General features: G+C 42.3%; 124 protein-coding genes and 1 tRNA gene. 26 read left to right on the forward strand and 99 right to left on the reverse strand.

The genetic code is table 11. The features are described 5' to 3' along the window. Positions 1-299 precede the first annotated feature (299 nt). On the reverse strand, positions 300-1184 hold the full coding sequence (locus KP77_RS12110) for a DMT family transporter (RefSeq protein WP_041122995.1): 885 nt from the start codon (positions 1182-1184) through the stop codon (positions 300-302). Positions 1185-1330: 146 nt separating this feature from the next. Between KP77_RS12110 and KP77_RS12115 the strand changes: the two genes are divergently transcribed. Next, entirely contained in the window at positions 1331-1966 is a 636-nt protein-coding gene (locus KP77_RS12115) for an MgtC/SapB family protein (RefSeq protein WP_052474193.1), read from the forward strand. 59 nt (positions 1967-2025) lie between these two features. On the opposite strand, the gene KP77_RS12120 is transcribed toward KP77_RS12115, so the two are convergent. Continuing rightward, positions 2026-2097: transfer RNA gene (locus KP77_RS12120), tRNA-Ala, on the reverse strand. 97 nt (positions 2098-2194) lie between these two features. Between KP77_RS12120 and KP77_RS12125 the strand changes: the two genes are divergently transcribed. Next, positions 2195-2935, forward strand: coding sequence for a potassium channel family protein (locus KP77_RS12125; RefSeq protein WP_052474153.1), 741 nt, complete (start codon positions 2195-2197; stop codon positions 2933-2935). On the opposite strand, the gene KP77_RS12130 is transcribed toward KP77_RS12125, so the two are convergent. The 3 genes from KP77_RS12130 to KP77_RS12140 form a co-directional block, all read right to left on the reverse strand. After that, the gene (locus KP77_RS12130; protein ID WP_041122997.1) at positions 2913-3329 is read right to left on the reverse strand and encodes a YugN family protein; all 417 of its coding nucleotides are present in this window, start codon (positions 3327-3329) and stop codon (positions 2913-2915) included. The genes KP77_RS12125 and KP77_RS12130 overlap by 23 nt on opposite strands. 91 nt (positions 3330-3420) lie before the next feature. Then, entirely contained in the window at positions 3421-4770 is a 1350-nt protein-coding gene (locus KP77_RS12135) for a glucose-6-phosphate isomerase (RefSeq protein WP_041122998.1), read from the reverse strand. Positions 4771-5006: 236 nt separating this feature from the next. Next, entirely contained in the window at positions 5007-6170 is a 1164-nt protein-coding gene (locus KP77_RS12140; protein ID WP_041122999.1) for an iron-containing alcohol dehydrogenase, read from the reverse strand. A gap of 141 nt (positions 6171-6311) precedes the next feature. On the opposite strand from KP77_RS12140, the gene KP77_RS12145 reads away from it, so the two are divergent. After that, positions 6312-6545, forward strand: coding sequence for a DUF378 domain-containing protein (locus KP77_RS12145; RefSeq protein ID WP_041123000.1), 234 nt, complete (start codon positions 6312-6314; stop codon positions 6543-6545). A gap of 52 nt (positions 6546-6597) precedes the next feature. Here KP77_RS12145 and KP77_RS12150 read toward each other — a convergent pair whose 3' ends face one another. From KP77_RS12150 to pruA, 3 genes are all read right to left on the reverse strand, one after another. Beyond that, the gene (locus KP77_RS12150; protein WP_041123001.1) at positions 6598-7842 is read right to left on the reverse strand and encodes a Glu/Leu/Phe/Val family dehydrogenase; all 1245 of its coding nucleotides are present in this window, start codon (positions 7840-7842) and stop codon (positions 6598-6600) included. Positions 7843-7934: 92 nt separating this feature from the next. Then, the gene (locus tag KP77_RS12155; protein WP_041123002.1) at positions 7935-9125 is read right to left on the reverse strand and encodes an ornithine--oxo-acid transaminase; all 1191 of its coding nucleotides are present in this window, start codon (positions 9123-9125) and stop codon (positions 7935-7937) included. A gap of 295 nt (positions 9126-9420) precedes the next feature. Next, positions 9421-10965, reverse strand: a complete 1545-nt coding sequence (pruA, locus tag KP77_RS12160; RefSeq protein WP_407637929.1) for an L-glutamate gamma-semialdehyde dehydrogenase — start codon at positions 10963-10965, stop codon at positions 9421-9423. A 182-nt stretch (positions 10966-11147) separates the two neighbouring features. Here pruA and KP77_RS12165 point away from each other — a divergent pair, with 182 nt between their 5' ends. After that, on the forward strand, positions 11148-12470 hold the full coding sequence (locus KP77_RS12165; protein WP_052474155.1) for an AAA-type ATPase lid domain-containing protein: 1323 nt from the start codon (positions 11148-11150) through the stop codon (positions 12468-12470). A 289-nt stretch (positions 12471-12759) separates the two neighbouring features. Here KP77_RS12165 and yugI read toward each other — a convergent pair whose 3' ends face one another. The 3 genes from yugI to KP77_RS12180 all read right to left on the reverse strand — a co-directional run bounded on the left by yugI (position 12760) and on the right by KP77_RS12180 (position 17253). Beyond that, positions 12760-13140 carry a S1 domain-containing post-transcriptional regulator GSP13 gene (gene yugI, locus KP77_RS12170; protein ID WP_039810634.1) on the reverse strand — a complete coding sequence of 127 codons (381 nt, stop codon included), beginning with the start codon at positions 13138-13140 and terminating at the stop codon, positions 12760-12762. A gap of 76 nt (positions 13141-13216) precedes the next feature. After that, positions 13217-15169, reverse strand: a complete 1953-nt coding sequence (locus KP77_RS12175; RefSeq protein WP_041123004.1) for a hypothetical protein — start codon at positions 15167-15169, stop codon at positions 13217-13219. Continuing rightward, positions 15169-17253, reverse strand: coding sequence for a hypothetical protein (locus tag KP77_RS12180; RefSeq protein WP_041123005.1), 2085 nt, complete (start codon positions 17251-17253; stop codon positions 15169-15171). Before KP77_RS12180 ends, KP77_RS12175 begins: the two co-directional genes overlap by 1 nt. 159 nt (positions 17254-17412) lie before the next feature. Here KP77_RS12180 and KP77_RS12185 point away from each other — a divergent pair, with 159 nt between their 5' ends. Continuing rightward, complete coding sequence (locus KP77_RS12185) at positions 17413-18753, forward strand: sodium-dependent transporter (protein ID WP_041123006.1); 1341 nt, start codon at positions 17413-17415, stop codon at positions 18751-18753. A 49-nt stretch (positions 18754-18802) separates the two neighbouring features. Here the strand turns inward: KP77_RS12185 and KP77_RS12190 are convergent, their stop codons facing one another. Continuing rightward, the gene (locus KP77_RS12190) at positions 18803-19063 is read right to left on the reverse strand and encodes a DUF1871 family protein (RefSeq protein WP_041123007.1); all 261 of its coding nucleotides are present in this window, start codon (positions 19061-19063) and stop codon (positions 18803-18805) included. A gap of 77 nt (positions 19064-19140) precedes the next feature. Here KP77_RS12190 and KP77_RS12195 point away from each other — a divergent pair, with 77 nt between their 5' ends. Continuing rightward, complete coding sequence (locus KP77_RS12195; RefSeq protein WP_041123008.1) at positions 19141-20295, forward strand: MalY/PatB family protein; 1155 nt, start codon at positions 19141-19143, stop codon at positions 20293-20295. A 253-nt stretch (positions 20296-20548) separates the two neighbouring features. On the opposite strand, the gene KP77_RS12200 is transcribed toward KP77_RS12195, so the two are convergent. Both KP77_RS12200 and KP77_RS12205 read right to left on the reverse strand, forming a co-directional pair. After that, positions 20549-20755: a hypothetical protein gene (locus KP77_RS12200; protein WP_041123009.1), complete on the reverse strand. Its 207-nt coding sequence runs from the start codon at positions 20753-20755 to the stop codon at positions 20549-20551. Between the two features lie 80 nt (positions 20756-20835). Then, on the reverse strand, positions 20836-21540 hold the full coding sequence (locus tag KP77_RS12205) for a peptidylprolyl isomerase (protein ID WP_041123010.1): 705 nt from the start codon (positions 21538-21540) through the stop codon (positions 20836-20838). A gap of 90 nt (positions 21541-21630) precedes the next feature. Between KP77_RS12205 and KP77_RS12210 the strand changes: the two genes are divergently transcribed. Then, positions 21631-22011 (forward strand): kinase-associated lipoprotein B, encoded by a 381-nt coding sequence (locus tag KP77_RS12210; RefSeq protein WP_041123011.1) that lies wholly within the window; start codon positions 21631-21633, stop codon positions 22009-22011. Positions 22012-22041: 30 nt separating this feature from the next. Here the strand turns inward: KP77_RS12210 and kapD are convergent, their stop codons facing one another. Then, positions 22042-22656: a 3'-5' exonuclease KapD gene (gene kapD / locus KP77_RS12215; protein ID WP_041123012.1), complete on the reverse strand. Its 615-nt coding sequence runs from the start codon at positions 22654-22656 to the stop codon at positions 22042-22044. A gap of 197 nt (positions 22657-22853) precedes the next feature. On the opposite strand from kapD, the gene KP77_RS12220 reads away from it, so the two are divergent. From KP77_RS12220 to KP77_RS18155, 3 genes are all read left to right on the forward strand, one after another. Next, on the forward strand, positions 22854-24047 hold the full coding sequence (locus KP77_RS12220; protein WP_041123088.1) for an MFS transporter: 1194 nt from the start codon (positions 22854-22856) through the stop codon (positions 24045-24047). A gap of 28 nt (positions 24048-24075) precedes the next feature. Beyond that, the gene (locus tag KP77_RS12225) at positions 24076-25926 is read left to right on the forward strand and encodes a transglycosylase domain-containing protein (protein WP_041123013.1); all 1851 of its coding nucleotides are present in this window, start codon (positions 24076-24078) and stop codon (positions 25924-25926) included. A gap of 85 nt (positions 25927-26011) precedes the next feature. Continuing rightward, positions 26012-26155, forward strand: coding sequence for a hypothetical protein (locus KP77_RS18155; protein WP_160289521.1), 144 nt, complete (start codon positions 26012-26014; stop codon positions 26153-26155). 152 nt (positions 26156-26307) lie between these two features. Here KP77_RS18155 and KP77_RS12230 read toward each other — a convergent pair whose 3' ends face one another. After that, positions 26308-26883, reverse strand: a complete 576-nt coding sequence (locus KP77_RS12230) for a DUF5366 family protein (RefSeq protein ID WP_041123014.1) — start codon at positions 26881-26883, stop codon at positions 26308-26310. A 322-nt stretch (positions 26884-27205) separates the two neighbouring features. On the opposite strand from KP77_RS12230, the gene KP77_RS12235 reads away from it, so the two are divergent. The 7 genes from KP77_RS12235 to mnhG are packed head-to-tail and all read left to right on the forward strand — an operon-like array spanning position 27206 to position 32982. Further along, positions 27206-29614 (forward strand): Na+/H+ antiporter subunit A, encoded by a 2409-nt coding sequence (locus tag KP77_RS12235; RefSeq protein WP_041123015.1) that lies wholly within the window; start codon positions 27206-27208, stop codon positions 29612-29614. Beyond that, the gene (locus tag KP77_RS12240) at positions 29611-30039 is read left to right on the forward strand and encodes a Na(+)/H(+) antiporter subunit B (RefSeq protein ID WP_041123016.1); all 429 of its coding nucleotides are present in this window, start codon (positions 29611-29613) and stop codon (positions 30037-30039) included. Before KP77_RS12235 ends, KP77_RS12240 begins: the two co-directional genes overlap by 4 nt. Beyond that, positions 30039-30380, forward strand: coding sequence for a Na(+)/H(+) antiporter subunit C (locus KP77_RS12245; RefSeq protein WP_041123017.1), 342 nt, complete (start codon positions 30039-30041; stop codon positions 30378-30380). The genes KP77_RS12240 and KP77_RS12245 overlap by 1 nt, the downstream gene beginning before the upstream one ends. After that, positions 30373-31854, forward strand: coding sequence for a Na+/H+ antiporter subunit D (locus tag KP77_RS12250; RefSeq protein ID WP_041123018.1), 1482 nt, complete (start codon positions 30373-30375; stop codon positions 31852-31854). The genes KP77_RS12245 and KP77_RS12250 overlap by 8 nt, the downstream gene beginning before the upstream one ends. 6 nt (positions 31855-31860) lie before the next feature. Then, entirely contained in the window at positions 31861-32337 is a 477-nt protein-coding gene (locus KP77_RS12255; protein WP_041123019.1) for a Na+/H+ antiporter subunit E, read from the forward strand. Continuing rightward, positions 32337-32621, forward strand: a complete 285-nt coding sequence (locus tag KP77_RS12260) for a Na(+)/H(+) antiporter subunit F1 (protein ID WP_041123020.1) — start codon at positions 32337-32339, stop codon at positions 32619-32621. The genes KP77_RS12255 and KP77_RS12260 overlap by 1 nt, the downstream gene beginning before the upstream one ends. Further along, a complete protein-coding gene (mnhG, locus tag KP77_RS12265) occupies positions 32605-32982 on the forward strand; it encodes a monovalent cation/H(+) antiporter subunit G (RefSeq protein WP_041123021.1) in 378 nt (125 codons plus the stop codon). The genes KP77_RS12260 and mnhG overlap by 17 nt, the downstream gene beginning before the upstream one ends. On the opposite strand, the gene KP77_RS12270 is transcribed toward mnhG, so the two are convergent. The 4 genes from KP77_RS12270 to KP77_RS12285 all read right to left on the reverse strand — a co-directional run bounded on the left by KP77_RS12270 (position 32979) and on the right by KP77_RS12285 (position 37195). Next, entirely contained in the window at positions 32979-33362 is a 384-nt protein-coding gene (locus KP77_RS12270) for a DUF2188 domain-containing protein (protein ID WP_041123022.1), read from the reverse strand. The two genes, mnhG and KP77_RS12270, sit on opposite strands and share 4 nt — an antisense overlap. Positions 33363-33543: 181 nt before the next feature. Further along, positions 33544-33933 (reverse strand): hotdog fold thioesterase, encoded by a 390-nt coding sequence (locus KP77_RS12275; RefSeq protein WP_041123023.1) that lies wholly within the window; start codon positions 33931-33933, stop codon positions 33544-33546. 275 nt (positions 33934-34208) lie between these two features. Continuing rightward, positions 34209-35528 carry a Na+/H+ antiporter family protein gene (locus tag KP77_RS12280; RefSeq protein ID WP_041123024.1) on the reverse strand — a complete coding sequence of 440 codons (1320 nt, stop codon included), beginning with the start codon at positions 35526-35528 and terminating at the stop codon, positions 34209-34211. A gap of 152 nt (positions 35529-35680) precedes the next feature. Continuing rightward, positions 35681-37195 (reverse strand): leucyl aminopeptidase, encoded by a 1515-nt coding sequence (locus KP77_RS12285; protein WP_041123025.1) that lies wholly within the window; start codon positions 37193-37195, stop codon positions 35681-35683. Positions 37196-37323: 128 nt separating this feature from the next. Between KP77_RS12285 and KP77_RS12290 the strand changes: the two genes are divergently transcribed. Beyond that, the gene (locus tag KP77_RS12290) at positions 37324-37803 is read left to right on the forward strand and encodes a divergent PAP2 family protein (protein ID WP_041123026.1); all 480 of its coding nucleotides are present in this window, start codon (positions 37324-37326) and stop codon (positions 37801-37803) included. Positions 37804-37819: 16 nt separating this feature from the next. Beyond that, entirely contained in the window at positions 37820-38632 is an 813-nt protein-coding gene (locus KP77_RS12295; protein WP_041123027.1) for a cobalamin-binding protein, read from the forward strand. Positions 38633-38664: 32 nt separating this feature from the next. On the opposite strand, the gene KP77_RS18590 is transcribed toward KP77_RS12295, so the two are convergent. The 5 genes from KP77_RS18590 to KP77_RS12315 form a co-directional block, all read right to left on the reverse strand. Then, positions 38665-39303 (reverse strand): 3D domain-containing protein, encoded by a 639-nt coding sequence (locus KP77_RS18590; RefSeq protein WP_327063123.1) that lies wholly within the window; start codon positions 39301-39303, stop codon positions 38665-38667. A 121-nt stretch (positions 39304-39424) separates the two neighbouring features. Then, positions 39425-39715 (reverse strand): YuiB family protein, encoded by a 291-nt coding sequence (locus KP77_RS12305; protein WP_235420715.1) that lies wholly within the window; start codon positions 39713-39715, stop codon positions 39425-39427. Between the two features lie 344 nt (positions 39716-40059). Then, positions 40060-40167 (reverse strand): YuiA family protein, encoded by a 108-nt coding sequence (locus KP77_RS18160; RefSeq protein WP_160289522.1) that lies wholly within the window; start codon positions 40165-40167, stop codon positions 40060-40062. A 365-nt stretch (positions 40168-40532) separates the two neighbouring features. Then, complete coding sequence (locus KP77_RS12310; protein WP_041123028.1) at positions 40533-41015, reverse strand: NUDIX domain-containing protein; 483 nt, start codon at positions 41013-41015, stop codon at positions 40533-40535. Positions 41016-41068: 53 nt separating this feature from the next. Then, on the reverse strand, positions 41069-42283 hold the full coding sequence (locus tag KP77_RS12315; RefSeq protein ID WP_041123029.1) for an NAD(P)/FAD-dependent oxidoreductase: 1215 nt from the start codon (positions 42281-42283) through the stop codon (positions 41069-41071). 301 nt (positions 42284-42584) lie between these two features. Here KP77_RS12315 and KP77_RS12320 point away from each other — a divergent pair, with 301 nt between their 5' ends. After that, positions 42585-43580 carry an NAD(P)/FAD-dependent oxidoreductase gene (locus KP77_RS12320; protein WP_041123030.1) on the forward strand — a complete coding sequence of 332 codons (996 nt, stop codon included), beginning with the start codon at positions 42585-42587 and terminating at the stop codon, positions 43578-43580. Positions 43581-43647: 67 nt separating this feature from the next. After that, positions 43648-44295 carry an SDR family oxidoreductase gene (locus KP77_RS12325; RefSeq protein WP_041123031.1) on the forward strand — a complete coding sequence of 216 codons (648 nt, stop codon included), beginning with the start codon at positions 43648-43650 and terminating at the stop codon, positions 44293-44295. A gap of 40 nt (positions 44296-44335) precedes the next feature. Here KP77_RS12325 and KP77_RS12330 read toward each other — a convergent pair whose 3' ends face one another. Next, positions 44336-44698 (reverse strand): HesB/IscA family protein, encoded by a 363-nt coding sequence (locus KP77_RS12330; RefSeq protein WP_041123032.1) that lies wholly within the window; start codon positions 44696-44698, stop codon positions 44336-44338. Positions 44699-44916: 218 nt separating this feature from the next. Between KP77_RS12330 and KP77_RS12335 the strand changes: the two genes are divergently transcribed. Further along, positions 44917-45600, forward strand: a complete 684-nt coding sequence (locus tag KP77_RS12335; RefSeq protein ID WP_235420714.1) for a DUF2225 domain-containing protein — start codon at positions 44917-44919, stop codon at positions 45598-45600. Between the two features lie 203 nt (positions 45601-45803). Here KP77_RS12335 and KP77_RS12340 read toward each other — a convergent pair whose 3' ends face one another. Further along, positions 45804-46040 (reverse strand): YuzB family protein, encoded by a 237-nt coding sequence (locus KP77_RS12340; protein WP_041123033.1) that lies wholly within the window; start codon positions 46038-46040, stop codon positions 45804-45806. 233 nt (positions 46041-46273) lie between these two features. Between KP77_RS12340 and KP77_RS12345 the strand changes: the two genes are divergently transcribed. Beyond that, a complete protein-coding gene (locus KP77_RS12345) occupies positions 46274-47341 on the forward strand; it encodes an NAD(P)/FAD-dependent oxidoreductase (protein WP_041123034.1) in 1068 nt (355 codons plus the stop codon). A 153-nt stretch (positions 47342-47494) separates the two neighbouring features. Here the strand turns inward: KP77_RS12345 and KP77_RS12350 are convergent, their stop codons facing one another. Beyond that, on the reverse strand, positions 47495-47824 hold the full coding sequence (locus tag KP77_RS12350; protein ID WP_041123035.1) for a YolD-like family protein: 330 nt from the start codon (positions 47822-47824) through the stop codon (positions 47495-47497). A gap of 136 nt (positions 47825-47960) precedes the next feature. Between KP77_RS12350 and KP77_RS12355 the strand changes: the two genes are divergently transcribed. Further along, positions 47961-48284 (forward strand): hypothetical protein, encoded by a 324-nt coding sequence (locus KP77_RS12355; RefSeq protein ID WP_041123036.1) that lies wholly within the window; start codon positions 47961-47963, stop codon positions 48282-48284. Positions 48285-48298: 14 nt separating this feature from the next. Here the strand turns inward: KP77_RS12355 and KP77_RS17595 are convergent, their stop codons facing one another. The 5 genes from KP77_RS17595 to xerA form a co-directional block, all read right to left on the reverse strand. Continuing rightward, a complete protein-coding gene (locus KP77_RS17595; RefSeq protein ID WP_052474157.1) occupies positions 48299-49399 on the reverse strand; it encodes a M15 family metallopeptidase in 1101 nt (366 codons plus the stop codon). Next, positions 49396-49680 (reverse strand): phage holin, encoded by a 285-nt coding sequence (locus tag KP77_RS12365; RefSeq protein ID WP_052474159.1) that lies wholly within the window; start codon positions 49678-49680, stop codon positions 49396-49398. Before KP77_RS12365 ends, KP77_RS17595 begins: the two co-directional genes overlap by 4 nt. Positions 49681-49693: 13 nt before the next feature. Beyond that, the gene (locus KP77_RS12370) at positions 49694-50101 is read right to left on the reverse strand and encodes a hypothetical protein (RefSeq protein WP_041123037.1); all 408 of its coding nucleotides are present in this window, start codon (positions 50099-50101) and stop codon (positions 49694-49696) included. Continuing rightward, complete coding sequence (locus KP77_RS12375) at positions 50053-50511, reverse strand: hypothetical protein (RefSeq protein ID WP_041123038.1); 459 nt, start codon at positions 50509-50511, stop codon at positions 50053-50055. Before KP77_RS12375 ends, KP77_RS12370 begins: the two co-directional genes overlap by 49 nt. A 64-nt stretch (positions 50512-50575) precedes the next feature. Beyond that, complete coding sequence (gene xerA, locus KP77_RS12380) at positions 50576-51565, reverse strand: site-specific tyrosine recombinase/integron integrase (protein WP_041123039.1); 990 nt, start codon at positions 51563-51565, stop codon at positions 50576-50578. Between the two features lie 114 nt (positions 51566-51679). Here xerA and KP77_RS12385 point away from each other — a divergent pair, with 114 nt between their 5' ends. Beyond that, positions 51680-51892, forward strand: a complete 213-nt coding sequence (locus KP77_RS12385) for a helix-turn-helix domain-containing protein (protein ID WP_041123040.1) — start codon at positions 51680-51682, stop codon at positions 51890-51892. On the opposite strand, the gene KP77_RS18545 is transcribed toward KP77_RS12385, so the two are convergent. The 66 genes from KP77_RS18545 to KP77_RS12675 form a co-directional block, all read right to left on the reverse strand. Continuing rightward, on the reverse strand, positions 51889-52023 hold the full coding sequence (locus KP77_RS18545; RefSeq protein ID WP_268747470.1) for a hypothetical protein: 135 nt from the start codon (positions 52021-52023) through the stop codon (positions 51889-51891). The genes KP77_RS12385 and KP77_RS18545 overlap by 4 nt on opposite strands. A gap of 3 nt (positions 52024-52026) precedes the next feature. Beyond that, a complete protein-coding gene (locus KP77_RS12390; protein ID WP_041123041.1) occupies positions 52027-54135 on the reverse strand; it encodes a phage tail spike protein in 2109 nt (702 codons plus the stop codon). A 59-nt stretch (positions 54136-54194) separates the two neighbouring features. Next, positions 54195-54404, reverse strand: coding sequence for a hypothetical protein (locus KP77_RS12395; protein WP_041123042.1), 210 nt, complete (start codon positions 54402-54404; stop codon positions 54195-54197). Between the two features lie 53 nt (positions 54405-54457). Beyond that, positions 54458-54592, reverse strand: coding sequence for a hypothetical protein (locus KP77_RS18550; protein ID WP_268747471.1), 135 nt, complete (start codon positions 54590-54592; stop codon positions 54458-54460). 151 nt (positions 54593-54743) lie between these two features. Continuing rightward, positions 54744-55601 (reverse strand): hypothetical protein, encoded by an 858-nt coding sequence (locus KP77_RS12400; RefSeq protein ID WP_041123043.1) that lies wholly within the window; start codon positions 55599-55601, stop codon positions 54744-54746. Positions 55602-56103: 502 nt separating this feature from the next. Then, on the reverse strand, positions 56104-56268 hold the full coding sequence (locus KP77_RS18325) for a hypothetical protein (RefSeq protein ID WP_200889072.1): 165 nt from the start codon (positions 56266-56268) through the stop codon (positions 56104-56106). A 1-nt stretch (position 56269) separates the two neighbouring features. Beyond that, positions 56270-56545, reverse strand: a complete 276-nt coding sequence (locus tag KP77_RS12405) for a hypothetical protein (protein WP_041123044.1) — start codon at positions 56543-56545, stop codon at positions 56270-56272. A gap of 13 nt (positions 56546-56558) precedes the next feature. Further along, complete coding sequence (locus KP77_RS17600; protein WP_052474163.1) at positions 56559-58013, reverse strand: tail fiber protein; 1455 nt, start codon at positions 58011-58013, stop codon at positions 56559-56561. 15 nt (positions 58014-58028) lie between these two features. Continuing rightward, entirely contained in the window at positions 58029-58850 is an 822-nt protein-coding gene (locus KP77_RS12420) for a phage tail domain-containing protein (protein WP_041123046.1), read from the reverse strand. Then, on the reverse strand, positions 58847-63133 hold the full coding sequence (locus KP77_RS12425; RefSeq protein WP_052474165.1) for a phage tail tape measure protein: 4287 nt from the start codon (positions 63131-63133) through the stop codon (positions 58847-58849). The genes KP77_RS12420 and KP77_RS12425 overlap by 4 nt, the downstream gene beginning before the upstream one ends. A 4-nt stretch (positions 63134-63137) precedes the next feature. Next, positions 63138-63353 carry a hypothetical protein gene (locus KP77_RS12430; RefSeq protein ID WP_041123047.1) on the reverse strand — a complete coding sequence of 72 codons (216 nt, stop codon included), beginning with the start codon at positions 63351-63353 and terminating at the stop codon, positions 63138-63140. Between the two features lie 92 nt (positions 63354-63445). Beyond that, positions 63446-63856 (reverse strand): hypothetical protein, encoded by a 411-nt coding sequence (locus KP77_RS12435; protein ID WP_052474167.1) that lies wholly within the window; start codon positions 63854-63856, stop codon positions 63446-63448. A 55-nt stretch (positions 63857-63911) separates the two neighbouring features. After that, a complete protein-coding gene (locus KP77_RS12440) occupies positions 63912-64469 on the reverse strand; it encodes a hypothetical protein (protein WP_041123048.1) in 558 nt (185 codons plus the stop codon). 14 nt (positions 64470-64483) lie between these two features. Further along, on the reverse strand, positions 64484-64891 hold the full coding sequence (locus tag KP77_RS12445) for a minor capsid protein (protein WP_041123049.1): 408 nt from the start codon (positions 64889-64891) through the stop codon (positions 64484-64486). Then, the gene (locus KP77_RS12450; protein ID WP_041123050.1) at positions 64888-65349 is read right to left on the reverse strand and encodes a type 1 periplasmic-binding domain-containing protein; all 462 of its coding nucleotides are present in this window, start codon (positions 65347-65349) and stop codon (positions 64888-64890) included. The genes KP77_RS12445 and KP77_RS12450 overlap by 4 nt, the downstream gene beginning before the upstream one ends. Beyond that, positions 65342-65659 (reverse strand): hypothetical protein, encoded by a 318-nt coding sequence (locus tag KP77_RS12455; protein WP_041123051.1) that lies wholly within the window; start codon positions 65657-65659, stop codon positions 65342-65344. Before KP77_RS12455 ends, KP77_RS12450 begins: the two co-directional genes overlap by 8 nt. Next, positions 65656-66033: a hypothetical protein gene (locus tag KP77_RS12460; protein WP_041123052.1), complete on the reverse strand. Its 378-nt coding sequence runs from the start codon at positions 66031-66033 to the stop codon at positions 65656-65658. The genes KP77_RS12455 and KP77_RS12460 overlap by 4 nt, the downstream gene beginning before the upstream one ends. A 9-nt stretch (positions 66034-66042) precedes the next feature. Next, positions 66043-66342, reverse strand: coding sequence for a DUF7210 family protein (locus tag KP77_RS18330; protein ID WP_041123053.1), 300 nt, complete (start codon positions 66340-66342; stop codon positions 66043-66045). A gap of 48 nt (positions 66343-66390) precedes the next feature. Next, the gene (locus KP77_RS12470; protein WP_041123054.1) at positions 66391-67464 is read right to left on the reverse strand and encodes a major capsid protein; all 1074 of its coding nucleotides are present in this window, start codon (positions 67462-67464) and stop codon (positions 66391-66393) included. A 34-nt stretch (positions 67465-67498) separates the two neighbouring features. Further along, the gene (locus tag KP77_RS12475; protein ID WP_041123055.1) at positions 67499-67870 is read right to left on the reverse strand and encodes a head decoration protein; all 372 of its coding nucleotides are present in this window, start codon (positions 67868-67870) and stop codon (positions 67499-67501) included. Between the two features lie 25 nt (positions 67871-67895). Then, complete coding sequence (locus tag KP77_RS12480; RefSeq protein WP_052474169.1) at positions 67896-68651, reverse strand: hypothetical protein; 756 nt, start codon at positions 68649-68651, stop codon at positions 67896-67898. Between the two features lie 195 nt (positions 68652-68846). Further along, positions 68847-69035, reverse strand: coding sequence for a hypothetical protein (locus KP77_RS12485; RefSeq protein ID WP_041123056.1), 189 nt, complete (start codon positions 69033-69035; stop codon positions 68847-68849). Next, positions 69035-70084 carry a phage minor capsid protein gene (locus tag KP77_RS12490; RefSeq protein ID WP_041123057.1) on the reverse strand — a complete coding sequence of 350 codons (1050 nt, stop codon included), beginning with the start codon at positions 70082-70084 and terminating at the stop codon, positions 69035-69037. The genes KP77_RS12485 and KP77_RS12490 overlap by 1 nt, the downstream gene beginning before the upstream one ends. Next, positions 70084-71598 (reverse strand): phage portal protein, encoded by a 1515-nt coding sequence (locus tag KP77_RS12495; protein ID WP_041123058.1) that lies wholly within the window; start codon positions 71596-71598, stop codon positions 70084-70086. Before KP77_RS12495 ends, KP77_RS12490 begins: the two co-directional genes overlap by 1 nt. A 14-nt stretch (positions 71599-71612) precedes the next feature. Further along, complete coding sequence (locus KP77_RS12500) at positions 71613-72950, reverse strand: PBSX family phage terminase large subunit (RefSeq protein WP_052474171.1); 1338 nt, start codon at positions 72948-72950, stop codon at positions 71613-71615. Further along, positions 72922-73812, reverse strand: a complete 891-nt coding sequence (locus KP77_RS12505; protein ID WP_041123059.1) for a terminase small subunit — start codon at positions 73810-73812, stop codon at positions 72922-72924. The genes KP77_RS12500 and KP77_RS12505 overlap by 29 nt, the downstream gene beginning before the upstream one ends. A gap of 90 nt (positions 73813-73902) precedes the next feature. Further along, complete coding sequence (locus KP77_RS12510) at positions 73903-74199, reverse strand: hypothetical protein (protein ID WP_052474173.1); 297 nt, start codon at positions 74197-74199, stop codon at positions 73903-73905. Positions 74200-74252: 53 nt separating this feature from the next. Beyond that, positions 74253-74690, reverse strand: a complete 438-nt coding sequence (locus tag KP77_RS12515; protein WP_041123060.1) for a hypothetical protein — start codon at positions 74688-74690, stop codon at positions 74253-74255. A gap of 244 nt (positions 74691-74934) precedes the next feature. Beyond that, entirely contained in the window at positions 74935-75405 is a 471-nt protein-coding gene (locus KP77_RS12520) for a sigma-70 RNA polymerase sigma factor region 4 domain-containing protein (RefSeq protein WP_041123061.1), read from the reverse strand. A 22-nt stretch (positions 75406-75427) separates the two neighbouring features. Then, complete coding sequence (locus KP77_RS18335; protein ID WP_200889073.1) at positions 75428-75601, reverse strand: hypothetical protein; 174 nt, start codon at positions 75599-75601, stop codon at positions 75428-75430. An 85-nt stretch (positions 75602-75686) separates the two neighbouring features. Next, complete coding sequence (locus KP77_RS12525; RefSeq protein ID WP_041123062.1) at positions 75687-76514, reverse strand: hypothetical protein; 828 nt, start codon at positions 76512-76514, stop codon at positions 75687-75689. 27 nt (positions 76515-76541) lie between these two features. Further along, entirely contained in the window at positions 76542-77180 is a 639-nt protein-coding gene (locus KP77_RS12530) for a hypothetical protein (RefSeq protein WP_041123063.1), read from the reverse strand. After that, entirely contained in the window at positions 77177-77371 is a 195-nt protein-coding gene (locus tag KP77_RS12535) for an XtrA/YqaO family protein (RefSeq protein ID WP_041123064.1), read from the reverse strand. Before KP77_RS12535 ends, KP77_RS12530 begins: the two co-directional genes overlap by 4 nt. A 76-nt stretch (positions 77372-77447) precedes the next feature. Then, on the reverse strand, positions 77448-78695 hold the full coding sequence (locus tag KP77_RS12540) for a DNA cytosine methyltransferase (protein ID WP_407637931.1): 1248 nt from the start codon (positions 78693-78695) through the stop codon (positions 77448-77450). After that, positions 78695-78868 carry a hypothetical protein gene (locus KP77_RS18165; RefSeq protein ID WP_160289523.1) on the reverse strand — a complete coding sequence of 58 codons (174 nt, stop codon included), beginning with the start codon at positions 78866-78868 and terminating at the stop codon, positions 78695-78697. Before KP77_RS18165 ends, KP77_RS12540 begins: the two co-directional genes overlap by 1 nt. A gap of 4 nt (positions 78869-78872) precedes the next feature. Further along, on the reverse strand, positions 78873-79298 hold the full coding sequence (locus tag KP77_RS12545) for a DUF1064 domain-containing protein (protein WP_041123065.1): 426 nt from the start codon (positions 79296-79298) through the stop codon (positions 78873-78875). 20 nt (positions 79299-79318) lie between these two features. Continuing rightward, a complete protein-coding gene (locus KP77_RS18170; RefSeq protein ID WP_160289524.1) occupies positions 79319-79483 on the reverse strand; it encodes a hypothetical protein in 165 nt (54 codons plus the stop codon). A gap of 26 nt (positions 79484-79509) precedes the next feature. Continuing rightward, positions 79510-80223, reverse strand: a complete 714-nt coding sequence (locus tag KP77_RS12550) for an N-6 DNA methylase (RefSeq protein ID WP_052474177.1) — start codon at positions 80221-80223, stop codon at positions 79510-79512. After that, positions 80223-80411, reverse strand: coding sequence for a hypothetical protein (locus tag KP77_RS12555; protein ID WP_041123066.1), 189 nt, complete (start codon positions 80409-80411; stop codon positions 80223-80225). Before KP77_RS12555 ends, KP77_RS12550 begins: the two co-directional genes overlap by 1 nt. Before the next feature lie 44 nt (positions 80412-80455). After that, entirely contained in the window at positions 80456-80716 is a 261-nt protein-coding gene (locus KP77_RS12560; protein WP_041123067.1) for a hypothetical protein, read from the reverse strand. 68 nt (positions 80717-80784) lie between these two features. Continuing rightward, a complete protein-coding gene (locus KP77_RS12565; protein WP_041123068.1) occupies positions 80785-80991 on the reverse strand; it encodes a hypothetical protein in 207 nt (68 codons plus the stop codon). A 55-nt stretch (positions 80992-81046) separates the two neighbouring features. Further along, positions 81047-81385 carry a hypothetical protein gene (locus KP77_RS12570; RefSeq protein ID WP_052474179.1) on the reverse strand — a complete coding sequence of 113 codons (339 nt, stop codon included), beginning with the start codon at positions 81383-81385 and terminating at the stop codon, positions 81047-81049. A 42-nt stretch (positions 81386-81427) separates the two neighbouring features. Continuing rightward, positions 81428-81598: a hypothetical protein gene (locus KP77_RS18175; RefSeq protein ID WP_160289525.1), complete on the reverse strand. Its 171-nt coding sequence runs from the start codon at positions 81596-81598 to the stop codon at positions 81428-81430. A 13-nt stretch (positions 81599-81611) separates the two neighbouring features. Further along, positions 81612-81986 carry a DUF7694 domain-containing protein gene (locus KP77_RS12575; protein WP_041123069.1) on the reverse strand — a complete coding sequence of 125 codons (375 nt, stop codon included), beginning with the start codon at positions 81984-81986 and terminating at the stop codon, positions 81612-81614. 140 nt (positions 81987-82126) lie between these two features. Further along, positions 82127-82639: a dUTP diphosphatase gene (locus KP77_RS12580; protein WP_041123070.1), complete on the reverse strand. Its 513-nt coding sequence runs from the start codon at positions 82637-82639 to the stop codon at positions 82127-82129. Between the two features lie 57 nt (positions 82640-82696). Beyond that, on the reverse strand, positions 82697-83080 hold the full coding sequence (locus KP77_RS12585) for a hypothetical protein (protein WP_041123071.1): 384 nt from the start codon (positions 83078-83080) through the stop codon (positions 82697-82699). Beyond that, positions 83077-83400 (reverse strand): hypothetical protein, encoded by a 324-nt coding sequence (locus KP77_RS12590; protein WP_041123072.1) that lies wholly within the window; start codon positions 83398-83400, stop codon positions 83077-83079. The genes KP77_RS12585 and KP77_RS12590 overlap by 4 nt, the downstream gene beginning before the upstream one ends. A 12-nt stretch (positions 83401-83412) precedes the next feature. Continuing rightward, positions 83413-83712 (reverse strand): hypothetical protein, encoded by a 300-nt coding sequence (locus KP77_RS12595; RefSeq protein ID WP_041123073.1) that lies wholly within the window; start codon positions 83710-83712, stop codon positions 83413-83415. 8 nt (positions 83713-83720) lie between these two features. Continuing rightward, positions 83721-83888, reverse strand: coding sequence for a hypothetical protein (locus KP77_RS18180; RefSeq protein WP_160289526.1), 168 nt, complete (start codon positions 83886-83888; stop codon positions 83721-83723). Between the two features lie 105 nt (positions 83889-83993). Beyond that, entirely contained in the window at positions 83994-84182 is a 189-nt protein-coding gene (locus KP77_RS12600) for a hypothetical protein (protein ID WP_041123074.1), read from the reverse strand. 1 nt (position 84183) lies between these two features. Continuing rightward, the gene (locus KP77_RS12605; protein WP_052474197.1) at positions 84184-85092 is read right to left on the reverse strand and encodes a DnaA ATPase domain-containing protein; all 909 of its coding nucleotides are present in this window, start codon (positions 85090-85092) and stop codon (positions 84184-84186) included. Then, positions 85016-85798, reverse strand: coding sequence for a hypothetical protein (locus KP77_RS17605; protein WP_052474181.1), 783 nt, complete (start codon positions 85796-85798; stop codon positions 85016-85018). Before KP77_RS17605 ends, KP77_RS12605 begins: the two co-directional genes overlap by 77 nt. 26 nt (positions 85799-85824) lie before the next feature. Further along, positions 85825-86571 carry a hypothetical protein gene (locus KP77_RS12615; protein ID WP_041123076.1) on the reverse strand — a complete coding sequence of 249 codons (747 nt, stop codon included), beginning with the start codon at positions 86569-86571 and terminating at the stop codon, positions 85825-85827. Between the two features lie 68 nt (positions 86572-86639). After that, positions 86640-86804, reverse strand: coding sequence for a hypothetical protein (locus KP77_RS18185; RefSeq protein ID WP_160289527.1), 165 nt, complete (start codon positions 86802-86804; stop codon positions 86640-86642). A 22-nt stretch (positions 86805-86826) separates the two neighbouring features. Beyond that, the gene (locus KP77_RS12620; protein ID WP_041123077.1) at positions 86827-87051 is read right to left on the reverse strand and encodes a hypothetical protein; all 225 of its coding nucleotides are present in this window, start codon (positions 87049-87051) and stop codon (positions 86827-86829) included. 13 nt (positions 87052-87064) lie between these two features. Beyond that, the gene (locus tag KP77_RS12625) at positions 87065-87769 is read right to left on the reverse strand and encodes an MBL fold metallo-hydrolase (RefSeq protein WP_041123078.1); all 705 of its coding nucleotides are present in this window, start codon (positions 87767-87769) and stop codon (positions 87065-87067) included. Beyond that, positions 87766-88680, reverse strand: a complete 915-nt coding sequence (locus tag KP77_RS12630; protein ID WP_041123079.1) for a RecT family recombinase — start codon at positions 88678-88680, stop codon at positions 87766-87768. Before KP77_RS12630 ends, KP77_RS12625 begins: the two co-directional genes overlap by 4 nt. Position 88681: 1 nt before the next feature. After that, on the reverse strand, positions 88682-90661 hold the full coding sequence (locus KP77_RS12635) for an SMC family protein (RefSeq protein ID WP_041123080.1): 1980 nt from the start codon (positions 90659-90661) through the stop codon (positions 88682-88684). Then, entirely contained in the window at positions 90658-90849 is a 192-nt protein-coding gene (locus KP77_RS12640) for a hypothetical protein (protein WP_041123081.1), read from the reverse strand. Before KP77_RS12640 ends, KP77_RS12635 begins: the two co-directional genes overlap by 4 nt. Next, positions 90846-91301 carry a YopX family protein gene (locus tag KP77_RS17610; RefSeq protein WP_052474183.1) on the reverse strand — a complete coding sequence of 152 codons (456 nt, stop codon included), beginning with the start codon at positions 91299-91301 and terminating at the stop codon, positions 90846-90848. The genes KP77_RS12640 and KP77_RS17610 overlap by 4 nt, the downstream gene beginning before the upstream one ends. A 98-nt stretch (positions 91302-91399) precedes the next feature. Further along, a complete protein-coding gene (locus KP77_RS12650) occupies positions 91400-91669 on the reverse strand; it encodes a hypothetical protein (protein ID WP_041123082.1) in 270 nt (89 codons plus the stop codon). Then, positions 91666-92238 carry a hypothetical protein gene (locus tag KP77_RS12655; protein ID WP_052474186.1) on the reverse strand — a complete coding sequence of 191 codons (573 nt, stop codon included), beginning with the start codon at positions 92236-92238 and terminating at the stop codon, positions 91666-91668. Before KP77_RS12655 ends, KP77_RS12650 begins: the two co-directional genes overlap by 4 nt. A gap of 43 nt (positions 92239-92281) precedes the next feature. Further along, entirely contained in the window at positions 92282-92581 is a 300-nt protein-coding gene (locus KP77_RS12660) for a hypothetical protein (RefSeq protein WP_052474188.1), read from the reverse strand. Positions 92582-92596: 15 nt separating this feature from the next. Beyond that, positions 92597-93274, reverse strand: a complete 678-nt coding sequence (locus tag KP77_RS12665) for an ORF6N domain-containing protein (protein WP_041123083.1) — start codon at positions 93272-93274, stop codon at positions 92597-92599. Next, positions 93246-93515, reverse strand: a complete 270-nt coding sequence (locus KP77_RS12670) for a LexA family protein (RefSeq protein ID WP_052474190.1) — start codon at positions 93513-93515, stop codon at positions 93246-93248. The genes KP77_RS12665 and KP77_RS12670 overlap by 29 nt, the downstream gene beginning before the upstream one ends. A 120-nt stretch (positions 93516-93635) precedes the next feature. After that, positions 93636-93872, reverse strand: a complete 237-nt coding sequence (locus tag KP77_RS12675; protein WP_041123084.1) for a helix-turn-helix transcriptional regulator — start codon at positions 93870-93872, stop codon at positions 93636-93638. A 165-nt stretch (positions 93873-94037) separates the two neighbouring features. On the opposite strand from KP77_RS12675, the gene KP77_RS12680 reads away from it, so the two are divergent. Further along, positions 94038-94394 carry a helix-turn-helix domain-containing protein gene (locus tag KP77_RS12680; RefSeq protein ID WP_041123085.1) on the forward strand — a complete coding sequence of 119 codons (357 nt, stop codon included), beginning with the start codon at positions 94038-94040 and terminating at the stop codon, positions 94392-94394. The last annotated feature ends 673 nt before the right edge of the window (positions 94395-95067 follow it).

Raw genomic sequence — 95067 nt, forward strand, 5'->3', positions numbered from 1 at the left:
TCTCCGTAAAGTGTTTGAAAAGCTCATTGTCTTTTTTGTTCGAAAAAGACTTAAAATCTTAAAACGTTGACGTTTGGTTGTTTAGTTTTCAAGGTTCAAATACTTCTTTAGTCGTGAGTGTTTCGCACTCGAGCGACTTAATCATCATATCTCTTTTCCCTTTAAGAGTCAACACTTTTTTGAAGAAAATCATTTCGTTGTGCTGTGCGTTTGACTCTCGCGTCTCTTAAGGACAGGTAATAATATATCACGGCATTTAATATCGTGCAATACCTTTTTGAAAAAACTTTTGATTTTCTTTAAGAAACTTTGATTCTCCTAATTGTCAGGATGAAAAATCCAAGACTCAGCAGAATGATTGACCCTCCTGTTAATTGCGACACACTCAGCGCTTCTCCTAATATGAAATAGGCAAATACTGCTGCACCGACCGGTTCAAACAGGATAGCCATTGAAATCACTGTTGTGCTCACCCACTTCACTGCCCAGTTAAAAAGCGAATGGCCAAATAAGGTAGGCAGGATTGCCAGACTGACAAAGATCACCCACTCATTAACTTCAAATGGTCCAAGTGATTCTCCTTTTATCAGAACATAAAGTAGTAATAGAATTGCACTGACTGAATAGACGAGAAAAGTGTATGTAGTCAATGTGAGATTTTGACGGACACTTTGGCCAAACAAAAGATAGCCGGTTACGAATGCACATGATATTAAAGCTAGAATATCACCGACTAGTGCCATTCCACTGACCTGTAGATCTCCTAACCCAATAAGAACACTTCCTGCTATCGCAACGACTGCTGAGATCATAGCCTGAGGTGTAATTCTTTCCTTAAATAAAAAGTACGCTCCAACAAAAGCAAATAACGGCTGCATCGTCACCAGAACAGTTGAACTTGCTACAGACGTATACTGCAGTGATTCAAACCATAAAATAAAATGTAATGCCAGCAGCACTCCTGCCGCGATTGTAAGAATCCAGTCTTTTCTCTGTAAGTGCTTAACCTCTTTAACGTGCCCTCTCAGAAAGAAAGGCAATAATATCAGCGCACTGAAAAACATTCTATAGAATGCGATGACACCAGGTTCACCGGATGACAGCTTTACAAGAATAGCTGAAAATGAAACTGTAATAACACCTATAATAATTGCTAATGGAGCCAGCTTTTCCCCTAATTGCATCGTACAATCCCCTTTACCGCTGTATAATATGATTAAGCACGTCTACATCCTTACTTTGATTGATTTCCAATGATAATTCAAGGGGGTGCCGGGATTTGATTAATGAAGAACTTTTAATAAAACTTGGGATTACAGCCGTTTTGGGTATGATCATCGGGATTGAACGCGAACTAAAGAGAAAGCCTGTTGGTCTTAAGACGAGCCTTGTCATCTCAATTGCCAGCTGCCTCCTTACAATCGTATCAATCGAGTCAGCGTATTCGTTCAGTGGTGATGAAGAAGTAAATATTACGATGGACCCGCTCCGGCTCGCTGCTCAGATTGTATCCGGAATCGGCTTCCTTGGAGCAGGCGTGATTCTCCACAAGGGAAATGATACGATTTCAGGACTTACAACCGCTGCAATTATCTGGGGCGCTGCAGGTGTCGGAATTGCAGTTGGCGCAGGATTTTATATTGAAGCAACGATGGGCGTCATCTTAATTATTGTAAGTGTTGAGCTCCTTCCATTTATTCTAAAGTGGACCGGTCCTTCACACTTCAGACAGAAGGAGATCTATATCAAGGTGATTCTTACGAAGGCTGATCAGGGTAAACATCTCCTGGATCAATTGAAAGCTGATGGTGTTGTGATTGAACATATGAGATTAAAAGATACGAAAGAAAGATTGCACATGGTTGAACTGACCGCTTCAATCCCAATCAGACAAAGTGTAACTGAACTCTACAGCTCTCTTTCAATCATGGATGATGTCGAAGGTGTTGAGATTGAATCAAGATAAGATTGATGATAGGACGTAAAAAAACCTTGAAGCTTTTATGGCTTCAAGGTTTTTTTATATGGAGCTAAGGGGATTCGAACCCCTGACCTCTTCACTGCCAGTGAAGCATTCTCCCACTGAACTATAGCCCCGCGCAAGAACTATTATACCCTTAAATTGACATCGTGCAAGGTACGCGGGAATAATTTTTTTGTTAAAAAGGCAATACTGATGTGGAGGTGAAGTGCGATGATTCAGCATATTAGCAGACTTCCAAAATGGCTGTTCGTAATATTGGCTGTTTTCCTGCTCGTTTTTTCAGGAGGGATCACCATTCATTTAATTGAACCTGATACGTTTAAAACAATTGAAGATGGCTGGTGGTGGGCTCTTGTTACGATTTCTACACTTGGTTACGGAGATCTTGTCCCAGTAAGTTCTCAGGGAAGGTTTTTTGCTGCCGTGCTTTTATTGATCGGCGCAGGTCTTCTTTCCAGTTATTTCTTCATGTTTGCAGCTTATGCGGTCCGATCACAGCAGGCTTATATGGAAGGAGCCGCAGGGGCTGCGTTAGTTGATCATGTGATCGTAGTTGGCTGGAATGCCCGGGCATTTTATCTCATATCCCGTTTAGAGAACGATATTTTAATTATTGATCAGACGCTGAACAGCCACCCGATGTATGAACAAAAACACGTGAGTTTTATCAAGGGAGCAGCAAATCACACTGCCGATTTACATAAAGCATGTGTTGAAAACGCAAAGGAATTGATTATCACTGCAGATCAGCACTTAAATGAAGAAGCCGCTGATGCACAGACGATCTTAACAATCCTGACAGCTAAAAGGCTGAATCCCTCAATCAGATGTGTAGCAGAATTGATTTCTGACCAGCTGACTGAACAGGCATTAGCTGCAGGCGCAGATGCGATCGTCAAGACAAAGCAGGTAATTGGAGAAGCACTGCTCAGTCAGCATAAACCTGATTGAGCAGTTTTTCCGCACGTTCGAGTGCAGCTGAACCATGTTCAATTTGCTCAGGCGTAAGCGGTGCATCCTGATCTTCTGGGGACTGAAATTGATTAAACGCAGCTGAAACTGCACCGGATGAAGCATCCTGATCACGATCCGGATCGTACTGATGAGATAAAAGAAACGGCTGAAGCATTCTAACCGTACTGTCGTCTTTATCAAGTTCTCCACCTTCAGCCTCAAACGGCAGCCTTAAATACAGATAATCGCCCTGCTGTTCAAGTAACAGATCGAAACTGCCGTGATCGTATTCCCAGTTCCCACCAATTACATACCCCTCTTTTTTTAAGCGGTCTTCAAGCAGTATAAGCGGAAATTCCATTCCTTCTATAGAGGATTGAAACGTATGCATGTCTTCACACTCCTTTATATATAGGATATCCGCAGCGTTTAGAACTATGTAAAAAAGACTGCCCTTTTACATAAAGGACAGTCCTGTTGCATTACTTCAAACGCTTTTCAAGTTCAGCTTTTTTCTCTTCAAAGCCAGGCTTTCCAAGCAATGCAAACATATTTACTTTGTATGCTTCAACACCCGGCTGGTCAAATGGGTTAACACCGAGAAGATAGCCGCTCACTGCGCAGGCTTTCTCAAAGAAATAAACCATGTAGCCAAATGTATAAGCATCCATCGCAGGGATTTCAAGAATCAGGTTCGGCACACCGCCGTCAGTGTGCGCGAGCAGTGTTCCTTGAAATGCTTTGTTATTAACAAAGTCTACAGTCTCTCCTGCAAGGTAGTTTAGACCGTCAAGATCACTGTCAGCTTCTTCGATTGTCAGCTCATGACGCGGATTTTTCACTTTTACAACGGTTTCGAAAATGTCGCGTCGGCCTTCCTGAACATACTGACCAAGTGAATGCAGATCAGTTGAGAAGTTTGCGGATGAAGGGAAAATGCCTTTTAAATCCTTCCCTTCACTTTCCCCGAACAGCTGCTTCCACCATTCATTAAAGTACTGAAGGCCCGGCTCATAGTTGATCAGCATTTCAATCGTTTTCCCTTTATTGTAAAGAACGTTACGGATTGCTGCGTATTGATAAGCACCATTTTCTGAAAGCTCAGGTGTGCTGTATTCTTCACGCGCATCAGCCGCACCCTTCATCATCGCTTCAATATCAATACCAGCAGCGGCAATCGGTAATAAGCCTACCGCTGTCAGAACAGAATAGCGACCGCCAACATCATCAGGCACAACAAATGTTTCGAAACCTTCTTCAGATGCGAGAGTCTTAAGGGCACCTTTTTCTTTATCTGTTGTTGCATAAATGCGTGATTTCGCTTCCTCTTTACCGTACTTCTCTTCAAGCATTTTTCTGAACACGCGGAAAGCAATCGCCGGTTCAGTTGTCGTACCTGATTTTGAGATCACGTTAATTGAAAAATCTTTTCCTTCAAGAAGGTCCATCAGGTCTCTCATATATGTAGAGCTGATGTTATTTCCAACGAAAAGAACCTGTGGTGATTTTCTCTGATCTTTTGATAGCGCATTGTAGAAGCTGTGGTTCAGCATTTCAAGAGCAGCTCGTGCACCAAGGTATGAACCGCCAATCCCAATCACTAACAGTACATCAGAATCTTTACGGATTTTTTCAGCTGACTGCTGGATGCGTGCAAATTCTTCTTTGTCATAGTTAACCGGAAGATCTACCCATCCTAAAAAGTCGCTTCCTGCACCAGTTCCCGCGTGAAGTGATTCATGCGCCTGCTTGACTGCGCCCTGCAGATAAGTCAGTTCATGTTCACCGAAAAATTCAAGTGCATTTGAATAATCAAAACGAATTGAAGTCATATCGTTTTATCCTCCTTAGTTTTTCTTTCTTCACTTTATATGATGTCTATAGGAGAATCAAGAATGGTCCTGATTGTAAACGGATTCATTTAGAAAAAAGTTTATTTCACTTTTAAAATTTGGAAAGTGACAGCAAAGTGGTTGACTTACGCTTCAATGAACCTGACTTTTCATATAAAAAAGGAGTATCACGCTGCATAGTACAGCATGATACTCTTTTTAAACAGATTTCAGTTTTACAGTGATGCAGTCAGAATCTTCACTACATCATCTTTATTTAATTTCTTAAAGTTACCGAATTCACCGTTGACCATTGCTTTGTCAGCCATCAGGTCAACTTTTTCGTCAGTGATATCGTAGTCGGCTAGTGTTGAAGGTGCACCGATCTCATTCCAGAATTCACGCAGACGTGCAATTCCTTCTTCACCGATTTCACGGTCAGATTTACCTTCAGGGTCAACGTCAAATACGCGAACTGCCATTTGTGCGAAGCGTGCTTCGTTGACTTCAAGATTATGCTTCATCCAGTTCGGGAACAGAATGGCCAGACCGCCGGCATGCGGAATATCATACACTGCTGATACAGCGTGCTCAATATTATGTGATGCCCAGTCGCCTCTGTAACCCATCTGCAGCATACCATTTAATGCGAGTGTACCACTGTAAAGGATTGTCTCACGCAACTCATAATTTTCAAGGTCATTAACAAGCTTCGGTGCTGTTTCAATCACTGTGCGCAGCACACTTTCAATTAAGCGGTCCTGTACTGGTGTATTTGAAACATTGTGATAGTACTGCTCAAATAAGTGACTCATCATATCGACCATACCATAGATTGTCTGATCTTTTGGTACTGTAAATGTGTTTTGCGGATCAAGAATCGAGAACTGCGGGAATGTGGCAGGACTTCCCCAGCCGTACTTTTCCTGTGTCTCTTCGTTAGTAATAACAGAACCTGCATTCATTTCAGAGCCTGTTGCAGCAAGTGTCAGTACTGTACCGAATGGAAGTGCTTCACTCGCAAATGCTTTCTTTGTGACAAGGTTCCATGCAGCGCCGTCATATTTTGCCCCTGCTGCGATCAGCTTTGTGCAGTCAATCACACTTCCGCCGCCTACAGCAAGAATGAAATCAATGTTTTCTTTCTTCGCGATCTCAATTCCCTTTTCTGCAGTTGTCAGTCTCGGGTTCGGCTCTACACCTGAAAGTTCAAATACTTCAGCATTGATTTCTTTTAAAAGACCTGTGATCTGATCATACAGACCGTTCTTTTTAATGCTGCCTCCACCATATACCATCAATACTTTACTGCCGTATTTAGGGATTTCTTCTTTTAATTGTTCAGTCTGATCTTTTCCGAAAATAAGTTTTACCGGATTATAAAAAGTAAATGTATCCATTGTGATGCCTCCTCTAAGGTTATGGAATCCACTTTTTATTATCTTTCATGAGGTCATCGAATGCAATTGAGATGCTTACACGGAATAGTCAAACCGCTGCCGGCAAATAATAAAGGAACGCTGACGGAAAGGAGGGATTGGATGCATACTGTTCAGAGAACTGCGCTCTTATTAACTGTCATCGGTGCGTTGAACTGGGGGCTTGTAGGCTTTTTTCAGTTTGATGCTGTAGCTGCAATATTCGGCGGGGTTGAGTCGACTGGGGCAAGAATTGTATATGGTCTTGTCGGAATCGCCGGATTGATTAATCTGGGCTTACTTTTTAAATCCTGGGAACCTGCTGTACGTGAAGAAAGAGACCCTGCACCAGTGTAATTCCACTAAAAAAGGGTTGCCTGCGTTCAGGCAACCCTTTCCTATCATTTGATTATACCCAGCCTCTGAAGCGGCTTGCTTCAGCAGATTTACGTACGCCGACCATGTAAGCAGCCAGTCGCATATTGACGCGTCTGCTTTGAGACAGATCATAAACCTGATTGAATGCATCAACAAGCTTCTTTTCAAGCTTTTCATTTACTTCTTCTTCAGTCCAGTAGTATCCCTGATTGTTCTGTACCCATTCGAAATAGGACACAGTTACGCCTCCTGCACTTGCAAGTACATCCGGGACAAGCAGTACGCCGCGCTCGTTCAGACGGTTCGTTGCTTCAAGCGTAGTTGGACCATTTGCAGCTTCAACGACAATTGACGCTTTAATGTTATCCACGTTTTTAGCAGTAATCTGGTTAGAAACTGCTGCCGGCACAAGAATGTCGCAGTCAATTTCAAGCAATTCTTCATTTGTTAACGTATTTTCAAACAGTGTTGTCACTGTTCCGAAGCTGTCTCTGCGGTCAAGCAGATAGTCGATATCGAGTCCATCAGGATCATGGATCGCACCGTGTGCATCGGAAATCGCGATCACTTTGGCACCTGCATCATGCATGAATTTTGCCAGGAAGCTTCCTGCGTTACCAAATCCCTGCACGACTACGCGTGCGCCTTTAATATCAATTCCGCGTTTTTTTGCGGCCTGGTCAATACAGATTGTTACCCCTTGTGCAGTTGCTTTTTCACGCCCCTGTGAACCACCGAGTACGATTGGCTTCCCAGTGATAAAACCAGGGTTGTTGAATTCATCAATCCGGCTATACTCATCCATCATCCACGCCATAATCTGAGAGTTTGTGTATACATCAGGTGCAGGAATATCCTTAGTAGGTCCTACAATCTGACTGATCGCACGTACATATGCACGGCTTAATCTCTCAAGCTCTCCCATTGACATTGTTCTGGGATCACAGATGATTCCGCCTTTACCGCCGCCGTATGGAAGATCAACAATTCCACACTTCAGCGTCATCCACATCGAAAGTGCCTTTACTTCTTCTTCATCCACATCAGGGTGGAAACGTACGCCGCCTTTAGTCGGACCAACAGAATCGTTGTGCTGGGCACGGTATCCTGTGAATACACGCGTACTTCCATCATCCATGCGGACTGGCATGCGCACAGTGAGAAGGCGCATTGGTTCTTTCATCAGTTCAAAAACTGCATCATCGTACCCCATTTTTGTCAGTGCTTCGTGAATAACCTCTTGCGTAGACGTAAAGAGATTCAAATTTTCTGCCATGATTATTGTTCGCCTCTTTTATTTCAATAGTATGAATCGGCATTATTGTAACATAACCAGCATATTAAGACGATGGTTTTGTTAACAAAACTTTAAGAAAGAACCCGTGTGATTTTTTCGATTGCCCAGTCAAGTTCCTCTTTGGAAATGACTAGCGGTGGAGCAAAACGGATCACCGTTTCATGCGTTTCTTTACAAAGCAGTCCTTCGTGCTTTAATTCCTCACAATACTTTCTTGCAGGCTCAGTCAATTCCATTCCGATAAATAAGCCGCTTCCACGGATTTCCTTAATCATCGGGTTATCGATTTTCTTTAAAGCGTCCATAAAGTATTCACCCATTTCAAGTGAACGCTCAGCCAGCTTTTCTTCTTTCAGCACTTCAAGTGAAGCGATCGAAACGGCACATGCCATTGGATTGCCTCCGAATGTTGACCCGTGTGAACCCGGGTTGAAGACGCCAAGTACATCTTTATCAGCTACCACACATGAGATCGGGAATACGCCGCCGCCAAGTGCTTTTCCTAAAATGTACATGTCAGGATTCACATCTTCCCATTCACATGCAAACATTTTTCCCGAGCGGCAAAGGCCCGCCTGGATCTCATCAGCAATAAACAGTACATTATGTTTTTCACAAAGTTCTTTTGCAGCCTTCAGGAATCCTTTTGGCGGGAATACGATACCCGCTTCACCCTGAATCGGTTCAATTAAAAAAGCGGCAGTATTTTTTGAAATCGCCTGCTCAAGCGCTTCAAGGTCACCATAAGGAATTAACTTAATGCCAGGCAGCATTGGACCGAATCCACGCTGATACTCTTCTTCAGATGATAGAGAAACTGCAGTCATAGTACGGCCATGGAAGTTACCGTGACATGCAATGATTTCTGCCTGATCCTTTTCAACGCCTTTTACTTCATAAGCCCAGCGGCGTGCCGTTTTCACTGCCGTTTCAACCGCTTCAGCTCCCGTGTTCATTGGCAGTGCCATTTCTTTTCCTGATAATTCACAGATCAGTTCATACCATGGTGCGAGCTGATCATTGTGGAAAGCACGTGAAGTCAGTGTCACGCGGTCCGCCTGATCTTTGAGCGCCTGAATAATTTTCGGGTGACGGTGCCCCTGGTTGACTGCTGAGTATGCACTTAGCATATCCATGTATTTGTTGCCTTCAGGGTCCTTTACCCATACGCCTTCTGCTTCTGAAATAACGATTGGCAGTGGATGATAGTTGTTTGCGCCGTAGCGTTCTGTTTTTTCGATAATTGATGTTGAGTTGACCATTTTATTTTCCTCCTATTAAAATTCTCTGTTGAAGCGGGCTGTTGATTTCCGCTCCAAGGGAACGCTTTCCGCAGGGCCGGCGGTGAGCCTCCTCGACGCTTCGCGTCTGCGGGGTCTCACCTGTCCGACTTCTCCTGCTGGAGTCGTCCCCTTCCGCTCCAATCACCAGCTGTGCTAGAACAACATTTGACTTTAATATCATTAATTTAAAAAAGGCAGGAAGAGACTGGCAAATACTGCCCGTGTTACAGACGCATCTGTTCAATCTCTTACCTGCCGGCTTATTCGTTAAAGCTTATAGCATTTCTGAAGTTGTTTTAGCCTGCATGTGAAGTGTCAGGTAATCCGGTCCGCCAGCTTTTGAATCTGTACCGGACATGTCGAATCCGCCGAATGGCTGATAGCCAACAATGGCACCTGTACATCCACGGTTGAAGTAAAGGTTTCCGACGTGGAAATCTTCACGCGCCTGCTCCTGGTGCATGCGGTTATTTGTGATAACAGCACCAGTCAGACCGTATTCTGTATCATTGGCAATCTCGATTGCTTCGTCAAAGTTTTTCGCTTTTGTAAATGCAACAACCGGTCCAAAGATTTCTTCCTGCATGATACGTGCTTTTGGAGAAACGTCAGCAAATACAGTCGGCTCAATGAAGAATCCTTTGCTGCTGTCGCCTTCTCCACCTGCAACCAGTCGTCCTTCTTCCTTACCAATATCAATATACCCCATAATCTTATCAAATGCAGCCTGATCAATCACAGGTCCCATGAAAGTATCCGGAGATTTTGTTTCACCAAGTGATAATTCTTTTGTTAATTCTACTACACGGTCAAGTACCTGATCGTATACTTCTTCAAGTACAACTGCTCTTGAACATGCAGAACATTTCTGACCGCTGAAGCCGAATGCTGACTTCACAATTGACTGTGCAGCCAGTTCAAGATCTGCTTCACTGTCTACTACGATTGTATCTTTACCGCCCATCTCAACGATGACACGCTTCAGCCATACCTGGCCGTCCTGCACTTTAGCAGCTCTTTCATAGATGCGTGTACCTACATCACGTGAACCTGTGAATGAGATAAAACGTGTTCTCGGGTGATCTACAAGGTAGTCGCCCACTTCTTTACCGCTGCCCGGAATATAGTTTACGACTCCTTTAGGCATACCGGCTTCTTCAAGCACTTCTACAAACTTCGCTGCAACAACCGGTGTTGTTGAAGCAGGCTTCAGAAGAACCGTGTTCCCTGTAACCATTGCTGCAACTGCAGTTCCTGCCATGATTGCAAATGCGAAGTTCCAAGGTGAGATAACGACACCTACACCAAGTGGAATGTAGTGATACTGGTTGAATTCGCCAGGACGGCTTTCAACTTTCTTGCCTTCTTTCATCGCACGCATTTCGCGGCCATAGTATTCCATGAAATCTATTGCTTCTGCTGTATCAGCATCCGCTTCATTCCAAGGCTTACCAGCTTCCTTTACAAGCAGTGCAGAGAACTCGTGCTTGCGGCGTCTTACGATTGCTGCTGCGCGGAAAAGAATGTCAGCACGTACTTCAGGCTTTACTTTTCTCCACGTCTTGAACGCTTCGTCTGCAGCCTGCATTGCTTTTTCTGCAAGCTCCTGGTTCGCTTTTGATACACGGCCTACAACTTCATCCTTCTTTGCAGGGTTATAAGATACAATTTTATCTTCTGTTACAACACGCTGGCCGTCAATGATCAGCGGATAATCCTGCCCTAAATATCCTTCAACGGTTTTCATACCGTCTTCGAATGCTTTTTTGTTTTCTTTTACCGAAAAATCAGTAAATGGCTCATGATTGTAAGGAATCATAATAAACCTCCTAATTATATAAGTATTGTTCCGGGCTTACGCAAAAAATATTTGCAGTAAGAAAACCCTTACATATATAATAATGCAAAAGATGATTGCATTTTTCAAGTATTTTCTCTTTTCAAATAATTAAAAAGCCAATCCACGTTGCAGAAATGCTTCATGAAGGGAGCGAAAAGACCTTGCACTCAATTCAGCATTCAGCTTTTATTTCTTCAATGATTGATGTTATTGACCGTGGTATTCATGTTGTGGATGCGAACGGACGAACCATTTTTTATAATCAGAAAATGCGTGAAATGGAAGGCACCGGCGATATTGATCTGCTTGACAGACGCCTGCTTGACGTCTTTCAGTTTCATCCTGACGACCAAAGTACACTGCTTCAGGCATTGACATTAAAAGAACCAATTCTGAACGTTCAGCAATCCTATTTTAATGTAAAAGGGCACGAAGTCACCGCAATTAACGATACGTATCCGATTATCATAGACGGCACGGTTCTTGGTGCCATTGAAATTGCCAGAGAGGTAACAGCGGTTGAGCACGATATCATCCCGCATAAAAAGCTGTCATCGTTCGATCACTGGGCAGGCACTTCCCCTCTCATCCAGCAGATGATTGATGAAGGAAAACGCGCTGCCGAAAGCGATGATTTTCTGTTGCTCTGCGGGGAGGCTGGTACCGGAAAAGAACTGCTTGCACAAAGTATTCATTTAGAGCGGGGGCTGCATGAAAGCAGCTTTATAGGAATTGATTTCAGGAGTTCGTCTGATGAACGGAGCGAGCGGTTTATTGAAGAGCTGCAAAGCAGCAGTAAAAAAACTTTTTTTATGGGCCACGCCGAATACCTGCCGATTGAGCTTCAGAAAAAACTCGCAGACAGACTGCTCATTGAAAAAAGACAGCCGCGTCATGAACGGGAAAATCTCATTTTAACACTGAGTGAGGATCCGATTGATGCCATTCAGTCAGGCAAACTCCTGAAAGAACTCTATTATGTGATCAGTGAGCGCACCGTATTTGTTCCGGCATTGAGGGAGCGTAAAGAGGATATCAGCGAACTCGTTCAATATTTTATCGAACAGTTCAATATCCGATTTCAAACGGCAGTTTCAGGAACTGCTGATGAAGTATTGAAGCTTTTTTGTGAGTATGACTGGCCCGGAAACGTCAGAGAGCTTGAGCACGTAATGGAAGCTTCCATGCTCGCACTCGGGACTGAAAATCAGATCTCTTATTCCCACCTGCCACACTATTTCAGGCTGAAGTTCGATGATCCCTCAAGCAGTATGCCTGCACTCGATGGTTCAGCTTTCATGGTGAAAGAAGGGAAAGCCTCTCAAACGCTCGACAGCTTTTTACAAGAAGCGGAATCTTATTATATTCAAAAGTCGCTGCAGTACCATGATTTTAATATCACGAAAACAGCGGATGCACTCGGAATGAGCAGGCAGAATCTGCAGTACCGTATGAAGAAGCATGGGTTGAAGGTGAAGGGGTAGGGTTAAGCGTTTTTGTTAGTTTTCGGGCGTGGTGGTGTAGCCCAGCGAATCATTGGTAAAGGTGATGGAATTAATGAATTGCTGATCGAATAACCTGCATTGGTGATAGATATTTTACCGCTCGCAGCGCAGAACGGTGAATTGCGCCAAAAGGTGATGGAATTATGTTCAAAGATGATACATTTATCAAAAAAGGTGATAGAATTCCAGCCACCTCTCTGCGTCCCAGCCGGCCAAACATCAAAAAAAGACTCATGCGGCAAACCCGCATGAGTCTTTTAATATCGTCTTATCGCTTCATGTCAGACTGATCAATCCACTCCTGAAGCTTATCTTTCAGGCTGTTGAAACCTGTAGTGTCTTCAGTGTGTGATACAGACTTAGAAGGCTGAGCACGGCGCTCTTTGCGCTGTGGCTTTTCAGGTGCTTCTTCAGTTGCACGGATTGACAGGCTGTATTTACCAGCATTTTCATCAACAGAAAGAACTTTTACGTTTACTTCCTGACCTACTGAAAGGTGATCGTTAATGTCGTTAACGAAACCGTGAGTTACTTCTGAAATGTGTACTAGACCTTGTGTATTTTCATCAAGTGCAACGAAAGCACCGTATGGCTGAATCCCTGTAACTTTACCTTTTAGTTCTTGTCCTGCTTCGAATTTTGTAGACATGGAAATCTCTCCTATAACCAATTATTTTTTATCGTTTTCACGCAATTATTGATTATATCACAAGTCTTCGACAAAATCAAAACCAGCTGAGATGATCAGCATCGAATTCAACCATCCATACACCATTTATTTCCTGCAAAACGATTTCTCTTTCGTCATAGTCCCCGCCTGACAAAGTCACGAGTGCTTTCCCATCTGCGAATGCTGTTTGGATAGATGTAAAACGGCCTGCCAGAAATTCTTGATCCGACCAGTTTATTTGATCATCAATCACAAATGTCCCGGGTACAGACATCATTTCAGCCACTTCAGGGTTATTTAAAGACATTGCATTCATATAAATAAGCACTGCTTCTTTTGGTAATAAGTAGCTTATATCACTGATGTTTTGAAAAGAATTAAGCATATTATATTTTTCCTGAAGGTTATCACTCAGCGGGAAATAAGCGTCATCATACCTGATACGGTACAGGACAGGGACCAGCGTATATTTGTCACGGATTTCTCTGACTTCATCAGTCATGATGTAATCTGTATCACCAAGGGCATTGTAAATATCACGGATATACCGTGCAGTTGAATACTTCTGTATGTTTTCCTCAGTGATTAACCCTTCCCAGATCTCAAGTACCTCGGGACGGACTCTTTGGGATTCGTCTGTGACATCAAGCAGAAACGCTTGAAAAAGTCTCGAATGTTCGATTAACATTTCCTTTGTCAGCCACTCATCGCCTGCCATACGGATGAGAATATCTTCAGATGTCAGCAGTTTGATAGACTGCTGTGCATAACTGTAGTCAGTTTCTCTGTCTTCAGTTACGTAAGGAAAATACTTTTTTTCTCTAATCATTCTGGCGTACTCGTCTGTTAAGAGACCATCTATTGCTCTATCAATTCGTTCTTCACTGTAATTCACATCAAAGGACTGCTGTTCAGACTGTATGGTCACTTCAAAACCATTTTCCTCAATTTTATCAATCAGCGCCTGTGCTTCATCTGAAAATTGAAACTGCGCAATGTCTGTTTCGAGCCCGTTTAATTCAGACTCGTATTGCAAAAGAACTTCTTCATACACGTTGATCATACCGAACGTATTGGATGTAAAGCGGGAAAGCAAGGCATCATTAGCCTGAAGGATAGCAAATGAGGTGCGCGTGGAAACCTGCTGGGCGTCACTGGCCAACTTATTGATCGGTGTAATCATCTCATTTGTTGCGAGGCGTTCTACATTTCTCATGCTTGAAATTGCGTTTCCGGCTGTTTCTTCTGTATCTGCAGTTGCTCCTAACTCCTCTACACTTTCCATCCTGGTGATCAGGTTTTCAACATATTCAAGTTCCTCAAGCTGTTCTCTATTCAGTCCAGTTTGTTCAGATAAAAAATTAACTGCATCTTCTACAGCCGAAGTCATGGCCTGCTGTGCTTCTGCAAGTGTCTTTGAATCAGGCTGCTCCGGCGCAAACGTTGTCTCTCCTGCACCATCATTGCTATTAGGGTCCTGAAGTAATAAAAATATGACTGCAATGATTGCAGCACCTGCTACTGTCATAACCGGCCAATTCAGATTCAATGGCTTTCTGTTACCGGTTTCAGCTGCTTCAGACATTTCAGAAGGAGCGTCCGGCAGTATTTCAGCGGGCTGCTCTTTCACTGTATCTGTCATCATTTTCATCAGCAGCCCGAGCTGTTCATCGCTGATCCTGTAACCAAACCTGTTCTCCATCCGTTCTTTCAGTTTGAGGAAAGCCTCTTTATCAAAAGCAGCTGTCTCATCAAAATAAGGCAGCAGCACATAGACACGGTCACGCATGTCCAATTGAGCGACTTCAAACCAGACCTCTTCATCTTCGTTATGTTTGAAAGTGTCTGACGTCTTTAAAGGGGGAACTGACTCCCCCTTTTCAATAATCAGGGGGACTCTCTTGCCTGCATGCTTCTTCATTGCCTCACGGATAATGCCTGCACGTACAGACAATGGCAGTCCTGCAGCAAATAAAAAATCATTCAGGCTTTTTTCAGTCTCCAGCATCAGCCACCCACCCCACTTGCCAACGCTTCAAAAATATCTGCTGAATTAAATTTAATATGGTATCTGTCTTCAGATTCAGTAATCGTAAAATTGATTGAATTTCTGCTTTGATCAAATGTCAATACCATTCCCTCATCTGATGAAGAGACAGGTATCAAATCATTAATACGTCCAAATTCGTATTCATATTGACTCGCAGCCTGCACAAAAGACTCGTAATCAGGAAGATCTTCTCCTTCAACGAGAGAGTACGCAGTTTCGTAATCCCCTGTTTCAAGTGCATTCAGGTAAAACACGATTAAAATTTGAGGATGAATAAAATCAATGCGCTCAAACCCTTCAGCTACATAGATTTGATATAGTTCCTCCATGTAACCGCTGAGCGGCATAGTCATAGTAGCTGATGAATGATTTGAATAATACAAAGGGTCAATATATTGACTGAATGGAGAAATAGAGACGTCTCCAAATCCCTCTATGAGCTCATAATCATTCTTTTCTGCAATCCATTGATTCAGAGACACTATTTTTCTAATGTTAGAACCATTGAATTTTTCGTCATTTAAAATATATTGCCATGCTTCACGATAATTTTCGGATATTTCTTTTCCAGCATACATCGAACGATCAAAACTAAGAGATTTTAATTGGTCTGTAAATTGATAACTCATCCCGTATGGCACCTGAAGTTCATAACCATACTGATTATCTCCACTATCTAACTCAGCTCTCATTAATTCCTGTTGTTTGAAAAGACCCGTCAACATTTTCTCAGTTTCGAGCAACTGATCTGCCCTTGCAATTAAATCCGCATCAAACTGATTGGCAGACATATTCATTTGCATACCCATTTCTGTGAACATACTAATAAACTTCTGATACTCGGGATGCAGGTAGTCAGTCTCCGCTAAAAACTCAGGGCCGCCATAAGATACAGTCGTAACCATTTGTTCATCTGTTTGCTGAAACGTTACTTCCATTCCATTAGCTGAAATCTTTTCAAACAAATCGCTGTGATTTTGTCTCAATTCTTCCTCAGTATAGTTATTTTCAAGAATGAGTTCATTTAGCTTTCTTTCGTAAGCCATCAGGAAGTCAGGTGCAGCATGCAGTAACGATGCAACTGCCTGATCACTTCTCATCAGATTGTTATCACCAGCCATATCACCTGCCTGTTCATAACTGTTGCGCAGTGCTATTAATGGCGGATCCATACTGTCAAGAACATAATCAGTATACTGTTTCATATCTTCAATACCCGGACCTGATACACCCACGTCAGGCTTCATCATCGTTCTGATGTAATCAATGTGGGAATCAGCCTGCTGGACCACCATCATAAAACGGAGATCACTTTCAGTCAGACCAAGTGTCTCAGCTAACTGTTCTTTTTTTTCAGTAACTGTTGTTTCGATTTCTTCAATCTCTTCATCTGTAAAGGCCTTCTCACTTGCCAGGTCATCAGCATCATCTTCATCAGCCTCCTGCGCACCTTGACCTTCGTCTGCAACAGGTGGATCACCAAGTAAAAACATCGCACCCGAAAGCAGCCCGATCACCAGTACTGCTGAAGCAATCGGCTTAACAGCTTTTTGCTTCTTTGCTGGCACAGGCTCAGGAGTCTCTTCCTCCCTGGGCAGTGATTCTCTGGACTCAGGCATTTCTTTATGATCATAAGTAGGTTTTAAAAACCTGAGAAGTTTCTCTGTCTGTGACTGATCTGTATCAAGATGATCAGACAGTCTCGTCAAACCTTCTTGATATTGGTCTGCACTGATCATGTTCTGAAGCTGATCTGACTGATGAAAAATAGTCAGCGCTACTGCTGATTTCAAGTGTAATGGCAGCTCCTGCAACGCTTCATGAATTTCCTGATCATCTGCATGCGGAGAGATCGTTTCAATTTCAGGCTGTATATGTGATGCCTCATCTAAAATGATCTGCATACAGTCAGATTCACTTTCAGGCTCGGCTTTAAATAGCTTGCCGCTGACCCTCTCACGTTCAGATTCAGGAAAACCGAGCTGTATCATAAGCTGTTCAGCTTTATTTTTCCAGTAAGGTTCTTCTATTGAAAATTGCATGATTTCACCCCTATTTATTACCATTATACCGTTTTTCATGAGGCATTTGGTCCAATTAATGGAATTCACTGAACATTTTTAAAAAATCTCTTCAAAAAGACTTTTCTCTACTCTCAGGATGTAGTAGCATTAACAAATCAAAAAGAAGAGGTGAAACGTATGAAGTCACAGCAATGGTCGTCAAAGATCGGGTTTATACTGGCAGCTGCCGGTTCAGCAATTGGTCTTGGGGCGATCTGGAAGTTCCCATATATGGCGGGTTCTAATGGCGGGAGTATTTTTCTGCTGTTTTTTATATTGTTTACAGTATTAATTGCAGGTCCGATTTTACTTGCTGAGTTTGTGATCGGCAGACGGGGAAAATCTGATGCGATTTCCACTTACCGAAAGCTTGCTCCTTCAAGCAAGTGGCCATTTGTAGGATACCTGGGTACAGCTGTTGCTATTATTATTCTTTCATTCTACAGCGTGGCGGGCGGATGGATATTATCTTATCTGTACCGGAGCGTGACCGGTAACCTGACCGGATTATCACAGGAAGAGTATGGCGGGCTGTTTGAGACGATTATTTCAAACCCTGTCGAAGTACTTGTCGCACAGGGGATCTTTATGATCCTGACGATTCTGGTCGTACAGACCGGAATTCAAAACGGAATCGAGCGTGCAAGTAAAATCATGATGCCTGCACTGCTAGTGATGTTTGTTATTCTTGCGATCAGATCACTGACGCTTGATGGCGCTTCAGAAGGACTTGAGTATTTATTTATTCCTGACTGGAGCTATATGACAAGTGAAACAATGCTGCTCGCGCTTGGCCAGTCATTCTTTGCATTGAGCGTCGGGGTATCTGTGATGGTTACTTATGCATCTTATCTGAAGGATGATGAAAACCTTGGACGATCCATGGGGTCAGTTGCAGTGCTGAACATCGTGATCTCGCTTCTTGCGGGAATCGTTATCTTCCCTGCAGTATTCGCTCTTGGATTTGAACCCGGAGAAGGACCTGGACTTGTATTCGTTGTGCTGCCTGCCGTGTTTAACGAGCTGGCATTTGGCGGACTGTTCATGTTTGTATTCCTGGTGCTGCTGTTATTCGCAACACTGACTTCGGCATTTTCTATTCTGGAAATCGTCACAGCATCATTTTCAAAAGGGCGTCCTGAAGCACGTAAAAAGTATGCATGGATTGCCGGCGTATTAATTTTTATTATCGGCCTTCCAAGTGCACTGTCGTTTGGCGTACTGACAGACGTTACGATTAATGGCATGCTGATATTTGATTTTGCAGACTATATTGCCAATAACTTCGGTCTGCCGCTCGGCGCATTACTGATCAGCCTGTTTGTCGGCTTCCGTCTGAAAAAAGAGGATGTATTCGGAGAGCTTGAAAAAGGGGCAAATGGTCCGGCGAAATGGATGCACGTATGGTATTTCCTGATTAAAATACTTGCACCAATCGCAATCATCGCAATCTTTTTACAGTCACTGGAGATTATTTAATGTAATAAAAACCCCTTTCACCCGGTAAGTTCCGGTGAAGGGGGTTTTGTTATGTCTGGCTGGTTGCGTCCATTTTTACTGCCAGCAGTTTATAGGAAACTTTAGTGCATTCCTGAAGCGGAATCCACTGGTCAAATGATTCCTCATAGATCGCCTGGATCTTCTTCGCCAGGTCACTCGGGTGATGCAGATCATGAACGGATTGAATCACGTCTTCAATCTCCCCGTCATATCCTTCTTCCCCGATATTAAAAGGATCCCACTCCTGCAGGATCATCACAAGCTTTAAATTCATTTCACGAATATCCATTTGCCCCACCTAATTGTTTTGAAAAATGCTGAATCTATCATACCATAGTATTGAGAAATAGAAAGGATGTGTTTCTGATGAGCATATTTGATCAGGAATTAAAACGTAAAGGAACGTACTCAGTGAAGTGGGATATGTTGAAGGATGTGTTCGGAACTGACGATCTGCTTCCGATGTGGGTCGCAGATATGGACTTCCTTCCTCCGGATGCCGTTTTACAGTCAATGAAAAAACGTCTTCAGGAACCGCCATTCGGCTATACATTTGTACCACCTGAAACTGCGCGGATTATCTCCAACTGGCTTGAAAAACGTCATAGCTGGAAAACCAGCGCCGCCTGGTACATGTATTCACCCGGCGTCGTCCCATCAATCGCTACAGCAGTCCGTGCTCTCACTGAAAAAGGGGATCAGGTGCTGACAATGACGCCAGCTTATCCGCCGTTTTTCAGCATGGTCGAACAAAATGAACGTGAGCTCGTGCTGACGCAGCTGATTGAGAAAAATAACCGCTATGAAATCGACTGGGATGATTTATCGGAAAAGCTTAAACATGTAAAAATGTTTCTGCTCTGCAGCCCACATAATCCTTCAGGAAGAATCTGGACTGAAGATGAGCTGAAAAAAATCTCTGATTTGTGTAACCAGGAAGGTGTATATCTTGTATCAGATGAGATCCACTCTGACCTTGTCTACCGCCATGCAAAACATGTACCTGCTGCATTAGCCGGTGACAATGCACCGCATATCGTCACATTTGTGGCACCGTCAAAAACATTTAACCTTGCCGGTATGCAGGCTTCAGCCATTATTGCATCTGATGAAGATGTTCGGAAAAAGCTGCAGGAGGATCAGGGAAAGCAGGGCTTCTTCACACTGTCAACATTCGGCATTACCGCAATGGAAGCTGCTTATTCAGACGGTGAAGAGTGGCTTGAACAGCTGATTGACTATCTTGAAGGTAACCTCGAGATCGTCCGTAAAGGCATTGGTGACATCGATGGCCTTTACCTGATGGAACCTGACAGCACTTATCTTTTATGGTTCGATGCACGTGAAAAAGGACTGAGCGAGGATGAAATGAAAGAAGCCCTTTATCAGAAGGCGAAGCTCGGTGTGGATACAGGTGAAAAATACGGTAAAGGCGGCGAAGGCTTTATCCGTATGAATATTGCCTCTCCACGTGCGATGGTTGAAGAAGGAATGGCGCGTTTGAAAAAGGCGTTTGGGTAGGTGATGGTGCGGACTGGTGATTGCCGCATTAAGGAGTGTTTTGGTCGTATCACTGCTGATAATGGTCGTATGTCACTCTGTAGTGGTCGCGTTAAGGCGATTAATGGTCATGTCACTCACCGGTATGGTCGTGTACCGGCCACCAGTGGTCGCATGACAGATTACAGTGGTCGCGTCCTTACCTTCGACGGTTGTACTGCAATACAAAAAAAGCCGGAACGCAGCAAACATGCTGCATTCCGGCCTTTTTCAATCAGGAATGAGTATCCTTACGATTCAGTATCTCTTCTTCAAGCTTTTTTGTTTCCTCCGCCTGACGCTTTGATACACGTACGATCCATTTATAAGTAAAATAAGTAAATAAAACAAATAGCAGCAACCACAATCCGGCTGGCAAGTACTCGGATTTATCTTCCGGGAAGTATAGGAAAAGTTGTAAGGTCAACCAATCAATTACCACCTGAGGACCTCCTTACATCTGTTGGATGTCTCAATTATAACAGCCGCCAGAATAGACTTCACGTGAACAATTCGTGTACGCTATTCTTCGATTGTGATTGATTCAATCACGATCTCTTCTTCTGGCTGATCGTTTACCGCTTCAGCAGTCGCAATCGCATCGACTACATCCATACCTTCGATCACCTGACCAAATACTGTATGGGCATTATCAAGCCATGGTGTTCCGCCGCGTTCCTGATAGATTTCAATTGTCTCTTCAGGAAAACCTGCTTCCTCCATTTGCGCAACCATATCTTCCGGAACTGTATCAGCCTGTACAATGAAGAATTGGCTTCCATTCGTATTAGGACCAGAGTTCGCCATTGACAGTGCGCCTCTCATATTAATCAGAGAAGGATCAAATTCATCTTCAAACGGTTCACCGTATATACTCTCCCCGCCTGCACCAGTACCTTCAGGATCACCGCCCTGAATCATGAAGTCCTCAATCACGCGGTGAAAAGTCAGTCCGTCATAATAGCCATCTTCCGCGTGAGTCATGAAGTTCTCAACCGCTTTAGGTGCCTGATCAGGGAATAATTTAAGTGTAATTGTTCCTTCAGATGTTTCCATCGTTGCAACCGGCTCATTGTCACCAGCCGCAGGATCTGTTTGCGGATACCCTTCAACGACCGTATATTCAGGTTCTGCGGCAGCATTTTCCTGCACATCTTCTTCCTCAGCTGAATTGCACGCAGAGAGTATCAATGTAAAAGATAATAATAATAGTGCTTTTAATTTCATAAAATCATCGCCTCCAACTAATACTTTAGTCTAATGAAAAGAAAAAATCATCATTTTACGTTAAACTTGTGTGAAAGGAGTGAAAAATTAATGAATCTTGTGAAAGCTTTTTATAAAACAGGTGCTTATATCGGGGAAGTGGATCAGGTACATACAGATGTTCAGGTTATAAAAATTAAGGGTGTGCTGAAGCATCCTGAACAGGGCGATCTTCATAATCCGAAACAGACAGAGGTTCCTTTTTTCCACGAAAGAAAGGCACTCGCTTTTAATGAACGGGCGAATATTCCTGCTTCCATGGTGAAGCCTTATGATGGAGAATTGATTGATTATAATGAAAGCCTGATTCAAGCAGTTCAGAAACTCGAGGAGAAGCTGAAGAGTGAGGAAACTGATTTCAACTCAAAATGCCTTGACGCCTTGAAGGGTGTAAAACGCGAGTATGAATTGATGTATAACCTGACATTTTGACGTAAAAAAGAACCCTTGATCGGGTTCTTTTTACTGGGCGAGAAACTCCCTGAGCGCTGAGAAATCCACGCGGTCACCAATTGTTGTTGATTCTGAACGATTCAGATATTTTTTGTCTTTTTCAACAAGCTGATAGATGTGATAGGTTGTCATCGCATCATCAAGCGCTTTATGATGTCTGCCGGTTCCGTCCTTCCCATATTCCTGAACGGCTTTCCAGAGTCCGGTCTGATTTCTGTCACCGAAAAAGCGTTTATACTCCATTGAAAGATCTACGAATTCACCCGAGAAAGGAAAAGGCAGTTTTGCAACCTGACAGTTATGCTTCAATACCTTCATATCCATATTGCCCCATGTAACAACTTTACAGTGGCCGGCATCATTATATTGCTTTAGTTTTTCAACAAGCATATGCAGGGGTATGCCTTTATCTACCTGCTGCTGGCTGATATTGAGGAAATTTTTGCATCGGCGGGTCAGGCGCTTGAATACTCTGGGCCTGACATAGCTCGAAAACTGCTCCTGCTTTCCCCTGTGCACGGCAAGCAGGCCAACCTCAATAATTTCAGGAAAAAAACCTTTGTGTCCCCTCCCCTCCGGCATAGAAAATTCGAAGTCGATAAATACGGTCACTTCCTCTGACATCACGTGATCCCTCCTTTGCATGCAACATGTGCACAAAATATTGGGTTTATTATACCATGCAATGGATAAATGTTTATAAAAAAGTCTGAATTTTCATACGACAATTTTTGTGACATGAAGTTGCAGGATGCACTATATCCTGTATAATTACTACGTTACACGAAATAAATCAACAATGATTGAAGAAGGTGTTTGAAATTACTGTCGAAAAGAAAAATCTGATCATTATGTGGGTCGCGAATTTTATGGTTGCGGCCAGCGCGACGATGATACTGCCTTTTCTATCTCTTTATATTGAAACAATGGGTAACTTTACAGATGAATATGTTCAGAAATGGTCAGGACTTGTGTTCGGGGTTACGTTTCTGACTGCGTTTTTTGTCTCTCCGATCTGGGGCAGATTCGGTGACCGCTTTGGTTATAAGCCGATTCTGATGATTACTGGATACGGAATTGCCTTCAGTATTTTTCTGATGGGATTCATTGATTCTGTTTTCGGGTTATTTATTTTAAGAATGTTCATGGGTGTAGTCACAGGATTTATTCCAACCTCCCTTGCCCTTATCTCCTCTCAGACGCCAAAGCATATTGCGGGCAGAACGCTCGGTACCCTCCAGATGGGTACTGTAACAGGAGGATTATTCGGTCCGATTCTTGGCGGGTTGATGGCTGATGCATTTGGATTCAGTTATACATTTATTATTACTGCTATTAGTATCTCTATTGCTGCGACCGTTGTAATGATCGGGATTACAGAAAAGAAGAAATCTGCCGATAAAAAGAATGAGAAGACTTATACAAGAAAAGAAGTGTTTCGTCATATTGTCAGTCAGCGGATGCTGTTGACAGTGATGGTGCTGTCGTTTCTTGTACAGATGGCGAACTTCAGCATTCAGCCGCTGCTCGCACTTTATGTGGGCGGCCTGACGAGCGCAGCAAATATTGCCTTTTTATCCGGGCTTGCATTTTCTGCAACCGGATTCGGTAATTTAATTGCTACGCGGGGCTGGGGGAAGCTTGGTGACTCAATCGGATATGAAAAAGTGTTAACAATCTTACTGATATTATCAGCTGCTTTTATTATTCCTCAGGCGCTTGTCACTGAGCTCTGGCAGCTTGTCATTTTAAGATTTATGTTCGGTATGGCGATCGGCGGGATTATTCCAAGTGTGACTGCATTTATCAGACACGCGGCCCCTGTATCCATGCAGGGTGAGGTGCTTGGCTATAACCAGAGCTTCAGATTTTTGGGGAATGTTGCAGGTCCCGCATTCGGCGGTCTGTTATCAGGATATATCGGAATTTCCTCCGTATTTTATGTCACGGGTTTCTTATTTTTAAGTGCCTTTGGACTCCTGTGGTGGAGCCGCCGCGTCCTGCCCGGATATTAGCAGATTCAAAGAAATGGAGAATTGCATTATGCGCATGACAATTGGCTTTACAGGTATACTGCTTCTGTTGCCGCTTTGCATTTACCTGTGGGTCGGAATGGATCAGGAAATGAAAACACAGGCTGCATTTCAGGAGGCTGTCTCTGACAAGGTTGATGTAAATAATATTGAAAAGAATGAGACCAGTTTCATTCTTGATAAAGATGGCAATCGCTTCGCTCAAGGCAGCAGCGGTGTCAGACTGTATGCAACGGACGAAGAGATCCCTCAATTTCTAAAAGATGTAACCGTCTATTCGGAGGATCAGAATTTTTATGATCATATCGGCTTTGATGCCGGTGCGATTATCCGGGCTGTTGTAAAAAACCTGGTCTTCACCCACATTCAACAGGGTGGAAGTACCATTACGCAGCAGCTCGCACGTAACCTTTACTTGTCACAGGATAAAACGTATAACCGGAAGATGACTGAGCTTTTTTATGCGAATGAGCTTGAGAAGAAAATGTCTAAAGATGAAATTCTTTCTGCTTACCTGAACATTATTTATTACAGTAATGGTGTATATGGCATTAAAGGTGCTGCCATGTATTATTTTAATAAAGATCTGACAGAGCTGACAAAAGCGGAAATGGCTTTCCTTGCAGCGATCCCGAATAATCCTTCAAAATATGATCCTTTCAGTAATTTTGATCAGGCAAAAGAGCGCCAGGAACGGCTGTTTGATATTTTAGTGCTTGAAAATATGATGAACGCTGAAGAAGCAGAGGCATTGAAAGCTGAAACGATTACGCTTCATCAGTATGAGAACAAGGATCTTTATCCGGATTATGCTGTGTACGCAGAGTATGAATTAAAACAGCTGATTGCAGAGCAGGAAGGGTTCAAAGACCGGCTGGACCGTGCTGAAAAATCTTCTGTTAAAGAGCAGATCTATCAGGAGCTTAACCAGCGGACAAATGAAGTGCTCGGTTCCGGGGTTATGATTCATACAGCCCTCGACCCTTCGCTTCAGCAGAAGACAGTTGATGCACTTAACCGTAATCTGCCTTATGAAGGTGTGGAAGGTGCTGCAGTGCTGATCAATAACAGTTCAAGGGAAATCGTTGGACTGTCCGGCGGGAAAAATTATCAGAAGTATAACTTTAACCGTGCATATCAGGCTGTAAGACAACCCGGCTCAGCGATTAAACCGCTGCTTGTATACGCACCCTATATCGAAACATTTCAGCCATTTTTAACTCAGACTGTTAACGGAGGCAGTCTATGTATTCAAAACTACTGCCCTGAAAATTATGGTGGTGTGGAATACGGAGATGTCTCCCTATCCAGAGCATTTTTACTGTCACTGAATACACCTGCTGTAAGACTGTTGAATGAAACAGGTATTGAAAACTCTTTTAAATATCTGAATGCATTTGAATTTTCCAATCTTCAGCCCGGTGATCAGACACTCGCAGCTGCTACCGGTGGCTTCACATATGGAATGTCTCCGCTTGAGCTGACAGATGCTTATACGAGTTTTATAGACGGCAGTTACAAACCTGCACGTGCGATCAGAATGGTCACAGATACAAGCGGCAACGTACTATATCAGTGGGAAGACAAACAGATTCCCGTCTGGTCGGAACAGACTACCGTTAAAATGAGAGAACTTCTGAACACTGCAGCAGTATCAGGTACCGGCAGTCCTGCCTACCTGAATAAGCCCTATATCGGAATTAAAACCGGTACGACGAACGAATGGGCTGATTACTGGACAGTTGGTCTTACCGATCAATATACAGCTGGCGTATGGGTTGGGCATGACCTTCCTGAGAGTATGCTCAGTATTGAAACCAACCGCCCTGCCCATCTGATCTGGAAAGATATGATGCGATAATAATGATTGCAAAACCCCTCTGATGCTCTGTGTCAGAGGGGTTTTTGTGTGGTGTCGAATAACTTATGCAGGGAAGAAAAGGGTGATGGAATTAAGCAGTGTAGTGATGGAAATAAAGATTCCGCTGACGGAATTCAATGAAACACTGAGGGGAATACGCCGTCCAGACATTCGGCTGATAGGAAAAGTTGAGGATTTGATGGATATGATTCAGCCATTGATGGAATAAATTGAATCTCTGAAGGAAATGTTCATTCAATTGATGGAATCTTCCTCACGCCCCTTCCCCGCCGCATTATGCGTCACACCACACGTGCAATTCCCCGCTCCCCCTTAATAAAAAAACACCCCTGATATCATTATCAGGGGCATTGCAACCTTCTATGAAGGCAGCTGCTCAAGAATCGGCAGACTTGCCAGCAGACCGTTATACAGCCTGATCACTACATAAAGAACAGTCGAGATCAGCGCCGCCCAGACGGTAATTTCAAACAGGATAACACCCACTGTGCCCCCTGCCGACAACGTTGTACTGACTTTCAACACAAAATACACAAAGTACACACACGACGTCACAACAAAAATCAGCAGCAGTCCTCTCAGAGAAGACAGGCTGATAATTGTCACAAGTGATCCGAAGAAATAAATCAGTGACCCTGAGCGTACCCGTGTAAGCGCCTCTCCTTCTTTATCCCTTGAAAAAAACAGCAGCGATACTTCATTCACCGTTTCTGCAATCAGCTTCAGCGCTGCAAATATCATAAAGAAGACGATCATTAATACGATCAAAATGAAAATTTTCAGTTCAAGGTCTGAAAGAAACTCCCTCATCCCGGCGTAAATGCCAATCCCCCGAAATAGTTCTGTCAGTACCCCTACAAAGTAAACTGAAAATGAAAGGCTGAACATTAATATTGAAAATAAAGGAAGGTATCCTGTTAAGTAAGTGTTTTTCATCTGTGACTCTCCCGGCAATTAATCTATTCACATCATAATCTTTTCCGGTCGTTTTTTAAAGGAAATTCCAGAAGATTCTAGATTTCCCCTCCACAATTCGACACGATTTCTTAAAAATTTTATGTCCGCCGACCGCTTTCTTCCTATTTAACAGATGAAGTCAAAGCCTTTTATACAAGTGATTCCATTATGCATATGGCATACATTTGCGTTATACTTACTGTTATACGAAATAAAAAAAGGTACACATCACCAGGGACTTCCGTGTAAGGCGAGAGTCCTTATTTAAATGTGTGACAGAGAATGTTAGGAGGGATCTTCATTGTCGCTGCTTCACTTAGCCATCTTACTGCCCTTCATTGCGGCGGTAATCGTCCCTTTTTTATTTAAGGGATTCCGTTCTATTCATACGGGATGGTTCGTTTTGCTCGTTCCGCTGGCACTGTTTATTTACTTTATTCAGTACATGCCGGTAACAAGCAGCGGACAAACAGTTTCAAAAACTTTCGAGTGGATTCCATCACTGGGAATTAACTTTACCGCTTATGTGGATGGACTGGGTCTATTATTCGCCCTGCTGATTACAGGTATTGGATCACTTGTGGTTCTATACTCCATTTACTATCTGGCAAAGGAAAAAGAAGCACTTCATAATTTCTACGTGTATTTACTCATGTTCATGGGTGCAATGCTTGGGGTTGTCTTATCTGACAACTTGATTGTGCTCTACATGTTCTGGGAATTTACATCTATATCATCATTCCTGTTAATCGGGTATTGGTATGATAAAGAACGTTCACGCTATGGTGCTCAGAAATCTATGCTGATTACCGTTTTTGGTGGACTTTCAATGCTTGGTGGTATCGTACTGCTGTACATAATGGGCGGTACTTTCAGCATTCGTGAATTAATCGGCATGTCAGGAGAGCTGATGGCAGATCCATTATTCCTTTTTGCGATGATTCTGATCTTACTTGGTGCATTCACTAAGTCAGCACAGTTTCCATTCCACGTCTGGCTGCCGGATGCAATGGAAGCTCCGACACCGGTTTCTGCATACCTTCACTCTGCAACAATGGTTAAAGCGGGTATTTATCTTGTAGCCCGCATGAGTCCTGTCTTTGCAGAATCTGGCGTCTGGCTATGGCTGGTTGCCGGATTTGGTATCTTCACTTTATTCTGGGGATCCTTTAATGCAGTAAAACAGACTGACCTGAAGGGAATACTTGCCTTTTCAACTGTCAGTCAGCTCGGTCTGATCATGTCCTTACTTGGGCTTGGAGCAGCTGCACTGCACTTTGATACGCTTGACGAAAATATGTATATGACAGCAACCATTGCTGCTGTTTTCCATTTGATTAATCACGCTACCTTCAAAGGAAGTCTTTTCATGATGGCAGGTATTGTCGATCATGAAACAGGTACACGTGATATCAGAAAACTCGGCGGATTAGTCAATCTGATGCCGATCACATTTACTATTGCGATTATTGGTTCATTCTCGATGGCAGGACTTCCACCATTTAACGGATTCCTGAGTAAGGAAATGTTCCTGACAGGTATGATTTCAGTCTTTGAACTTGATCTGTTCAATCTGAATACTTGGGGCATTCTGTTCCCTGTTCTTGCCTGGATCGCGAGTGTATTTACATTCATCTACAGTATTATGCTTGTATTTAAAACGTTCTTAGGAAAGCCTCAGTTTGATAAGCTTCCTAAAAAACCGCATGAAGCACCTATCGGGATGCTGATTTCACCACTGGTCCTTGTGACACTGGTTGTCGTTTTCGGTTTCTTCCCGAATCTGCTTTCTAACACAATGATTAAGCCCGCTGTAGAGGCTATTCTTCCAAGTCTGCCGGCTGCAGGTCAGGAAGTATATGTGGATATTTACTTCTGGCACGGCTTTACACCTGAGTTATTTATGACACTTGGTATTATCCTGACAGGTACGCTGATGTATGCCACGCTTGCAAAATGGCAGGGTGTCTATAACCGGATTCCTGAGCGGTTTACGATTAACGGCTTTTATGACCGTGGACTTGACGGGAGTGAATCAGGCAGCTTTAAACTGAATGAATTCTTCATGACCGGCTATATGAGGTCATACCTGATTTACATTTTCGCCTTTTTTGTGGCTATTCTGTTATCCACACTTACCGTAAGTGATGCATTCGTGATCGATACATCAAACCTTGCAGAAATCAGAATCTATGAAGTTGTGCTTGCCATTGTCTTAATTGCAGGTGCCATTACGATTCTTTTCGCAAAATCACGTCTGACATCTATCGTGCTGCTTGGCGTTGTTGGTTACTCTGTTGCTTTGTTCTTTGTATTCTTCAGAGCACCGGACCTTGCATTGACACAGCTTGTCATTGAAACAGTTTCAGTTGCACTGTTCCTGTTATGTTTCTATCATCTGCCTGAGATCAGCAGAAAAGAAGAACGTATGAAATTTAAAATGGGGAATGCCGTCATTTCCATTCTGGTTGGATTAACGGTGACACTCATTGGTATTGCTTCATTCAGCAATAGTCAGTCATTTGAATCCATTTCCCAGTATCACATTGATAATGTGTATGAACTGGCTGCAGGCGGAAACATGGTTAATGTTATTCTCGTTGACTTCCGTGGCTTTGATACACTGTTTGAGATCTGCGTACTTGGAATTGCTGCACTTGGTATTTATGCAATGGTTAATTTCCGTGGCGTCAGGAGGGAGAAAAGATGAAGAATAAACCGAATGATCTGATCCTCCAGACCGTTACAACAATGATATCTTTTATCATTATTTTATTCTCTATCCACCTTTTCTTCGCCGGCCACTATACACCCGGCGGAGGATTTATTGGAGGATTAATGACAGCTGCAGCGCTTGTTCTGCTGCTGCTTGCTTATGATATTAAAACGCTGAACACAATTCTGCCGTTTAATTTCCGTATGATGACAGCTGCCGGTCTGTTAATTGCTGTATTAACCGGTGCTGGTGCATTGTTATTTAATCAGCCGTTTCTCACACACGCATACGACTATTTCGAGCTGCCGCTGTTAGGCGAGACTTCACTACACACAGCTGTATTGTTTGATATCGGTGTGTATCTGGTCGTAATCGGTGTAACAATGACCATTATTCAGACGATAGGGGAGAGTGAATAATGGAAATCTTAATGTCTATCGTTGTAGGAATTTTATTTATGTCTGCCGTGTATCTGATCTTGTCAAAAAGCCTGCTGCGCGTCATTATCGGCACTGCCCTTCTCAGTCACGGTGCCCACCTTCTGCTTTTAACAATGAGTGGATTGAAAACGGGTGCTGCGCCGGTTTTAACTGACGGTGTAGAATCATACACTGACCCGCTGCCACAGGCACTTGTTCTGACAGCAATCGTTATCAGCTTCGGGGTTACGGCATTTTTCCTGGTACTTGCCTACCGGGCTTATCAGGAACTTGGAACAGATAATATGGAAGAAATGAAAGGGAATGAATCAAATGATTAACTTACCGTTACTGCCCATTCTCATTCCGCTTTTATCTGCTGTACTATTAATGTTCTTCCCGAAGCGAATTAAAGCTCAGCGCATCATTGCAATGGCCGGAATTACCGGAACCATTATTGCTGCGATTGTGCTTACAGCAGAAGTAAAGGCAAATGGGATTCAGACTCTAAATTTAGGAAGCTGGCCTGCACCATACGGAATTCCGCTGGTGTCAGATATGCTTTCAGTTCTACTGGTGTTAACATCTAGTATCCTGACGTTTTTTGTTGTGTGGTATGCGATGATTTATATGGATGAATCTTATGAGAGATTCTTCTTCTATATTGGCGTCATGTTCCTGTTAACAGGAATCAACGGCGCATTTACGACAGGTGATATTTTTAACCTGTTTGTATTCTTTGAAGTATTCCTGATTGCTTCCTACCTGCTGATTGTGTTGGGCGGTAAAAAAGGACAGCTCAGAGAATCAATTAAATACCTGCTGATCAACGTCATTTCTTCAGCATTGTTTGTAACAGCAGTTGCTTATCTGTATTCAGTTGTAGGTACGCTGAATATGGCAGATGTTTCACAGCGTATTGATGAGCTTGGAAGCCCGGGTATCATTACAGTGATTGCGATTTTCTTCTTAATCGTCTTCGGGTTAAAAGGAGCAATCTTTCCGCTGTACTTCTGGCTGCCTGGTTCTTACAGTGCACCACCGATTCCAATTCTTGCACTGTTCGGTGCGTTATTGACTAAAGTCGGCGTATATTCAATTATGAGAACCTATACGCTATTCTTTTATCATGATCAGGGATATACCCATGAGATCCTGGCCGTCCTGGCATTATTAAGTATTATTGTCGGGGTAATCGGAGCGATTGCATACAGAAATGTGAAAACGATTATTATCTATAACATCGTCATTGCAGTCGGCGTCATTCTATACGGCGTTGCAGCAATGACACCGGCAGCACTTGAAGGTGCCGTGTTCTATCTGCTGCATGATATGGTTATTAAAGCAGCTCTGTTCCTGCTTGTCGGTATTATGATCGCTATTGCCGGAGCAAGCCATCTGAATAAGATGGGCGGTATGATCAGGGATTATCCGCGTATCGGCTGGACTTACTTTGTCGCAGCACTTGCACTGGCTGGTATTCCGCCGCTGAGCGGATTCGTTGGAAAGCTGCTGATTGTACAGGGTGGCTTTGAGACTGGAGATATGGTCGGTCCATTACTAGTCCTCTTATCAAGTCTGATGGTCCTGTACTCAGCAATGAAGATCTTTATGAATGGCTTCTGGGGAACGCCAAAAGAGTATCACGGAGCAAAAGCTCACCTTGCAAACCGCCTGTGGGTGCCTGCTGCAGCATTAGTCCTGATTGCCATCGCATATGGCGTGGGCTCTGAAGCAGTATATCCTTTTATCCAGATGGCGGTAGAACCACTCATCGATCCTGCAGTCTATATTGAAGCAGTGTTAAAGGAGTAATGTGATATGCCATTTCAAATTCTATTAAATTTCTTTTTAGCGTTCCTCTGGATGTTTTTAAGCAGTTCATTCAGTGTATCGAGCTTTATTATCGGGTACTTTCTTGGCATTGTTGTGATCTTTGCCATGAGACGCTTCTTCCAGTCGAGACTCTATCTATTCAGAATATGGGCGATCATCAAGTTAACGCTTCTCTTTACGTATGAGCTGATCAAGGCGAATATTGAAGTGCTTGTGATTGTCCTCAGACCCAAGATGAATCTGGAGCCCGGAATATTTAAATATGAAACAAAGCTTGAGCACGGGTGGGAAGTGACCCTTCTTTCCCTGCTCATTACACTTACGCCAGGGACGCTGGTCGTAGATGTAAGTGATGATAACGGAACACTTTATATTCATGCACTGAACGCCTCTGATATTAAAGGAAATGTAACATCGATTCGGGAAGGCTTTGAAAAAGCCATTATGGAGGTGAGCCGATAATGCTGAATATGAGTGTCTATATTGCACTTGTCGCGTTTGCCCTTGCCATGATCGGGATTGTATACCGTGCGATTAAAGGCCCGTCTACTGCGGACCGGGTAGTGGCGCTTGATTCACTGGGTATCAGCCTGATTGCCGTGACTGCACTGTTTTCAATCCTGCTACGCAGCAGCGTGTTTCTTGAAGTCATCCTGCTGCTTGGTATTCTTGCCTTTATCGGAACAGTGGCCTTCTCAAAATATATCGAGAAAGGAGCGATTGTAGACCGTGATCGACACAAGTGAGTACATTATTGCTGCATTTATTTTAATCGGTGCCTTCTTTGGCGTCGTAACAGCGATCGGACTGATCCGGTTACCTGATCTCTACACACGTACACACGCTGCTTCAAAGAGCGCAACACTCGGCGTTATGTCTGTACTGATCGGCGCGCTCCTCTTCTTTTTAACAGAGGAAGGTCTCTTCAATTCACGGATCGTGCTCGGAATCTTTTTCGTATTAATTACTGCTCCTGTCGGCGGACACCTGATTGCGCGTGCAGCCTATAATTCAGGCGTGAAGCTTGCACCGGAAACCGTTCAGGACGATCTTGCCAAAAAAGAACAGTATGAAGCTAAGAAAAAGAAAAACTCATCCAGGGATTAATTCCCGGATGAGTTTTTTGATTCATATAATGTCTGATCGAACGAACCATCTTCTTTGTAAACCTCAAGCTGACCGCCATGATCAGTCACATAAGACTTTGCCTTTTCTTCAAGATCGTTTTTTGTATCCTCTACATAAATCGCTTTATCAGATCCCTTTTTAATGAGCTGCCATCCATCATCATGCTTTTTTATCTGATACGTATCCTGATCATCCTTTTGGACGGCCTGCTTTGCTTTATCTGTTGCAATCGCAATGACGCGGCTTTCATCATAATCCTGTTCTCTTAACAATGCATTTCCAATCTCAATTGCTTTATTTCTGACATCCGGGTCGAGATTGTTCCAGGAGTCCGGATAATCGTTTTTATTCCAAGGCATGTTCATTCCTCCTTAAGTAAAAGTGTAAGGCGCTTGATCAGCTCTGACAGGCATAAGACGCAGAATGAAAAAGGGCGACCTTTCCCCTTTATCGTTCAATGGCTTATGACTCGAGCAGCTAGCGCCTTAAGCTAGATAAAGTGTTTGTTCATTCTTTTCCACGTAAGGAAGGAATTAAACACTATTTCCGTTTCGGCACGACTGCTACAGTACACCGTGAAATGCAGATTAATTCGTTCTCTTCATCAACAATTTTAATTTCCCACACCATCGTTGTTTTTCCTTTATGTATGATCTCAGCAATACCTGTCACTATTCCTTCTTTTTTCGCTTTAATATGATTCGCATTTATCTCAAGGCCAAAGCAGCTGTATTCATTCAAATCCACCATCGCTGCTGATCCTACGCTTGCTACCGTTTCAGCGAGTGCGACTGATGCCCCTCCATGTAAAAAGCCAAACGGCTGATGCGTACGCCCATCAACCGGCATCTCACCGATAGCTTTCCCCTTTTCCACGCTGATCATGTTAATCCCGAGTGAATCCATTAATGTTTCTCTATTCCATTCCATTTTCTCTCCCCCTTTTTTCTATCTTCTCTCAGTAGGGGTGGGTTGGCAAGGGTTTGGTATTCAGGTGGTGTGAGGTGCTGGGCGTGTTCGGCGGAAAAACCGTGATGTTCGATGGGAAATGTGGTGTGTTCGGCGGGAAATATGGCTTGTTCGACATTTAAGAGGTGCTGTTCAACACTTATACGCTGATGTTCGCCACTTAGTAACTTTGGACCTATCTATCCACCATATCATATAAAAAAAGCTCTGACACAAAGTCAGAGCCCCATACAACCTTATAAAACCAGCGCCGCGATCCAGCCAAACAGCACAAGTGGAATATTGTAGTGTACGAATGTCGGCACACATGTATCCCAAATGTGATTATGCTGGCCGTCTGCATTCAGCCCGGCTGTCGGTCCAAGCGTACTGTCAGACGCCGGTGATCCTGCGTCACCAAGTGCGCCGGCCGTACCGATCAATGCGACTGTTGCAAGCGGACTGAAGCCGAGTTCAAGTGATAGCGGAACGAAAAGGACCGCTATAATCGGGATCGTCGCGAATGAAGAGCCGATTCCCATTGTCACAACCAGACCAACAATCAGCATTAATAAAGCACCGACTGCTTTATTATCGCCAATTAAGTCTGCTGCGCTATTAACAAGACTTTCAACAGCACCGGTTTCTGTCATTACGGCAGCAAATCCATTTGCTGAGATCATGACGAAGCCGATAAATGCCATCATTTTCATTCCGTCAGTCATCAGCTGGTCCTGGTCTCTCAGCTTCACTGTACCTGTTACAAACAATACGGCAAGACCAATTACTGCACTGAAGACCATTGACTGGAAGACTGACTGCACAACGAGTGCTGCGATAATCGCAATGATTGTAACGATCAGATCTTTTGTCGTGATTGTTTTAGCGTCTCCATCCTGAAGTGACACTTTACGGTTTTCATATTCACGCGGCTTACGATAGCTGATGAAGATTGCTACGAGCAGCCCCAGTACCATCCCTGCAGTCGGGATCAGCATGGCTGTCGGGATGACGTTCATATCGATCGTTAATCCACTTAGTTCCATATTGGTTGCAATCGTATCATGGAAGATCTGGCCGAATCCGTACGGTAGAAGAATATAAGGTGCCGTCAAACCGAATGTAATAATTGTCGCAATGAGTCTGCGGTCAATACCAAGTTCATTCATCACAAGCAGTAGCGGTGGAATAAGCAGCGGAATAAATGCAATATGCACCGGCACAATATTTTGAGACATAATAGAAATAGATAAAATGGCAAGAATGATCAATACCTTAGGCAGCGCTGTTGCTCTCGGCTCCCCTTCCCGGCTTACAGCTGCAACGATTTTATCAACCATCAGCTTTGGCAGCCCTGTATAGGAAATCGCAACGGCAAATCCACCTAACAGTGCATAACTGAGCGCAATATTCGCACCTCCGCCAACACCTTCAGAAAACACAGCGACTGTATCTTCAACAGACAAACCACCGATCAGGCCGCCGACTGCAGCACCAATAATCAGTGCAGCGACAACATTGACTCTGATCAGACTTAAGATCAGCATAATGATTACAGCAATGACAACAGCATTCATATATTGTAACTCCTTTTCAGATAATTCTTTACTCTGCTAAACAGGTAACGTATTAAAATACCTTTCATACATTAACAGAATAAAAGTAGTGTTGTCAATTAGTGAATACGAAAAAGAGGAATGCCCGAAGACACTCCTCTTTTTCGTATTTTTTATTTCTCTGTTCTCTCAAGTACAAACTGCTCTGATAGTAACGCAAGTGTTCTTGCCATAGCGCCTGTTCCGCCTGCAGGTCCGAGCAGGTGAGCAGATTTTGTTGTCGCAGTTCCTGCTATATCAAGGTGTACCCATGGTGTACCGCCGGTGAATTCGCCGATGAATGCACCAGCAAATAGTGCATGACCGTCGCGGCCGGGTGAGTTATTCAGATCTGCAACAGGACTGTTCCGTACCCGTTTGCGATCACCTTCTGTATAAGGAAGCTGCCAGATGAATTCTCCCGCTTCAACTGATGCTTCAAGCACTTTTTCAAAAAGTGCCTCATTATTGGTAAGTGCCCCTGTTTTATCAAGACCGAGTGCTACGATAACACCGCCAGTCAGTGTTGCAACATCAACAAGATAATCCGCTCCGTGCTGTTTTGCATACGTCACTGCATCAGCAAGCACAAGTCTGCCTTCAGCATCAGTATTGAGCACCTCAATCGTTTTCCCGCTCATTGAAGTAATGACGTCATCCGGTTTGAATGCTTTATGACTGATCATATTATCCGTTGCCGCAATGACAGCCATTACATTTTGCTCCGGCTTGAGTCTGCCGATGATCTCCATTGCGCCGAGTACTGCTGCTGCACCGCCCATATCCGCCTTCATGCCGACAATGCCGTCTTTCGGCTTAATAGAGTAGCCGCCAGTATCAAATGTGATGCCTTTACCGACAAGGGCAAGTACGTCTTCCCACTTGTCAGTTGCCTGATGCTTCATGACAATCATGCGCGGCGGAATCTCAGAGCCCTGATTGACTGCGAGCAGCGCGCCCATACCCATTTCTTCAATTTCTTCTTTGCCGAGAACCTCAATTTCAAAATCATGGCGCTTAGCCATTTCGATTGCGTACTCAGCCATTTTCACTGAGGTTAAAAGGTTTGACGGCATATTAACGAGCGTTCTTGCCTCATTCGTTCCTTCTGCAAGGGCAAGCCCCACTTCAAGTGCTGCCTCGATCTCCTGCGCATCACCCTGCGTATAGATTTTCACTTCATCAAGCGGTACGTCAGGTACATTAGACTTCTTTTTATATCCTTCAAATTCATACATAGCCAGTGTGATTCCTTCAATAAACGCCTGAGCAACATCTGTTGCGTCAAAGTCTTTTCCTTTAAAAGAATCAAGTGCAATGGCAAGTGTAGAAACCTTTTTCTTTTTCAGAGTCTTGCCTAGCGCACCAAAGCTTTCTCTCAAATCTTCAAATGTCAGATCCGCTTCCTTGCCGAGTCCTGTGAAAAGAACTCTCTTTGCAGCTAAAGCTCCCATAGTAGGTAATACTGTGACCTGCTTAAGCTTTGTTTCAACATCGCCTTCTTTGATCAGATCAGTCAGTCCGCCTTTCATCTGATCATCCATTTCTTTTGAGAAACCGGATACGACAGGCTGATGCCAGACCCCTGCCGCTAAATAATCGTGCTGTTCGTTAAGCACGCTATCATTCGTATGTATTGTCCATTTCATTAAAAACACCTCCATTTTTAATTATACTGTAATTTCTGTGATAATTCGATCACCGAACATTATTGAAGGCTTGAAATATGGTATACTTGCCTCAAACTTCCGCCTTCTGAAAGGATGAATATACGTCTATGGAAATCTTCAGCAATTTTCCTCTTTGGGCTTCATTATTTGCAATTTTATTTGCACAGGTGGTAAAAGTACCAATTCAATTTATTGCTTCGCGAAAAGTTGACTGGTCACTCGTTACTTCAACAGGCGGTATGCCAAGCTCCCATTCTGCTGCAGTCACTGCACTTGCAACAGGCATTGCCATTGAAAACGGTCTGGCATCCCCTGTGTTTGCTCTGGCCACCGTTTTTGCCATCATAACAATGTTTGATGCAACCGGTGTCCGCTTTCAGGCTGGTGAGCAGGCTGCTGTGATTAATCAGCTGATGCGGGATTTCAATAAATTCGTGTCTGATGCAAAGGGCTGGCAGAACAAAGATGAAGAAGAAAAACGCAAAGAGTTAAAAACGCTGCTGGGTCATAAACCGATAGAAGTATTTTTCGGCGGACTGACAGGAATATTCTTAACACTGCTGGTGCATTATTTGATTACGTTATAATTCGGGAGGTATCTGAATGAGAATTGTGTCCCTTTGTCCGAGCAATACTGAACTTGCAGCATACCTTGGCCTGACTGACCACATTGTTGGTGTGGATGACTTTTCAGACTGGCCGCCGGAAGTAAAGCAGCTTGAACAGCTTGGTCCGGATCTCACTATTGATATAGATAAGGTGGAGGCTTTGAAGCCGGATCTGATTCTATCATCATTGAGCGTACCCGGTATGGAAAAAAACATTGAGGAGCTTGACCGGAGAGGTCTTGAACACCTCTGTCTGAATCCTCAGTCTCTGGATGATATTGTGCAGGACCTGATATCACTCGGGCATGCAGCTGGCATTCCCGAACGCGCTGAAAAGGTGGCAGAAGCATTTCAAGCAGTCATTGACGAATGCAGACAGGCTGCTAAAAAGATCACAGCGCCTCCCGCTTTATACTGGGAATGGTGGCCAAAACCTGTCTTCACACCGGGCGGCATTAACTGGCTGAGTGAGATCAGCAGGCTTGCAGGCGGCAGCAATGTTTATGAATCAGTTGAACTGGCGAGTATTCAGACGGATTGGGCTGATGTAGCAGCAAAAAATCCTGATGTCATCTGTATGGCCTGGGTCGGCGTACAGCCGCGTAAAGTAAATCCTGAGATCTTACATAAACGCCCGGGATGGACTGAACTCGAAGCCGTTAAAAACAAAAGAGTCCATGTCCTTGAAGAAGCGCTGTACTGCAGACCTTCACCGCGACTGCTTGAAGGTCTGATCAAGCTCGGCAGGATCCTGCATCCTGAGCAATATCAAGCGATTGAGCTGCCTGAGATCTTACAGCTCAAATAAAAAAAGTGTCGCACAGCGCGACACTTTTTTTATTATCTGTTATTCATCTCGGCAAATTCTTCTTCAGTCAGTGTACCATCGCCTTCTTTCAGCACATACACCTCAACATCCTGCTTACCCCACTCATTAAATACTTCATCTACCGTATCAAAATACAGATCGATGATATTTCCTTTAATCGCACTGCCTGTATCAGCCACAACACCATAGCCGTAACCAGGAATAAACATCACAGTCCCGATTGGAAATACGCTTGGATCCGCTGCAATGGTAGAATAAAGGTCTCTTTTTACCTGTACACCGGAAAACGTGATGCCATATAAAGGATCACCAGGTTCTTTCCCTGTAGATTCAATCCCAGCGGTATAACCAGTCGCCTTTACCGTTTTTGACGGATTATCAACTACATGCTGCGGAACAGCTTTATTAACATTGCCCTTCATTTTAGAAGCAATCAGCTTAAATGCTGTATCTTTCTCCGACAGACTCTTCGATGCCAGTGACAGCTCTCTGTCCTGAAGCATTCTCATATCCTCAACAACTGGAACCAGCTCTTCAGACGGCATTGCAATGGACCAGCCCTCTGCTGCAGCTTTATTTTCGTTCGTGATAAATAATGAAGCAAATCCTGCAAGAAGAATACCTGCAGATATTTTAAATAATTTAGACATTCCATCTACTCCTTCCAAATACGGTTATTCCCTCTATGACAAAAGTTAATCATCTGTGACGAAAGCCTTAATCCTTTGAATTGACTGACAATTAAAAAAGCTCCACCTCATCCGGGGAGCTTTAGAACATTCGGTAACCCTGCTTACGGAGCCATATCATTACAAGTCCTGCAACGATGGCGCCTGCCATACCGCTTGATAAAATTAAAATATCCGCTGGTGCCAGCGAAACAAATCGGGTTCCGAGTGCTGAAAAAGATTCTCCCGGTTCACGAAAATACTCGATGAATCTGACTTCATCGACAATGAGTACAGTGATGACTGGATAGATCACTGCCATGATCCACGTCATACGTAAAAGCATATTTAATAAAAAGCCGATCCCGAAAAATAAGACGAGAAACAGCATCATTGAAATTAAAAGTTCAGCCAATCCAAACGAAGCCAAATGATACACCTCCATGTTCACTAGAACAGTGTACATCACTTGGTAATACAGTGCAATGCTCCTGTTTCAACGTTCAATTTAGTGACACAAAGTCAGTCTTACACAGCGATGGATTTCTCGGACATGTCGCTGTTTTGGATCGGGATGTAGCAATCCTTACTCAGCTTGTAGCGATACACCCGGGTATTTTCTGCAATCATAGCCCGAGTTGTAGCTTTCCAGTGTTTTGAAGGTCATATCCGGTTATCTGAAATCCGCTTCCCAGAACATAGAAAAACCGGATGCTACCGAGGCATCCGGTGTATCATTTATTTTTTACCTTCCCCACCACAGTTTGGGCAAGTTTCTGATCCGCCTAGTCTTAATTGGAAATATCCTTTACCTGAGCAGTAGCTGCAGTTTGTTTGTTTCTTCATATGAAGCACCCTCTCTTCTAATGTATTGAGAGTACTATAGCACGGACGCTTTTGTACTGAAAAGCGCCAAAATTGATGAAAAAAAGCCATGTAAGCGAATACATGAGCCTGTTTCTTCCTTTTTCTTTAATTATCAGAAAATTTAGAACTGTAGGTAAATTTCGCAATTTGTTCACATTTGCATTTCTAAACCGCGGGCCCTTTCCGGGGAGAACTGCGCTTTCCTGCCCCCGGGCGGTGAGCCTCCTCGAGCTTTGCTCTGCGGGGTCTCACCTGTCCCTTCCTGGGGCGGGAGTCTCCGTTCTCCCCTCCAAGGGCCCGCTCAGTTTTTCAGAGATCCTAGTTAACGTTTTTAAACTATGCTATTAAAAAAACAAATGATATTTCGTATACCCGAACTGATCACCCGGGTTGGAATGACGGTTGATCTCCAAGGTTGACGCTTCTTCATGGTCGATCATAACCGGAATCATGGATGAAACATCCGGGTGATCTCTCAGTTCACCTTTATCTATCCATGCCGCCTCTGCAATTTCCTCTTCGGGTACCTGCAGTATTTCCTCTTCATTGACTGCCTTCATGACAAAGATGATCATATTATCACTGATTGTATCTTTCAGAACGCCGCTTCTGAAGCCGGCTACTTTAATCACTTCTGCTGTAATACCCGTCTCCTCTTTCACTTCTCTGACTGCAGCCTGATCAGCGGTTTCCCCTTCTTCAACGAAGCCTGCCGGGATTGACCACATGCCTTTTAACCCGCCGTATTTCTTTTTGACAACAAGCCATTCACCTTTACTGTTTTCAATGACGCCTGCAGCGCCAAGCCAGACTTTTCCCCTTTTCATGTTGACACCCCTTATATATGTAGAAAAAAGAGCAGCCTCAGCTGCTCTTTTTATTAAAACATGTTCAGCTTACCCTTTTTGAATACAAGTCCAGGACCACCGAGGATATATAGTGCACGGTTGTCGATGACTTTTTTCATCATAGCAGCTTTTTTACCTGTGATCTTACGGCCGAATACTTCACCGATTGCTTCATTTTCGCCAAGTGAACATACTGTACCTTTCAGATCAGGTGTAAATGGCTCAAGCTCATCGCCTTTGAATAGTGCAACCAGGTTATGTGCAGTGTGTGCACCCTGCTGCATCGCGATTTGAGCTGTTGGCGGATATGGACGCTCTGTCTGTGCGTTAATCATTAATGCACAGTCACCAACGATGAAGACATTGTTGTGTCCAGGTGCGCGAAGATCCGGATCTACTTTGATACGGGCACGCATGTTTTCGAATCCAGCTTTTTCAATGATTGAGTTACCGCGAACGCCGGCAGCCCATACAACAGTCTTAGCAGGGATATCTTCGAATACATCTTCACCTTTTTTGATTTTTACACCCTCAGGCGTAGCTTCAGTCAGTGGTGTACCGATAGAGAATTCGATTCCCTTGCTCTTCAGGTAGTTCACTGCATATTCAACAAGCTCTTCATCAAACCCTGGAAGAACCATTGGTGCAGCTTCTACACACAGAATGCGGACAGCTTTAGGATCTACATCATACTCCTCGCAAAGCTCAGGCAGACGGTCAGCAAGTTCTCCAAGGAATTCGATTCCTGTGAAGCCTGCCCCTCCAACGATGATTGTCAGTCTTGAAGGATCTTTTACTTCTTCAAGGCTGTACGTTGCGAATTGATATTCGATATGATCGCGGATCTGACGCGCTGCTTTCACGTTGGCAATAGAGAAAGCATGTTCCTTCAGACCAGGGATACCAAATGTTTCTCCTTCGAAACCTAAGCCGACTACAAGGTAGTCATAGCTGATTTCTGAACGATCTGTAATGACTTTTTGTGCTTTTGTATCAATGTTTTCAACAGTCGCCTGAACAAAGTTCACTTTCCCTTTATCAAGGACGCCGCCGATATCGTAGCGTACAGCATCGGGAGTCATTGTTCCCGCCGCTGCTTCGTGCAGCCATGTTGATTCGTAATGGTAATCATTCTTGTTTACAAGAATAATATCTGCATCGTCTGCATTCACAAGCTTCTGAAGTTTTGTAATAACGGATAATCCACCGTATCCTGCTCCTAAAACAACCACTGTTGGTCTTTTCAATTGGATCACTTCCACCTTTTTAATATGAGATTACGATGCTTTTAAGGCAGCAACGCTAGCCCTTATAAAAGATTGTGAAATTGTTCACGAAAATGAACATCATACTTCTTCTATTGAATCTTCATCTTTAACAATCATATTCTTTTTTTCTTCTTATTTCAAGGTTTTCTGCACAAATATGAAAAGTTAATGTCTTCCTCCAAAAGTCTGAAAAGTGTCGCACTAGAGCCTCAGGAAAGGTTAATGTAGCCTGTCCTGTGTTACACTACATGCAAATCAGCTTTGTTGGAGGGATTTCAAGATGAAGGAAGATACTTCAGTTTATGATATTACAGTAATCGGTGGCGGTCCGGTCGGTTTATTCACAGCTTTTTACGGCGGTATGCGCCAGGCAAGTGTAAAACTGATCGAAAGTCTCACGCACCTAGGCGGGCAGCTGACTGCTTTATATCCGGATAAATATATATATGATGTGGCAGGCTTTCCTAAAGTGAAGGCACAGGAGTTAGTTGATAACCTGACTGCCCAGATGTCACGTTTTGACACGGAAATCAGACTTGGCCAGGAAGTGACACACGTTGAAAAGCGTGAAGACGGTGTATTTGTATTAACAACACCAGAAGAAGTTCACTATACAAGAACGATCATTATTACTGCAGGAAACGGTGCATTCCAGCCGAGGAAATTAAATCTTGACGGACTTCATGATTTTGAGGAAAAGAACCTGCATTACTTCATTGAAGATCTGTCTAACTTTAAAGACCAGGATGTTGTGCTGCTTGGCGGCGGCGACTCTGCAGTAGACTGGGCGCTGATGCTTGAGCCTGTTGCAAAATCTGTGACGCTTGTACACAGACGTGATACGTTCCGTGCACATGAAGCGAGCGTTGAGCAGTTGAAGCAGTCATCTGTGAATGTGATGACACCTTATGTACCTGTTGCCTACCAGACAATGAACGATATTATCCAGTCTCTGACACTTCAAAAGGCAAAGTCAGAGGAAACAACTATATTGAACTTTGACCATTTAATTGTTAACTACGGTTTTGTTTCATCTCTTGGTCCGATTAAAGAGTGGACGCTTGATATTGAGAAAAACTCAATTGTCGTGAATTCAAGAATGGAAACAAATATTCCGGGCATCTATGCTGCGGGTGATGTATGTACGTATGATGGAAAAGTGAAGCTGATTGCCTCAGGGTTCGGTGAGGCACCGACTGCTGTGAACAATGCGAAGGCTTCGATTGATCCAAAAGCACGTGTACAGCCGATGCACAGTACGTCTATGTTCAGCTGATGATCCGTTTAGTGAAAGCTGTGCCGGGTATAATAATGAGTATTAACTAATTTTGGAGAGTGATACCATGCATGTACTCGTAATAGGCGCAAACGGCACAACCGGAAGAATGACGGTTCAAAAACTTGCTGAAAATGAACAGCATCTGGTAAAAGCGATGATCCGAAAATCAGAACAGGCCGGGGATATGGAAGATCTCGGTGCAAGACCGATTATTGCTGATCTGGAGCAGGCATTTAACTATGCCTTTGAAGATGTGAATGCAGTCATCTTTGCAGCAGGCTCCGGCCCTGATACAGGCACTGATAAAACAACTGCAGTTGATCGCGATGGCGCAATTAAAGCCATTGATTATGCAAAAGAAAAAGGAATTGAGCGATTCATTATGCTCAGCTCGATGGGTGCAGATGATCCATCTATTGCAGGCGACAGTGATACTTTCCATCACTATCTGCAGGCAAAGCATGATGCAGATGTCCATTTAAAACAGAGCGGTTTGAATTATACGATCGTCCGCCCTGGTGCCCTGACAGACGACGGGGCAACGGGTAAGATTAATGTGTCAGAAGAAATGAAGCACCGCGAAGGCGAAATCACCCGTGAAGATGTAGCGACTGTGCTCGTGGAATCAATTCTCTGCACAAACCTTCACCATAAAACAATTGAAATGGTCAACGGTGACCATCCGATAAAAGAAGCTTTAAAAGGCATTTAAAAAAATCGCCGGCACATGATGTGCCGGCGATTTTTTACATTTAACAATTTTCAGGTGTACCTGCTTTTGTAGCCGTTCTGAATGATGAGCCGCAACCGCATGAAGCAATTGCGTTAGGGTTTTCGATTGTAAAACCGCCGCCCATGAGTGACTGTTTGTAATCAATCTCAGTGCCATTCAGAATGTCAGCATCCTGCTTGTCCACAATGACCTGAATACCATGATGCTCTTCGATTTTATCCGTATCGCCAAGCTCATGTTCAAACCCCATACCATATGAAAGTCCGCTGCATCCCCCGCCTTTGATGGCTACGCGCAGATATGCATCCTCTTCTTCAGCCTGCTTCATCATATCTTTCACCTGAAGCGCTGCAGCTTCTGATAATTTAATGATATTTGCCATTTCAGCACCTCCAACGTTTTTGACTGATTTTAGTATATCGCTTATTTCAATTCCACTCAACCGATTCAATTCGACTACATTTTATCAGATAGGGTATAGGATAATACGAACAGTAAACTTTTTATAAAATACATTCCGAAAGACCTATATTTGATTTATAATAGATGTATTAAGTATGAGTTAAAAAAGAGTAACGGCCAATGAAAGAGGTGAACATAATGGAACTCACACCGTTATACGATAAACATTTGACCTGCGGGTTATGCAAACACAAATTTGCTACAACTAAAATCAGAGGCAGATTCGTTCGGGCAAAGGAATACAGTACTGATTTGATGCCGGTGTATGAAGACGCAGCAATCAATCCAAACCTCTATTACGTCCATGTATGTCCCGAATGCGGTTATTCTTTTACAGATGACTTCGCACCTTATTTTCCACCAGGCGGCAAAGAGGAAATCGAAGAAAAAGTATCTAATCGCTGGAAGCATCTTGATTTTTCAGGAGAGCGCACGCCGGATGATGCTATAAAAGCTTTTAAGCTGGCCATTTATATCGCTACGATCAAGCATGAAAAAAGCATTACTATTGCAGGTCTTTACCTGAGATTATCATGGTTGTACCGCGGACGCGACCAGCAACAGGAACAGCGTTTTCAGCGCCTTGCAGTTGAGGCTTATAAGGATGCATATTCAAAAGAGGATTATGCAGGCTCTCAGATTACGACTGAGCGTGTCCTCTATCTGATTGCTGAACTTTCCCTGCGGCTTGGTGAAGAAGACGAAGCAACGAGACACTTCTCAAAAATTATTGAAAGACAGCACAGCTCCACTGATCCGAAAATGGTTCATATGGCAAAAGAAAGATGGCAATCCTTCAGAGAAGAGCGCAGAGCACAGTAATCAACATATTTTCAAAGACTGGCGAAACGGAAGGCGGTGACTCCGGTACGATTAGCGGGGTAGCTGAGACCCCGCAAGCGAAGCTGAAGAGGCCATATCGGACCACAAAACGGTCCATCGTCCGGAAAGCACCGCCTGCAGTGTAGTGAACCGGTCCAAAGTAAAAGGCTGAAACACATAACAGTGTTCCAGCCTTTTACATTTTAAAACATCGGATTTTCTTCAAGAAATTCATAGACAGCTTCCACAAGCTCTTTAGGCGTGTCCGCTTCCACGACTTCCCCGTTTACAATCGCAAACATCGCTGCCGCACAAATACCGCAGTGACTCGTACAGCCGTACTCAATCACATCAAGATTCGGATCCCGCTCAAGTGCCTCAAATGCCTCCTGAGACCCGCTTGCTATATTACTAATACAAAATTCTATAATTGGTTTCATTGTTATCACCTCATACTCATTTCAATGTAACGTCTTACTTACACTTCGTCAATAATCCTGCTCTTTAAAATGACAAGTTTGTGAAAGAATTCTCTTAATATGATTGTACTAAGACCTTTATTCCGATATACTTTTTAGTGAATGTAAACGTAATGATCAAACACATTGTGTATGTATGATCATATTGAAAGTGCTTACTTACTAATATGCTTACTGTAAAGAGAGGGCTATCCATGAAACACTTAGTATTATTAGGTGGAGGTTACGGCAATATGCGCGTGTTACTGCGACTGCTGCCGGATAAGCTGCCTGAAGACGTAAAAATCACTTTAATTGACCGTACACCGTACCACTGTCTGAAGACAGAGTATTATGCACTCGCAGCAGGTACAGCATCTGATCAGGAGATCCGCGTAAGCTTTCCTGAACATGAACGCCTTGATCTGAAGTACGGATCTGTAGCGGAGATTGATACTGAAAATAAACGTGTCATTCTTGAAGATAACAGTGAAGTGGAATATGACGACCTTGTTGTTGGATTAGGCTGTGAAGATAAGTATCACAATGTGCCGGGTGCAGATGAGCATACATACAGCATCCAGTCGATTCAGCGTTCAAGAGCGACATATGAACGCCTGTCAAATCTGCCTTCCGGATCAGTTGTCGGGGTTGTAGGAGCCGGCCTGAGCGGTATTGAACTTGCAAGCGAACTGCGCGAAAGCCGTGAAGACCTGAAAATTAAGTTATTTGACCGTGGTGAACGGATTCTTCCTGCCTTCCCTCAGCGATTAAGTAACTATGTACAAAAATGGTTCGATGCGAACAATGTGGAAGTTGTCAGCAACTCTAATATTACAAAAGTAGAACCGCATATGCTTTATAATCATGAAGAGCAGATTCCGGTTGATGTCTGTGTATGGACTGCAGGAATCCAGCCGGTCAAAGTCGTACGCGACCTGCCTGGTGAGAAGGATTCATCTAACCGCGTCGTCCTGTCGCAGTATCATAACCTGCCTGATGATGAGCATGTGTATGTTGTCGGTGACTGCGCAAGCCTTCCATTTGCCCCAAGCGCCCAGCTTGCCGAGGAACAGGCGGAGCAAATCGTCAAAGTACTGATTGCACGCTGGAAAAATGAAGAGCTTCCTGAGCAGATGCCAAAGATCAAGCTGAAAGGCTTTATGGGCTCACTCGGTAAAAAACAGGGCTTTGCCTATCTTGCAGACCGCACCGTAACAGGCCGTATCGCACGTCTGTTGAAATCAGGTGTGCTGTGGATGTATAAATATCATAATGGATAGGGTTTCTCAGGCTTTCGTCAGAATCTCAAAAAGCCTTATAAACAAGCCTTTTCGTACTTATAATTAATAAATTATTTCACGCTCATTCACTTGAGCGTGTTTTTTTGTCAGGTTTTTGTCAGGTTTTTTCAAAAGCCTGACAACGTGTTTCTTCTATAGAAAGTCTACACCTGTAACTTCATCAAACAAAATCTTCGATTGTTCAGATTCACTCCTTAAATTTATGTAGCCTTTTTCATAATTGATTTCTTTCGGTGTTCCAATAAGACTTAATTCTTCTTTATTCTTAAAGATAGAGATCTTCACTTCCACCTGGAACTCCATGGCTTCTTGAATATTTAAGATTATTATCTCTGCCATGTGTTCCTCTATTTCAGGCTTTTCAGGTTCAGCATAATTTATATGAAAAACTCCTGTTGTATCTCCGTACTTTTCACGGAGACTTTCAATAAAACTTTGAACTTCCGGATCGTCCTTATACATAAATTATTCCTCCTCCAATACCAATTATACGAACTAATGTTCTTATTATAAAACAAACTAATATATTTGTTAATTAATTTTATTTTTACTCGTGAAAATATTGTAAGATTGTAGTAAATGACTGGAGAAAAGATAATTGAACTCATACGAACCTACAGCATACTGGCAAGAAACAATGATGTTGCTTTCTATACTTCAAAATTATCGAGTCTCATTTAAAGAACATATCAATGATGAACAAGATATTCTGTTGTATTTTAAAGTAAAAAAGAGAAGTTTTGACCGCTATATATTTGTGTTGGATATCAAGAAATCGAAGGCTGGTACTGGCAATGCAATAGATGAAATATTTAGTCTGTGCCAGTACATAGAGGATAGTGTAGTATGTGTACCACATTGGATTGAGAAGAATTTCAAATACGTAAGATGTATAGAAAGCAATAGAACCCCTGCCGGCTAAAGCAGGGGATTTTTTTATTTCAATTCATCGTAATTTTTAATCATTTGCCATGCCTGCTGTCTCGTAACTGGAAGTGTCGGTCGAGTTCCATCTGAAATGCCTTTTTCTTTTGCCCATTCTTGAGCGTCTGCGTGAGCAGGGTACACTTTAGCTTCAGGATCTACGAGAAAACCAACGCGATTTAGAATAGTAGCGATCGCTCCAATCGCATCTGACTCAGAAATATCACCTTTCTCGGTCTGCTCAGCATGCTCTCTTGAACTGAAGATACCTACTGTGTGAGCATCTTCGAATAATTTAACGGTTTCTTTCCTGAATGTAGGACTATTTGGTTTGAACAAAATGGTTTCCTCCTTAGGATCATTTTTAGTTGGTGCTGTTGCCCCTGGTACTGCAGGCGGTTTAACGGCTACTTGAAGTGCTTTCTTAGACTGCGGACCATATACGCCGTCTGCTATTAGATTTCTGCTTGATTGAAATGATTTTAATGCCGCTTCACTCGCCGGTCCGAATATACCATCAGCCGTGATCTTATGGCCAAGTGCGATCAACAGTTTTTGCATTTCTTCTACCGCAGCACCTTCATCGCCATTTTCTAGATAATCACGTTCCGAAGCTGCTTGTACACTTCCGAATGATGGCCGCTTGCCAGCTTGGAGATCTCTCCATGTTAAACCCTTCGTATATTCCAGATGTGGCGCATCCACAAAACCCTTCCAGTCTCCTCCCCATGTGAAACCTAATGACTTTCCGATTTGAGCAACCCGTCGCCATTGTGCGTTGACCACCCAGATTGCTTTTAAACCATCATCTGAAACTAAAAAGTAATCAATAGCCAAACCGTAGTTATGGATGGATTGTCCTGGCTGAGCGTTTGAAACGATGCTGCCTGTATTTCCATAGTGCTTTCCGTTCCACCAGTAGTTTGGCCGGCCCATTCCGTATATAGAAGCTTGTTGAGTATTGGAACGATAACCTGAACTGATTTGAACGTTAATACCCTCATTGTATGAACGTGTTATTAGTTCAACAGCAAGTGTCCGGATCTGAGGCACGACAGCGCCCATATTACGCACACTGCGGTCAATGAGCGTTTGTAATGATACTCTACTCATTTAAATCCATCCTTCCGCGGTGCTTTATACGTGAGTGCTTGCTTACTATCAGACAGACCTGCAGTTGTGGGATCCGGAAAGATATTCAGCACGCTTAAAATCACAGCGATAATGACTGCTGGATTTGATACAGCATTAATCAAAAGATCACCAACACTTTGCCATGTGGTTAGATCATCAATCGAAAGACCGAAATACGCTAGGATTGGACCGAACACAGCAATAATTAGGCGAATCCAAAACTCTTTACTTTTAAAACGTACTTTCCAGTTAATTTTCATAAATAACATCTCCTTAAAATAAGTAATTTACCGCGGCGGCAATCAATGCTCCACTCCCAAGCAAACCGCTGACAACTGCAATGGTAAGTTGATTCTTTCCCTTTTCTTTCTCGATTTTCAGGTTTTCTTTACGCTTCAACCTGTCGATCTGCAAATGATGTTCATCAAGCCTGCCGTCGTGTGCTTTGATATCAGAAGAAACATCTTTCATGCTATCTTTCATTTCCGATATATTTCGATCAATCGATTGCAAGGTCGGAACAATCATTGCAACAGATTCTCTTAATCCGTTTACTGATTCATTTGTTTTTTCAATCGCTTCACGCCATTCCTGCTTGTCTTTCTCTCGATAATGGTTGAATTTTCTCCACGTTACATAATTTCCTTGCTCTTCTTGTGCTCTCTCATTTTCAGGCGCCAAGTCAACACCCCCAGACTAAACATCGCAATAAACCACCCTGCTATATAAAGGTATCTGTAACTGGTGATGGACGATTTAGTATTTTCAAAGCCTGCTGCCGCATAAATAACCATTAATATCGATGCAAGCAATGATCCTAAACAATAATAAAAATGTTGTCCTGGTCCTTCAGATATCATTCCGATGAAGAGCAAAACACCTGCCAAACAAAAAGCAATACCATAAAACTCAAATGGCGCAAGTTGTGACATCGATTGATATACTTCTGTTTCCATGACAACCCTGTCTGCATTAACAATAAAAAAGACCCCTGTCATGATGAGGAGTCCTGATTGATAAAACGCTAACACATCCATATAGTTTTCCATTCTAGCCTTCATGTCTTTTCCTCCACTCTTTTTTAAAAGCATAAAGACCCCCTATATATTATTTTTATATATTAAAAAGACCCGGCGAATGGGCCGAGTCTTCTACTTACTGCACAAGATACTTTTTATGCTGCTCTCTCTTTCTTTCGTCTGACAATACTGCATATGTCTGTGTGGTAGCTGGACTACTATGCCCTAGAAGCTGCTGCACAGCAACAATGTCAGCACCATTGTTCAGTGTCAATGTGGCGAATGTATGCCTGCACACATGAGGGTGGACTTTGTGTCCCAATCCAATTCGCTCCGCAATTCTCTTAAATTCCCGTTGAATTGCTCGGTGCCCCACTCTACGATACGGCTTTCTCAGTGTAATGAATAATGCTTCCTGGTCATCAGTGCGCGTCATTAAATACTTTCTCAAATGATACATTGCCTTAAATGAGAAGAATACTTCTCGTTCTTTGTTTCCCTTTCCTATAACACGGCAGCTCATTGACTGTAGGTTGATATCATCCTTGTTTAGCGCTTGAATCTCAGACAGCCGGCAGCCAGTAGCATAAAAGACTTCAAGTAGTGCTCTTTCCCGCAGAAGCTTGCAAACCTCTCTCAGCATCTCGAGCTCTTCGATAGAAAGTGATTTCGGTGCTCTCTGCTCCTTTTTCGGAGCCTTGAGTCTGATTGTAGGATCCCTCATGATAATTTCTTCACCGGTGATCCATCCGAAGAACGATTTTAATACTGTCAGTTTCTTGCTCAGTGATGATAGTTTAAGGTGCTCGAATTGTGCAAGATAGATCCGAATATCTCCTGCAGTGATATCTTCAGTACGCTTCTTAATGAAGGTTGAAAATGTGTTCAGCTCATACCTATATGATTTGAGACTGTTGAGTGCCATACCTTCAAGCTTTTTGTTTGCCAAGTATAGTTTAATGTTGTCAGTTAAGTCTGGATGAGTCTCATCATCCTCTACTTTTTCAACAGCATAAGTAGCAAGCAGTCCTGACAGTTTACCTCTCATATCTTCTACATTTACTGGCACCATTTCCGAGACAAAACCTACAAGTTCAGTAATCAGTTGCTCATTAGACTGTGTCATATAACTCCCCTATCCGTTACTTATATAGTAACATTTGATAAACACATTCTATACTGTTACTATATAAGTAACAATAGTTATATGTTACTATTTTAGGAACACAAGGAGGTATAAATGATGCACGTAGTCATTAAATTAAACGAATTACTAAAAGAAAAAGGAATTTCACAACGCTCACTTTCAAGAGATTCAAACGTACGTCTGGCAACAATTAATGAAATGTGTAAACAAGAAACTAAGTATCTTCCACTGGATAATTTAGCAGCTATCTGTGAAGTTTTAGAATGCGAAATTGCCGATATACTCAAGCTTCAAAAGAATCATTAGTCTTTACTATTTTGATTTTGTTTGCTTGCTTCCTGCATAGCGACCTCATACTTAGCAATTTCAAGTTCTAAGTATGAGATTTTTTTAACCAATACTTCTATGACTTTATTTGCATCTACATTTACATTCATTTTTTAATTCCCTCCAACTTCAACTTTTTCGTAAAGTTCTTGAATTGCTCTCCACAGATAGCTCACCATGTGATACATATCAATTCCCACACCGTCCAAACTAACCACTTCAGCAGGCGCCTCATCTACAATCAATCCAATTCTTTTAAATTCATTGTCCAGATCATCAATATGATGATAACTATGAACCTGAGTTGAAATTACTCCGTCAAGGGCCTGCATATCAGCTATCTCAATATTCTTTTTGTATTCTCGATTCGACACTTCAGTAAATGCGCTTGCGTGAATAGATCTGTAACCTGTATCTGATCCATTTCGAATATGAACTTCATCACTAAGCAACTTTATTGCAGCTCCACTGTATTGATGTTGGATTAGTGTATTAGATCCTGCCGAAAGCACACGTAAAAGACCTGAGCCGGAAGGATTTAACTCAACGGTAGAACCTATCATTGCTACAGTCCCACCATTTCTTACTTCTGAAGCTTCTCCTGCAGTATTCGCGTATCCTGCATTCGCAACATAACTTGGTGCAGGTAATCCACTGACTGATGCAGATGAAAAATTTACATCTCCGATAAATCTCACGCTGTCATTGAGAGATTGCAGCGTTATGCTGCCTATACTTGAATAGATGCTAAGATCAAGACTAGAACCTCTGATTGAGTGGACATAACCCTGAGGAGAACCTAAATCCCATGTGAGCCTGTCCTGATCCAACGACATATCATTTATTGATATTCTACCGTTTGAAATTTGAACGTTTCTTCCTGGTGATATGGAGTTCAGGGTTATACCATTAATCGTTCCACCAGTAATGGTCCCGAGATTACCTGTAATTTCTGATAATACTGTTACTGCACCTACTAGATTGATTTTACTTGCCTGAATCTTAATAGTAGTGGCCGTTTGGTTGATCAGAGATGAGATCGTATTTCCGTTGTAATCCGTTTGAGAAACTTTCGATTGAATTTCAGTTGCATTTATTGTGATTTGACTGAATGCTTCTTGCAGCTCGCCATTAATCACTCCAACTTCTAAAGTAATTCTTTCATCAGTTTGCTCTATCATTGAATACTGCTCTGACAAATCTTCGTTTATTTGCTTTACTCTACGGTTGATATACCTAGAATCATCTTGCTGCTTTTGAATATTATCGGCGTCTTGATCCAGCATGTCTTTCCATGCTGATGATAAGGTTGCTCTGATGGTCTTTTTATCAAAAGGGTTCTTGACTATATCAACAATACGAGCTGGCAACCTATCTATTCCAAATGGCGTATGAGTGATATGAACAACATCCCCCAAGCGAATATCCTCTTCATGAAGAAAATCCACCTTATACGAAAACTGAATTTTATCGACTGTATCGAGATACTTTTGAGCTTCGTACAACAATTCACTCGGATCATCAATATCATTGAATCTCACTTCTCCGCGCTTCGGTCTACGGTACATGCCTATATAAGGAGAATCGACGTATCGCAGTCCAGTAAGCCCTTCAAGTGTTAATCCGTCCTTGCCGTAAACATAGAGACGAGTGATTATATTTGACGTTGTAGAAGGATAGCTTAGAGCCTTCAGATTCTTCCCATATTTGATTTCAACATCGGTCATTCTACTTCGATTACCCAGGTGGACTGTTCTGTTGTCAAACCATAAATCAACATTCCATTTTTCGCGGATCATCTGCAGCGCCTTTAAAACGTTAATCTCGGTTAGATCAATATCGTGCAGCCCGGGAGCATTAATCGAACCAACGGAAAAATCAGTTCCAAACAGAACCTCATTCACAGCTGTTTGGCAACTCACTCCATAAAACTCAACAACACGTGGAATATACTCATCAATCAATTCAATATAAACGTGTGTAGCCTTAACAGAGATCGTTTTTTTGCCAGACTCAGAGTAATCGGCCTGTTTAATAATGAACTTTTGATCTTCATATACAATAAAGTTCTCTAATTCAATTAACTTTGCAGAGTCGCTATTTTGAGGGATTGAAAATGATAGTACTGTCTCACCCATCGTCAATACTTCTCTGACTTCAGTGCCAGGAGATGGTGTCGTAATTCCGATTGGCTTTTCGTTTTTGTCTAATACAGTAAGCAAATATTTCACCTCATTCCAAAAAGAAAAAGCACCTCGATTGAGATGCTTTCAACTTGAATTTATCTTCGTAAAGCAAGTAGTTCTCCAATGCTCTTTATTTCATCATCCTGAATCTCAGCAAGGATTTTTTCTGCTCTATCATTAAAACGGTCAGCACTCTCTACCAAGCCGTTTTCAATTAAGATTTCAACTACAGCCCGATTAAACGCTTTTTGCTTCACATGCTTAAACTCTGAAATCGCAGTAATTGCATTTTCTGCTTCACTCAAGGTATTCCCCTCCTCTTCTGATTATTGATTATACAGAAGAAGAGGCTCATCCTTTATTTTGTCGCTAAGCCTGCCAAAAACTTGAGTTCTTCTAACTTCAACTCACGCCCTAACTTCTCTTCAAACTCAGCAACCATTTTCTTTAGTAATTCCGAATCAATTTCTTTGAGCTTCGGCCGATTGACCACAATTGATCACACCTACAAAAGAATTTGAGACGACCCTTTTTTAAGAAAAATATACCACTTTTGAACATCAAAAAAAACATCATTATTTAATGATGTTTACGACGCATAAATCTCCAAGAAAAAGAGCAACTAACCAGTTGCCCTACTAAGTTTAATTTTTCCTAGAACGTTCTATCGACTCAATCAACTGAAAGATAGCATCTACTACTGTATCAAATGATAGTTGAGCTTCTTCAGAGGTAGCTTTAGCTTTTGACCCATGCGCTATCTCATTTCTCCAAATCAAGACCCTCTCTTGCCAATTTCGATGGGTTTCTTTAAAAGACGAAAGCTTAAATCCAAACAAGTTGTACATTAAAGGGTTAACTTTAGTTGGAATATTTGCCGAAACCATAAGCCTTGAAATACTGTCTTCATCAAGTCCTATTCTTAAATATTCATTTGATATTGTTTTATCAATAAAGGATTCTAAAGCTATTTCTGAAAGGATTATACTTGTTAAATATTCTTTTGATCTTAAATGATCTAAAGATGAAGATAACAGGTGCAACCATGGTTCTTCATAGTCATCTTTTTTGGCATTAACTATATAAAATGACATGATTTCTTCTCCTAGTTTCGGTTCCTCTGAGCCTTCTATAAAAGAAGTAAGAACATTAAAACCGTTGGCCGTTATGTCAACTGCTCCTATTTGAAACGGTCCCATTGGAATCAACTGTACTTTAAATACTTTTTGAATACCTTGAGGCAACTCTATATACTTTGAATAACCCATTTTTAAAGAAACAGTACCATTGTACATATCGTTAGCTAAAAGAGTATTCGGCATAAATTGCTCTTCTTTGTCTTTCAAAGAATTTCTTATTCCTTCATATACCGAAAAAGTATTATTGCATTCTGGATCTTGACACTTAAGGTCGAGCTTCTCAAACTCCTCAGCAGATGCAGACCATCCTCTAGAACATTCGTTGCATTTAACTGAGAGTGCAATTAGTTTTCTATGTTCCATAAATCCCCCTATGATCGTTTAGACATCAAATTCTACTTCGTTGTCCTCGCATTTTGAACACACTATAAATAGTGATTGATGCGGGTAGCTGCCCAAGACAGAGATAACAATATTTGAAGAATTTGTTTTCTTATCAAATCCTTTTTCAACTAATAGTTCACTATTACATTCCATGCATTTAACAGAAAATCCTTTTGTCATTTCAAATCAGTCCTTTAAGTGATTTTATCATAAGGGGATTATGAATTCTGAACATAAAAAATACACCTCAATGGGTGCTTGCTTTACGACGTATAAAATTCCAGATGCGGCGCGATGTTTACTTTCCTTCGCTAATCGTTTTGTTGTCGATTACATTTTGTCCGCAGTCGTGGCATTCTATTTCGATAATATTTCTATCATATTCCCTGTCCCAACTGATAATTGAAACGTTGTTTTTACCACAATTGTCGCATGTAATAGTGAATCCTTTGTTCATATTAAACCTCCCGACTTCTTGCGTTTAAAGCTCCTGAACAACCGACAATGAACCTGTATCCGATTGTGGCGTAGCCTGAATCATATTTGATTCTCCCTGTGTAATGCGTCCAAGTGTGACCATTTTCGATAGGTAAACCGCATCAATCTTTTTCATAATCCACATGTTTAATAAGAATCCGTAAAACATTTTACATTCCTCCTAATAATACGCCTAATAACGCTTCTTCTGTAGCGTCCTGGCGCTCTTTTAATATTTGTACATCTGATTTAGGAATATCTTCTAAAAACGCTTGATGTGGTGAAACAGAAACATCCACACCGATTCCATCTCTTATCTTTAATTGTTTTCCTTGAGGGATTTCCACCCATAAAAAAGGTACACCGTTTGGTTCTCTTGGTGAAGGTTCACCGCTTCTAATATCCAATATATAACCTGCATTGTCATAAATGATTAACGTGTTCATTTAAATTCCTCCTTCATTCATAAGCAAACCAATTGAAAGTACCTGTACCATAAGGCATGGAAATGACTAGACCATCACTGTTCCATGTCACGGTTGGACTATAATATGGTGAGTTTCCTGCCCCTATACGTAATGGGGCAGGCAATGCAATAGAAGCCATGACAAAATGCGCTATATGATTACCCCCAGATACTGTTTGAGCAAGAAATGTTTTTGGAGTAAATGGCAGACCTGTAATTATCAAACTATAACCAGTGAAGCTTGTTGTTCCACTAGCCCACCCTTTACCTGTACTAATTTGTCCTATTTTCGTAGCCAATGTCGGAAATGTATCGGTAGGACTTGCCGCTACACCTTTTGCAGTAACCGCACTAGCCACTGCCGTTTTCCCATCACTGGCTGATTGAAAAGCCGCATCTGCTCTGTCCATTGCGGTTTTAACCGCTTTTGGAGTCGCTGCTAACGTTTCACTCGTACTGGTTACACTACTGCTTAATTGGACATGTCCTTTTTTGGTTAATGTCGCATCTTCCGCCGGATGCGTCGTAGCGAATTCTTGTAATGTAGCAATATCTGCCTGACTACCTTTACTATCTAATTCACTTTGTAACCCATTAACATCTGATATTTCATGAGAATGTGCTGCCGGCGTAAACTCAGTTGGCTTCCCAGTAAGATCTGACCAATCTGTAACTGTATCAACTTCCACATTTCCGCTTTCATCAGGAGATAATCCATTAACGGTAGATACAGCACCAGTACCATCTACTCCACGTTGAGCTCTTAAGGCCCAAAATGTAGTGTTCGTAGGCAGGTTGCCTGTGGTTTCCTGCAACGCTACATAAGATGATCCGTTATAACCAACCTCATTGCCTCTCAGGTAAGTCACGCTTGCACTGAATTCACCAACCCTCTTAAAGTTGTTAGTTACAAACTCAGCTGCTTGTGTTGCGCTTTCAGCATCTGCTGTAGCATCAACTGCGCTAGCAGTCGCTGTATTTGCGTTAGAAGTTGCTTCATCAGCTAATACCGCTGAAGCATTGGCAGTATCTGCTGCAGTATTCGCGTTACTTGCTGCAGTGTTTGCTGAATTTGTTGCTGCTGTTGCATCAGTGGTTGCCTGGTTAGCACTAGCAGCCGCTGTATTTGCTTCAGTTGCTGCTGTATTTGCTGACCCGGCGGCAAGAGTGGCATTGTTAGCTGCATCATTTGCCGTAATACTTGATTCCTCAGCAGTTTCAGCAGCCGTCAATGCATCCGCAGTAGCTGCTTCTGCATTATCAATTGTTGGTCTTAATTCATCAATTGCTTGTTCTGCAATATCAGATGCTGTATTTGCTCGATCTGCAGCTTGATTTGCCGCTGTTGTTGCAGAAGCTACATCACCAATTTTTGAGAAGTTACGATTAATCTTCTCCCCAAACTCCAAGTCTAGTTTGGTGCCGATAATCTCAAAACCTTCTGCCATTTCTTCACACCCTTTTTAATAAAGATACGTATGTCTAAACTCAATCTCCATAATGTAATCAGCTTGATCAGACATAACCGACAAGCTGTTTACACCTGGCTGGAGAACAAAAAAATCGCCTGATGTATCATCAAAGCGATTGGTCGAATTTAAATATACAGTTGAATTTTTCATGTCGATCGTAAGCTCCGATGTACCACCCATCGTTACATCAATTAGTAATTCTTTTCCGGTGGTTTCATTCTTCAAGAGAATCGTGTCCGCTATGCCAACTATTTTAATAATGGGAAAAGCGCGATAGGTTCCTGCATTCACAACCTCAAGCAAATTGTAAGGCTGGTCAATATCGTATGTGTAAGTCATGCCTAAACTTAAACCTTGCCCTAATACATAGCCCTGACCTAATTCAAGAGGAGTCGTTGATTTAGTGACCGAATATGCAAATGGGTCAAATGCTTTTAACGGCAGAGTAAATTCGCCATAGGTACCAATTCTTTCGATAGGCAAAGATCCATTATATTTTACAAAGTAAACTTTACCTGATTGACGACCTAGCACCAACTCCTGAACACCTTTTGAAGGGTCAAATGCCAATGCTACCATCGCCAGCTTCGATTGATATTCAGCTTCATTATCTGCTGAAATATCCAGTACCAATTCTATCGGCCGAGTCGTATATTCTGTTCCTAAATCAATCGCTCCATCCAGACCAGGTAGCTCTTCCTCAAACTGTCTAGTCGATGGAAGGATTGGTACATTAGCTCTGATTAAGGATAGTCCCAGAGCGTCAAACGAAAATCCTGCAATGTTACCTCCTCCTCTCATATCTAAGCTCATGGTCTATTCCCCCTCGATAAAAGCTTTTGAGCAAGCAATTCTCTTTCGGTCCAGTATGTCGCGATGTCTGCATCGTCTTCTAGCCTTACATCACCTTCATGTGAGATCAACGGACCATGGTAATGATGTTCTTCGACTTTCTGTCCGGTCCCGCCGATTAACGATTCTAGTTGCTGTGGCTGAAGAGCAATTTCGCCGCGTTGCATAACAGCCGCAATTTCATTCGGGAGAAGTCTGTCTGATCGACTGAAGTTCATGAGACCCGCGATACCTCCAGTGTGATACTTGGCCACATCAGCGACTTTAAAGAAGCCTCGTTCGAATAGTTTATCTCTTACCTTTTGCGCTCTTTCAAGAGACTCAAAAATACCTCTTACGTGATATCCTCTTTCTCCTTTTTCAATATTTGCTTCATGGGCTCCGTAATTCCTCATCATTTCATCTGCAACTTCTTGAGCATCGGAAGCGTTACCATACCAACCGGTATAAATACTCCCTCTGGTGCCTGCTTCTCCTTGAACAGGTTTAGCAAGTTCCTGATATTCAGTTACGAAATTTGAAAGTTCTTGGATCAATTTTCGATTAGTTTCTCCCATGAGTTTTAATCTCTCATCATGCATGAATTTTTCAATTTCTAATGTATATCCAGAGTAATCAGAGACAGCTTTTCGCAATTCGCTAAAGTAGTCTTTGACCTGATCTTCTCTCTGATCGAGATTTGCAAGTTCTTCATCTCGCTGATCTTCAAGCTTTCTCTTCTGATCCTGGCGATCCATCTCACGCAGCTTCTCTACTACAGAATTGTATTTAGCAATTCCATCTCTGGATGTTGCATGACGATACTTTTCAGCATCAGCTAGTAACTTGCTGCGGTCTTCTTCACGTTTTTCAGCATCCATTTCATCAAACTGATCATTATAAAAATCATTAATTTCTTTCCTGCGCTTATCCAATGAATCAAGTTCCGCGCGTTCTTGATCCCTCAGGCTGTCTTCAAGGGCATTTGTCGTATCTCGTAACGCTTGTTCCTGCTCACGTTTGAGAAGTTCAGTCAGTTTTCTGCGCTCATCATACAATTCTTTATCCAACTGTTTGGTTGCTTCAGTGTTAGCCCGGTACTTGTACCTTAAGGCATCTAAGTTTTTAATTCTTTGACTCAGAATGAAGGTATCTGATCGACCGACATCTTTCATGCGGTCTTCTACTTTTGATAAACCATCTAACTCTGCTTTGAATGCATCTGTGCTAAGTTCCTGACGTCTTCGGTAAACTTCTACTTCGAGTTTCTTCCTGATATCTTTATGTGCATTGAATCTTTTTAACAGACTTTCGTACATCTTCAGTTCAGTTGATTCGGTAATCCGATCCATATCCCTCTGATACTTCATAAATTCTTCTGCAGCCCTTAACCTTTCATTAGCAAGGGTACCTTTGTCCTTCAGCTCATTGTCTTTATCATAAGCAGAAACGCTATTGATAGATGAATTCAACATTCTGAAAAGTTGGTTTTGCTGTGACTCTGTCAGAACCATTTCATTTCGTAAAAGCCGGACATCTACTTCATTGTGTAAAGGACTCGATGCAACACTTGCACCTGTGCCGCCTGAATGCAAACGAGGTAGTTCCTGACCATCTTTACCAATGACTCCACCAGAGTGATATGCGAGTCTCTGATTGCCTGCGTTTAAGTCAGGGCCACCCGTTTGACTGGTGATAATCGTTACTCTCTTGCTGATATCTCTTCCTAACTCAGCATTTAATGCCTGGGCATTAGTAGTAGCGCCAAGTATCTGGTTTCTCACTGTATTCAAGTTAGCGATCTGACCATCTATAGCAGCCACACCATCCAAATACTCACGCGTATTCCTTTCAGCAGCTGGTGTATTTTGTTGTAATTGCTGCTTTTCCGCTCGCAATGCCGATATAGCTCCATTCACTGCTGAAATTTGTTCCTGATAAGTACCGGTCAACAAATCCGACATACCTTTAACAGAAAGTAATTCGTTTTTGGCATTATTTAAATTAGTTAACTGTTGATCTAAGGCTCCAACTTGCTCTCTATATGCTTCTGTATTACGTTGATTTACAGGTGTATTTTCTTCCAGGGCTTGCTTTTGTGTTTGTACTCCTGCAATAGCTTCTTGAATAGCTTCAACTTCTTTGCCCTTTTCAGCAGTCAAGCCAACTTGTTGCAAAACTAATTCACTCATTTGTTGAGTGATTTCATCCACTAGATCAATTTCTTGTTGTAAGGCAGCTATATCTTCTTTAGTCTTATCATTCTTCGCAGTCTGTTGACCTAAAAGAACCTCATGATTATCAATTTGAGATTGTAGCTGGTCTCTCTGCAAGTGAAGTTCTCTAGTAGTAAGACCCTGTTCTTCATTATAGGCAATCTGCTTTTCAATCTTTTCTATTTGTCGTTCTGTGGCCGCTTCATCAAAACTATTTGCTTCCGCACGCAATCTTTCTTCTTCAACTATTCCTTCGTTTAGTTCTTTCTGGAGTCTTGCTAGTTCCTCTTTGTTTTCACGCTCGTTACTTTCAGCTGTAATTCTTTGACGCTCTAATTCACGCATTGTTGATTCATACAGCTCGGCATTGTATTCTCTGACTTTATCAGTGGTCGCCAAAATACGGTTACCCTGATCGGTGATTGCAACCGCAGATTCAGGGACGGTATCGATCAGTTCATTATTGAGTTCCACCATTCTATTTAACTCATTATTGGATAATGTACTCTTTTCAACTAAAGCATCTTGTTCAGCATTCAGCGCTTCAATCGTGCCTTGATCAGAGGCTGCTCTTAACTCGGCTTGAATGTCCATGAAGCGACCAAATTCATTTCGTGTCAATTCACTTTTTGCGCGAAGACTTTCGAAATCATCAGTCTTGTCTTTTAATGCTTGGCTTGTCTCTATCATAGAATTAGCCAATTCAAGGTTTACTTCATTCGTATCATTGTAAGCTTGTTTGAGGGCAACGATCCCACCAGATAAAAGAGATACTCCGATAATTGCTGCACCTACTGGCGTCATAGCAAAAGCACTCAGAGCAATGGAAAGCTTACCAAGTGTTGCGAGTGTTGCCGCAACTGCCGCTGTAGTGCCGACAAATGATACTCCCATCTTAACCGTTTCTCCATCAACTTCACCAAGCCATCTGACTACATCAGCACCTTGATCAACTAGGTCTCTAAAGATTGGTAAAAATTCATTTCCAACCTTGATACCTACTTCTTCAAGCGCAGACTGAAATTCTTTAAAGGATCCATTCAACGTATCCATCTGAGTTTTTGCTACACGCTCAGCTGTTCCACCTGCGTTTTCTAGTTCAGAAGTATAATCAGCAAGTGTGTCTTCTCCAACATCAAGCAAAGCAAGAAATCCAGATGCTGCTTCAGTACCAACTAATTGAGCAGCAGTTGCTGTCTTTTGAGCATCACCCATACCCTCAAGTTTTCCGGCGATATGACCCACGAGCTCCGGAATAGGCTTCATAGAACCATCTGCATTTTGTACTGATATATCAAGAGCTTCAAATGCTTTTTCTGTTTGACCAACTGGATTAGCAAGTGCAAGTAACATAGCACGTAGAGAGGTACCTGCTTGTGAACCTTGAATACCGGCGTCACTCATTTTGCCGACTGCTGCTGCAGTTTCTTCAATACTCAAACCAAGCGAAGCTGCTACCGGCGCTACATACTTCATTGCATCTCCAAGCATAGGAAGATCTGTATTAGCTGTACTCATTGTTTTTACAAGAATATCAACGGCCTCACCCGATTGTTCTGCACTCATACCAAAACCGGAAAGAATATTTGAAACGATATCTGCTGAAACGCCAAGAGATTGCTGAGAAGCTGCTGCAAGGTTTAATACTCCAGGCATAGCTGAGATAGTTTCGTTCACATCAAAACCGGCCATTGCAAGATAACTCATGCCTTCCGCTGCTTCAGAAGCGCTGTATTGAGTTGTAGCACCCAATTCACGAGCAGTTGCTTCAAGTCGCTTGAACTCCGCGTCAGTAGCACCGGAAATTGCTTTTACTCGTGCCATTGCCTGCTCAAAGTTACGTGCGACCTGGACAGATGCCCCAATACCGGCAATTACTGCGCCACCTACTGCTACAGAAGATTTTTGGATATTACCAAAATCTCTGTTAAGATTTTTGCTTGAGATCCGGGTCTTCTCCATCTCATTTCTCGCATCGTTCATCTTATCTTTAAAATTTTTACTATCTAATAAAATACGACCTCTAAGATCGCCAAGACTTGCAGCCATATCGTCACCCTCCCTGCATTGCTCTCAACCGTTCCATGCCTTCACGGTCAAATTTCATATTTTGAGGCTTTTGGTTTTTAGTTGAATGATTTAAGCGCTGGAGATCATTGAAGTATTTTGTGAACTCTTCATCACGCATGGATCGGTTATTTGTAGCGATCATCCTTGTGATTGCTTCGATCTGATGAGAAATGTCTTCATCACGCTTTTTCTCAAGCATTGCAGGAAGATCAACCAGGTAGTACTCTTGCTCAATCGCTTTTTGAGTAACTCCTAAGGCAATTGCTGCTTCCTGTAAAAATTCATCAAGTGTTACGCCTTCTGCTTGATCTCCTGATTGCTGTCCGTCAAATTCTTGTGCAGAAGGCTTTTTACGTTTTTTAGAACTGCCTCAAAGTCATTTCGCTTATATGTGAGCATGAGATAACGAACAAGTTCTGAAACCCCAGCTTTTTTATGCAGATAATCTTCATCAATATCACTAAGTAACGAAACGATTCTTACCACTTCATCAAGGCCAACTTCAGCAGCTAACAGACCGGTGGTTACACGGTCATCCTGATTTGCTGTGAAGACCTGGATTAACAGGTTGGGTAATACATCAATTGACTGCGTTAATTTCTTAAAAAGATCAGGACTGATTTTCTTCACTTCAGCCTTTTTATCACCAAGCAGCACAAAATTGTCCCCGTTAGCTCTTTGTTGCATCCATTCCTTCAACATTCGATTTCCTCCCAAAAGTAAAAGAGCCCTCAAGTGAGAGCTCTTTAATTAGATATTATCCTGCCGGCGCTGGATCTACTGCAGTTTCATCACCCATGATATAAATCTGATTGCCGTTCTCCATATCTGGGTAGCCAACAAACGTGATATTCGTTACACGCTCATTATCTGAGTTGTAAGTGTATTCTGGGTCAGCCATTACGCCCGCCAGTGGCATTGTAATCCAGTCATTTGGAGTAGCTGCCGGGTCCGTTGGTTTGATAACCAGCTTTTTAGCATTCTTAAGGAAGTTGTAACCCGCTTGCGCACTAACAATTACTTTCTTTTTTACGTTCTCCGGATCAGTAGCATCTTCAACATACTTAGAATTCGGAATCGCCGCCGCAATTTTTTCAAGGTCGTGTAATGCGAACGGTACTGTTACTTGTGCAGTACGTCCTTTTAGAATTGATTTAACGATGGTGTCACCGAGTTGATCAATTGTAGTATCTTGCTTAGTTGTCCCGGCAGAAAAAACAATCCCGCCCTTTGTAACATCAAATACTACTTTACTTGTGTCCTCACCGTATTCAACAGTAGCTGGACCGATTGGAACATCAATACCTTGTGCCATAAATGTTGCCTCCTTTAATTAAATTCCTGAATTTTAAAACTGAAATTGGTGGAAAAAATAGGACGATCCTTTTCATCCAGTCCGATTGGAATTGGATTACTTTGAATCGCCCTGCTGATATAGATGTAGCTTTTGCCGATTTGATAGTGCACCTTCTTATTGAGTAGTTTAATAAGAGCTTTTGCTAAAGTCTCTGTTTCGTGCATCCGAATAGGGTTTATAGAGTAGCTTTTACCCTTCAGCACCACTTGGAAGTTTGGAAAATCTAAAGGTAAGTCGTTATCAGACTGACCACCCCCAGTCGAAAAAACAAAAAGAGCCGGCAATTGGCTCTCATCCATTTCAGCTGGTATGAAGTTGGGGTCCGGGAATACATTGAAACCTTCAGCTGATAAATATTCAATTAGCTCAGTTCCGGTCAAAATGAAAAACCTCCAAACTTCAGAGCAGTAGCAAGCTCTTTCATGATCGTTTTTTCGTTAATGGTAATAGCGTTCTCCAGATACTTTTTACCAGGCATGAAACCTTTGTGGGCCCCTTTGCTACTCGTAACTTCTCCAGGAGAAAAGTGAACAACTTTACCTGTTTTTGTTTTCCGGAAACCTTCATGCTGAGCCCAAGCATATGGTGCTACTTCAGGACTGGCAACAACTCCAAAGTCGATATAGATTGCTGAAAGCATTGTCTTTACTTCATCAATATCCAGTGCCGCCTCAAGATCACCGCTTAGGACTGGAGCAAGCATCCTAGCATCCTCAATAACCTTCTCGGCCAGCTTGGTCAAAACAATATCGAGATTGCGAAAGAATTCTCTTTCGATATTTGTTAGACTTTGCTCCATTTCATCCAGTCCACCAAGAACGAAGTATTCATCAGCCATAAATGATCACCTTCTTTGCGATATCGGTACCGAGCTCTTTTCTGACTTCATAATGCAATGGCCGGAAGTCGTACTCCTTGCCGAGTTGATTAGTGTAAAGGATTCGATCCTGATTACCGATCGAGTGAGCGCCCGGCAAATGAACTTCAATCATACTCTGTACCTCTTCACCTTTATCATTCTTGATGACCTTCTGCTCTTCAATCACTTTAGCCTTAGAGGGAACTTCATCGGTGCCGCTGACACGCCCCCAATTATCGACTATTGCCTTTACGTGAGTAATGACTGCCGGGTACCCAAAGATACTCATAGCAGCATACCGCCGAACTGTGGAAGTGCTTCTTCTTCAGCTTCATGCTCAACAACTTCAAAGATAGGCGGTCCTAAAATCTCTCTGACTTCAGGAGCGACCTTATCCCGGGATGTATAATCAATACGCTCACCATTATCTGTGACAGCCTTAACTCCCTGCTTCTGAAATTTCAGAGCCGGGTCAAGTCCTTGCAGCTCCCAGATCGCCTGATAAGCAACTGTTTCATCAGTTAGTGGTACTTCTGGATACCATCGCGTGAGATTTCTTGAAGCTTGAACAAAGGCTAAATCTTTCTTTGCGGCCTCGTCCCATGCTTGTGAATCAAGAACGTTTGATGCAATCCAGGCTCCCACTGTTTCAACTGTAGGCATTCAGATCACCTACTTTCCTTTTTCAGCCTCATCAGCTTTTGCTTTTTCTTCAGCAGCCTTTTTATCTGCAGCTTCTTTTGCTTTAGCTTCCTCTTCGGCTTTTTGTTTAGCTTCTGCCTCAGCTTTAGCAGCAGCTTCTTTTTCAGCCTTTTCGCGTGCCTTCTTCTCTGCCTCAGATTCTTCAATCTCTGCACCGACACCAAGATCAATTAGACGTTTGCCATCTTCCTTTTTGATCTTCTTCAGCTCGTCACCAGACTTGAACCATTTACCGTTATGCTTTACGACTGCACTGACTTTAACATCCATCCTTCTCACTTCCTCTCAAAAGAATAAGACGCCTCAGAAGAGACGCCCTTAAATCACTGTTGCTGTAACAACAGAATCGTTATATCCGAATGCAGGGAACGCAAGATTTGCACCGATAGTTCTTACACGAATAGGATTTTTATCGATATCTCTGAATACATAGATACCATTCGAATCTGTATCAACTGCATCAATCTCACTCATCAGTTCTTCAGTTGTTTTCGCCCACAGGTAGTTCCCCAGAGGACCGTCAGGAAGAAGGACAAAACGGTTTTGCGGCATCATTCGAACATTTGAGAAAGAAACACGTCCATTGGAGAGTGCCTTATTCTCAACACGAGCCTGCGTATCGTACTCTACAATCACAGGAAGATTGTGAGTATCCATGAGTGAATCAAGCTGAGCACGGTTAAGAATCGGCGGGTTCGCAGTGCCTGATGGATCACCGTGATATGCCTTTCTAAGACTCATGTTTTGCTTAAGGTACCCGATAACTTGACGTGACGCCATTGCGCGGCTTAGAACAATCCCTTTATCACCGGCATCATTTACCCACTGCTGAATGTCATCAAGCGGAGTAGAGTTTTCTGTATCGCTCCACAGGTCCGTCCCGCTAAGCACTGGCTTTTGATCTGCTTGATATCCGAAGTCTACTGAGATTGGTGGCGCACCTGCTTCAGATACAGTTACCTTTCCAGTAGAAATCGCCTGCATTGCAATCCATTCTTTACGAGCCTTAATTGCTTGTACAGCATAAGCTGCATCATCAAGCTGAGTTCTACGGATTTCTGCAAACTCATTTGAACGAAGGCCGTTCTGAAGCAGAAGACGGACATACTTCTCATCCATTGCGCGACCGCGCTGAATCTTAGGAATAGAAATACGTTGTCCTGTAAGACCTTCACGGCTGCCGTATTCAACTTCTGTACCAAGCTCTCCGACCTGGGCCATTACAGGAAGACGAGATCCTTCACGAATAACATCTACGTTTAGCTCAGATGTTTCCTGCGCCGGGAAGAGCAGCTCAGCAAGATAGTTATTTGGTGTAACAAGGTTATTTGAATAAGTCAGTAACTCCTGACCTGAAAGAGCTTGTTCAAGATTCAATAATTCTGGTGGCATTTAAACCATCCTTTCTGTTTTCAAGTTTATTTGATTAAGCGAATACAATCTGAGGCATTTTGCCGCGAAGTGTAGCATCAACAGCAACAGGGATGCGCTCTGAAATCACCTTCGCAACCTCATAACCACCGACAACATGATCCCCTTCAGTTACATCTACAGTGTGCTTGAGAAGCACGGTCGGGTTCTCTGATCCGTCAGCTCCTGCTGGATCGTACGGCACGTACTTCCCACTCGCCAGCTTCGCCATGGGCATTCCCTTCGCAATGACCTTCTTTCCATCAACAGCGGTTACTGCAGCAGAATCAATCGTGATGCCATTAACTACTTCACGAACTACCTCGTAACTCGCCAGAATTTCTGCTTCACCTTCAACTACAAAGGTTGGACGGGGTTGTAAATTCATTTCTCATTCCTCCAGTTCAATTGGTTTATCGTTTCCACGGATCATTTACACTAGCTGTGTAAGTACCGCGGGATTGTGCTTCTTTCTTCAATTGCTCTAAACGCTCTTGCTCAGATTTACGGCTGCTTCCTGCATCTGCACCAAAGTTGCCGTTGCCCGCTTTCTTCAGAAGATGTGGCTTCTTTTTTGCCAGCGCTTCAAGAACTTCTTTGACGCCAGTAATCTCACCGTTGGCATCTTCTTTTACATCTTCAAAATCGCCGAGTTTAAGAGCATCCTCGTAATCAGCAAAGTCGAGTTCCTTTGCGGCTAGTTTTACCTCGGCTGTCAGAAGTCGCTTGAATGTCTTCTGGCGATCCTCCTGCAGTTTCTGTTCAATGATTGCATCAACATCTACATCTTTGTCCGGACCTTTACCGCCTTTATCACCAGTTCCACCTTCAGGATTCTTTTTAGAAGAAATTGCTTTCTCCATCGCTTCAACCGAGTCAAAGCCGAGCTGTTCGGCCAGTGCTTTCTGTCCAGCTTTTTGTGCTCGATTTAGGCGCTTATCCAATTCTTCTTTGCTGTTGAAAGTAGCAAACGGTTTGTCTTCCGGATCTGGTTTAGTTCCGGATCCTCCTTCGCCGCCTTTGTCACCACCAGATTCTCCACCTGGAGGATCACCTTCCGCAAAAAATTGAAGATTAAGCTTTAAAGGTTTTTTATCAGAAGCCTGAATTGTTTCCGGCTTTTCAAAGAGTGATTTGATGAATGTAAAGATCGCTAAATATAGTTTCATATTGCCTCCTGTTTAAGGTCGTCAGTATGACCATGGTTTCCTTCACAGCTTTTAATGCCATCAGCAAGTTCTGGGCAGGCTTCTCACGCTCAGCCGGCGAGATGGCGGATCACCTCTCATTCATGATTTAGATGTTCTCGAAACCACTCGATCCACCTCCTCAAATACATAATAAAAAGCACCCTGCATGGATGCTTAGATTCTTTTGCTATTCTTTTTCACAAACCCCTGCCATTCTTTTAAACGGTGATCTCTCAATTCTTTTGGACCTTCATCAATTGCTGATTTCAAACGGCGTGCTTCCTGTCCATACAGAGCAGCGCAGACACGACGGCAATCACATTTCTTTTGTTTAGTCGGGCAACGCCCAGTACTAATATCCATCAGGTACCACTCCCCTCACTCAGAATGAAGCCAAACTTTCTAAAGTCCGCCTGCCACTCCTGGTACCTTGCTGTGTTTCTGGTCTTGTGACTTGAGAAAGTCTTCAAGTCCGGCAGGTCCGGCATACGTGATTTGTATTTAATCCATTGCTTGCGAGTCTCATTCTTTCGTGATTTCTCCCGCTGCAGTTGATTGTATCGATCAATATCTTTTTGAGTCCGATTATCCGCAAAAGGTCTATTTGACCTATTGATCATATCCATCACTTCTTTTGAATCCCGCATCTCTTCATTCCAGGGATAAGTGCTGTGAACACAATGACTGTGATACGGTGGTCTACGGTCAAGTGTTGGGAACCTGCTGTCTCTACCACTGATAGAATACACACGGCCCTGAAACTGAGCACATAAAGCGCAGGTAATCCCCACGCTGTTAACCCGGACCAGGTCCTGACCGTTATCTCTCATTCGATTAATGCGACCATCAACATGTGCTTTCCGCTGATGATACTGGATCGTACCGGCCATATACTTCTCAACAGGAATGCGTGCGCCGTTACTTGCAACCACTCCGGTAATGCCCCGTTCAGTCGCCTCAGCAATTGCTTTCTGAGTAGCCTGCTTCCTAGTCACCCCTTCAACAAGTGAGCGCTGATTGGCTTTCTGCACGATTGATTCAATACGCTCTTTTGCATCCTTGCTCATGTTGTCAGATGCTTCAAGAATTGAATAGAAGGCTTCATCCAGTGTTTCCTGAACAGCTTCTTTATGGATCTTCGTTTTGAATGAGGCCTCAATATTGTCGAACCCTTCTATTCTCATTTCCTCAGTAGCTTCTTTGGATCCGGCCCTATATGCAGCTTCGATGATCTCAACTACAATACCGGATACATCACCGTTCAAAGTAGAGATGATTACACCAATCTGCTTCAATAATTCAAGCTGCCGGCGCTTCGCCAGACCTCCAGTCATGCTTTGGATCAGCGCAAGCATATCAAATGAGGCTACCTCGTACATCGCGATAAGTTCTTCAACCTTCTTCTCATCCATTATGCATCATCTCCAATAGTGGTCCGCGGCGGCTGAGTGAATGTTGGATTCATACCATCTGTTGCTTGCTCATCTTGAATCTTCTGTACCTCAGTCGTGATTGCCTGTTCAGACCAATCAGGATGTAGATTTCGTACAGTAGTTTCAAGTGATTGAACACCGTCTGCATACTTCTTGGACTCTTCTTCACCAGTCTCAGCTTCTGCTTTAGGCAGCATGTCTTTCCATTCCACAACCGGATCTTTCAGTTCATAGTCAGTACCACCTAAAGCATTCTCTAAGATGGTGCACTTTCGAAGCGCGTCTTTAATCGCTGTATCAAATCTATCGCGAATTGCTTCAGCTTTTATCACCGACTGGATCCATTCGTAAAGAATCGCTTTAGCAGAAAGACTCCCACCTGCTTCACCGAGTCCGACCGCAGTAGCAGCTGTCTTTGAAACAGCCATCATATAATCGATCAGCCTAGAAACATGCTTAAAGGATTGCTCTGTCTGAGCGTTCCATGTGATGTACATCGGCACAGCACCATTCTTTTCATCGTAGCTCACAACTTCAAGATCAGCGTTTCGGACAAATCTTGAACGATAATTCTTTTGATTTTCGTTTGCTACGCTGTCCCACAAAGCCCGGGGAATAGCCAGTTTCGGTTTACCATGCTTTTCAAAGACCACTGAATCACGAGTAATGGTCCAGTTAATCTCTTCCTGCATCTCCACAATATTGCGGAGACCAGAACGGCCGCGCTTATGTCTCAGCGTTTCATCATTGGTGATGAGGCCACACATCAATTCGTTCACATCGTTAAGAATTACTGACTGTTCTTCTGTCAGACCATAATCACTAGCGTACTCAGCAAAATCAATTTCACCTTTAACCTGATCGCCTTTCATTTCAAAAACATGCTGCGTCAGCTGAAGGGTCCCGTCAATAAGACGTTGCCTTTCGACTCGGAGATATTCATCATCACCACGCACATCTCGCCAGGAGATATCAGCGCCCATTCCATCATCATGCTCGAAGTACTGGTCAGCCAGCTCCCAATCGAACCAAACGCCTTTTGCATCTTTACGTCGGATTCGGTATGCAATAGCACCGTCTACTTGATGCTGCACAATGGAAGCCCACAGCTTATCTTTTACTTTAGAGATTCTGGCCGTCGATTCTATAAACTCAAGAAACTGCTTATCATCTTCACTGTCAGCCGAGATATTCCCCAATGAACGATTGATCAAGTCAGCTGGCAGTTCTGCTACAGCAGAGGCGAGATTGACTACAACATAATGATTAACTGAATTCTGTGCTGCACGTCTTTTCTTGAGGTCGCGCAGGTACTTATATTTGGAACGTTTAAGATCTTCTTTGCTGACAGCAGCTTCTGTCCCGATTTCTTTTGCTCTCGGGAAGATGTCAGCATGGTTTCCATCGTATAGATCACGAAAGAACTCCATATAGTCCAGCTCCGTTTCAAACGGACTTGGGGGAAATGATTGATTAGCATATTCGATCGTCATACTCTCACCTCTTCCTACCAGCCTGCAGGTCTTTCATTCGTCCAATCAAGTTGTCCAGATAGGACCGTGTGAATTGGATATCTCAATGCGTCCAGGCAGTGATCATTTTCTTTTTTGGGTTTATCTTCACCACGCGTTTGTGCTTTCTCATCCCAAATGTATGAAGAAAACTCACGCAGCGTTTCTTTGCAATCTTTATGGATGTACAATCTGTTGTGCTCGAGCAAATTACTCACGGTCTGAATACCATCGAGTACAGCATTATCTGCCTGCTGCGGATAAACGCCATCCTGATTCAGCTGAGCAATTAATGGTGTAGCTGACGGATCTACATAAACAGTTGCATAAGGATAACCCTCCATGAACTCTTTCAAATCCTGAGAATACATACTCACTGTCTTCTGTCTGCTTTCTTTTCGACCGTTATGGTAATACTCCTTGATAACGTAAAAAACCTCACCAGCGCGTCCTATGAGTAGGAATGTGGTGGGGTTATTTGTACCGAAGTCGATACCGACAAAGAACTCATCGATAAGAACATCTAACTTACTATAGACATGCTGCTCTTTCTTGAACATGTCGTATATGATTCCTTCAGCCAGTACCCATAAGCCGAGTATGTAACGCTGAAAGAAAATACCTTTGTACATTCGCTTGTAACGATCTTTCACTTTGTCAGATAGCGAAAGATTATCATCCATGGTGAAATGAATATGCAGCATGTTCTTTTCTACAAGCTGCTCAAGCCATTCGAGCTTAAACCAATGATACGGGCCGGCCGGGTTACAGTTGAACCAATACTTAGAACCTTCAACAGAACAACGTGCAGTCGCCTGCTTCACGAAGCTTTCCGGCATCAGTGCCACTTCATCAAAGAACATGCCAGCAAGTGTAATACCCTGAATCAGATCCTGACTGGATTCGTCTTTCCCGCCGAAAATATAAAAGTAATTGACCTTACCCTTATATGAAATGGTCAGGTAGTTCTCAGCTCGATGATCCTTAACCTGGTACCCTCTTGCTTTTAACATTCTCTTCAATGGAGTAATTACGTTTCTTCTCAGAGCCCCGATTGTCTTTCCAGACATACCAAGATTCTCTTCCTCGAAGGTATCCATCGCCCACATGACATAGGACAGCGACATCACGACTGTTTTGCCGGCACGAACTGAACCATCACAGATGATTCCGTCCTTATCTTTATGCGGAGAGTCTTTCCGCCACCAGGTCAGCACTTGCTTCTGCTTTAAAGAGAATGGTTTGAATTTGAACGGCGCTGGCTTTTTCTTCTTATTCGCTTTTTTCGTTAAAAAAGAAAACTGCTTAACTGTCTTCTTCGGTAGAGTGATCATCTCCCCACACCTCCGAAGTCGTAGCATTCAATGCATCTTCAAAACCATCATCTTCATATTCATCTGGATCCTCGCTGCCAAACACTTTATGATGAGCAATGCGCAGCTTCTCTTCCTCAACTTGGCGCTTAAATTTATCCGGGAACAGGTCGAAGTACAGCGACAGTTTATCAAGTGCTTTCATCTTGTCAGCCAGCTTAACCGCAATGCCGTCTTTACCCTGCTTGATCTCTGTAATGATCGTACCGTCCACTACATCAGAAGAATTGAAGTCCACAAAGTTTTCTTCTCGGGTGATCTGCTGACCTTTCTCATCAACCAACGGACCAAAAGCACCCATGACAGGCACTTCTCTTCGCCCGAACGTGGCGTAGTCAGTGGCATCAGCAAAGGCGATTTTGATGTACTTATCAAGTACGTCCATTGCATCGATGAAGAGGCCCTGCCGCATGCTGTCTTTTATAGCCCGGATCTCTTTCGCAACCTTAGCATTTCTCAGCAATCGTGAGCCCTCTACATGAGCACTGTCTGGTGCATACCCGGCATTGATAGCAGCATTGGTAGCATTGAAGCTTTTAACGTAATACAAACAGAAAAGCCTCTGTCTATCAGTGAGTTCATCACTTTCAACAGGGGGCTCTAACTTAGGTACACTCTTCTTCTTTTTCGGCTTCGGTTTGTTTGTAGTACTACATTCATCTTTTTGCAGTACTGCATTCCATTCATCGCGACTTTTCCATGCGCTGATCGTCTTTTCAGGCACATCAAGCATTTCAGCTAAAGCTCTATTTGTAATGTCACCGTTTTTTGATTTCCATATTTCAAATGCTTTATCTCTATTCGGATCTCTTGCTCTGGGCATTTACATAGCACCTACCCCCTACTCGCCTTGAGTTATTTTTAGAAAAAGAAAAAAGCACCCCGGAGGATGCTGTGAAAATAGTTTCTATAGCTATCGTTCTATTATTGCATCTTTATCAATCAAGTTAGTACCTTGTTCTTTGATTAGTTTCCCATCAATAACTCCATATACTTCCAAAGAACCACCTTTATTTATTACATCACCACTTACTGTGCCGCGAATGTATACATTTGTATTTTCATATAGAGTAATATCGCCAACGACCATTCCGCTTAGAATAAATTCGGCAGAACCAATCACTTGAACGTCACCTACTATCATCCCTCGGAGCACAGTGTCTTCCTCTATCTCGATATTATCTTCAATTTTACCTTCAATTTCCTTCATGTTAATTCCCCCTTTATTATCAGATACGACAAATAAGAGGAAATTCCTTCTTTTTATTCAAGAGAACCCCTATATTTCTGATTCAGTCCTGCATATGCAAATAACTCACCGTTCTGATCCTCGATCTCTTCAAATCCATACCGCAGCAACCAGCGATAAGCTCTCATTCTCTTATCATCTTCCCATTCAATCAGCAGGATCTCATTCTCTTTCAATCGGTCTACAAAATCTAAGATAATATCCTTCGTGATCATTAAGCCGGTAAGACCACAATCACCAGTACTTTCAATTCGATTATCCTTACATTTCATATACCAATCATTTGCCTGTCTACGAGTTTTAGAGATCATTACACCCATTCTCCAGGCATTCATTTGTCTGTCTTCAAATTCAAGAGGCTTTTTAGAAAAATACACATTTAAAAGCTGTTGGTTCGGCAATTCTATGCAGTGTCTAATCTCACGTTTACGCCTAGCAACTAAATTGTGCATTTCAAAACCTCCTGCCTCCTCTAAACCATACAAAAAAGACCACTCTTTTTATCGAGTGGTCTCAACGGAGTGAGGGGTTTATGTTTGGGTCTAAACCGGAGGTTGCTCTTTACGATCGCACTCATAAGCATAAGCGCGACCTAACAGCCGTCCGACCTACCCACATTATAAGCAGAAAAATCACATGGATGCATCTAGTGTCAGTAAATGCACCTAGTGTAAAGTAGTGTAAAGTACTGTCGGGTTAATCAAGATACATGATCTTAGCGAGCTCTCTCACCGCTGAACGCTTGATCTCTTGTATAGTCTGACGGCTTACATTTAACTCTTGAGCAAGTTCATTTGCTTTCAGACCATCCAGTATCCCCTCAATCACCAGACGCTCTCTTTCATTTGCTAATGCAGCTGCAGACTGATCAATTAGTTCAATCTTCTTTTTATATCGCTGATGTCTTTCCCATACTCTCATCTGTTTCTTGGCAGCATTGAAAGTAGGGTCCGAAATGCCATACGGTGCTTTCGGCAAGCTTGATTCAATGCCGTACTTCGCTGTAGCAGCTGCCGGCAGATCGCCTGCTGACTGATTACTTCTATTTTCAGAACTATATTTTCGAACCTTAATACTCATCCACTCATAGTCACGCAAATCATCATGCACTCTCTGAATCGCCTCAACAATTGTATCTACCTGGTCATATGTTAATTGTTTTTCCATCCTTACATTCCCCCTCAGAAATTTATCGCTGACGCATTGCCCCGTTATGTCTGCTGTATGTGGGCCTGTCCACTCCCATCAGATGCCGGAGATCACGATCAGACAAACCTTTCTTTTTCTTAGGCTTCTTAATTGCTGCCTCTTGGTTGAACTGCTTCTTAAATTCTTTCAACTGTTCTTTCGCTTTCTGGTCCATCTGATCATCTCCTTTTCAAATAAAAAGAGGACACAAACTAAGAGCGCTCGGCTCTCAATCTGTGTCCTCCAGTGGGCTGGTGGGACTATTTTTGTAGTTGTGTAATCGGTAATAATGAAAAGTTACATTTTACATCGTTGGTGATCAAGTTTGAATTTGCGCTAGACTTGAACTTTACATAATAGAAAATCTTTTCATACTTCTCCTCGAAAGAATCCCAAAATGTAATTTTAATTTTAAATCTAGGAACAATTGAGTGCTCGGAAAACAATTTATTGTCATGATATATAGCCATATTCAAAACTTTTATTATTTTCTTTGGAAGATAAAAAACTCCGCTTTTTTCAGGTAAGATATAGTCAATTGGCTGAATATCAGAGTAATCCAAATCATAGTTAGTTGATGCTGATTTTTTCGGAAAAGAGTCTTTTTCGGATAAAAAAATGTCTTCACTGTAAGAAAGCCAATCATACAGGAACCCATCTCTCTTCTTATTAACTTTTGCTTGGAAACGATTTGAATCATTTTTATTTATGGTCTCCACTAGCTCATTAATAAATTCTTCTTCTAACTCTACTGAAACGTTAACGTACAGCGCAGGACCGTAACCAACATTTGTTACTTTAAGAGGGAAACCATCATTATCATCATTTTCATATAAATCTTTGTGTATCCAATTAGCGTTTACTACTAATTCATTATTAGAAAAGTCAACCTGAATGTCTTCTAATTTGTTAAGAAACAATGATGGTTGCTGTGAGTACTTTTTTTGATTTTTCATTTCTTCTATCTGAACTGAGCCATTTTGCGCTATTTTCCTTGATGCTAATGAAGATCTCCAAGCCGCTGTAGCTGCTGCCAAAGTACCGATTGTTCCTAGTATTTGAATGTATTCAACAATACTTAAATTCAAAAATATACCTCCACCTTTAATATTTTATCAGTCTTCTTCAAAAATATTTGATAATAAGAAATTATAGTTGTTCTTCAGGATATATACTTGTATAGGTATCACTAAAAACCAATAGTGTTTAAAAGTAATGTTTATATTACCAATATTCATACCGTCAAATTTTTTTCGAAGCCATCTGTTCTTAAAATAATCCCTGTAAATTGTCGTTCTGGTGATAGTTTCTTGCATCAAAGAAGTATAAGTCATATTGATTGATCTAACTTTCAAACCAGGTTCACCAAGACACATAGCAAGCATTTCTTTTGGATTTAACCTTGAAGTATAAAACCTTTTAACAGTTTTCTTAGTATGTTCATCAACAGAATCTATAGTTATTTTAACAATTTTCCCTGGATTTTCTCCTTCATTAACAAAATAAAAGAATAAATATTGACTATACTTATCATTTAGTAATTTATCGTGGTAATATCTTTTATTTTTATACCCTTCAAAACCTTTAAAAATATTCTCGAAAGAAGTTTGTTTTGAAAGTAAAATCCAATCCACTCTCGACTGGATTTTTTTGTACTTTGTGTCTCTTACAGAGCTTAGATAAAAAACTAATATAGCAGTTACTAAGGGTATATAGTATCTAAACGCTTCTGAAGAAATTATCTCAGTTATCAAAAATCCTCACCCTCTTCAAACTTCACTCTTTTAACTCTACCCTGATGCGTAATAATCCTTGCTTCTCCATGAGGAGTAAGCTTGATCAATTTCGCTTTGCCTTTATCAATAATCACAGCACAGTTATCTAATTCCATTATATCGATATTCAGGCAACCATTGTTATCTATTTTTAGTTCTTTCATCCTCATAAAATTCCCTCCCGTGCTATAATAAAAATGTCGAGTTTTTATCAGGCCGGGAGAGATTCCGGCTTTTTCTATGTCGTTAAACACTTACTGAATACCTGGTGTTCTCCTCACACATTTCTGGTAGGTTGGCTTTCACCAGTGCATTCGCAAATGGTGGAGGAACGGAATTGCCTACCCTGGCAACCTGTGCTGATTTAGGGTACCTCTTGCCTTTATAGTCTTTATCTATGATGTACTCTATTGGGAATCCCTGAGCTTTGAATAATTCATGTGGCTGAAGCATTCTCATACCAATGTCAGTGATTTGATAGTTCTCACCTTTAACTGTGATCAGTCCAAAACGATCTTTTGTTGGTATTGTATGGAGAGGCTCAGTAATGCTTTGTCCTATCCCCTGTCCATAGTATTTAGTCAGGAATGCACTAACCAGTCCAAATCTGTTTGCAGTTGGTATAGTTGGCACTGGCTGTCTCATATCACTTGCCCTGGTCTCTTTGCCCTGATGAGTGTAATAGTGCTGCAGGAAGTGCGCTTTACCTTTAAAGATATATGGCTGATCAGTCTCTAAAACAAATTTCTTGAGACCTCTTTTAATCCTGAGCATTGTATTATCACTTAAAGGCTTGTTCCGCTCGTAAATGCTTGGCGCATCCAATGACCAATCAATCACTTCAGCAGCAGTTCTATATGGCTTTTTCAGCCCCAATTGAACGTTTATATCACCTGGATCAGTGTGAGTAGCTTCCGGCCATGTTATTGACTGACCGTCACAACGGGCTATTAAGAATAACCTCTGACGTGTAGTTGGTGCTCCATAATCACAGGCCTTTAACACTTTGAACTCTACTTCATAACCATGACGCTTAAATGCTTTTACAAATGATTGGAACGTCTTGCCTTTCTTATCAGGATCCGGCCGATCACCCTTTAATGGTCCCCAGTCCTGAAACTCTTCAACATTTTCCAGAATAATTACCCGCGGCCGCACCGTAGCCGCCCACCTGACACCGATCCATGCAAGCCCTCTTATGGTCTTATCAACCGGCTTGCCACCCTTAGCCTTACTGAAGTGTTTGCAGTCCGGGGAAAGCCAGCATAAGCCGACCTTCCTGCCCTTAACTACCTCACGCGGATCCACATCCCATACAGACTCACAATAATGCTCAGTATGAGGATGGTTTGCCTTATGCATGGCAATAGCAGCTGGATCATGATTAATTGCTACATCTACATTCAATCCGGTAGCCATTTCAATACCCGTACTTGCTCCTCCACCACCGGCAAAGTTGTCCACTATGATCTCTCGAAACAAATCCAATTGCACTATGCCTTCACCTCATATCCCTCTGCCCGATCAATCAGTACCAGTCTTTTATGTGAAAATCTATTAAGCTTTTTAACTGTCTGTTTATTAATGCCTTCTTCAAACACTGTCACGACTGCAAGCAATTCATAATCAGTTCCTTTAGCTGTATGCTCTGTTACTATCCGGCACATCAAATCATCCTTTCTTTGGTCCTTTCTTCTGCATCCTCATCAGTTGTTCCAGTTTCTCTAATTCAATCCATCCACCTGCGCGCTGATCGTATGTAAGCAAGATCAACTTATGTGGGTACTTCTTTTCAAAAAGCTTTTGTTTTATCCTGAAGACATCCGTTTTGGTGCCGGTGGTTTTTATATCAATGACATCAATGGTTCCATCTTCTCTATGAACCTCAAAGTCTGCTATATAATCAATTCTCTGATGCTTTACGCCATTCTTCTCAAATGCTTCTTGCAGCATATACCTGGGCTGGATCCGGAACATTAAAATATCTTCATGCTCCTTCGCCCACAGCAGCTGCTTGTAATACTGGGCCTCCAGGATAGAATCGAATTTGATCCCATCCACTGTGACTTTCTTATTTCCGTACTTTGATTTCTTCATCAAAACAACTCCAATAACTTTTAAAATCCACTTAGTCTTCCTATACGAGCAACAGCGAATATAAATTTATGAACATCTTCTTCATCAACAAACTGCTTTTCCAATGCTGATAATTCATCCCAATTCTCATTTATTTGAAGCGCTATAGAATGAACCTCATCAATGTCATAGACTTTTAACGGCATTTCTTTGCTCCTTTCTGAAACGGTTATCAAAACAAAACTAGTTGCTCAGATTCAATAGGTTTAATGTTTTCAAGCTCTTCGACTTTTGATAGCAATGAAAAGTTTAAAATATGATTCGGTGTTTTCCAGTGATCAACGATTTCAACTAACAGCGTATTCCCCTGAATCACAATCGCATTGATCCCCAGTAGAGAAAGCTGTACGTATGTCATATGAACGGACCTGCTATCAATGTCCTGTGCAGTTACTCTCATAGCCGATTGGTAGTTGTAGCCTCTCTTCTGAAGCACTTTGGCAAGCGCAATGATCGTGACCCCGCCTCCCACAGTTGGCTCATTTACAGTAATGTAGCCCTTATCCTTTATGATCGAATCAATATTGTGAGTCGCCATCTCAGCCATCGCTTCAGCTACTGCTAACGGCGTGAAGAACTGCCCCTTCCAAGAGTTATAAAGCTCTAGTTCCATGAACAGCTTTCCAAGATAGTCATCAGGTTTCTGTTCAAGTAGTACAGTGAGCATTCCAAGCAGATCTGCGAATTTCACAAGCTCATCTTTTGAATATCGTTCAATGATCCTCATGTATCGCTTTTCTCGCTCTTGGTATTTGCTAATCTGCACTGTATTCGCAACAGCAATCGCAGACATTTCTATGAAGTCTGAGAACACAGTGAATGTCGCATGACGGTGTGATAGCTGCTCAATCGTTTTAACCATCTGCCTGAACGTTTGCTCTATCATTACAATTCATTGCATCCGATCTTATAGCGCTCTTTCATGTCTTCAATTTCATTAACGACTTTATCCAGCAGCGCCTGCTCACTCTGCTTATCCGCTTCACTGATGCCTGGACGCATCATGTAATACTTCAATGCGTGTTTAGTCGCATGCAACTGCTTGTATGACATGCTGAAGGATGTTCCACCCATGTCACTACCTCCTCTTTTACGACGTGGTTTGTTCGGAATGAGGCTTATTCAATCCTCATATTCCAGTATTTGATTAATTCTGATCTACTTTCATAGAGCAAAGTTCCTAAAATCTCTCCATCGTGATTTGCGATAGGGCATACTGGATTATTTCTTGTATTCGGATGATTGAGAGCGAACGATAACCCTGACCACGGATCACTTTCATAGTCATCAGATCGCATATTGCCTTCATCATCAGATACTTGTATCAGTACCTCTCCTCCGCAAAACGGGCAAGGTTTTAAAGCTTCTGTTTTCGGCATTTTCATCTTTCCTTTCTGCCATACATTTTTTTCGGAATGTGCCGCATAGTTTGATCGAACGGTATAAATTAAACGTGTTTTGGTTTACAAGAATTGCAATAATTCATAAACCGTTTACCGTTATCTTTAAATGTGTAACCCAACGATAGTGCTCCATTCATTTTGTTATCAAAACCCATAGGTGTAGGTGTGGTGTTTAACACACTTTCTTTTTTACAGTCATCACAGATAACAATAGTTTTATAATTCGTTACTTCCTCAGTTCTGAAAGCCATTATTATTTCTCCTTTCTGTTACGCATCTTGCGTCATCTAATGTTCGGAATGTTTATCAAAAAATCAAATTGCTAATCAACGTTGGCTCAGATGCCCAAGTGATAAAGTTATAATCTCCTAACTCTGTATCTCTTCTTCTTTTCATCTCTTCACTTGTCATTGGATAGGCACGTTCAACCCATGTATCGTAACCACTATTCTTTTTGCCGTTAGTGGGTTTATTGCGACAAGGCTTATTTACAAACACTTCAACACTCCCAATTTCATTGCGAACAATATAGTTGAATCCTTTCAAACGCATATAACTCAGTTCAATTTTTTCTTCATAAGACAAGACAGGAGCGCTCTCTCTATTTCTTTGGTTATCCGAAAAAGCTACGTTATTTAATGACATCTTTTTCATCCTTTCTGCGACACATCTTGTGTCGACCATTCCTCATAGAACCTTCTTAGCAAATTCAATAAAAAGTTCTTTCGGTATGATTGAAACCTTCGAGTTACATTCTTCATCCTTGTTATTAGGTTGGGCAACATAGACGCAATCTTCACCCATCATCAGGGCAATCTCTTCACCTAATAAATCTTTTCCTTTAGTGATGTGTTGCAAGACTTTCAGCTCCTCACTTAATTCCAAAAGGTAATTGCTGTTCATGCAGCACCCACAGATGATACATATCTGCTTTATCCACCAGTTCACTTTCTTTTGGAAATACTTCAATTGCTAAAGCCTCTTTCCCTAATAGCTCATTCTTGATCTGCTGCTTCACACCCCAAGGCGGCTGCTCATGCGATGTGATTGTCAGATGAGTGACTTTGCCCCACTCCGTCTGCAAATCCCTCATCATGCAAACGTACTTACCGTCATTCCGACGATAGACACGATCTAATTCGCCAAACCATCCAGTGCCCTGTTTTAATTGTTTAGGAGAGGGGTGGATGCTCCACCCCGTAATCTCGTGACCTCTTTCTAACCGCTTTCGTTCTGCTCGATTCATTTTGATTCCCACTTTCTATTTCTTAGTATCGCTATGATCTAAAACATATCGTTTGCCAGATACCTGGATCACAGTGGGTACTTCATTTTTCACCTTGACGATTGTTACAACGGGTCTGTATTTATCGCCTTTAGAAGCCATCAGTAAGAATTCTCCTGCCTAATATGATTAATTTGATTCTTCTTGAAATAAGCAGCTTCGATCTCTTCCCAAGTGAAGCCGAGCAAAAATGCAAACTTCACTACGACTGCAAAGACCATATTGTATTCTTGCTTTAGACTACCTGCTGCAAATTCGGAAATTGTCATAAACATCAACGCAGTCATGTAGTTGACATCATTCTCAAAAACATCTTCATTTTCCATGTGTCTAATCTCATGATAGAGAAGGATGTCTGTCCAGTTGTTGTCGTTACCGATTGATAGCAAAAATGAAATTACATCAGCTATCTCATCCAAAATCACCGGTTTATCACTCGGATCTTTTGTACTCCAATATTTAAATGCTCTTATTTCATTAGCTAACTCAGAAGCCTCTACGAACAAAGCAATGATCTTCATTGTCATACGTTCTTCACCAGGCTGCCTCGGATGTTCCTTCTCAATGTGTTCGTCTAACTGGCGTTGCGCGTTGTACATTTTGATTAATTCCATTCTGTACCTCCTAAAGAAGTGTCATTATGATGATTACGGTGAAGCAGATTGCTACTACTATGATTTCTGATCTGGACATGACTTTTTTCGTCGGAATTTATAGTTGCAGTCTTTAAAAGAACCAACGGATAATCCGCCACTTAAATCGTGCCATTGACTATGCTTATCAATATGTTGCCATTGGATACTTTCACCATTTAGATAACCTGCCACCGCTGAAGCCCCACTAATATTTTCATATTCCGGCTCGATCTCGCAGAGTTCCGGAAAGTAGTAAGCTGCTGCGACTTTTTCTTCTGACAAGCGGTTTAGAGGAATACCACTTGGTACAGAGAAATTATTATCGACAGCTAAAACTTTTAAAGCAGAACTTAGTTTATAGACACTTTTGACTCTTATTACTGAATCGAATTCTGCCTGCGTCATTCGCACCTTATTCACGTGACTGACTCCTCCTTATCAAACAGCTTTAATCCACAAATACCGCAATAGTTAGCGTTCGCCTTATGCTTATCAAATCCGCACCTCGGACAAACTGTTGAAGTATCGCATGATAACTGTTCAGGATGTTTCTTATTTACCGGGTTGTTTTTAAGGTCAGCAGTTATAAGATCATCAGCAAGCTTTAAAGCTTTTGATGTGAAATCTCTTGACCAACCACTTTCGACTGCCAGATGCAAAAATCTGTGAGCAGCACCAAGTAAGTTTGCGTTTCTTTTAATTGCTGCAGTTTCTGAATGGTTTGGTTTATATTGATTCATTCCATTTCCCCCTCACTTAAACTGTTCTTCATACCAGCTTCTATCGTTTGTCCTAACAGCAAGAATCCGATTTATGTACCTCAAATCGTGAAGGAATTCGCTGTCCATGTTTGTTTCCGTCTGATCAATGTCAGCAGCTCTGACATCCTTTACTTCATTGAGACTGGCGTATTCCTTGTAATATTCCTGGCTTTTCGGATCGTAGTAATTCACCACAAAACCTCTGACCCGTCCTTTTTCTTTCACATAGGATAGAATCACACCGCGATGACCCATAGCATTTTCTACATCCAACCCAATCAAATTCCCCATTTTCTCACCTACTTTTTGAGAGCGTTAATTGCAACCATATTCCGCAATTCGTAGAAGTCCAGTTCCTGAATACGTCTACCTTTTTTGTTTTCAGTAATGCCTGCTGCCAATAATTCCTGCCTGAATGACTGTGCCATCAGCTCGTTTGATTGATTAACTGCTTGTCTGAGTAACATTTGATCGCCCCTTTTGCTTAATTAATTTTGAAAGTTCAGGATATTTAGTTGAGTCCTTGGCTAAACGTTCCGCTTCTGCGAGTACTTTTCGTAGAAATGGATCCATTACATTTCACCAACCTTTACACCGAATCGTTTCTCAGCTTCACGAAGCTTTGCAGTAACTCTTTTCCTGCTAGCCTCGTACTCTCTTACGTTGCGTTGCTGGCAAACTTCATTCGGACAAGGAATCGTCTCTACACCGAACGAATGAAACTTGTAGGTTGCTCCATGACCGTTACAATGACTGCACATCTTATAACCCCTCCAATCGATGATTCAGTGTTTTGCGATCGCCTTTGATGACAACCGTATAATTGCTGCACATCTCGTAAATCCGGGTACCAAGCGCCTCATCAATATCAATGATCTGATCGACATCAAGCTCTGAAGAAATCATGATCGGCTTATGATTCAGGTATCTGTAATTGATCACTGCATACAGTTGCTCAACCTGCCACTCAGTCGCACGAGGTTTTCCTCTCGCGGGTTTGAATAGATCGTCGATAAAAAGGACCTCAACATCTTTCAGGTGCTTCATTTTGGCTTCCAGCTTGTCAAAGTCATCCTTCAGATCGTTAAAACCTTCTACATACGGGAAATACTGCACGTTCACGAGTTTTTTCATGATTAAATTGTTCGCAATCGCTGTGAGTAGATGGGTTTTACCAGCCCCTGGCTGACCGATCAGTGCGATGCTATTAAAGCGAGTGCCTCTGATCTCTTCAAAGTCTTTATAGTATTCAAGAGCAGCCTCTTTCGCTTCAGCGATAACAGATGCTTTACCTTCAGTGCGAAAGTTGCCAAAACCGAGCTTCTTAAATTCTTCTGTGATCTCACTCGATTTGAGAAGTCTTGATTTTTTGCGCTCTACAGTGCATTGACAGATGATTGAATAAGTCGTTCTCCACTCTCTCGCTTTATCAGGTCCGCACACCTTTCCTCCAAAGAAGTCATCTTCTGGTACCATCTTCTGAGGCTTATGAATCGTAATAACCCGGTCGCCTTCAATGTGCTGAATTTCATCCCATTTTGTATCCTCATGAACCCGGTATATTACTACGCCTTTGTCATGACATTTGCTACAGTTAACCTTTTCTTCTGATACGGCCGGTGCGCCCTCCTGTGATTGACGGTTCCTGAGATTCTCCAATACTTCTGCCATGCTTTTTGTCGCCATATGTACCACCTCCGTTTTTTGAGTTCTTTGATTCCTGGTATCGATCCAGCATCCAGCCGGCGCAATACTCAAGTGCTTTTATTCGATCAAAATTGTGTTTAGGTTGATATGCTTTAAAACGTTCTTCCAGCCAGTGAAGAGCATCTGATAAAGGCATGTCCTTCAATATCTTTTCAGCAGCCATCTGATCTTTCGGCGTAGTTTCTGTACCTTTAGCTCTCAGCTGAATGAATTTGTTTAATAGCTCCTGCTGCTGATTTAAATTATTCTGTCGTTGTAACTGAGGTGTTGGAGAAGGTACCTGCTTCGGCTTCTCCTCCGTCACTTCGGTCCTTGAATAATTCTGCAATCCCTGGTAAGCGTAATAGTTGTTTATTGTGAATACCGTGCCGATTCTGACCTGTTTTCGTGCAATACGTCCCTCGTTCTCCAATTCATCCAGCTTCCTTCTCAGCGTCGTCAAAGGAATTTCAGCTACTGAATTGTTTTCTTTGTATGATAAATCGTGTTGAAGCTTCGACAGTGACCGCAGATATTGACCTCTCTTCAATGTGATACCGGCCTGCTGTACCCCTCGTTCATCAAATACTGCTTTTCCTACAAGGTAGAAGAAGATCCGGAACTTAATCGGGTCCTGCCATATATCGTTATCAAATATCTCTCTACTGATCTGAAAAGCCCCGCCAGCCACCGGATCGCCTCCTTTGTGATTTATATTTAGCTAAATGATGCTTCAGGTTCTGCGTCTGGCAGCACTTCTTCCATTTCATGGAAGCTCAAATCCATATTTAAAATTGCTCCGTTTTGAGTCAAATTCATTAATTGAATTTCGAAATTGCTGAGATATTTTAATGACTTTAAATCAGGACTTCTTTTATATTCGATCTTCCAAGTGTTTTCAGGATCATTTTTATAACGTGATACGGGTACAGAGAAATTCATATTTTCGTCGTGCTCACATTCGAATATCATTAGAGCGTGGCTGAATACTGACCAGCTACGGCTTTCATCTTCTTCAAATTCAAACGTCACTTCGACGTGATCATAAGAGATATCATCATCATAATTAACCTCTAAACCATCCGTTTCGACGTTGGCAGCCACATAATCTTTCCAGATATCAAACAGTGCTGATGCTTTAATCTCTTTATCTTTTGATTGCTCCATCAAGCCCTTAAAGTTTTCCAGAAGAGCACTATGTTCTGCAGTTGTATTTTGTAATACTTCAACAAGAACACTATCCAATTTAGTGATGTACTGTGAGTAATCATAATTCTCTAAGAAAGGGACCATAACTGATTTGATTTGATCTTCAATCAGTTTTGTTGCATCACCGTATGAACCAAACAAGCTGCTAAGTGCTTTTTCAATTCCGTTTTCCAGTTGCTCAACAATTAATTTCTCCACGGTACCGTCATTCATTTTTTGAGCAATAACATCCTTAACTGCGTTTTCTAAGTTCATATGCTTCTCTCCTGTTCTGTTTTTTATTAGCAATCGTAATAATTATCTAAAGCAATTTCCTGAAGCTTCTAGACATCAAATTCATGGTTTTCTTGAACACAATCTTCACAAGAGCTTTCAGGTGTTTCCTTAAACTCATAGCCTTGTGAAAATCTGTGTTCGATAATCTTTTTTGCCATGCTACCTTTCACGCATCCAATTTCTTCATCGCCCGAATAAATTGTGTAATGCATCTCTGGACCTCCTAGTTTTGAATCAATACCAAGTGCCGTCTGGACAGTAATGCCACCAGTTGCCGTCATCGAAATGAACGTGTAGGCAATTTTCTTTCTTGTTAAACTTCACTTTCACGATATTGTTTGCTGAATACATCAGACGTTCCGCCTCGCCCATTGACCTGGTGCGTTTGGCGTGAACAGCCTCTAAAACTCGATATTGATCGTCTGTAAGATGTTTTGCTGCTGTTATTTTTCTATCCAAGAGAAGCACTCCTCTACTTAGCTATCTTCACGATCTTACCGGTGACCTTCTGCACTTCACATTTGAAGTGATCTTCGTCAGAGTTATTGCTGCTCAGATGCAGCAGCCAGATCTCCTGGACCTTTGACAGATCATTTGCTCGAAAGAAGTCCAGTGCATTCTCTAAACTGAAGTGCGACTGCATTAATCGCTTCTTTAAGATGGCTGGCACCCGACCTTCAGCAATGTTTTCTTTCAGAATGTTCATGCTGTAATTCGTTTCGATCATGATGTGCGTAAGGTTCTGAAACTTGTATTTGATGTAATAGGTGTCAGTGGCGAATAACAGCCTCTCTCCCTGCTCGTTCTGCAGCATGAATCCGAAAGGCTCATTAACATCGTGCTCAACGTCAAAGGGTAGAATCGTCCAAGTACCGACCTTGAAAGATTTCTTCACTTCAACCTTCCTGATTCTGTGATGATCAATGCCGATCGCTTCAGCAGTTCCAGTGCTCATGTATGTGTTGATCCCGGCTTTCAGAACATCCTTCAGGCCGGCTCTATGATCTCCGTGCTCATGTGATACCAGGCAGCCTTCAATATCGCTCGTTTCAAAATTCAGCTTCTTCTGGATCTCTGAGAACTTGATGCCGCATTCCAGCAGCAGGGAAGTAGTACCGTCTGTCACCCGGTAGGCATTCCCTTTACTGCTGGATCCAAGCACTTTTATATCAATCAAAACGGATCACTGTCTGCGCCTGCAGCGACTGGCTCTTTCTCCAGCTCTTTTTCTTCGTAATCAATGACTTCTTTTCTTACTTTTGGCTTTTCTTCTTCAAAATCTATTGATTCTTTATTGGCTTTCTCTTGAACTTCATACTCAGGATTGAGCTCTTTTCTTTCATTATCAAATTCATTTTCCGTGGTACGATTAACTGCCCCGATGAGTAAATCACTATCATCAGAAGTATTAATAAACGCTTTAGCTGCACGATTGATGACTGTACGTTTAGCCATTTCCTGCGGATATTTATTTTGAACAGTTGTCATGTTTGATTGAGACCATGAAGTCTTAATTTCATCCATTGTCATAACCGTCAAGAACTGCACACCGTCATCACGTTCGATGATGCAATAAGCACCCTCAATGTCATCCTTGCTGCCAGTAGCTGCTTTCCAGTCAACCTTGTGTGATTTGAAAGCTAACTGACCACGTTCGTTGTACTCGACTTCGAACTCTTCACCTTTCCAGATAACGTTAGCCCAAAGGTCTTTCACTCCACTCATTCGCTTAATGACTGCTTGCGTACCGTGATAAGAACGCACGAATTGCATTTTGTCACCATAAACAATGAAGTAGCCTTGATTCTTTGCTACACTTAGCGCCTGGATCGCCATGTCTTGCAGTGAGAAGGCGACACTTTCTTTTGTCGCGCTATCCATAAGAGAAGTTTTCTTTTTGAAATCGATCTCTGTCAGCTTGAAGTAAGCTGCTTGAATCGCATTCACAATCGAATAATTTTCAGGGATGTTGATTTGATTATCTTCAACCATCTGCTGGACCTTTTCGGCAACTCTTGTCACGATTTCATTCTTTTTATTTGATTCCGCCGGCGTATTGTTCTGGCCTTGTTGTACTTGATTTGACATATTAGATAACCTCCTGAAGAGCTTCGGTTTCAACTCTTAATTTTTTGTCTTGCTCACTTACAAGCAAATTGATCATCTGAGCGTTTGTATCAATGATCTTCGTGACAGCCTCCGAGTTATCTACAAAAATCGGTGCTGACAGTCCGTAATGCTCTGATAGTGTATTGATAATGTCCAGTCCTACATTGATTCGGGCGGCATTGTTTAGGCCTGCATCGTATTCAACGCCTTTGAAAGTCGTCTTACAAGTTTCAGCCAATCCGCCATTTACCTGGTCTTTAAATAGCTTGAATCGGGCATGCTTGAATTTGCTGTTGATCTTCTCTTCAAGAAGGTTCACTTTTGTTCGGACAAATTCATCCATGAGAAACTCTTCCTTGTTCAACTGCTCAAATTTCTTCGCCAATTTGCGCTCTTCATCTTCAAGCTCTTTGATACGTGCCCTTGACTGCTCGTGTTGCTTAATCTTAGCCAGACCAACCTGCAGCTTCTCAGCCTGGTCTTTCAGCTCATCGATTTTGCTCTGAATCTCGCTCATTTCATCAGCAACACTTTCACTTGCATTAGAGATCTCTTCTTTAAGAGAAGTAATTTCTTTCAGCTTGTCCTGATAAGCAGGGACCTCTTCAACTGGCACCAGGCCGTCTTTGATATCAGCAAGTTCTTTCTGATACTTAGCAATGTGATCAGCTTCGATTTGTTGATCTTTCTGACGCTGCTCAATTGTGGATTTGATTTCAGCGATTCTGTCAGAAGCTTTTTGAATGTCTGCCTTTAAGCTGACACCTTTCTCTTTAATAGAATCCAGTTCATTGGCCTTCGAGAGATTAAACTGCTCAAGCGACTTCTCTCGTGCTGCATTTAGCTTATCCTCTGGCAAGTCCTGTCCGCAGGCCGGGCAAGAACACTCTTGACTGAATTCAAACTCCTGACCGTTCAATGAGTGGTATTTTTCAAGCAGTTGCTTTCGTTCGTTTTCCATGAAATTAACTCTACCGTTAAGGCGATTTTTTTCTTCACCTAGGTCTTGTATTTCATATTGGATGTTCTGCTGTGCTCGTTTTGCCTCATTCAGTACTTTCTCAACCTGCAACGTTTGATCAGACATGTATTTCGTGTGATTATGCTTGATCGTCTGCAGTTCATTTTCCAGTGCATAGAGCTTGTTCTTTTTCTCAGATGCAGAAGCACCGTTTCTGATATCTGACTTCTGATCTTCCAGTCTGTTAATCTCAGTTTTAAAGAACTGCAGCTCTTCATTGATCTCTGCTTCGTTAAGATCCGATAGATCTGCCATTCCTTTATTTAATTCATCAATACGGACCGGGATCCGTTCCAACTCATCATTAATTTTCTTCTTGGATGAAGCGACGACTTTCTTATGGTCCTCAATCGCTCGTTCTTCCAGTACGCCAAGCAGTGAAGCGAGTTCGGTATTCGAATCGATTACGTCTTCGTCTGTAACGTCTCCGCAAACTTCCATCAGAATTTCACGGCGTTTCTCCCACTTGAGCTGCTCGTTGAAATAGCTTGGATTAGTGAGAAGTTTAAATACTTCTTCATCAGCGATTTTCTCAATGAACTTTGTGTATTCAGTTTTCTTTTGTGGCACACCGTTAACACTGTATTCTGTTGTATGGCCCGTCATAACTGATTCGATGTTGCCTTTATGCTTCGTCCACTTCTCTTTATAGAGCTTGGACAGTTGAATGGTTTTACCATCTACTCTGAGGACAGCTGATACTTCATGATCCAGTCCGTGAATGACTTTGTTATTTTCATCAACCTGCTTGATACCGAACTCTTTCTGGTTGCTCGTGTCTTTATCAAACAATAACCATACGAAAGCGTCTGCCAACGACGTCTTACCGGTCGCGTTGTCTCCGTACACCTTCACGTTTCCGCCGGCAGCATCTAGGGTGAATGACTTAACACCTTTAAAGTTTGTAAGCTGAAGTTTTTCCAATGTGATCTTCTTCAAACTGATCTCAACCTTTCCATTTCCCACTGAATGCGGGTAGTCTCGTATTCTTCAAGCATTTCTTCATATGGTGCTGATCCACCAAGAGTGGCTTCATACTTTTTAAGCCATTGGTAGTGAAAATGGTTTGTTTCAGTGTCATTTGGCGAAGGTTCATAAACACGCTGACCTTTATAGTCGAAGCTCATTCGATCGCCTCCAGTAGTTCAGGATTGTCAAACTTGTTACCAATGATTTCAAGCTCTTCATCATTACATTCAGCATCAATCAAAAGGTAACCATCAGCCCAAAACGCGGCTTTTTCATAAACAACTTCTGCTTTTATAATCTGATCACCCATATGACCGCCGGTACGAGCATAAGATTGATCATTAAATTCGATAATGTCGCCTCCGAAAATGGCACGATCACTTTTGTCTTTAAGCCCGGTGTACTGACCAACAGATTCCTTATCAACTCTGATCCACCATTCAAGAGAAGCGTATTCATCGTTTACTACCGCAAATCCACCTGTTATAAAATATGCATAATCAGATATGACAAGGTTTCCGTAAACCCACCCATTTTCATGTTTTATGTTTAATTCATGAAGCTCTCGCTCTGTCATCATTGGCTTCCCCCTGAATTTGAACTCTTCCATCGATCACGCCTCCTCTTGTAAAAGTTGGCCGGTCTGATATAATTAAAGTATGATTTTTGTTAATCGACCGACTTAGACTCGTAGTTCCAGCTGCGGGTCTATTTTTCTGCATTTTTTATCTCCGTGACGTCCATGCCGTATTCTTCAAGGCGTTGGATCAAGCGCTCCTGATTATCATCATGCTCTTTGCGCTTCTTCAGCTCTGCTAATTTCTCAAGGCTGTTCTTCGCAATTCTTGCATAGCAACCAGCAAGTTCGAACTTCCCTTTCTGCTTTGCAGTTTGCATCGTCCTAACAGCATTCTCATAATCAATTTCATGATTGACTGCCTGAAATATATCTTCTCTGCGAAAATCAAATATGTTCAATTCACTGCCTCCACTCTTACTAACCTGAATTTCTCCTTCGAAATGTACTTCTGAGAAAACAGGTGTTGATAATGATCCTGCCAAACCTTTGTGACATCATGATTTAACTCTTTACATAAAACCGAGATCATATGAGTCAAGGCGGTTTTCGCTTCCGCAAGTTCCATAATGGTTCTTTCTGCAGCTGTTCTTTCGAGTTCATTGAGATTGGATAAAGGTTTAGCCAGGCAATTCTCTTCAAGGTGATCAAGCGCATCCCTCAATTCTTTAAGAGTTTTTTCTTTCACACTGGAACGGTGTAGGTCAACATTCTCTCCATCCAGAAACACTGGGCCTACTCCTGTTAAAGCCTGTGCCATTTCAACCGGCATGAAGGGATCTCCAAACATCCTCACTGCAGCTCTTCCAACGTGATTGGACATGAGCACCTTTCCGTTCTCCTGATCTGCATAGCCACTTCTAGACATGGAAGACTCTAAAGCCAGTTCTGTTTGTGTAAAACGGTCTTTCCGGTAACTCTTAACTACATCTCCAACGCGTTTGTTGCGATCGGAATATTCCATTTTCATACACTCTCCTTTCGTCACATGACGATCATTTATGGTGATAAAATTAAATTACATCATCAAGATAAGTACCATGTTGCCGGATCCATTTGGTGTTCTCATCAATCCACTGGAACAATTGTTTTTTAGGAACTTTTGGTGATCCTGCTGCTCTTAAAACAGGAAAATCTGCTCTGTTAAGCAATTCAGAAGCTTTTGTGTCACCAATCCCAAGTATTTCTTTAAGTTGATTTCTTGTGAGTAACTCTGGTAGACCTTGCTTTACCGCATGTCTTTCAAAACCTTTATCAATAGCATCATTCACAGCTTTTTGTAGCTGATCAATGTCCAGTTCAACTTTCAACATTTGTTTCACCCCTTTCTAAGACACCTGGCGCGGTATCCAGTTGTCGATGTAGTTAATCGCTGTTAGCAGATCCTTGCGCTTTACATCTTTGTAACTGGCTACTGCAAAACGGTCTTTGATTTCCCTATACAGTTCTCGGAACAGTCTGCGGCGCTCTTTCTCACAAGATGTGAGTGAGTAAACTCTTTGCGCCACGCCTTTCTGCAGTCGCCGTTGCTCGCCGTGATCAAGCGTGATCTGATTCTCAACCATGGATTTAATTTCAATGACATCACCTTTAAGCTGCTGAACGTCTTGTGATGTCATCAATGAGAGCTTCATCGATGCTTCAAGTTGCTCTCTTTCTGAAAGAACCTTAACTGTCTCCTGCACCCGGTAATATTCATCAACGAGCATTTCGTATGCTTCCCAGGCCTGATCAGTGTTCAAAGATTTGGCGTGAAGCCATGCACCCTTTTCAGTCCAGAGGTATAAACGGTTAATATTTGGCGAAAGGGCAATTTGACCTTTTGCTCTGAAAGCCTTTAACTCTTCACCATGCAGCAAAATGTAATGTTTGTTTTGAAGGTACCTTTCAATGTTGCGGTTGTAGTTCTTAGTTACTCGGTCAGTGTCAGTTCCATATGCTTCTGCCATCTGCTGAGTAGTTAATAGTCGTTGATCGTTAAATGTGATTGGCTGAATACTGTTCATATGCTGTTTCGCTCCTCTCGTTAATCCATAAAGCACGAGGTTTCGTTGAGATAAAGCCGATGTATCCTTTCTCTCTGATCTTTTGCAAGTGCGCATGAACTGTAGAAGTAGATAAGTTCCCTGCCAGGTCTGCTACTTCTCTTACAGTTGGTGGATAATGATTCTGATCCATGAACTGAATGATTGCTCTGAATACTTTTCTTTGTGCCGGCGTTAAAGCAGCAGTGACTTTAGTTTCCACGGCGATCACCTATACGAGTGAAGACATCCATGATAACGATTGTCAGACCAACTGCTGAGAAAACGCCGAAGAATAGAATTTGAAATACTTCGTGTGCTTCGTACATTTGGTTGCTCCTTTCTAGCTGATTTTATTTATAAGCAACTTAAGGTTGCTTTCTGATTCAAAAAAAACTGTCCATTCTACTTCTAAAACAATTGCAAGCTTTTGAGCGACTGGTACGGATGGTTTCCTTTCGCCACATTCGACCATTCCATAAAATTGTCGAGTGATTCCAGCTTGATCAGCAATCTCCTGCTGAGATAACTGAAGTAGATCGCGCTTTCTCTTTAATAACGCTTGTAGAGACTCTTTCACTTGTTTCACCTCTTTTCGCAACTTAAGGTTGCTTAATAACCTTTATTATACGCAACTAAAAGTTACTGTCAATAGTTTTATGCAACTTTTAGTTGATTTCATTTAATGCAACTGATTGTTGCTGTACAATATTGTTATAAAATCCTTTAAGGATGGGGTATTGCCATGTTTCATGAGAAATTAAAAAAATTAAGATCTGAATATAACTACACTCAGCAATTCATGGCAGACTATTTAGGAGTAACTCGCCAAGCATATGCAAAATACGAGTCTGGACAATCTCAGCCAGATCACGAAGGTTTGTTGAAGCTCTCTCAAAAATTTGATGTCTCAGTTGATTACTTGTTAGGTAATGAACGAAAAGATACATCATTAAGTGACGAAGATCGTGCAATACTTCAGTTTGCTAACACTGTTGAAGGTGCTTGGTTTAAAAAACTGCCGGAAAGTGATGAAGAAGTGATTGAAGCTTTTAGAACTTTGTATTACTTGTACCAAGATCGTGAAAAGAAAAAAGAATAGTGCCACGCGCGCGTAAAGAGGCAGTATTATTTAATTATTTATTATTCCTTCTTATTATGGTGCCAATGCTCATTTTCAGAAGTGCTGTAAACGTTGATATGACGGCTTTTGTCAGGGGTGCCAAGCTGTGCCACTGTTGTGCCAAGCCTACTAATTGAATGTTGTACAAACGTAGTCATATCAAGGGTTTAGTGGTGTGCCAAGCTATGCCAGATATATTTTTCCATATCACCTAATAAATAGTGAAATGATCTATTTAAAATTAATTGGGGTGCCAAACCCTATTTATTGAAATAGCTTAAACCATTGATATATAAGGGTTATACCGCTGTGCCAAGCTGTGCCGCCAGACTGCCAAGCTATCATTTGTGAGTTGAAAGAAACGGCTACATATAGCCTTTTGTTGAGGGTGCCAAGCCCTGCCAAGCTATTTTTCTAATTTCATCAGTTTTGAGCTCGAAACGAGCTTTATTTTTTTACCTTTCAGATGGGTAAATCTATCTAATATATATTTTTATAGGAGGATTCTAAATTACTATCTAAATACTAATTTAATCCTTAAAATCTAAATTCAGGTTCATCACCAAAACTCGTGGGGACCCGTTTCTAAACAAATGCGATGAAACAGGTTTTGCTCGTTGCGATACCCATAGCCCCGGCGTTTAATCAGTTT

This window comes from Jeotgalibacillus alimentarius (assembly GCF_000829445.1).
GTDB classification, from domain to species: domain Bacteria; phylum Bacillota; class Bacilli; order Bacillales; family Jeotgalibacillaceae; genus Jeotgalibacillus; species Jeotgalibacillus alimentarius.

Coding starts and splice junctions, on each gene's coding strand:
- KP77_RS12110 (WP_041122995.1), bottom strand. CDS start 1,184: ATGCAATTAGGGGAAAAGCTGGCTCCATTAGCAATTATTATAGGTGTT.
- KP77_RS12115 (WP_052474193.1), top strand. CDS start 1,331: ATGATCATCGGGATTGAACGCGAACTAAAGAGAAAGCCTGTTGGTCTT.
- KP77_RS12125 (WP_052474153.1), top strand. CDS start 2,195: ATGATTCAGCATATTAGCAGACTTCCAAAATGGCTGTTCGTAATATTG.
- KP77_RS12130 (WP_041122997.1), bottom strand. CDS start 3,329: ATGCATACGTTTCAATCCTCTATAGAAGGAATGGAATTTCCGCTTATA.
- KP77_RS12135 (WP_041122998.1), bottom strand. CDS start 4,770: ATGACTTCAATTCGTTTTGATTATTCAAATGCACTTGAATTTTTCGGT.
- KP77_RS12140 (WP_041122999.1), bottom strand. CDS start 6,170: ATGGATACATTTACTTTTTATAATCCGGTAAAACTTATTTTCGGAAAA.
- KP77_RS12145 (WP_041123000.1), top strand. CDS start 6,312: ATGCATACTGTTCAGAGAACTGCGCTCTTATTAACTGTCATCGGTGCG.
- KP77_RS12150 (WP_041123001.1), bottom strand. CDS start 7,842: ATGGCAGAAAATTTGAATCTCTTTACGTCTACGCAAGAGGTTATTCAC.
- KP77_RS12155 (WP_041123002.1), bottom strand. CDS start 9,125: ATGGTCAACTCAACATCAATTATCGAAAAAACAGAACGCTACGGCGCA.
- pruA (WP_407637929.1), bottom strand. CDS start 10,965: ATGATTCCTTACAATCATGAGCCATTTACTGATTTTTCGGTAAAAGAA.
- yugI (WP_039810634.1), bottom strand. CDS start 13,140: ATGTCTACAAAATTCGAAGCAGGACAAGAACTAAAAGGTAAAGTTACA.
- KP77_RS12175 (WP_041123004.1), bottom strand. CDS start 15,169: ATGCTGGAGACTGAAAAAAGCCTGAATGATTTTTTATTTGCTGCAGGA.
- KP77_RS12180 (WP_041123005.1), bottom strand. CDS start 17,253: ATGCAATTTTCAATAGAAGAACCTTACTGGAAAAATAAAGCTGAACAG.
- KP77_RS12185 (WP_041123006.1), top strand. CDS start 17,413: ATGAAGTCACAGCAATGGTCGTCAAAGATCGGGTTTATACTGGCAGCT.
- KP77_RS12190 (WP_041123007.1), bottom strand. CDS start 19,063: ATGGATATTCGTGAAATGAATTTAAAGCTTGTGATGATCCTGCAGGAG.
- KP77_RS12195 (WP_041123008.1), top strand. CDS start 19,141: ATGAGCATATTTGATCAGGAATTAAAACGTAAAGGAACGTACTCAGTG.
- KP77_RS12205 (WP_041123010.1), bottom strand. CDS start 21,540: ATGAAATTAAAAGCACTATTATTATTATCTTTTACATTGATACTCTCT.
- KP77_RS12210 (WP_041123011.1), top strand. CDS start 21,631: ATGAATCTTGTGAAAGCTTTTTATAAAACAGGTGCTTATATCGGGGAA.
- kapD (WP_041123012.1), bottom strand. CDS start 22,656: ATGTCAGAGGAAGTGACCGTATTTATCGACTTCGAATTTTCTATGCCG.
- KP77_RS12225 (WP_041123013.1), top strand. CDS start 24,076: ATGCGCATGACAATTGGCTTTACAGGTATACTGCTTCTGTTGCCGCTT.
- KP77_RS18155 (WP_160289521.1), top strand. CDS start 26,012: ATGGAATTAAGCAGTGTAGTGATGGAAATAAAGATTCCGCTGACGGAA.
- KP77_RS12230 (WP_041123014.1), bottom strand. CDS start 26,883: ATGAAAAACACTTACTTAACAGGATACCTTCCTTTATTTTCAATATTA.
- KP77_RS12240 (WP_041123016.1), top strand. CDS start 29,611: ATGAAGAATAAACCGAATGATCTGATCCTCCAGACCGTTACAACAATG.
- KP77_RS12245 (WP_041123017.1), top strand. CDS start 30,039: ATGGAAATCTTAATGTCTATCGTTGTAGGAATTTTATTTATGTCTGCC.
- KP77_RS12250 (WP_041123018.1), top strand. CDS start 30,373: ATGATTAACTTACCGTTACTGCCCATTCTCATTCCGCTTTTATCTGCT.
- KP77_RS12255 (WP_041123019.1), top strand. CDS start 31,861: ATGCCATTTCAAATTCTATTAAATTTCTTTTTAGCGTTCCTCTGGATG.
- KP77_RS12260 (WP_041123020.1), top strand. CDS start 32,337: ATGCTGAATATGAGTGTCTATATTGCACTTGTCGCGTTTGCCCTTGCC.
- KP77_RS12270 (WP_041123022.1), bottom strand. CDS start 33,362: ATGCCTTGGAATAAAAACGATTATCCGGACTCCTGGAACAATCTCGAC.
- KP77_RS12275 (WP_041123023.1), bottom strand. CDS start 33,933: ATGGAATGGAATAGAGAAACATTAATGGATTCACTCGGGATTAACATG.
- KP77_RS12280 (WP_041123024.1), bottom strand. CDS start 35,528: ATGAATGCTGTTGTCATTGCTGTAATCATTATGCTGATCTTAAGTCTG.
- KP77_RS12285 (WP_041123025.1), bottom strand. CDS start 37,195: ATGAAATGGACAATACATACGAATGATAGCGTGCTTAACGAACAGCAC.
- KP77_RS12290 (WP_041123026.1), top strand. CDS start 37,324: ATGGAAATCTTCAGCAATTTTCCTCTTTGGGCTTCATTATTTGCAATT.
- KP77_RS12295 (WP_041123027.1), top strand. CDS start 37,820: ATGAGAATTGTGTCCCTTTGTCCGAGCAATACTGAACTTGCAGCATAC.
- KP77_RS18590 (WP_327063123.1), bottom strand. CDS start 39,303: ATGTCTAAATTATTTAAAATATCTGCAGGTATTCTTCTTGCAGGATTT.
- KP77_RS12305 (WP_235420715.1), bottom strand. CDS start 39,715: ATGATGCTGTTTCTCGTCTTATTTTTCGGGATCGGCTTTTTATTAAAT.
- KP77_RS18160 (WP_160289522.1), bottom strand. CDS start 40,167: ATGAAGAAACAAACAAACTGCAGCTACTGCTCAGGTAAAGGATATTTC.
- KP77_RS12310 (WP_041123028.1), bottom strand. CDS start 41,015: ATGAAAAGGGGAAAAGTCTGGCTTGGCGCTGCAGGCGTCATTGAAAAC.
- KP77_RS12320 (WP_041123030.1), top strand. CDS start 42,585: ATGAAGGAAGATACTTCAGTTTATGATATTACAGTAATCGGTGGCGGT.
- KP77_RS12325 (WP_041123031.1), top strand. CDS start 43,648: ATGCATGTACTCGTAATAGGCGCAAACGGCACAACCGGAAGAATGACG.
- KP77_RS12330 (WP_041123032.1), bottom strand. CDS start 44,698: ATGGCAAATATCATTAAATTATCAGAAGCTGCAGCGCTTCAGGTGAAA.
- KP77_RS12335 (WP_235420714.1), top strand. CDS start 44,917: ATGGAACTCACACCGTTATACGATAAACATTTGACCTGCGGGTTATGC.
- KP77_RS12340 (WP_041123033.1), bottom strand. CDS start 46,040: ATGAAACCAATTATAGAATTTTGTATTAGTAATATAGCAAGCGGGTCT.
- KP77_RS12345 (WP_041123034.1), top strand. CDS start 46,274: ATGAAACACTTAGTATTATTAGGTGGAGGTTACGGCAATATGCGCGTG.
- KP77_RS12350 (WP_041123035.1), bottom strand. CDS start 47,824: ATGTATAAGGACGATCCGGAAGTTCAAAGTTTTATTGAAAGTCTCCGT.
- KP77_RS17595 (WP_052474157.1), bottom strand. CDS start 49,399: ATGAGTAGAGTATCATTACAAACGCTCATTGACCGCAGTGTGCGTAAT.
- KP77_RS12365 (WP_052474159.1), bottom strand. CDS start 49,680: ATGAAAATTAACTGGAAAGTACGTTTTAAAAGTAAAGAGTTTTGGATT.
- KP77_RS12375 (WP_041123038.1), bottom strand. CDS start 50,511: ATGCTTTTAAAAAAGAGTGGAGGAAAAGACATGAAGGCTAGAATGGAA.
- xerA (WP_041123039.1), bottom strand. CDS start 51,565: ATGACACAGTCTAATGAGCAACTGATTACTGAACTTGTAGGTTTTGTC.
- KP77_RS12385 (WP_041123040.1), top strand. CDS start 51,680: ATGATGCACGTAGTCATTAAATTAAACGAATTACTAAAAGAAAAAGGA.
- KP77_RS18545 (WP_268747470.1), bottom strand. CDS start 52,023: ATGAATGTAAATGTAGATGCAAATAAAGTCATAGAAGTATTGGTTAAA.
- KP77_RS12400 (WP_041123043.1), bottom strand. CDS start 55,601: ATGGAACATAGAAAACTAATTGCACTCTCAGTTAAATGCAACGAATGT.
- KP77_RS18325 (WP_200889072.1), bottom strand. CDS start 56,268: ATGTTTTACGGATTCTTATTAAACATGTGGATTATGAAAAAGATTGAT.
- KP77_RS12405 (WP_041123044.1), bottom strand. CDS start 56,545: ATGAACACGTTAATCATTTATGACAATGCAGGTTATATATTGGATATT.
- KP77_RS17600 (WP_052474163.1), bottom strand. CDS start 58,013: ATGGCAGAAGGTTTTGAGATTATCGGCACCAAACTAGACTTGGAGTTT.
- KP77_RS12420 (WP_041123046.1), bottom strand. CDS start 58,850: ATGAGCTTAGATATGAGAGGAGGAGGTAACATTGCAGGATTTTCGTTT.
- KP77_RS12425 (WP_052474165.1), bottom strand. CDS start 63,133: ATGGCTGCAAGTCTTGGCGATCTTAGAGGTCGTATTTTATTAGATAGT.
- KP77_RS12430 (WP_041123047.1), bottom strand. CDS start 63,353: ATGCTTGAGAAAAAGCGTGATGAAGACATTTCTCATCAGATCGAAGCA.
- KP77_RS12435 (WP_052474167.1), bottom strand. CDS start 63,856: ATGTTGAAGGAATGGATGCAACAAAGAGCTAACGGGGACAATTTTGTG.
- KP77_RS12440 (WP_041123048.1), bottom strand. CDS start 64,469: ATGGCACAAGGTATTGATGTTCCAATCGGTCCAGCTACTGTTGAATAC.
- KP77_RS12450 (WP_041123050.1), bottom strand. CDS start 65,349: ATGGCTGATGAATACTTCGTTCTTGGTGGACTGGATGAAATGGAGCAA.
- KP77_RS12455 (WP_041123051.1), bottom strand. CDS start 65,659: ATGAGTATCTTTGGGTACCCGGCAGTCATTACTCACGTAAAGGCAATA.
- KP77_RS12460 (WP_041123052.1), bottom strand. CDS start 66,033: ATGCCTACAGTTGAAACAGTGGGAGCCTGGATTGCATCAAACGTTCTT.
- KP77_RS18330 (WP_041123053.1), bottom strand. CDS start 66,342: ATGGATGTTAAAGTCAGTGCAGTCGTAAAGCATAACGGTAAATGGTTC.
- KP77_RS12470 (WP_041123054.1), bottom strand. CDS start 67,464: ATGCCACCAGAATTATTGAATCTTGAACAAGCTCTTTCAGGTCAGGAG.
- KP77_RS12475 (WP_041123055.1), bottom strand. CDS start 67,870: ATGAATTTACAACCCCGTCCAACCTTTGTAGTTGAAGGTGAAGCAGAA.
- KP77_RS12480 (WP_052474169.1), bottom strand. CDS start 68,651: ATGAAACTATATTTAGCGATCTTTACATTCATCAAATCACTCTTTGAA.
- KP77_RS12485 (WP_041123056.1), bottom strand. CDS start 69,035: ATGGATATTAGTACTGGGCGTTGCCCGACTAAACAAAAGAAATGTGAT.
- KP77_RS12490 (WP_041123057.1), bottom strand. CDS start 70,084: ATGGATGAGAAGAAGGTTGAAGAACTTATCGCGATGTACGAGGTAGCC.
- KP77_RS12495 (WP_041123058.1), bottom strand. CDS start 71,598: ATGACGATCGAATATGCTAATCAATCATTTCCCCCAAGTCCGTTTGAA.
- KP77_RS12500 (WP_052474171.1), bottom strand. CDS start 72,950: ATGATCACTCTACCGAAGAAGACAGTTAAGCAGTTTTCTTTTTTAACG.
- KP77_RS12505 (WP_041123059.1), bottom strand. CDS start 73,812: ATGCCCAGAGCAAGAGATCCGAATAGAGATAAAGCATTTGAAATATGG.
- KP77_RS12510 (WP_052474173.1), bottom strand. CDS start 74,199: ATGAAGGAAATTGAAGGTAAAATTGAAGATAATATCGAGATAGAGGAA.
- KP77_RS12515 (WP_041123060.1), bottom strand. CDS start 74,690: ATGCACAATTTAGTTGCTAGGCGTAAACGTGAGATTAGACACTGCATA.
- KP77_RS12520 (WP_041123061.1), bottom strand. CDS start 75,405: ATGGAAAAACAATTAACATATGACCAGGTAGATACAATTGTTGAGGCG.
- KP77_RS18335 (WP_200889073.1), bottom strand. CDS start 75,601: ATGGACCAGAAAGCGAAAGAACAGTTGAAAGAATTTAAGAAGCAGTTC.
- KP77_RS12535 (WP_041123064.1), bottom strand. CDS start 77,371: ATGAGGATGAAAGAACTAAAAATAGATAACAATGGTTGCCTGAATATC.
- KP77_RS18165 (WP_160289523.1), bottom strand. CDS start 78,868: ATGTGCCGGATAGTAACAGAGCATACAGCTAAAGGAACTGATTATGAA.
- KP77_RS12545 (WP_041123065.1), bottom strand. CDS start 79,298: ATGAAGAAATCAAAGTACGGAAATAAGAAAGTCACAGTGGATGGGATC.
- KP77_RS18170 (WP_160289524.1), bottom strand. CDS start 79,483: ATGCCGTTAAAAGTCTATGACATTGATGAGGTTCATTCTATAGCGCTT.
- KP77_RS12550 (WP_052474177.1), bottom strand. CDS start 80,223: ATGATAGAGCAAACGTTCAGGCAGATGGTTAAAACGATTGAGCAGCTA.
- KP77_RS12555 (WP_041123066.1), bottom strand. CDS start 80,411: ATGGGTGGAACATCCTTCAGCATGTCATACAAGCAGTTGCATGCGACT.
- KP77_RS12560 (WP_041123067.1), bottom strand. CDS start 80,716: ATGCCGAAAACAGAAGCTTTAAAACCTTGCCCGTTTTGCGGAGGAGAG.
- KP77_RS12565 (WP_041123068.1), bottom strand. CDS start 80,991: ATGGCTTTCAGAACTGAGGAAGTAACGAATTATAAAACTATTGTTATC.
- KP77_RS12570 (WP_052474179.1), bottom strand. CDS start 81,385: ATGTCATTAAATAACGTAGCTTTTTCGGATAACCAAAGAAATAGAGAG.
- KP77_RS12575 (WP_041123069.1), bottom strand. CDS start 81,986: ATGAATCGAGCAGAACGAAAGCGGTTAGAAAGAGGTCACGAGATTACG.
- KP77_RS12580 (WP_041123070.1), bottom strand. CDS start 82,639: ATGGAATTAATCAAAATGTACAACGCGCAACGCCAGTTAGACGAACAC.
- KP77_RS12590 (WP_041123072.1), bottom strand. CDS start 83,400: ATGAATCAATATAAACCAAACCATTCAGAAACTGCAGCAATTAAAAGA.
- KP77_RS12595 (WP_041123073.1), bottom strand. CDS start 83,712: ATGGGGAATTTGATTGGGTTGGATGTAGAAAATGCTATGGGTCATCGC.
- KP77_RS18180 (WP_160289526.1), bottom strand. CDS start 83,888: ATGTTACTCAGACAAGCAGTTAATCAATCAAACGAGCTGATGGCACAG.
- KP77_RS12600 (WP_041123074.1), bottom strand. CDS start 84,182: ATGTGCAGTCATTGTAACGGTCATGGAGCAACCTACAAGTTTCATTCG.
- KP77_RS12605 (WP_052474197.1), bottom strand. CDS start 85,092: ATGGCAGAAGTATTGGAGAATCTCAGGAACCGTCAATCACAGGAGGGC.
- KP77_RS12615 (WP_041123076.1), bottom strand. CDS start 86,571: ATGAACTTAGAAAACGCAGTTAAGGATGTTATTGCTCAAAAAATGAAT.
- KP77_RS18185 (WP_160289527.1), bottom strand. CDS start 86,804: ATGCATTACACAATTTATTCGGGCGATGAAGAAATTGGATGCGTGAAA.
- KP77_RS12630 (WP_041123079.1), bottom strand. CDS start 88,680: ATGTCAAATCAAGTACAACAAGGCCAGAACAATACGCCGGCGGAATCA.
- KP77_RS12640 (WP_041123081.1), bottom strand. CDS start 90,849: ATGAGCTTCGACTATAAAGGTCAGCGTGTTTATGAACCTTCGCCAAAT.
- KP77_RS17610 (WP_052474183.1), bottom strand. CDS start 91,301: ATGGAAGAGTTCAAATTCAGGGGGAAGCCAATGATGACAGAGCGAGAG.
- KP77_RS12655 (WP_052474186.1), bottom strand. CDS start 92,238: ATGAAAATGGAATATTCCGATCGCAACAAACGCGTTGGAGATGTAGTT.
- KP77_RS12660 (WP_052474188.1), bottom strand. CDS start 92,581: ATGTTGAAAGTTGAACTGGACATTGATCAGCTACAAAAAGCTGTGAAT.
- KP77_RS12665 (WP_041123083.1), bottom strand. CDS start 93,274: ATGAACAGTATTCAGCCAATCACATTTAACGATCAACGACTATTAACT.
- KP77_RS12680 (WP_041123085.1), top strand. CDS start 94,038: ATGTTTCATGAGAAATTAAAAAAATTAAGATCTGAATATAACTACACT.